At 46.0% G+C, this 108,331-nt stretch carries 127 protein-coding genes, 9 tRNA genes and 1 other RNA gene (1 of these 137 only partly in view); 128 read left to right on the top strand and 9 right to left on the bottom strand.

Annotation, left to right across the window (positions count from 1 at the left end; genetic code table 11):
- Positions 1 to 155 precede the first annotated feature (155 nt).
- From ABIE27_RS25215 to ABIE27_RS25020, 40 genes are all read left to right on the top strand, one after another.
- Positions 156 to 247 (top strand) — tRNA-Ser (locus ABIE27_RS25215).
- A 43-nt stretch (positions 248 to 290) separates the two neighbouring features.
- Positions 291 to 367, top strand: a tRNA-Met gene (locus ABIE27_RS25210).
- 9 nt (positions 368 to 376) lie between these two features.
- A tRNA-Val gene (locus ABIE27_RS25205) sits at positions 377 to 452 on the top strand.
- A gap of 5 nt (positions 453 to 457) precedes the next feature.
- Positions 458 to 533 (top strand) — tRNA-Thr (locus ABIE27_RS25200).
- 9 nt (positions 534 to 542) lie between these two features.
- Positions 543 to 620: transfer RNA gene (locus ABIE27_RS25195), tRNA-Asp, on the top strand.
- Between the two features lie 19 nt (positions 621 to 639).
- Positions 640 to 712: transfer RNA gene (locus tag ABIE27_RS25190), tRNA-Phe, on the top strand.
- A 12-nt stretch (positions 713 to 724) separates the two neighbouring features.
- Positions 725 to 810, top strand: a tRNA-Tyr gene (locus ABIE27_RS25185).
- A 7-nt stretch (positions 811 to 817) separates the two neighbouring features.
- Positions 818 to 890, top strand: a tRNA-Lys gene (locus tag ABIE27_RS25180).
- A 148-nt stretch (positions 891 to 1,038) separates the two neighbouring features.
- Positions 1,039 to 2,235, top strand: a complete 1,197-nt coding sequence (locus tag ABIE27_RS25175) for a PucR family transcriptional regulator (protein WP_123066146.1) — start codon at positions 1,039 to 1,041, stop codon at positions 2,233 to 2,235.
- A gap of 103 nt (positions 2,236 to 2,338) precedes the next feature.
- Positions 2,339 to 3,463, top strand: coding sequence for an ABC transporter ATP-binding protein (locus tag ABIE27_RS25170; protein ID WP_090924764.1), 1,125 nt, complete (start codon positions 2,339 to 2,341; stop codon positions 3,461 to 3,463).
- A 360-nt stretch (positions 3,464 to 3,823) separates the two neighbouring features.
- The gene (gene hprK / locus ABIE27_RS25165) at positions 3,824 to 4,762 is read left to right on the top strand and encodes an HPr(Ser) kinase/phosphatase (RefSeq protein WP_090924765.1); all 939 of its coding nucleotides are present in this window, start codon (positions 3,824 to 3,826) and stop codon (positions 4,760 to 4,762) included.
- A gap of 197 nt (positions 4,763 to 4,959) precedes the next feature.
- On the top strand, positions 4,960 to 5,994 hold the full coding sequence (lgt, locus tag ABIE27_RS25160) for a prolipoprotein diacylglyceryl transferase (RefSeq protein ID WP_429351817.1): 1,035 nt from the start codon (positions 4,960 to 4,962) through the stop codon (positions 5,992 to 5,994).
- A gap of 6 nt (positions 5,995 to 6,000) precedes the next feature.
- The gene (gene ppaX / locus ABIE27_RS25155; RefSeq protein ID WP_429351816.1) at positions 6,001 to 6,657 is read left to right on the top strand and encodes a pyrophosphatase PpaX; all 657 of its coding nucleotides are present in this window, start codon (positions 6,001 to 6,003) and stop codon (positions 6,655 to 6,657) included.
- The gene (locus ABIE27_RS25150; protein WP_123066149.1) at positions 6,654 to 7,196 is read left to right on the top strand and encodes an acyltransferase; all 543 of its coding nucleotides are present in this window, start codon (positions 6,654 to 6,656) and stop codon (positions 7,194 to 7,196) included. The genes ppaX and ABIE27_RS25150 overlap by 4 nt, the downstream gene beginning before the upstream one ends.
- 594 nt (positions 7,197 to 7,790) lie before the next feature.
- Positions 7,791 to 8,990, top strand: a complete 1,200-nt coding sequence (locus tag ABIE27_RS25145; RefSeq protein ID WP_123066150.1) for an ATP phosphoribosyltransferase regulatory subunit — start codon at positions 7,791 to 7,793, stop codon at positions 8,988 to 8,990.
- Between the two features lies 1 nt (position 8,991).
- The gene (hisG, locus tag ABIE27_RS25140; protein WP_429351815.1) at positions 8,992 to 9,642 is read left to right on the top strand and encodes an ATP phosphoribosyltransferase; all 651 of its coding nucleotides are present in this window, start codon (positions 8,992 to 8,994) and stop codon (positions 9,640 to 9,642) included.
- 61 nt (positions 9,643 to 9,703) lie between these two features.
- Positions 9,704 to 11,008, top strand: coding sequence for a histidinol dehydrogenase (gene hisD / locus ABIE27_RS25135; RefSeq protein WP_429351814.1), 1,305 nt, complete (start codon positions 9,704 to 9,706; stop codon positions 11,006 to 11,008).
- On the top strand, positions 11,001 to 11,642 hold the full coding sequence (gene hisB / locus ABIE27_RS25130) for an imidazoleglycerol-phosphate dehydratase HisB (protein WP_123066153.1): 642 nt from the start codon (positions 11,001 to 11,003) through the stop codon (positions 11,640 to 11,642). The genes hisD and hisB overlap by 8 nt, the downstream gene beginning before the upstream one ends.
- Before the next feature lie 3 nt (positions 11,643 to 11,645).
- Positions 11,646 to 12,266: an imidazole glycerol phosphate synthase subunit HisH gene (gene hisH, locus ABIE27_RS25125; RefSeq protein WP_123066154.1), complete on the top strand. Its 621-nt coding sequence runs from the start codon at positions 11,646 to 11,648 to the stop codon at positions 12,264 to 12,266.
- Between the two features lie 158 nt (positions 12,267 to 12,424).
- Positions 12,425 to 13,165, top strand: a complete 741-nt coding sequence (gene hisA, locus ABIE27_RS25120; RefSeq protein WP_123066155.1) for a 1-(5-phosphoribosyl)-5-[(5-phosphoribosylamino)methylideneamino]imidazole-4-carboxamide isomerase — start codon at positions 12,425 to 12,427, stop codon at positions 13,163 to 13,165.
- A gap of 23 nt (positions 13,166 to 13,188) precedes the next feature.
- Positions 13,189 to 13,950: an imidazole glycerol phosphate synthase subunit HisF gene (hisF, locus tag ABIE27_RS25115; protein ID WP_123066156.1), complete on the top strand. Its 762-nt coding sequence runs from the start codon at positions 13,189 to 13,191 to the stop codon at positions 13,948 to 13,950.
- 1 nt (position 13,951) lies between these two features.
- Positions 13,952 to 14,689: a bifunctional phosphoribosyl-AMP cyclohydrolase/phosphoribosyl-ATP diphosphatase HisIE gene (hisIE, locus tag ABIE27_RS25110; protein ID WP_123066255.1), complete on the top strand. Its 738-nt coding sequence runs from the start codon at positions 13,952 to 13,954 to the stop codon at positions 14,687 to 14,689.
- A 14-nt stretch (positions 14,690 to 14,703) separates the two neighbouring features.
- Positions 14,704 to 15,543, top strand: coding sequence for a histidinol-phosphatase HisJ (gene hisJ / locus ABIE27_RS25105; RefSeq protein WP_123066157.1), 840 nt, complete (start codon positions 14,704 to 14,706; stop codon positions 15,541 to 15,543).
- A 90-nt stretch (positions 15,544 to 15,633) separates the two neighbouring features.
- Positions 15,634 to 16,581, top strand: coding sequence for a ribose-phosphate diphosphokinase (locus tag ABIE27_RS25100; protein ID WP_090924777.1), 948 nt, complete (start codon positions 15,634 to 15,636; stop codon positions 16,579 to 16,581).
- A gap of 270 nt (positions 16,582 to 16,851) precedes the next feature.
- Positions 16,852 to 19,113, top strand: a complete 2,262-nt coding sequence (locus ABIE27_RS25095) for a helix-turn-helix domain-containing protein (protein WP_429351813.1) — start codon at positions 16,852 to 16,854, stop codon at positions 19,111 to 19,113.
- Positions 19,114 to 19,609: 496 nt separating this feature from the next.
- Positions 19,610 to 21,211, top strand: a complete 1,602-nt coding sequence (locus ABIE27_RS25090) for an extracellular solute-binding protein (RefSeq protein WP_123066159.1) — start codon at positions 19,610 to 19,612, stop codon at positions 21,209 to 21,211.
- A 113-nt stretch (positions 21,212 to 21,324) separates the two neighbouring features.
- Positions 21,325 to 22,224 carry an ABC transporter permease gene (locus ABIE27_RS25085; RefSeq protein ID WP_123066160.1) on the top strand — a complete coding sequence of 300 codons (900 nt, stop codon included), beginning with the start codon at positions 21,325 to 21,327 and terminating at the stop codon, positions 22,222 to 22,224.
- Positions 22,225 to 22,299: 75 nt separating this feature from the next.
- The gene (locus ABIE27_RS25080) at positions 22,300 to 23,172 is read left to right on the top strand and encodes a carbohydrate ABC transporter permease (protein ID WP_123066161.1); all 873 of its coding nucleotides are present in this window, start codon (positions 22,300 to 22,302) and stop codon (positions 23,170 to 23,172) included.
- 55 nt (positions 23,173 to 23,227) lie between these two features.
- On the top strand, positions 23,228 to 24,181 hold the full coding sequence (locus ABIE27_RS25075) for a sugar phosphate isomerase/epimerase family protein (RefSeq protein ID WP_429351812.1): 954 nt from the start codon (positions 23,228 to 23,230) through the stop codon (positions 24,179 to 24,181).
- A 128-nt stretch (positions 24,182 to 24,309) separates the two neighbouring features.
- A complete protein-coding gene (locus tag ABIE27_RS25070) occupies positions 24,310 to 26,052 on the top strand; it encodes a hypothetical protein (protein WP_429351811.1) in 1,743 nt (580 codons plus the stop codon).
- A 206-nt stretch (positions 26,053 to 26,258) separates the two neighbouring features.
- A complete protein-coding gene (locus ABIE27_RS25065) occupies positions 26,259 to 28,001 on the top strand; it encodes a tetratricopeptide repeat protein (protein ID WP_429351810.1) in 1,743 nt (580 codons plus the stop codon).
- Positions 28,002 to 28,191: 190 nt separating this feature from the next.
- Positions 28,192 to 29,151: a thioredoxin-disulfide reductase gene (gene trxB / locus ABIE27_RS25060; protein ID WP_123066167.1), complete on the top strand. Its 960-nt coding sequence runs from the start codon at positions 28,192 to 28,194 to the stop codon at positions 29,149 to 29,151.
- Between the two features lie 163 nt (positions 29,152 to 29,314).
- Positions 29,315 to 30,346, top strand: a complete 1,032-nt coding sequence (locus tag ABIE27_RS25055) for an AI-2E family transporter (protein ID WP_123066168.1) — start codon at positions 29,315 to 29,317, stop codon at positions 30,344 to 30,346.
- A 411-nt stretch (positions 30,347 to 30,757) separates the two neighbouring features.
- Positions 30,758 to 31,708 carry an ROK family glucokinase gene (locus ABIE27_RS25050; RefSeq protein WP_123066169.1) on the top strand — a complete coding sequence of 317 codons (951 nt, stop codon included), beginning with the start codon at positions 30,758 to 30,760 and terminating at the stop codon, positions 31,706 to 31,708.
- Between the two features lie 52 nt (positions 31,709 to 31,760).
- Positions 31,761 to 32,660 (top strand): RNase adapter RapZ, encoded by a 900-nt coding sequence (gene rapZ, locus ABIE27_RS25045; RefSeq protein WP_090924789.1) that lies wholly within the window; start codon positions 31,761 to 31,763, stop codon positions 32,658 to 32,660.
- Positions 32,661 to 32,673: 13 nt separating this feature from the next.
- Positions 32,674 to 33,660: a gluconeogenesis factor YvcK family protein gene (locus ABIE27_RS25040; protein WP_123066170.1), complete on the top strand. Its 987-nt coding sequence runs from the start codon at positions 32,674 to 32,676 to the stop codon at positions 33,658 to 33,660.
- Positions 33,661 to 33,666: 6 nt separating this feature from the next.
- On the top strand, positions 33,667 to 34,605 hold the full coding sequence (whiA, locus tag ABIE27_RS25035) for a DNA-binding protein WhiA (protein WP_123066171.1): 939 nt from the start codon (positions 33,667 to 33,669) through the stop codon (positions 34,603 to 34,605).
- Between the two features lie 219 nt (positions 34,606 to 34,824).
- A complete protein-coding gene (locus ABIE27_RS25030) occupies positions 34,825 to 35,094 on the top strand; it encodes an HPr family phosphocarrier protein (RefSeq protein ID WP_090924792.1) in 270 nt (89 codons plus the stop codon).
- A 175-nt stretch (positions 35,095 to 35,269) separates the two neighbouring features.
- The gene (locus ABIE27_RS25025) at positions 35,270 to 36,025 is read left to right on the top strand and encodes an SIMPL domain-containing protein (protein ID WP_123066172.1); all 756 of its coding nucleotides are present in this window, start codon (positions 35,270 to 35,272) and stop codon (positions 36,023 to 36,025) included.
- A gap of 369 nt (positions 36,026 to 36,394) precedes the next feature.
- A complete protein-coding gene (locus ABIE27_RS25020; protein WP_429351809.1) occupies positions 36,395 to 37,492 on the top strand; it encodes a stalk domain-containing protein in 1,098 nt (365 codons plus the stop codon).
- A 251-nt stretch (positions 37,493 to 37,743) separates the two neighbouring features.
- Here the strand turns inward: ABIE27_RS25020 and clpP are convergent, their stop codons facing one another.
- Together clpP and ABIE27_RS25010 are read right to left on the bottom strand one after the other, a co-directional pair.
- A complete protein-coding gene (gene clpP / locus ABIE27_RS25015) occupies positions 37,744 to 38,340 on the bottom strand; it encodes an ATP-dependent Clp endopeptidase proteolytic subunit ClpP (protein ID WP_090924795.1) in 597 nt (198 codons plus the stop codon).
- A gap of 180 nt (positions 38,341 to 38,520) precedes the next feature.
- Positions 38,521 to 38,595 (bottom strand) — tRNA-Arg (locus tag ABIE27_RS25010).
- Positions 38,596 to 39,094: 499 nt separating this feature from the next.
- Between ABIE27_RS25010 and ABIE27_RS25005 the strand changes: the two genes are divergently transcribed.
- From ABIE27_RS25005 to ssrA, 10 genes are all read left to right on the top strand, one after another.
- Positions 39,095 to 40,120, top strand: coding sequence for a sugar-binding transcriptional regulator (locus ABIE27_RS25005; RefSeq protein WP_429351808.1), 1,026 nt, complete (start codon positions 39,095 to 39,097; stop codon positions 40,118 to 40,120).
- Positions 40,121 to 40,246: 126 nt separating this feature from the next.
- A complete protein-coding gene (gap, locus tag ABIE27_RS25000) occupies positions 40,247 to 41,254 on the top strand; it encodes a type I glyceraldehyde-3-phosphate dehydrogenase (protein ID WP_056695277.1) in 1,008 nt (335 codons plus the stop codon).
- A 149-nt stretch (positions 41,255 to 41,403) separates the two neighbouring features.
- Positions 41,404 to 42,585 (top strand): phosphoglycerate kinase, encoded by a 1,182-nt coding sequence (locus tag ABIE27_RS24995; protein WP_123066175.1) that lies wholly within the window; start codon positions 41,404 to 41,406, stop codon positions 42,583 to 42,585.
- Positions 42,586 to 42,618: 33 nt separating this feature from the next.
- A complete protein-coding gene (gene tpiA, locus ABIE27_RS24990; protein WP_123066176.1) occupies positions 42,619 to 43,371 on the top strand; it encodes a triose-phosphate isomerase in 753 nt (250 codons plus the stop codon).
- A gap of 1 nt (position 43,372) precedes the next feature.
- The gene (gene gpmI, locus ABIE27_RS24985; protein ID WP_429351807.1) at positions 43,373 to 44,917 is read left to right on the top strand and encodes a 2,3-bisphosphoglycerate-independent phosphoglycerate mutase; all 1,545 of its coding nucleotides are present in this window, start codon (positions 43,373 to 43,375) and stop codon (positions 44,915 to 44,917) included.
- Between the two features lie 241 nt (positions 44,918 to 45,158).
- The gene (gene eno, locus ABIE27_RS24980) at positions 45,159 to 46,445 is read left to right on the top strand and encodes a phosphopyruvate hydratase (protein WP_123066178.1); all 1,287 of its coding nucleotides are present in this window, start codon (positions 45,159 to 45,161) and stop codon (positions 46,443 to 46,445) included.
- A gap of 276 nt (positions 46,446 to 46,721) precedes the next feature.
- Positions 46,722 to 46,955 carry a preprotein translocase subunit SecG gene (gene secG / locus ABIE27_RS24975; protein ID WP_123066179.1) on the top strand — a complete coding sequence of 78 codons (234 nt, stop codon included), beginning with the start codon at positions 46,722 to 46,724 and terminating at the stop codon, positions 46,953 to 46,955.
- A gap of 590 nt (positions 46,956 to 47,545) precedes the next feature.
- A complete protein-coding gene (rnr, locus tag ABIE27_RS24970; protein WP_429351806.1) occupies positions 47,546 to 50,356 on the top strand; it encodes a ribonuclease R in 2,811 nt (936 codons plus the stop codon).
- A 156-nt stretch (positions 50,357 to 50,512) separates the two neighbouring features.
- Positions 50,513 to 50,995: an SsrA-binding protein SmpB gene (gene smpB / locus ABIE27_RS24965; protein WP_123066181.1), complete on the top strand. Its 483-nt coding sequence runs from the start codon at positions 50,513 to 50,515 to the stop codon at positions 50,993 to 50,995.
- A 493-nt stretch (positions 50,996 to 51,488) separates the two neighbouring features.
- Positions 51,489 to 51,851, top strand: a transfer-messenger RNA (tmRNA) gene (gene ssrA / locus ABIE27_RS24960).
- Between the two features lie 65 nt (positions 51,852 to 51,916).
- On the opposite strand, the gene ABIE27_RS24955 is transcribed toward ssrA, so the two are convergent.
- Positions 51,917 to 53,362: a recombinase family protein gene (locus ABIE27_RS24955; protein ID WP_429351805.1), complete on the bottom strand. Its 1,446-nt coding sequence runs from the start codon at positions 53,360 to 53,362 to the stop codon at positions 51,917 to 51,919.
- A 68-nt stretch (positions 53,363 to 53,430) separates the two neighbouring features.
- Positions 53,431 to 54,168 carry a hypothetical protein gene (locus ABIE27_RS24950; protein WP_429351804.1) on the bottom strand — a complete coding sequence of 246 codons (738 nt, stop codon included), beginning with the start codon at positions 54,166 to 54,168 and terminating at the stop codon, positions 53,431 to 53,433.
- Between the two features lie 59 nt (positions 54,169 to 54,227).
- On the opposite strand from ABIE27_RS24950, the gene ABIE27_RS24945 reads away from it, so the two are divergent.
- Positions 54,228 to 54,548, top strand: a complete 321-nt coding sequence (locus tag ABIE27_RS24945) for a LytTR family transcriptional regulator DNA-binding domain-containing protein (RefSeq protein ID WP_429351803.1) — start codon at positions 54,228 to 54,230, stop codon at positions 54,546 to 54,548.
- 562 nt (positions 54,549 to 55,110) lie between these two features.
- On the top strand, positions 55,111 to 55,248 hold the full coding sequence (locus ABIE27_RS24940) for a hypothetical protein (protein WP_429351802.1): 138 nt from the start codon (positions 55,111 to 55,113) through the stop codon (positions 55,246 to 55,248).
- Here ABIE27_RS24940 and ABIE27_RS24935 read toward each other — a convergent pair.
- Entirely contained in the window at positions 55,223 to 55,591 is a 369-nt protein-coding gene (locus ABIE27_RS24935; protein ID WP_429351801.1) for a helix-turn-helix domain-containing protein, read from the bottom strand. The genes ABIE27_RS24940 and ABIE27_RS24935 overlap by 26 nt on opposite strands.
- Before the next feature lie 157 nt (positions 55,592 to 55,748).
- Here ABIE27_RS24935 and ABIE27_RS24930 point away from each other — a divergent pair, with 157 nt between their 5' ends.
- From ABIE27_RS24930 to ABIE27_RS24760, 35 genes are all read left to right on the top strand, one after another.
- Entirely contained in the window at positions 55,749 to 55,973 is a 225-nt protein-coding gene (locus ABIE27_RS24930; protein ID WP_429351800.1) for a helix-turn-helix transcriptional regulator, read from the top strand.
- On the top strand, positions 55,973 to 56,113 hold the full coding sequence (locus ABIE27_RS24925; protein WP_429351799.1) for a hypothetical protein: 141 nt from the start codon (positions 55,973 to 55,975) through the stop codon (positions 56,111 to 56,113). Before ABIE27_RS24930 ends, ABIE27_RS24925 begins: the two co-directional genes overlap by 1 nt.
- A 5-nt stretch (positions 56,114 to 56,118) precedes the next feature.
- Complete coding sequence (locus tag ABIE27_RS24920) at positions 56,119 to 56,361, top strand: hypothetical protein (protein ID WP_429351798.1); 243 nt, start codon at positions 56,119 to 56,121, stop codon at positions 56,359 to 56,361.
- A 103-nt stretch (positions 56,362 to 56,464) separates the two neighbouring features.
- The gene (locus tag ABIE27_RS24915; protein WP_429351824.1) at positions 56,465 to 56,704 is read left to right on the top strand and encodes a helix-turn-helix domain-containing protein; all 240 of its coding nucleotides are present in this window, start codon (positions 56,465 to 56,467) and stop codon (positions 56,702 to 56,704) included.
- A gap of 4 nt (positions 56,705 to 56,708) precedes the next feature.
- Entirely contained in the window at positions 56,709 to 56,981 is a 273-nt protein-coding gene (locus tag ABIE27_RS24910; RefSeq protein ID WP_429351797.1) for a hypothetical protein, read from the top strand.
- A complete protein-coding gene (locus tag ABIE27_RS24905) occupies positions 56,978 to 57,208 on the top strand; it encodes a hypothetical protein (protein ID WP_429351796.1) in 231 nt (76 codons plus the stop codon). The genes ABIE27_RS24910 and ABIE27_RS24905 overlap by 4 nt, the downstream gene beginning before the upstream one ends.
- A 106-nt stretch (positions 57,209 to 57,314) precedes the next feature.
- On the top strand, positions 57,315 to 57,542 hold the full coding sequence (locus tag ABIE27_RS24900; protein WP_429351795.1) for a hypothetical protein: 228 nt from the start codon (positions 57,315 to 57,317) through the stop codon (positions 57,540 to 57,542).
- Between the two features lie 94 nt (positions 57,543 to 57,636).
- The gene (locus tag ABIE27_RS24895; RefSeq protein WP_429351794.1) at positions 57,637 to 57,843 is read left to right on the top strand and encodes a hypothetical protein; all 207 of its coding nucleotides are present in this window, start codon (positions 57,637 to 57,639) and stop codon (positions 57,841 to 57,843) included.
- Complete coding sequence (locus ABIE27_RS24890; RefSeq protein WP_429351793.1) at positions 57,840 to 59,831, top strand: hypothetical protein; 1,992 nt, start codon at positions 57,840 to 57,842, stop codon at positions 59,829 to 59,831. The genes ABIE27_RS24895 and ABIE27_RS24890 overlap by 4 nt, the downstream gene beginning before the upstream one ends.
- A 255-nt stretch (positions 59,832 to 60,086) precedes the next feature.
- Positions 60,087 to 61,184, top strand: coding sequence for a hypothetical protein (locus ABIE27_RS24885; RefSeq protein ID WP_429351792.1), 1,098 nt, complete (start codon positions 60,087 to 60,089; stop codon positions 61,182 to 61,184).
- Positions 61,184 to 61,891 (top strand): MBL fold metallo-hydrolase, encoded by a 708-nt coding sequence (locus ABIE27_RS24880; RefSeq protein WP_429351791.1) that lies wholly within the window; start codon positions 61,184 to 61,186, stop codon positions 61,889 to 61,891. The genes ABIE27_RS24885 and ABIE27_RS24880 overlap by 1 nt, the downstream gene beginning before the upstream one ends.
- 195 nt (positions 61,892 to 62,086) lie before the next feature.
- Positions 62,087 to 62,281 (top strand): hypothetical protein, encoded by a 195-nt coding sequence (locus tag ABIE27_RS24875; RefSeq protein WP_429351790.1) that lies wholly within the window; start codon positions 62,087 to 62,089, stop codon positions 62,279 to 62,281.
- Positions 62,278 to 62,559, top strand: a complete 282-nt coding sequence (locus ABIE27_RS24870) for a hypothetical protein (protein ID WP_429351789.1) — start codon at positions 62,278 to 62,280, stop codon at positions 62,557 to 62,559. Before ABIE27_RS24875 ends, ABIE27_RS24870 begins: the two co-directional genes overlap by 4 nt.
- Before the next feature lie 49 nt (positions 62,560 to 62,608).
- Positions 62,609 to 63,553, top strand: a complete 945-nt coding sequence (locus tag ABIE27_RS24865; RefSeq protein WP_429351788.1) for a DnaD domain protein — start codon at positions 62,609 to 62,611, stop codon at positions 63,551 to 63,553.
- The gene (locus ABIE27_RS24860; protein ID WP_429351787.1) at positions 63,540 to 63,875 is read left to right on the top strand and encodes a hypothetical protein; all 336 of its coding nucleotides are present in this window, start codon (positions 63,540 to 63,542) and stop codon (positions 63,873 to 63,875) included. The genes ABIE27_RS24865 and ABIE27_RS24860 overlap by 14 nt, the downstream gene beginning before the upstream one ends.
- Positions 63,844 to 65,274 carry a replicative DNA helicase gene (gene dnaB / locus ABIE27_RS24855; protein ID WP_429351786.1) on the top strand — a complete coding sequence of 477 codons (1,431 nt, stop codon included), beginning with the start codon at positions 63,844 to 63,846 and terminating at the stop codon, positions 65,272 to 65,274. Before ABIE27_RS24860 ends, dnaB begins: the two co-directional genes overlap by 32 nt.
- 12 nt (positions 65,275 to 65,286) lie before the next feature.
- Positions 65,287 to 65,454, top strand: coding sequence for a DUF6906 family protein (locus ABIE27_RS24850; RefSeq protein WP_429351785.1), 168 nt, complete (start codon positions 65,287 to 65,289; stop codon positions 65,452 to 65,454).
- Positions 65,451 to 65,648, top strand: a complete 198-nt coding sequence (locus ABIE27_RS24845) for a hypothetical protein (RefSeq protein ID WP_429351784.1) — start codon at positions 65,451 to 65,453, stop codon at positions 65,646 to 65,648. The genes ABIE27_RS24850 and ABIE27_RS24845 overlap by 4 nt, the downstream gene beginning before the upstream one ends.
- A complete protein-coding gene (locus tag ABIE27_RS24840; RefSeq protein ID WP_429351825.1) occupies positions 65,632 to 65,790 on the top strand; it encodes a hypothetical protein in 159 nt (52 codons plus the stop codon). Before ABIE27_RS24845 ends, ABIE27_RS24840 begins: the two co-directional genes overlap by 17 nt.
- Positions 65,787 to 66,203, top strand: a complete 417-nt coding sequence (locus tag ABIE27_RS24835) for a RusA family crossover junction endodeoxyribonuclease (protein WP_429351783.1) — start codon at positions 65,787 to 65,789, stop codon at positions 66,201 to 66,203. The genes ABIE27_RS24840 and ABIE27_RS24835 overlap by 4 nt, the downstream gene beginning before the upstream one ends.
- Before the next feature lie 20 nt (positions 66,204 to 66,223).
- The gene (locus ABIE27_RS24830; RefSeq protein ID WP_429351782.1) at positions 66,224 to 67,078 is read left to right on the top strand and encodes a hypothetical protein; all 855 of its coding nucleotides are present in this window, start codon (positions 66,224 to 66,226) and stop codon (positions 67,076 to 67,078) included.
- Between the two features lie 104 nt (positions 67,079 to 67,182).
- Positions 67,183 to 67,485 carry a hypothetical protein gene (locus ABIE27_RS24825; protein WP_429351781.1) on the top strand — a complete coding sequence of 101 codons (303 nt, stop codon included), beginning with the start codon at positions 67,183 to 67,185 and terminating at the stop codon, positions 67,483 to 67,485.
- Positions 67,486 to 67,500: 15 nt separating this feature from the next.
- Positions 67,501 to 69,540: a DNA cytosine methyltransferase gene (locus ABIE27_RS24820; protein WP_429351780.1), complete on the top strand. Its 2,040-nt coding sequence runs from the start codon at positions 67,501 to 67,503 to the stop codon at positions 69,538 to 69,540.
- 110 nt (positions 69,541 to 69,650) lie between these two features.
- Entirely contained in the window at positions 69,651 to 69,923 is a 273-nt protein-coding gene (locus ABIE27_RS24815) for a hypothetical protein (protein WP_429351779.1), read from the top strand.
- Positions 69,920 to 70,663 carry a hypothetical protein gene (locus tag ABIE27_RS24810; RefSeq protein WP_429351778.1) on the top strand — a complete coding sequence of 248 codons (744 nt, stop codon included), beginning with the start codon at positions 69,920 to 69,922 and terminating at the stop codon, positions 70,661 to 70,663. Before ABIE27_RS24815 ends, ABIE27_RS24810 begins: the two co-directional genes overlap by 4 nt.
- Entirely contained in the window at positions 70,660 to 71,148 is a 489-nt protein-coding gene (locus tag ABIE27_RS24805; RefSeq protein ID WP_429351777.1) for an ASCH domain-containing protein, read from the top strand. The genes ABIE27_RS24810 and ABIE27_RS24805 overlap by 4 nt, the downstream gene beginning before the upstream one ends.
- The gene (locus tag ABIE27_RS24800; protein ID WP_429351776.1) at positions 71,145 to 71,519 is read left to right on the top strand and encodes a hypothetical protein; all 375 of its coding nucleotides are present in this window, start codon (positions 71,145 to 71,147) and stop codon (positions 71,517 to 71,519) included. Before ABIE27_RS24805 ends, ABIE27_RS24800 begins: the two co-directional genes overlap by 4 nt.
- A complete protein-coding gene (locus tag ABIE27_RS24795) occupies positions 71,519 to 71,698 on the top strand; it encodes a hypothetical protein (RefSeq protein ID WP_429351775.1) in 180 nt (59 codons plus the stop codon). The genes ABIE27_RS24800 and ABIE27_RS24795 overlap by 1 nt, the downstream gene beginning before the upstream one ends.
- Positions 71,688 to 71,825: a hypothetical protein gene (locus ABIE27_RS24790; RefSeq protein WP_429351774.1), complete on the top strand. Its 138-nt coding sequence runs from the start codon at positions 71,688 to 71,690 to the stop codon at positions 71,823 to 71,825. The genes ABIE27_RS24795 and ABIE27_RS24790 overlap by 11 nt, the downstream gene beginning before the upstream one ends.
- 88 nt (positions 71,826 to 71,913) lie before the next feature.
- Positions 71,914 to 72,396 carry an ArpU family phage packaging/lysis transcriptional regulator gene (locus ABIE27_RS24785; RefSeq protein ID WP_429351773.1) on the top strand — a complete coding sequence of 161 codons (483 nt, stop codon included), beginning with the start codon at positions 71,914 to 71,916 and terminating at the stop codon, positions 72,394 to 72,396.
- A gap of 59 nt (positions 72,397 to 72,455) precedes the next feature.
- A complete protein-coding gene (locus tag ABIE27_RS24780; protein WP_429351772.1) occupies positions 72,456 to 73,145 on the top strand; it encodes a hypothetical protein in 690 nt (229 codons plus the stop codon).
- A 199-nt stretch (positions 73,146 to 73,344) separates the two neighbouring features.
- Positions 73,345 to 73,602 (top strand): hypothetical protein, encoded by a 258-nt coding sequence (locus ABIE27_RS24775; protein ID WP_429351771.1) that lies wholly within the window; start codon positions 73,345 to 73,347, stop codon positions 73,600 to 73,602.
- Positions 73,603 to 73,863: 261 nt separating this feature from the next.
- Complete coding sequence (locus ABIE27_RS24770; protein ID WP_429351770.1) at positions 73,864 to 74,070, top strand: hypothetical protein; 207 nt, start codon at positions 73,864 to 73,866, stop codon at positions 74,068 to 74,070.
- A gap of 239 nt (positions 74,071 to 74,309) precedes the next feature.
- Complete coding sequence (gvpU, locus tag ABIE27_RS24765; protein WP_429351769.1) at positions 74,310 to 74,705, top strand: gas vesicle accessory protein GvpU; 396 nt, start codon at positions 74,310 to 74,312, stop codon at positions 74,703 to 74,705.
- Positions 74,706 to 74,947: 242 nt separating this feature from the next.
- Complete coding sequence (locus tag ABIE27_RS24760; RefSeq protein ID WP_429351768.1) at positions 74,948 to 75,178, top strand: hypothetical protein; 231 nt, start codon at positions 74,948 to 74,950, stop codon at positions 75,176 to 75,178.
- Between the two features lie 23 nt (positions 75,179 to 75,201).
- Here the strand turns inward: ABIE27_RS24760 and ABIE27_RS24755 are convergent, their stop codons facing one another.
- Positions 75,202 to 75,345: a hypothetical protein gene (locus ABIE27_RS24755; RefSeq protein ID WP_429351767.1), complete on the bottom strand. Its 144-nt coding sequence runs from the start codon at positions 75,343 to 75,345 to the stop codon at positions 75,202 to 75,204.
- A gap of 95 nt (positions 75,346 to 75,440) precedes the next feature.
- Here ABIE27_RS24755 and ABIE27_RS24750 point away from each other — a divergent pair, with 95 nt between their 5' ends.
- From ABIE27_RS24750 to ABIE27_RS24605, 30 genes are all read left to right on the top strand, one after another.
- Positions 75,441 to 75,977, top strand: coding sequence for a ParB N-terminal domain-containing protein (locus tag ABIE27_RS24750; protein WP_429351766.1), 537 nt, complete (start codon positions 75,441 to 75,443; stop codon positions 75,975 to 75,977).
- Positions 75,974 to 77,011 (top strand): DNA cytosine methyltransferase, encoded by a 1,038-nt coding sequence (locus ABIE27_RS24745; RefSeq protein ID WP_429351765.1) that lies wholly within the window; start codon positions 75,974 to 75,976, stop codon positions 77,009 to 77,011. Before ABIE27_RS24750 ends, ABIE27_RS24745 begins: the two co-directional genes overlap by 4 nt.
- A 133-nt stretch (positions 77,012 to 77,144) precedes the next feature.
- Positions 77,145 to 77,357 (top strand): hypothetical protein, encoded by a 213-nt coding sequence (locus tag ABIE27_RS24740; RefSeq protein WP_429351764.1) that lies wholly within the window; start codon positions 77,145 to 77,147, stop codon positions 77,355 to 77,357.
- Between the two features lie 35 nt (positions 77,358 to 77,392).
- Positions 77,393 to 77,674, top strand: coding sequence for a hypothetical protein (locus ABIE27_RS24735; protein ID WP_429351763.1), 282 nt, complete (start codon positions 77,393 to 77,395; stop codon positions 77,672 to 77,674).
- Positions 77,675 to 77,731: 57 nt separating this feature from the next.
- Positions 77,732 to 78,619, top strand: a complete 888-nt coding sequence (locus ABIE27_RS24730) for a phage terminase small subunit-related protein (protein WP_429351762.1) — start codon at positions 77,732 to 77,734, stop codon at positions 78,617 to 78,619.
- Positions 78,600 to 79,931, top strand: a complete 1,332-nt coding sequence (locus ABIE27_RS24725) for a PBSX family phage terminase large subunit (RefSeq protein ID WP_429351761.1) — start codon at positions 78,600 to 78,602, stop codon at positions 79,929 to 79,931. Before ABIE27_RS24730 ends, ABIE27_RS24725 begins: the two co-directional genes overlap by 20 nt.
- 12 nt (positions 79,932 to 79,943) lie before the next feature.
- Positions 79,944 to 81,443 (top strand): phage portal protein, encoded by a 1,500-nt coding sequence (locus ABIE27_RS24720; protein ID WP_429351760.1) that lies wholly within the window; start codon positions 79,944 to 79,946, stop codon positions 81,441 to 81,443.
- Complete coding sequence (locus ABIE27_RS24715; RefSeq protein ID WP_429351759.1) at positions 81,430 to 82,326, top strand: phage minor head protein; 897 nt, start codon at positions 81,430 to 81,432, stop codon at positions 82,324 to 82,326. The genes ABIE27_RS24720 and ABIE27_RS24715 overlap by 14 nt, the downstream gene beginning before the upstream one ends.
- An 81-nt stretch (positions 82,327 to 82,407) precedes the next feature.
- Entirely contained in the window at positions 82,408 to 83,640 is a 1,233-nt protein-coding gene (locus ABIE27_RS24710; protein ID WP_429351758.1) for an XkdF-like putative serine protease domain-containing protein, read from the top strand.
- Between the two features lie 27 nt (positions 83,641 to 83,667).
- Complete coding sequence (locus tag ABIE27_RS24705; protein ID WP_429351757.1) at positions 83,668 to 84,609, top strand: phage major capsid protein; 942 nt, start codon at positions 83,668 to 83,670, stop codon at positions 84,607 to 84,609.
- 37 nt (positions 84,610 to 84,646) lie between these two features.
- Positions 84,647 to 84,970 carry a hypothetical protein gene (locus ABIE27_RS24700; protein ID WP_429351756.1) on the top strand — a complete coding sequence of 108 codons (324 nt, stop codon included), beginning with the start codon at positions 84,647 to 84,649 and terminating at the stop codon, positions 84,968 to 84,970.
- Positions 84,971 to 84,975: 5 nt separating this feature from the next.
- On the top strand, positions 84,976 to 85,362 hold the full coding sequence (gene yqbG, locus ABIE27_RS24695; protein ID WP_429351755.1) for a protein YqbG: 387 nt from the start codon (positions 84,976 to 84,978) through the stop codon (positions 85,360 to 85,362).
- Positions 85,359 to 85,703: a DUF3599 family protein gene (locus tag ABIE27_RS24690; protein WP_429351754.1), complete on the top strand. Its 345-nt coding sequence runs from the start codon at positions 85,359 to 85,361 to the stop codon at positions 85,701 to 85,703. Before yqbG ends, ABIE27_RS24690 begins: the two co-directional genes overlap by 4 nt.
- Positions 85,700 to 86,248: an HK97 gp10 family phage protein gene (locus ABIE27_RS24685; protein ID WP_429351753.1), complete on the top strand. Its 549-nt coding sequence runs from the start codon at positions 85,700 to 85,702 to the stop codon at positions 86,246 to 86,248. The genes ABIE27_RS24690 and ABIE27_RS24685 overlap by 4 nt, the downstream gene beginning before the upstream one ends.
- Positions 86,245 to 86,688: a phage portal protein gene (locus tag ABIE27_RS24680; protein ID WP_429351752.1), complete on the top strand. Its 444-nt coding sequence runs from the start codon at positions 86,245 to 86,247 to the stop codon at positions 86,686 to 86,688. Before ABIE27_RS24685 ends, ABIE27_RS24680 begins: the two co-directional genes overlap by 4 nt.
- A gap of 4 nt (positions 86,689 to 86,692) precedes the next feature.
- Positions 86,693 to 86,902 carry a hypothetical protein gene (locus tag ABIE27_RS24675; protein ID WP_429351751.1) on the top strand — a complete coding sequence of 70 codons (210 nt, stop codon included), beginning with the start codon at positions 86,693 to 86,695 and terminating at the stop codon, positions 86,900 to 86,902.
- Positions 86,903 to 88,228, top strand: coding sequence for a phage tail sheath family protein (locus tag ABIE27_RS24670; protein ID WP_429351750.1), 1,326 nt, complete (start codon positions 86,903 to 86,905; stop codon positions 88,226 to 88,228).
- Position 88,229: 1 nt separating this feature from the next.
- Positions 88,230 to 88,694, top strand: coding sequence for a phage tail tube protein (locus ABIE27_RS24665; RefSeq protein WP_429351749.1), 465 nt, complete (start codon positions 88,230 to 88,232; stop codon positions 88,692 to 88,694).
- 33 nt (positions 88,695 to 88,727) lie between these two features.
- Positions 88,728 to 89,156: a phage tail assembly chaperone gene (locus ABIE27_RS24660; protein ID WP_429351748.1), complete on the top strand. Its 429-nt coding sequence runs from the start codon at positions 88,728 to 88,730 to the stop codon at positions 89,154 to 89,156.
- Between the two features lie 212 nt (positions 89,157 to 89,368).
- Positions 89,369 to 92,431, top strand: coding sequence for a phage tail tape measure protein (locus ABIE27_RS24655; protein WP_429351747.1), 3,063 nt, complete (start codon positions 89,369 to 89,371; stop codon positions 92,429 to 92,431).
- The gene (locus tag ABIE27_RS24650; protein ID WP_429351746.1) at positions 92,428 to 93,075 is read left to right on the top strand and encodes a LysM peptidoglycan-binding domain-containing protein; all 648 of its coding nucleotides are present in this window, start codon (positions 92,428 to 92,430) and stop codon (positions 93,073 to 93,075) included. Before ABIE27_RS24655 ends, ABIE27_RS24650 begins: the two co-directional genes overlap by 4 nt.
- Positions 93,075 to 94,226, top strand: coding sequence for an XkdQ/YqbQ family protein (locus tag ABIE27_RS24645; protein ID WP_429351745.1), 1,152 nt, complete (start codon positions 93,075 to 93,077; stop codon positions 94,224 to 94,226). Before ABIE27_RS24650 ends, ABIE27_RS24645 begins: the two co-directional genes overlap by 1 nt.
- Positions 94,227 to 94,232: 6 nt before the next feature.
- Complete coding sequence (locus ABIE27_RS24640) at positions 94,233 to 94,595, top strand: DUF2577 family protein (RefSeq protein WP_429351744.1); 363 nt, start codon at positions 94,233 to 94,235, stop codon at positions 94,593 to 94,595.
- Complete coding sequence (locus tag ABIE27_RS24635; protein ID WP_429351743.1) at positions 94,579 to 94,995, top strand: DUF2634 domain-containing protein; 417 nt, start codon at positions 94,579 to 94,581, stop codon at positions 94,993 to 94,995. The genes ABIE27_RS24640 and ABIE27_RS24635 overlap by 17 nt, the downstream gene beginning before the upstream one ends.
- On the top strand, positions 94,988 to 96,073 hold the full coding sequence (locus ABIE27_RS24630) for a baseplate J/gp47 family protein (protein ID WP_429351742.1): 1,086 nt from the start codon (positions 94,988 to 94,990) through the stop codon (positions 96,071 to 96,073). The genes ABIE27_RS24635 and ABIE27_RS24630 overlap by 8 nt, the downstream gene beginning before the upstream one ends.
- Positions 96,066 to 96,647 (top strand): putative phage tail protein, encoded by a 582-nt coding sequence (locus ABIE27_RS24625; protein WP_429351741.1) that lies wholly within the window; start codon positions 96,066 to 96,068, stop codon positions 96,645 to 96,647. The genes ABIE27_RS24630 and ABIE27_RS24625 overlap by 8 nt, the downstream gene beginning before the upstream one ends.
- Positions 96,647 to 96,928, top strand: coding sequence for a ketopantoate hydroxymethyltransferase (locus tag ABIE27_RS24620; protein WP_429351740.1), 282 nt, complete (start codon positions 96,647 to 96,649; stop codon positions 96,926 to 96,928). Before ABIE27_RS24625 ends, ABIE27_RS24620 begins: the two co-directional genes overlap by 1 nt.
- Entirely contained in the window at positions 96,928 to 98,781 is a 1,854-nt protein-coding gene (locus ABIE27_RS24615; RefSeq protein ID WP_429351739.1) for a pyocin knob domain-containing protein, read from the top strand. The genes ABIE27_RS24620 and ABIE27_RS24615 overlap by 1 nt, the downstream gene beginning before the upstream one ends.
- A gap of 235 nt (positions 98,782 to 99,016) precedes the next feature.
- Positions 99,017 to 99,403, top strand: coding sequence for a phage holin family protein (locus tag ABIE27_RS24610; protein WP_429351823.1), 387 nt, complete (start codon positions 99,017 to 99,019; stop codon positions 99,401 to 99,403).
- Positions 99,363 to 100,322: a glycoside hydrolase family 25 protein gene (locus ABIE27_RS24605; RefSeq protein WP_429351738.1), complete on the top strand. Its 960-nt coding sequence runs from the start codon at positions 99,363 to 99,365 to the stop codon at positions 100,320 to 100,322. Before ABIE27_RS24610 ends, ABIE27_RS24605 begins: the two co-directional genes overlap by 41 nt.
- Before the next feature lie 76 nt (positions 100,323 to 100,398).
- On the opposite strand, the gene ABIE27_RS24600 is transcribed toward ABIE27_RS24605, so the two are convergent.
- Together ABIE27_RS24600 and ABIE27_RS24595 are read right to left on the bottom strand one after the other, a co-directional pair.
- Positions 100,399 to 100,575 carry a hypothetical protein gene (locus ABIE27_RS24600; RefSeq protein ID WP_429351737.1) on the bottom strand — a complete coding sequence of 59 codons (177 nt, stop codon included), beginning with the start codon at positions 100,573 to 100,575 and terminating at the stop codon, positions 100,399 to 100,401.
- 197 nt (positions 100,576 to 100,772) lie between these two features.
- Positions 100,773 to 100,910: a hypothetical protein gene (locus ABIE27_RS24595; RefSeq protein ID WP_211085466.1), complete on the bottom strand. Its 138-nt coding sequence runs from the start codon at positions 100,908 to 100,910 to the stop codon at positions 100,773 to 100,775.
- Positions 100,911 to 101,020: 110 nt separating this feature from the next.
- On the opposite strand from ABIE27_RS24595, the gene ABIE27_RS24590 reads away from it, so the two are divergent.
- From ABIE27_RS24590 to ABIE27_RS24565, 6 genes are all read left to right on the top strand, one after another.
- Entirely contained in the window at positions 101,021 to 101,233 is a 213-nt protein-coding gene (locus ABIE27_RS24590) for a helix-turn-helix domain-containing protein (RefSeq protein WP_429351736.1), read from the top strand.
- Between the two features lie 189 nt (positions 101,234 to 101,422).
- Positions 101,423 to 101,983 (top strand): hypothetical protein, encoded by a 561-nt coding sequence (locus tag ABIE27_RS24585; RefSeq protein ID WP_429351735.1) that lies wholly within the window; start codon positions 101,423 to 101,425, stop codon positions 101,981 to 101,983.
- A 25-nt stretch (positions 101,984 to 102,008) separates the two neighbouring features.
- Entirely contained in the window at positions 102,009 to 102,347 is a 339-nt protein-coding gene (locus ABIE27_RS24580; RefSeq protein WP_429351734.1) for a hypothetical protein, read from the top strand.
- 144 nt (positions 102,348 to 102,491) lie between these two features.
- Positions 102,492 to 102,692, top strand: coding sequence for a hypothetical protein (locus tag ABIE27_RS24575; RefSeq protein WP_429351733.1), 201 nt, complete (start codon positions 102,492 to 102,494; stop codon positions 102,690 to 102,692).
- Between the two features lie 5 nt (positions 102,693 to 102,697).
- Complete coding sequence (locus ABIE27_RS24570) at positions 102,698 to 102,988, top strand: hypothetical protein (RefSeq protein WP_429351732.1); 291 nt, start codon at positions 102,698 to 102,700, stop codon at positions 102,986 to 102,988.
- A gap of 13 nt (positions 102,989 to 103,001) precedes the next feature.
- Positions 103,002 to 103,337 (top strand): YolD-like family protein, encoded by a 336-nt coding sequence (locus ABIE27_RS24565; protein WP_429351731.1) that lies wholly within the window; start codon positions 103,002 to 103,004, stop codon positions 103,335 to 103,337.
- 19 nt (positions 103,338 to 103,356) lie between these two features.
- Here the strand turns inward: ABIE27_RS24565 and ABIE27_RS24560 are convergent, their stop codons facing one another.
- Positions 103,357 to 103,677 carry a recombinase family protein gene (locus ABIE27_RS24560; protein ID WP_429351730.1) on the bottom strand — a complete coding sequence of 107 codons (321 nt, stop codon included), beginning with the start codon at positions 103,675 to 103,677 and terminating at the stop codon, positions 103,357 to 103,359.
- A gap of 215 nt (positions 103,678 to 103,892) precedes the next feature.
- On the opposite strand from ABIE27_RS24560, the gene ABIE27_RS24555 reads away from it, so the two are divergent.
- The 5 genes from ABIE27_RS24555 to ABIE27_RS24535 all read left to right on the top strand — a co-directional run.
- Positions 103,893 to 104,090, top strand: a complete 198-nt coding sequence (locus ABIE27_RS24555) for a hypothetical protein (protein ID WP_123066182.1) — start codon at positions 103,893 to 103,895, stop codon at positions 104,088 to 104,090.
- Complete coding sequence (locus ABIE27_RS24550) at positions 104,083 to 104,655, top strand: zeta toxin family protein (protein WP_429351729.1); 573 nt, start codon at positions 104,083 to 104,085, stop codon at positions 104,653 to 104,655. The genes ABIE27_RS24555 and ABIE27_RS24550 overlap by 8 nt, the downstream gene beginning before the upstream one ends.
- A gap of 669 nt (positions 104,656 to 105,324) precedes the next feature.
- Positions 105,325 to 105,687: a hypothetical protein gene (locus ABIE27_RS24545; RefSeq protein WP_429351728.1), complete on the top strand. Its 363-nt coding sequence runs from the start codon at positions 105,325 to 105,327 to the stop codon at positions 105,685 to 105,687.
- Between the two features lie 276 nt (positions 105,688 to 105,963).
- Positions 105,964 to 108,252 carry a histidine kinase gene (locus ABIE27_RS24540; protein ID WP_429351822.1) on the top strand — a complete coding sequence of 763 codons (2,289 nt, stop codon included), beginning with the start codon at positions 105,964 to 105,966 and terminating at the stop codon, positions 108,250 to 108,252.
- Positions 108,240 to 108,331, top strand: partial view of a response regulator gene (locus ABIE27_RS24535; protein ID WP_429351727.1) — the 5' end (the start) only. 1,528 nt of this gene lie beyond the right edge of the window; the window shows 92 of its 1,620 coding nt (coding positions 1-92); it begins with the start codon at positions 108,240 to 108,242; the stop codon falls past the right edge of the window. Before ABIE27_RS24540 ends, ABIE27_RS24535 begins: the two co-directional genes overlap by 13 nt.

Genomic DNA, 108,331 nt, shown 5'->3' with positions numbered 1-108,331 from the left:
GAGGTAGATAGGCTGGGGGTGGAAGTGCAGTAATGCATGGAGCTGACCAGTACTAATCGGTCGAGGGCTTATCCAATAGCAAGTTTTGATCGCGTGAATTTCGTTTCGAATCTAGTTTTCAAGGAGCAATCCTTGAACAACGTTGAGATTGTTTTGGAGAGATACCCAAGTGGCTATAAGGGGACCCTCTGCTAAGGGGTTAGGCTGAGTAATCGGTGCGAGGGTTCGAATCCCTCTCTCTCCGCCATCTTTACCTAAGGATGGACAAGCAATCAAAGCATGTATAATATGGCGGTGTAGCTCAGCTGGCTAGAGCGTACGGTTCATACCCGTAAGGTCGGGGGTTCGATCCCCTCCGCCGCTACCATATTACCCAGGAGGCTTAGCTCAGCTGGGAGAGCATCTGCCTTACAAGCAGAGGGTCGGGGGTTCGATCCCCTCAGCCTCCACCATATACGCCGGTGTAGCTCAACTGGTAGAGCAACTGACTTGTAATCAGTAGGTTGGGGGTTCAAGTCCTCTCGCCGGCACCATTAATGCTTGGAACCGTGGTGTAGTTGGCCTAACATGCCTGCCTGTCACGCAGGAGATCGCGGGTTCGAATCCCGTCGGTTCCGCCATTAATCTAAAATTAAATATGGCTCGGTAGCTCAGTCGGTAGAGCAGAGGACTGAAAATCCTCGTGTCGGCGGTTCGATTCCGTCCCGAGCCACCTTTAATCCTTGGAGGATTAGCGAAGTGGCCAAACGCATCAGACTGTAAATCTGCTCCCGTACGGGTTCGGTGGTTCGAATCCATCATCCTCCACCAGTTTTATGAGTCATTAGCTCAGTTGGTAGAGCACCTGACTTTTAATCAGGGTGTCGAAGGTTCGAATCCTTCATGACTCATCTTAAATAAAGAGTGATTGATCATTAATTTGATCAATCACTCTTTTTGTTTAGACAGATATATTGCAGACTAGTCGATACAGAGCGTCATACATCAAGATATGATAAAATGATAATAAAAATAAAGCAGAGTGGTGAAGTTCATTAGATGAAGCTCATACCTGATTTAAAACAGCAAATTGAAGTGATTATAAGCACCACATTGGATGAATATGAAATTACGATGCATGAGTGGACAGAATCGATTGAACATTTGATTGGCTTAGACGAAAATAAACCGCAGCATATTCTTATTCAAGCGGGTAAAGGTGAACATGATTCTTTAGAACGTTCTTCAGGATCTTCTGATGTTCTTAGTTTACACCATGGTGAGCGTATTTTTTTCAAAGTCGGTATGAATGAGCAGGAAAAAACCGTTCGGTGTTGGGGATGTGAAGCGTCATCTATTACAATGGAAACTCGCCGTCTAATTGAGTTACTGATTCTTAATAAGTTCGATACCAGTCAAAGCGATGATGAATCGTTACTCACAAACGATACTGATAAACAGTTATCTTCGCTGGGGATATGGCTTAAGGAGCAGATTAAAGCTCATGATAAGGGGAGTTTCGATCCACTGCCTGATTCGTTCGCTTCTATTGCAGGATTTCAGGAGGAGAAAATTCTTTTTCTGTTGCAGGGTGAGACTCCGGATTCTCAGCGGGTAGACTCTAAAGTACTTAATAAATTGCTGGAAAGCTATTTTGGTGAAGAAATCACATTAATTCCGCTTGGAGCACAGGAATGGCTCTTCATGGGAGATGAAGAGATTGTTACTGGGGAGGCCGATGAAGATACAGCGGAGGCAAGAAAAGAGTCACTCCATGCTTTTTGTATGGGACTATATGAGCTTGTGGCTAGTGAGTTCGCAGGTGTTTTCCACTTGTCAGCCTCGCTGCCGTGTGTTCCCAAGGAGGCTTTGCTTCAGGTGACATTCCTCCTTCAGGAAAGTATGCAACTTGGTCGCTCCTTCCATGTTACACAGCATATCCACCTACCATGGAATCTGCAACTGGAGCAATTGGTGGCTAGTATTTCAGAGCAACAGCGGCTACGTTTTATTCGGGAAACGGGAAAGGGTACAACTCTTTTTAATGACAGCGAGACGTTGGCAACATTGGAGACCTTTTTTAGTTTAGACTGTAACGTCAGCGAGACAGCAAAGCGTTTGTTTATTCATCGTAATACGCTGGTGTACCGTCTGGATAAGATTAAACAGGAGATTGGTTATGATGTAAGACACTTTAAAAGTGCGATCATTGTGCAACTTTTACTTCTGATGTACAAAGTGACGAAAAAGGCTTAATATTTTTGTGCAGTTTGCGAATAGTCAGATAACCAAGGGATAGGGTATTATAAAACTACAAATTGTATTCGATTACAAAATGATCTCTGAGGAGGCAACAATCATGGCAGGAGTACGTTTAGAGCATATTTTCAAAAAATACCCGGGTTCTGATAAAGCAACTGTAGTTGACATTAACCTGGACATTAAAGATAAAGAGTTTCTGGTACTGGTAGGTCCGTCCGGTTGTGGTAAATCAACAACACTGCGTATGATCGCAGGCCTTGAGGAAATTTCTGAAGGTAAACTCTACATCGGTGACCGTGTCGTTAATGATGTTGCACCTAAAGACCGTGATATCGCGATGGTGTTCCAATCCTATGCCTTGTATCCGCATATGAGCGTATATCAAAACATGGCATTTGGTTTGAAATTGCGTAAAGTTAAAAAAGACGAGATCGATAAACGTGTACGTGAAGCAGCTAAAATCCTCGATATCGAACATTTGCTTGAGCGTAAGCCTAAAGCATTGTCCGGTGGTCAACGTCAACGTGTCGCTTTGGGACGTGCGATTGTCCGTGATCCACAAGTCTTCTTGATGGATGAGCCGCTCTCCAACTTGGATGCGAAACTTCGTGGACAAATGCGTGCAGAAATCACAAAGCTGGCTAAACGTTTGGAAACAACTGTTATCTACGTAACGCATGACCAGATCGAAGCAATGACGATGGGTGACCGGATCGTAGTTATGAAGGATGGTATCATCCAACAAGCAGCTTCTCCTGAAGAACTGTACAACCACCCGGCGAACCTGTTCGTAGCTGGTTTCATCGGTTCCCCGACAATGAACTTCATCTCGGGTAAATTGGCTGAGCAAGGTGCAAGTCTTCACTTCGTAGCTCCTGGTGTGGATGTTGAAATCCCGCAAGGTAAAGCACAAGTGTTGAAATCCAGAGGATATGTAGGTAAAGAAGTTATTCTGGGTGTTCGTCCAGAAGACATTCACGAAGAGCCAGTATTCTTGGAAGCTTCCCCGAACTCTGTATTCTCTACTCACGTAGATGTAACAGAGAACCTGGGTCACGAAATGCTCCTTTACTTGAGCGGTGTAGGTAACGACACTACAATCGCACGTGTAGACGGACGTTCTAACACTCGTGATGGCTCTACAGTTAAAATGGCCATTGACATGAACAAAGTTCATATCTTTGACAAGGAATCCGAAGTTAACGTACTTCTTCAAGACTAATTCTACTGAGACTCCTCGGTTACGATGAAATCTGGAAGTAACGCAATTATATAATCTAAATCGAGCCCCTTCCGTTTTCGCAGGAAGGGGCTTTTTTCAAAAGTGTATGGGACGGTTAATCCGTTCAGGTGAAACTATAGTGCAGGTAGAGCAGGGAGTCTTCGATTGCAATCGATCTCAAATTCATTTAAGATTATTTGAAGGTCTGTCTTCAAAATGTTGCATATTGGAGTATAAAAAGCGATATTTTACATGCGAAACGACCTGGTTATGAATTACGTTGTGAATACGCTAATAATGAAAGAAACGATACACGAATGGGTACATAGAGGCACAGCGAATGCTGAAAGGAAGAGACAAATGGCGAAAAAAGTGAAAGTATCCGAATTGGTACAGCAGTTTCAGATGGAAGTGGTTTCGGGTTCACAGGGGTTGAAAAGGTTTATCACGGTAGATGACCTTAACCGTCCTGGCCTGGAGATGGCTGGTTACTTTGAATATCATCCAAAAGAGCGGGTGCAACTGCTGGGAAGAACTGAGCTGGCCTTTTTTGCGATGTTGCCTGAACATGAGCGTCGTGAACGTATGCAACGTCTATGCACAGAGGAAACTCCATGTATTGTGGTTACACGTGGACTAGAAGTTCCTCAGGAACTGATCGATATCAGTGAAGAACAAAATCTAGCTGTGCTTCGCAGCAATATGGCAACAACGATTCTTTCCAGCCGTATTACGGGTTTTCTGGAAGGTAAGTTGGCACCGACAGCTACCATTCACGGTGTATTGTGTGATGTCTATGGTGTAGGTATGCTAATCACTGGCAGCAGCGGTATTGGTAAGAGTGAAACCGCGCTTGAACTTGTAAAACGTGGTCACCGTCTGATTGCCGATGATGCCGTTGAAATTCGCCAAACCTCCGATTTTCAACTCCACGGTACCGCACCGGAACTGATCCGTCACCTGCTTGAAATTCGAGGTGTCGGTATTATCAACGTCATGACTTTGTTTGGCGCCGGGGCTGTTCGTAATAATAAACGGATTACATTGGTTGTACGTCTTGAAGCATGGCAACAGGATAAACAGTATGACCGTCTGGGATTGGATGAAGAGACAACGCGTATTATTGATACCGATGTACCTTTGGTTACCATTCCGGTTCGTCCTGGACGAAATCTGGCTGTAATTATTGAAGTGGCGGGCATGAACTATCGCTTGAAACAGATGGGGCTTAATGCTGCACTTCAGTTCACGAACAAACTGACTGCAACGATTTCAGAAGATATGGAAGATATGGACTAATTTGGGTCAAGGAAGGTTCACCGACTAGCTCGAATAGCAGGATAAGGAAATATCAGGCATCAGGCTAAAAATATAAAGATTAAAGTTTTTATGAAGCATGGCATCTGGAGCCTGCACGCCTTCAAAGAGGAAGGTTGATAGCAGGCTCCAATCGGTCATGCTTACCGATGTGAATTGATTGATAGGAGCGTGAATGAATGGATACATTATTACTGTTGAACCCGATTGCGTTCTCTATTGGCGCTTTAAAGGTTCACTGGTATGGGCTTATCCTGGGTGCTGCAGCACTTTTGGGTCTGTTGCTCGTCATTCGGGAGGGCAAACGATTTAATATTCCGCAAGAAGTGTTCATGGATATGGTTTTGCTAGGTGTGCCTTCTGCAATTATTGGAGCCCGAATCTACTACGTGGCATTTAAGTGGGAAGATTATAAGGACAACCTTTGGGACGTTTTTAAAATATGGAATGGCGGTATTGCGATCTACGGCGCATTAATTGGTGCCATTATATGTGCAGTCATTTTCTTCCGTCGTAAAGGATATAACTTCTGGCGTATGGCCGACATCTGTGCACCTGGACTAATTGTTGGACAGATGATCGGACGCTGGGGTAACTTTGTGAACCAGGAGGCGTATGGCGGTCCTGTAGAGGAATCATTTTTAAGAGACAAGCTACACCTGCCAGATTTTATTGTGAACCAAATGAATGTAGAGGGTGTATTCCATCATCCTGCCTTTTTGTATGAATCCGTATGGAGTTTCGTAGGGCTCATCCTGTTGCTAGTGCTTCGTCGTCAGAAGTTCATGCGTGCAGGAGAACTGTTTATGTCCTATTTTATCTGGTATTCCATCGGGCGATTTTTTATTGAAGCTTTGCGTACAGACAGTCTTGGTTTTCAGGCTCCGGAGTGGGTTGCTTCATTGGTAAACGGATTATGGTCTCCAATGACTGCAATGGGCTTCGAACAAGGATATTTAGATCCAGCGTATGGTAATGTGCGAATTTCACAACTGCTTGCGATTGGCATTATTGTTGTAGCTGTTGTGTTTATTGTTGTGAGAAGAGTGACAGGGAAAGCAAGTGCGCATTATAGTGATCCGATTGTCTCGTCGAAAGTGGTTGCAGATGATATTGGACATTCGGAAACAGTAGCTGTTGAAGAGGACAAGGTAACAACGGCACCAATTCAGGCTCAAGATGACTCGAAGCAAGTTGAAGATAAAAAGGAGTAATGCAACGTGATTAACACGGTACTGTTTGATCTGGATGGAACGATTATTGATACCAATGAGCTAATTATCAACTCATTCCTGCATGTAATGGAAGGCTGGGATCATGCTTCCCCATGGACAAGGGAACAGATTATTCCGCATATGGGAGGCACATTGGAGCAACAAATGCGAACCTTTTCAGGTCAGGAGGAGGTATCGGAGTACGTCAAAGGTTATCGTGCCTATAATGATATCCACCATGAAGCAATGGTCAGACCTTTTCCACACGTGATTGAGGTGGTTGAGGCTTTGGATCAGGCAGGGATTACGATGGGTGTGGTGACGACCAAAATCCGCCCTTCTACATTAAAGGTGCTGGAACGCTTTGATTTGCTTAAATATATGAAGTCCATTGTGACTGTGACGGATGTAACTCATCCTAAACCTCATGCGGAACCCGTGCAAAAAGCGATGGCCGAACTGGGATCGAACCCAGCTCACACACTGATGATCGGGGACAGTCCTGTCGATATTCAATCGGCGCAAAATGCAGGTGCTCTCTCCGCTGGTGTAGCCTGGTCGCTTAAAGGGGAGCAGGTGCTGAGCGGGTATAAGCCGGATTACATGTTGCATGATATGAGGGATTTGCTGGATATGGTTCTTACGGGAACGGGACGTTCATGAGAAAAGTAACCCGCTATCCGGTAGAAAGTCAAAATGCACTTTGGCATATCTACAAGACAGTGAGCCCGTGGAAGGGCGTTCGTAATTTTATCTGGATTCAGTTATCACGGTACTGTCCTGTACTGCCGCTTAAGAACTGGATTTATCGACGAATGCTCGGTATGAAGGTGGGGGAACACACCGCTTTTGGTCTAATGGTGATGGTGGATGTGTTTTTTCCGGAAAAAATAACGATTGGTGAAAACTCAGTGATTGGTTACAACACGACGATATTGGCTCACGAGTATCTCATTAAGGAGTACAGACTTGGCGATGTCATTATCGGAGACAACGTGCTGATTGGAGCAAATACAACCATTCTGCCTGGAGTAACGATTGGAGACGGAGCCATAGTTGCTGCCGGGGCAGTGGTTCATAAGGATGTTGCTCCAGGAGCTTTTGTTGGAGGCAATCCCTTGCGTGATTTGTCTCGTTCGGTAGACTCGCCGGAAGAAACGGCATTTAAAACGGAGGAACCTTCTCAGCGAAAGCTGCATTAAGCGCGGGGATTATCACGTTTGCAAGAATAAGGGTTAAAAAAGCGTGTATGAAGTGATACATGACGGATACTTGAAATGATTTATGAACTAAATGCATGAACTAGTGCATGGAGGGAAGAGCTGCTGAGGGGCAGCTTTTTTCGTATACAAAACCGGAATTGAAGCAAACGGTAAGGAGTCATAACGGATGGAGCAGGCTCGCCTAGCCTAGGCAGGTCGTCAGGAACCAGTCATAGTTTATGTTTGTTGACGATTCAGCGGCATCCATGTTATCATATCCCATATCCTTTAGTTTGTTAGCACTTTACCATACGAAAGTAATTGAAGTAAAGGTGATAAACATTCTATAGAGAAAACGGGTTATTAATGTAAAAGGTGAAGCCTTCGTCAAGCCAAAGTACATGCGGCTTTGCTGTAACTTAGGGGTAACTAACATAGGACGGGGATTTGTCATACATAAATCCTTTTGAGATAGAGCGTTAAAACGATAGAGATGACGAGACAAATTCTGTCATTGATCGAAGTAGATGTGAAGATATTATAGTGCAACTTTATATAACCATCCAAATCCATGACTCGGGGTGAATCATTTCCATGTCCAAACCAAAAGGCTTTGAAAAACCAACAGGTTTCCGTGACTATACACCACATGTGGTGTCCAAGCTACGTAAAATTGAAAGAAATGTACTGGAGTGCATGGAGCGCTGGGGTTATCGTCAGATCATAACTCCAACAATTGAGTATTACGACACAGTAGGGGTGGCTAGCTCTACTTCGGATCGCAAATTATTTAAATTGCTGAACAGCCGGGGAACGACACTGGTTCTGCGTTCTGATCTGACAGCTCCTATTGCGCGTGTAGTATCATCGATGCTCAAAGATGAGGCTTTGCCGCTGCGTCTGTCCTACCATGCGAATGTATTTCGTTCCATAGAAGAGGAAGCTGGACGTGAGGCTGAGTTTTTCCAAACAGGTGTTGAACTTGTAGGGGACGATTCCCCTGAGGCGGATGCTGAAGTGGTTGCATTAGCGATTGCCTCATTGCAGGCAGCCGGGGTGTCTTCTTTTAAAATAGCAATGGGTCATATGGGTTTTCTGAATGGACTGCTGGAAGAAGTGATTCCGGGTCAGACGGCTGAGCAGGAGCAATTGAAGGAAGGGCTTTTAGGACGTGATTATGTGGGCTACCGTCAGTCCATTGAAGCCTTGAACCTCGAACCCAAGCAGAAACAACAGCTTGAAGCCATTTTGCGTCTGCGTGGCGGGAAAGAAATCTGCACACATGCGAGCGAACTTAGCTCAAGTGCTGAAGCGGCACAATCCATCGCACATCTGTGTGCAGTGTTTGAAGTGTTGGAGGCCTACGGTGTCTCCGAGCATGTGCTGATTGATCTGACGATGATCGGGGATTTCTCCTATTATACAGGCATGACATTTGAAGGTTACGCGGCAGAGCTGGGATCACCCGTATGCAGCGGCGGCCGATATGACAATCTGTTGCAACAGTTCGGGCGGGCTCTTCCGGCTACAGGATTTGCGTTAAAAACCAACCGGATTATTGATGGTGTTCATGGCATTACGATTGAAGAGAAGAGACCGGTACGTATTAAATACAGCCCAGATCGTCGTGCTGAGGCATTGACCGAAGCAGCGAGATTACGGAATATGGGTCACAATGTAGTTACATCTCTTATTGCTGATGAAAAGGCAGATACGATACCTGCAACCAGCGAAACGACTGCGGAGCAGGATGAACAGGTCATCATCTATGGATCAAAAAAGGGAGGGAACTAAGATGTCGGATATTTTGAAGGTGGCCATGCCTAAAGGCCGCATCTATAAAAAGGCCTCCAAATTGTTCCGTGAGGCAGGTCTGGACATTCCAGAGGACGTGGACGATACACGCAGACTGGTGATCGAGGTGCCAGAAGCCGGGATGGAATTCATTATGGCTAAACCTGTGGATGTGCCGACATATGTAGAGTACGGCGTAGCCGATATCGGTATTGTTGGGAAAGACGTCTTGCTTGAAGAGGATCGCGATGTGTATGAACTGCTGAATCTGGGCATTGCCCAGTGCCGTATGTCAGTGATTGGGCTACCGGACTGGAAGGCAGGTATCCAGCAGCGAGTGGCGACCAAGTATCCACGAATCGCTTCCCAGTACTTCCGTGAGCAAGGGCAACAGGTTGAGGTGATTAAGCTGAATGGGTCAATTGAGCTTGCGCCTTTAATCGGACTGGCTGATCGGATCGTCGATCTGGTGGAGACCGGGCAGACGTTGCGTGAGAATGGACTTGTGGAAATGATAGAAATTCTGGATATCACCAGTCGTCTGATTGCGAATCGGGTGAGCTACCGGATGAAAAATGCACGTATTCAGGCGCTGTGTGATGCACTTCAATCGGTCATTCCAAGTGGGAATGAGGTTTCTGCGGGAAGATAGCGAACAGATAAGAAGTCCATTGACTATAGACAAAAAGTAGATACGTGAGGAGGTTGTACGGATGAAGATTGTATCAGCACGAGACTTTGATCTGAAACGGGAAGTGGAGTATGGTACACCGGAGCAAAATGAATCGGTACGGCGAATTGTCACAGATATTCGCCGGGAAGGTGATGCGGCCCTGCTGCGTTATACCGAGCAGCTGGACCGCACGACGCTGACGGCTGCGCAGCTGCGCGTGCCGCAGGAGGAGCTCCAGGCAGCGTATGCAGCCGTTGAGCCATCTTTTGTGACGGCGATTCGCCAAGCCGCCGTCAACATTCGTGCGTTTCATGAGAAACAGAAACGCAATTCGTGGATGGACTGGCAGCCGGATGGCAGTCTGCTCGGCCAGGTTATTCGGCCGCTGAAGCGAGTCGGCGTGTATGTCCCTGGAGGGAAAGCAGCGTATCCATCGTCGGTGCTGATGAATGTCATTCCGGCACAGGTCGCGGGCGTGCCGGAGATTGTGCTTGTTACACCGCCGGCGACAAACGGCGGTGAAGGAATTGACCCGTACATTCTCGTGGCTGCCGCGGAAGCGGGCGTGAACGAGATGTACCGGGTTGGCGGCGCACAGGCGATCGCCGCCCTCGCTTACGGCACGGAGAGCATTGCCCCGGTCGACAAGATCTGTGGACCGGGTAATATCTACGTGGCGCTCGCGAAGCGCGAGGTATATGGGGCGGTCGATATCGACAGTATCGCCGGGCCAAGCGAGATTGTGGTGCTCGCCGATGATACGGCGAACCCGGTGTATGTCGCCGCGGACTTGTTGTCGCAGGCGGAGCACGACGAGATGGCGTCGGCCATTCTCGTCACGAATTCGGCCTCGCTGGCGGAAGCTGTGCAGGCCGAGGTACAGCGGCAGCTGGATGTGCTGCCGCGGCGCGATATCGCTTCTGCTTCCGTGGAGCAGCATGGCGCGATTATTGTGGTCGATTCCATCGATGAGGGAATCGATGTCGTAAACCGGCTTGCACCAGAGCATCTGGAAATCATGGTGCAAGAGCCGATGGCTTACGCTGGCCGGATCGAGAATGCCGGTGCCATCTTCCTCGGGCCGTATAGCTCCGAACCGGTGGGCGATTATTTCGCTGGACCGAATCACATTATTCCAACGAATGGAACTGCCCGTTTCAGTTCACCCGTAGATGTGGACGATTTTATCAAAAAATCTAGCTTGATTTATTATAGTAAAGAAGCACTCTTGCAAAATGGAGCGGCTATTATCGAATTAGCCCGTCATGAGGGACTTGAAGGACACGCTCGTGCAATCGCTGTACGCTTAGAACAGGAAGGAAAGGCGGAATCGGACAATGGATAATCAGAATAAGAGTGCAGAACAGGGTGTAGAGCTTCAAAATAAAGGTGCAGTTCGCCAAGCAGAGGTTGACCGCAAAACGAACGAAACGAATATCCAGCTGTCATTCAACGTAGATGGCTCAGGACAATCAAATATTGAAACGGATGTACCGTTTCTGAACCATATGCTCGATCTGTTCACAAAGCATGGACAGTTTGATCTTAACGTACAAGCTCGCGGAGATATTGATATTGATGATCACCATACAGTTGAAGACATCGGGATTTGTCTTGGGCAGACGCTGTACCAGGCACTGGGCGATAAACGTGGTATTAAGCGTTATGCCAGCGTGTTTGTACCGATGGACGAAGCGCTCGCTCAGGTTATCATTGATGTAAGCAACCGTCCGCACTTTGAATACCGGGCTGAGTACCCGTCACAACAAGTAGGCAGTTTTTCTACAGAGCTGGTGCATGAATTTCTGTGGAAACTGGCGCTCGAAGCGCGGATTACACTACATGTCATTGTGCACTATGGTCAGAATACACACCACATGATCGAAGCAGTCTTCAAAGCTCTCGGACGTGCACTGGATGAAGCAACGATGATCGATCCACGGGTAACTGGCGTGCCCTCCACGAAGGGAGTGCTGTAGACGATGGCGATTGCAATTGTCGATTACGGTATGGGGAACCTGCACAGCGTCGGCAAAGCGGTCGAACGTCTTGGCTATGAAGCGCTAGTCACGGGTGATCGAGAAGCTATTCTTGCCGCGGATGGCGTTATTCTGCCGGGGGTTGGTGCTTTTGGTGATGCGATGGTGCATTTGCGGGAGACGGGTCTGGATGTGGTCGTTAAAGAAGCGGCTGCTGGAACAAAACCGCTCCTTGGCATCTGTCTGGGAATGCAGCTGCTATTCAGCTCCAGTGAGGAGCATGGCGAGCATGAAGGACTGGACATTTTACCGGGAAAAGTAGTGCGTTTCTCACGAAGTGAACTGAAGGTTCCTCATATGGGGTGGAACCGTTTGGAATTTTTACATCCTGAAAATCCGCTCTTCGCGGGTCTGGATGCAGGGCATGTTTATTTTGTACACTCGTATCATGCACTTACCGAAAACAAGGGTGATCTGCTCGCCGTTACGGATTACGGACATCCCGTTACAGCGATTGTAGGTAGAGGCTCGAACTTCGGCATGCAGTTCCATCCTGAGAAGAGCGGTGAACTTGGCATGAAACTGCTGGGCAATTTCCTGTCTTTGACGGAAGCATCAGTATAACTTCAATATAAGTCTAATTCTTATCGCTGTTATTCCAGTAAGCTGCGTGTATTGTTATATTTATCTAAAACAAAATCAGGTTTAAATATATTATTCAACTTGAAGTTACATGAAAGTTAAACCGAATCTCAATCGAATCTACACTTAGGAGGACTTGTATGTCATCTTTTATCTTATACCCGGCAATCGATATCCGGGACGGCAAATGTGTAAGACTGGTGCAGGGAGATTATAATCAAGAGACCGTGTACAACGATGACCCGGTTCAGGTTGCGCTTAACTGGGAAAAGCAAGGCGGTACATACGTTCATCTGGTGGATCTGGATGGTGCCAAAGCAGGACACCCGGTTAACGATGAGCTGATTGGACGCATTGCATCCGCAGTGAATGTACCTGTGCAGGTTGGCGGCGGGCTTCGTACAGTCACTGACGTTGAGCGTTTATTGGGACTGGGTGTTAGCCGATTAATTATCGGCACAGCGGCGATTGAGGATCGTGCCTTTACAGAAGAAGTATTGGGACGTTACGGAGATAAAGTAGCGATTGGTATCGATGCGCGGGGCGGATATGTTGCCACTCGTGGATGGCTTGAAACCTCTGAGGTACAGGCTGAAGTGCTCGCGAAGGAACTTGCTGCTTATGGAGCGGAAACGTTTATCTTTACGGACATTTCCCGTGACGGTATGATGCAGGGACCGAATGTTGAGGCGATCGTTTCTCTTGCCAAAGCGAGCGGACGGACAGTTATTGCTTCTGGCGGTGTTAGTGTAATGGATGACCTGCTTCGTTTGAGTCGTCATGCAGATGACGGTGTTGGCGGAGCCATTGTAGGTAAAGCTTTGTATACGGGCAGTATTGATCTTGCTGACGCGGTGAGTTTGGTTAACAAGAACGGATAATCGAGTAGAGAGGAAGAAACAGTATGCTGGCAAAAAGAATCATTCCCTGTCTGGACGTGAAGGACGGCCGGGTCGTTAAAGGCGTGAACTTCGTCAATCTCCGCGATGCGGGTGATCCGGTAGAGCTGGCGGCACTGTACGACCGCGAAGGCGCGGACGAACTCGTATTTCTCGATATCTCCGCATCGGTGGAGGGCCGTGAAACGATGGAGGAAGTCGTAAGACAGACAGCAGGCGAAATTGCCATTCCGTTTACGGTAGGTGGCGGGATCTCCAAAGTGGAGGACATGAAGCGAATTTTGCGTGCAGGTGCGGACAAAATCGCGGTTAATACAGCAGCCGTACTTAATCCACAGATCATTGCGGATGGCGCACGCCGCTTTGGCTCGCAATGTATCGTGGTGGCTATTGATGCCAAATATAACGAGGCTTGGGGTGAGTGGGAAGTGTACACCCACGGCGGACGGAAACCATCTGGCATCAAAGCACTGGAGTGGGTTAAACAAGCCGAAGAACTGGGTGCAGGCGAAATTCTGTTAACCAGTATGGATGCAGATGGTACAAAGGACGGTTTTGATCTGAAGCTGACCGCAGCCGTTTCGGAGTCGGTGAGCATTCCTGTTATTGCATCAGGCGGTGCAGGCAAGGAATCCCACTTCTATGATGTATTCACAACAGGCAAAGCGGACGCAGGCCTGGCTGCAACCATTTTTCACTATAAAGAAATTGGCGTACCGGCATTAAAACAACAATTAAGAGAACAAGGGGTGGAAATCCGTGACTAAAGTGAGTGATGAAATCAAGGAACAGCTCTCCTTGGAGCAAGTTGTGGAGCACATCCGCTGGGATGAAGGATTGGTTCCTGCGATTGTACAGGATGTAGATACCCGTGAAGTATTAATGATGGCCTATATGAACCGTGAATCCCTCAAGTTATCACTTGAATCCGGTGAGACTTGGTTCTGGTCACGTTCGCGTCAGGAGCTATGGAATAAAGGAGCGACTTCGGGTAATGTACAGAAGATCGTTTCCTTAAAATATGACTGTGACGGCGATACATTGCTGGTTGAAGTGAAACCGAAGGGGCCGGCATGTCATACAGGTGCGGTGACCTGTTTTCACAATGAAATTATCGGGTTGTCATCAAATGAAACGGAACAAGATACCCAAAAAGAAACAGGAAGCGCTGCAGACTCCGGCACGATCTCTCCCTCTAACGCGGAAAGCCGATTTGAGGTTCTGGCTGAACTGGAATCCGTCATTGCTGAGCGTGAGCGCGAACGCCCAGAAGGTGCGTATACCACGTATCTGTTTGATAAAGGTGTCGATAAAATCCTGAAAAAGATCGGTGAGGAAGCTTCCGAGACGATTATTGCTGCAAAAAATAAAGACAATGACGAGCTGCGTCTTGAAGTCAGTGACCTGATGTATCACTTGCTCGTATTGCTCCAAGAGCGAAAGTTGCCGCTGGATGACATCATGTCTGAACTGAGTCGCCGCCATGAACGGCCGCGCCGCGACTAGGAGGCGAACACTGCATGCGCATAGACTACCATACCCACCATGAACGTTGCGGACATGCTGTTGGCAAGCTTGAAGAATACGTACAGCGCGGGATAGAGATCGGTTTGTCCCAGATTGGGCTTTCCGATCATATGCCGCTATTGCATGTAGATCCCGCTCAATATTATCCGGAGATGGCTATGCCTATGGATGAACTGCCACGATATGTCGAGGAATGTTTCACTTTGAAGGAACGGTACCGCGGGCAGATTGATGTCCGTGTCGGGCTTGAAGGGGATTATATTGAAGGCTTTGAATCACAAATTCGCTCGATCATTGAACGTTATCCATGGGATTATGTGATCGGCTCTGTGCATTTCCTTGGGGAGTGGGATATTACTGATTTCCGGCAGACCCATCATTGGGAAGGCAAGGATATTCTTGAAGTGTACCGTCAATATTATGATGCTGTAAGCAAGGCGGCGGCAACACGGATGTATGATATTATTGGACATGCGGACGTGATCAAACGTTTTGGATATGAGCCTTCACCTGAGCAAAAGGAGGAACGCATTGCACTGGAGGATGCGGCCCTGCAAGCTATTGCAAAAAGTGGCTGTGCTATGGAACTGAATGCATCAGGCTTGTCCAAGCCATGTGCAGAGATGTTTCCAAGCCAGAGAATGCTGACAGAAGCAATTCGTCTGGGCATTCCCCTTACATTGGGCTCGGATGCACATGACCCACTGAAACTAGGAGATCATTTGCCTGAAGCGGAGGCACTTCTACATGAGCTCGGCTGTAAGCAAGTAGCTGTGTTTGAAGGCCGCCAGCGTTCGTTCATTCCTTTAAATGTAGACAACAGTGGAGTATAATAAGGGTAAAATAACCTTTTATACGAGTTGGATTTTCCAACTTAACTATACAAGGAATTATGATCGGGGATAAACCCGCGGGAGGGCATTATGCAGCATTCGTTACGTATTTTTTCCGGTTCATCTAACCCTAAGCTTGCAGAGCAGGTCTGTGACAAGCTGGGAGTACAACTGGGTAAGATTAAACTGTCCCGGTTCAAGAGCGGAGAAATATACGTTCATTACGAAGAAACAATCCGCAATTGTGATGTGTTTTTGATACAGTCTTTGTCTCATCCAATCAATGAACTGTTTGTCGAGTTGCTTGTTATGATTGATGCGGCAAAACGAGCTTCAGCGCGCACGGTAAATATTATCGTTCCGTATTACGGTTATGCCCGTCAAGAACGGAAGTCGGCTCCACGTGAGCCCATCTCGGCCAAGATGGTTGCAGATGTATTAACGACAGCGGGAGCAAGCCGGGTGGTTACAATTGACCTGCATGCGGCTGCAATTCAGGGATTCTTCAACATTCCAGTGGATCACATGACGTCACTGGACTTAATCAGCGAATACCTGCTTAGCAAAGAGATCAAAAACCCGGTTGTGGTTTCTCCTGATGCAGGACGGGCATCGATGGCGGAGAAGCTGGCGAATCGTCTGGATTCACCTTTTGCCATTATGATCAAGAAACGTCCAAGTCATAATGAATCGATCATCACACATGTCATTGGTGACGTTGAGGGACGAACACCGATTATTATCGAGGATCTGATCGATACGGGTACAACGATTGTGAATGTAGTGGAAGGTTTGAAGGAACGCGGTGCAGAGAATGCATATGTTTGCGCAACTCATGGCTTGTTCTCGGATGGAGCAGTAAGCAAACTAAATCATCCATCCATTACGGAGGTTGTGGTAACAGACTCCATTGCGTTGCCGGAGGATCACCCGGATTGTTTTAAAGTATTACCCGTTGCGCCAATGCTCTCACGAGCTATCCGCATTATTGTTGATGGCGGCTCTATGGCCACACTGTTTAAGGATTCCGGTATTTGATTTTTTCGTACGATATACGGGTACATTCAACCCAATCTTTTTTTCATGTTCCGTGTCTGAGTGCAATCTGCTCAGCGCGGTATTTTTGTTTTGGCCCCACCTATTCAATTCTGTGTTTGCTGTGTGATCGCTTGTGATATAATAACTATAAATATATAGAAATGATAGCGTTTTTATTTTAGATGCATCTGGAATGAATTTGTTACGGATACTAAACAGTAGAACCACGGCTGTAGGATACTGACATCGTGGAGTGAGGAGTGGGGTCTATTGTCGCGCACGTGGTATTACCGATTACTCTTTTCGTATTTTCCTATATTTTTCTTTACGATGACGATACTCATTTTTAGTGCTTTTGTCTTTATTAATGATATTTCCAAAGAAGAAACCCGGAAGGCTGATCAGATATCTTCCAGTTATCTTGCGACTACGCTGGATCATACGATTCGGGATATTGAACTGGCTGTGACAGAGAAAGTGCAGTATGAGCCAGCGTACAGGCTTTATTTTAGCGAAAATAATCCAAACAATTCGGATACGGTATATACCATAGCCCAAAACTTACGTGAAATGATTAATTCTTCTTCATGGATTCAGTCCATATATTTATATGACAAGGAGCATCAACGGGTTATAACGCTAAGCGGTTCAAGAGACGTAGGAAGCTTCTCGGATAAGGCATGGATCGATCGAATTCTAAGCGGAGCAACGGGTCAAGGCTGGCAGCATGTCCGAGAGATGGAACCGGAAGAATTCCAAAGGACCCCTGTCCAAGTGTTAACGGTAAATAAAGAAATGCCACTGCCTTTTGGCTCAGAAGGTGTGTTGGTCATCAATATCAAGATGAGCAGTATCAAGCAGAGTGTCGATAGCATGGTCAATGGAAAGCTCTCCTTCTTGACGATAACCGATCAGGAGGGCAGGGTTATCTATAATGCGCATTCCGATAAGGAGAGTGCACTCGAAGGTACCAAGTTAAACGAACTACCTTTGCAACGATTGGGATGGACACTTACTAGCGGCATCAAAGCAGGTAATTTGTTTGGTTGGGTGTCTGTTGTTTCTTATGTCTGGGTAGTCATTGCAATCTTGACGGTAATCTGTGCAATTATCTATATCGTGTATGTGACCCGGCGGAACTACAAGCCAATTCAAATCATCATGAATCGGATTGAATCTCAACAGATCAAGGCGTTTGAACAATCCGGTGCTCGTATGGATGAGATGAAGATGATTGATGGTGTACTTGAAAATCTGATCAATCATATGATGGATTATGATAAAAAGAGTCGTGAAAATGTGCTTATGCAGCGGAGTAAGCTGTTTAGCGCTTTGCTTCAAGGTGAGCACGTGGATAATGCAGCTGGGCAACTGTACGAGGTATCTCCATTTGATGGAGCCCATGAGGCTTCCCGTTTTATTGTGGTCGTTGGGGATATTAACCGCTATGAGAAGGGGTTTCAGGAGAAGTTTACCAGAGGTGAACAAAACACACTTAAGTTTGCCCTGATGAATGTACTACAGGAGCTTTCTCGGGATACGAAAGTCCAATGCTGGACAGAATGGATCAGTGCAGATCGGATTGCTATTCTTTTCTTTTCGAAGGAAGAAACGCAGCAGGGGCAGGATTTAGCCAAACAGATCCGATTGGTTGCTGAGGAATGTAAATCCTGGGTAGAGCAGAATCTGCGAATTTCCCTCAGCTTTGGCATTGGACCTGTTGCAGAAGGAATTGGGGCGATCCATCAATCGTTTACAGCCGCTGAAGCGGTGATGCAGCGTAAGCTGCTGATGAATGGTGATGTGGGTGAAGCAGAGGCAAGCGAGATGCAGCATCCATTGCTGGAGACCTACACGTATTTGCAGATGATTGCAGACTTTGTCAAACGGTTCAGAATGTCGAGCGGACAGTGGAGAGAGCAATTGGAGGATATCTTTAAGGAGTTTGAGCGAAATAAACTGCCAGATGATGAGATCCGTTCCCTGATTCAGGCGATGCTCCAAATGCTCAGCCGCGAAGTTTCTATGATGTCGGAAGGGTTACAGAAAGAGCTGTCTGAAGAAAACATCAACAATTGGCTGAAAGCGATGGAAGAAGCAGAGTCGCTGGATGATGTTAAGGTGCTGTTATTCGATAGTCTTACCGATCTGTTCCGGACATACGTTGCGGTTACGGAAACGAAGAGCTACAAAGCGATGGTTAATGAAATGAAAAAGTATATCGAGGAGCAGTTCACCAATCCAGATCTGTCGCTTAAACATCTGAGTGACCGTTTTCAGATTTCCGGAAAGCATGCCAGCTATTTGTTTAAGACCGAATTCAACATGAAATTTGTTGACTTTGTGACCGACCTTAGGATGAAAGAAACAGAGAAGTTGTTGCTAGAAACAGATTATTCCTTACAGGATATTGCTTTGAAGGTCGGTTATGCGAACGGGATTACACTCGGTCGTGTGTTCAAGCGGGTCACAGGGATTACTCCTGGAGATTATCGTCGGATGAAGAAAGATCCAAAGATAGCGGATGAGTGAGTTTGGTCAAAATTCTAGGAGTTAAAACGAATGATTGTGTTAGTTTTTCCTACATGACAAAAGAGAGGTTTTCTAAATTCAGGGTGAATTATTGCAACGAGTCTCCAGAATCTATGGAGATATCACATGCAATGATTCACCTTATTTTGTTTATTTGACATCGCCAAAAATGAAAGCGCTTGAAAAATTTTGAAATATACATGATACTTTCATCACCATGTCAGAAGATGTTCCACCATTACATCGGCATGTTATTTACGAATTTAGTCAGTGTGGGAAAATGGTTTATCTATACCTTACACATAAAGAGTAGAAGAGTGCTGTTAAAGCCTGATACCATAAGGTTTTCGGGCATTTTGGCAGTCTGCGAAAATAAGCGTAGGAGGCAAACCGAAACTCTTTTACTGATGTACCCGAATTTAGTCAGTTGTCTGGGATCACAATAGTATGGAATACTCAGAGCAAGCTTTAAAACATTCACGTAAAGCCAAAGGGGATGAACAGAATGACAAGAAAAGGGAGTCTAAAGAAGTTAATGGGTTTGGCACTTACAGCAGTAATGGGTGTCTCACTACTTGCGGGGTGCGGATCTTCAGACAACAAATCAGCAGAGGGCGGAGCAGCTGGTGATGGAAAACGCGTCACATTAAAGGTGGAGCTTTTCGACCGTGGTAACACCCCATCGCCTTACACGATCACGAACAGCTATCTCACAAAGATGATTCAAGAGAAGTTCGGCGATCCCAACAACATTGATGTACAATTTGTTCCTGTTCAACGTTCCGAGGAAGTGACGAAGCTGAACGTCCTGATGGCAAGTGCCTCAGATGTTCCAGATGTTGTCTTTGTTTACGACTCTACTGTGTTTTACCGTTATGCACAGCAGGGAGGTCTTACAGATGTAGGTGATCTGATTAATCAGTATGGACCGAATCTGAAGAAATTCCTGGGTGAAGATACTCTAAAGTTTGGACAATTAGAAGGAAAGCAGTTTGCTATTCCGGGTAAACGCGCCATCACAGGCCGTTACAGTTCTTATATCCGTCAAGATTGGTTAGATAAGCTTGGAATGCCAGCACCTAAGACGACGGATGAGTTGTACACAACATTGAAAGCATTCAAGGAAAAAGATCCGGCGAACCGAGGAAGCAAAAACATCCCTATGGGCTTTGCGCTTGCACCAGCTCAGTATGAGACACTGATCTATTCCTTTATCAAACCTGTAAGTGGCGACAAGACATACGGCCAACGTTATGAATTGCCGCTCCACGAGGGATTCAAAGAGTCCATGCAATTCCTGAATAAACTTTACAATGAAGGTCTGATCAGTAAAGATTTCAGTTTGGATAAAGACAAAACGCAACTGAATAAAGATATTCAAAATGGTAATGTAGGCTTCTGGTCTGAAGATGCTGATGCTATGTTCGGTAAAGAGGCTACAATGGATCTCATGCGTAAAAATGTAAGCGACGGCAAAGTTCTGCCACTAGATGCGTACACTAACCCGAACGCAGATAACAAACACATCAAGTCACGTTATGGTTCAAATGGTTTGTTCATTATGATTCCGAAAAGCAGTGAGCGTGCCGTGGAAGCAGTTAAATACCTGGATTGGATGGCGTCTGACAACAATCTGATGGATATCATCAGCGGTGTGAAAGGCGAGAACTATGATCTGGTAGACGGTATCCCGGTTGCAAAAGAAGATACAGCTCAAGAAGCAGCAGATCGTTTTTATAACGCAAATGATTTTGCAATTATCTCCAACGGTAAAAACATCGGAGATCAAGCTACAAACGAAAAAGCATGGATTCTGGGTTACCCTAAAAATAACCAAGAGCTGTTGAAGCAATCTCTTGAGATTGCAAACACAGATACAGTAGGACCAATCATCTTTGATAAACCGATTGCTGCCGAGATGAAGTATGGAACCACACTTAATGACAAGCTTGATGTCATTATCGTAAAAACCGCTATGGCAAAACCAGCTGATTTCGAGTCTGTGTATGAAAAGGAAATGGCTGATTACATGTCCTTGGGCGGTAACGATTTGAAGAAAGAGCTGGAAGAAGCTTTGCAGAGTATGGGTGGAAAGTAAGACCTAGTACGCTTGGATAATATTAAAATAACCATACAACTGTTTCGAATTAGAAAGAACGTGTGCCGCCGGATAGGCGGCACAAACGTTTCTTATGATAGGGGGAAACCGTCTTGAACCTCACATATTTGAAAAGATATTGGCAATTATACGCATTGATTTCTCTGCCTATAATCTACTTTTTAATCTTCCGTTACGGACCGATGTACGGTGTCCAGATCGCCTTTAAAGATTTTAACCTGTTTCAGGGTATCAACGGTAGTGAATGGATCGGTTTCGATGCTTTTCGCGAGGTATTTGCAATGCCCGATTTCTACACCACATTACGCAATACGTTTATGCTGAATTTTCTTGATCTGATCGTTTCATTCCCTGCTCCAATTATTCTGGCCATTATGCTCTATGAGGTAAGATTCAAATGGTTTAAGAAAATCTCACAAACCATTCTGTACATTCCTCACTTTATCTCTTGGGTTATCATCGGAGGGATTGTGTACCAATTGTTTGGCAATCAATCCGGTATGGTAAACGGTCTACTGCAGAGCATGGGATTTGATTCCGTCCCGTTTTTGACAGAAAAAAATCCATGGCTTGTTACTTACCTGTTCACAGGTGTGTGGCAAAGCGCTGGGTGGGGAACCATCTTATATCTGGCTGCATTAACCGGCGTGAACAAGGAGTTGTTTGAGGCAGCTGAGATTGATGGTGCAACGCGGCTGAAGAGAATCTGGCATATTACATTGCCAAGTATTAAACCAACGATTGTTACCTTGCTTATTCTTAACCTTGGAAATATGGTCAGCATCGGTTTTGACCGGCCTTATGTTATTGGTAATACGGCTGTTCGTGAATATTCCGATGTACTTAGTACCTTTGTATACAGAGTTGGTCTACAGTCTGGACAATACACACTTGCAACCGTTGTCGGCTTATTCCAGGCGGTTGTCGGATTGATCTTTGTTCTCGGTTCCAACTATCTCTCGAAGAAAACAACAGGTGAAGGAATTCTCTAATTCCAGAACAATAGTGAAATGTACGTCAAGTGACTTGTTGTACGTATAGACCATCAGTAAAGGAGTTGTGCAAAGATGAGTGACCGCACCTCGAACCGGATTTTTGACATTGTCAATGTCACCTTTATTTCATTGTTTGTACTGTTCTGTCTTGCTCCGTTCTTACACACGATTGCGATATCACTTAGTTCAAACCGGGCCATAACGTCAGGTGAAGTAACGATTTTTCCAAAAGAGTTCTCTTGGGATGCATATGGTCAAGTATTTTCGGATAACTCCATGTTGTATTCACTAGGATTTACAGCGCTTCTTACGATTGCAACAACGGTACTCTGTCTGTTGTTTACCATTGCTGCAGCGTATCCTTTGACGAAGAAAAATTTAAAGGGCCGCAAGCTGTTTATGTACATCATTATTATTACGATGTTCTTCAGCGGCGGGATTATTCCTGAGTATTTGTTGATTCGTGACCTGCATTTGATGAACTCGGTTTGGGCATTGATTTTACCAGGGTTGGTTAGTCCATTTAACTTGATTATCCTGATCTCCTTCTTCCGCGGAATACCGGATAGCCTAGAAGAGTCCGCCGAGATTGATGGAAGCTCTCATGTGCACACGCTCTTCAAAATCATTTTGCCGCTGTCTATGCCGGTACTTGCTACACTTGGTCTGTTCTATGCGGTTGGACGGTGGAATGGTTTCCAGGATTCCCTGATGTACATCACAGATCCGAAGTTATATCCTTTGCAATTAAAGCTCTTTCAAATGGTGCAGAACAACATGATAACTGACCTCACATTGCTGGAGGGTGCTAGCCGTACAAGATTAACACCAGAGAGTCTTAAAGCTGCAGCGGTTGTCTTTGCAACAGTACCGATCCTGCTCGTATATCCATGGTTACAAAAGTATTTTGTTAGTGGCGCAATGCAAGGAGCAATTAAAGGTTAATTCGTAGTCCCCATACACGCAAACATCACAATCGGGGAAGGAGAAGGAATAGTATATGCAGGGAAGAGACAAGGGAGAATACTCATTCTCGACATGCTGGAATATCAGGAGACATCCTGTAGGTGAGGACATGATTCGGGAGATCGCAGAGCTCGGCTTTCGCCGGGTAGAACTTAACTATAACGTAACAAAGGAAATGCTCGCAACGATTGAGCCGATGATCGAGCGCGGAGAGATCGGAGTGTCCAGTGTACACAATACCTTCCCTCATGATCCTGATCCTGACTATGGGACGGATTCCGTGTTGCTTGGCTTTGAGGATGAAGCGAAGCGCAAGCGGGCGATTGATCTGCTGGTCGAATCGGCTGAATATGCACATCGTTATGGAGGAGAGGCAGTCGTTGTGCACCCAGGTGAGGTGCCCTTTCCGCATGATGTCAGCAAGGACCTGGAGAAGCTTTACAGGGAGGAAGGCACGGACTCTCCGCATTATCAGAGCAAATGGGCGGAGTTCATGGAGCGGCGGGATGCCCTGAGTGCAGGGTATATTGAGAAAATTATCATCAGTCTGGATGAAGTTTGCAACCGGGCGGTATCCAAGGGACTGGATGTCCGTTTTGGGATCGAAACTCGCTCCAGACCGCAACAAATTCCTACACTTGCCGAAGCGAAGACGATCATTCAGGCTCTTAAAGGAGCTCCGGTAGGCATCTGGTACGATACAGGGCATGCGATTATGATGGATCGATTGGGACTTTACGACAGTGTTGGTGAGATGCAGGGGCTCATGGATGATATCGTAGGTGTTCATATCCATGAAACGCTGGGATTATCTGATCATTGGTGCCCATATGTGCACAGTAAGGATATGCACTTTTATGATGCGTACCTCCCTATGATCCGTAAAGCACAGGTGAAGGTATATGAACTGAAGTCAGCTTGTGAACCGGAAGCAATTCACGAAAGTCATGATTTGCTGATGCAGAAACTTGCGAGTTTGGAAGCATAGTTTAGACAAAGTGATAAGATCGGTTGGCTTGGGCTGTTAAGCGCACAGCCTGCTGATCTTATCTTTTAAATAGGACTGGATTTGTATGAGTTGACGCTATTGATGGATGGGACGGAGGGGGAATGTAGATGTATAGAGAAATGGTAGAAAGTAATGACAGAGCCACTGAACGAGGTGTAGAGCGGCAGGTTCTTGATCCGGAAAGTCGTTACTATGGTGGAACAATTGATCCTTTTTCAGGTGTGGCTTGGGTTAACCATACGACGGGAACACCTACAGATATGTGTTTTTGGGGAGCGGCTCTTTCTAATCCGGATTCAACATATTATCGTGACGAGGCTCTGTTAGAGAGACTTCGGCTAGCGAGTGAGTTTGTGCTCCGTCATCAGCACAGTGATGGATCGATATCACCTGGTTGGACCAACTATCATTCTCCGCCAGATACTGCTTTTGTTGTCGTAGGGTATTCGCAGTTATATCAACTTTTGAACCAACAGGATTGGGCACCACTGAAGCCTGTGCTTGATAATATGCGACTGTTTCTGGAACGGACGATTCCAGTCATGTTAACGGGAGGCTGTCACACACCAAACCACCGCTGGGTTTTGTGTGCCGCACTTGGGTTTCTGCATGAGATCTTTGGTATAGAGGAAGCGGTGCAACGTGCGGAGCAATGGCTGGCAGAAGGGATTGATATTACCCCTGATGGGGAGTGGACCGAACGAAGCAACGGGATCTACAATGCGGTGAGTGATATTATGTTGATTCATGCCGCGCGGTTGTTGAACCGTCCTGAATTGCTGGAGCCAGTACGTTTGAACCTTCGCATGATGGTATATCTCGTACATCCTACAGGTGAAATTGTGACCGATTATTCAGGCCGCCAGGATCTGGGCAGTAAACATGGCTTGTCATCCTATTATTTGCCCTATGCAATTATGGCCAAACTGGATCAAGATCCGATTTTTGCAGGTATGGCTGCTTGGGCAGACAGCGATTTGACAGATCCAGGCGTGTGTTCGGTGAATGCTCTTGTGCGATTGTTGCTGGAGCCTGAGCTTCAACAGACCACTGGAACAACGGATGCGCTCCCGAGTCAATATGAAGTGATGATGAATGAGCATTTTGGACGGGAACGTTATGTGAGCCAAATGGAGAACGTAGGCCATCATGGACGAATCTCGCACAGCCGCATGCATACGGATTTTGGCGCTCCTGTCGCCCGAATCCGTGATGGAGAGACCAGTGTAACTGTCATGACAGAGGTAGCTCCATTTTTTGCACTTCGTCACGGTGAGGTACGTCTGCTCGCGGTTCAGTTAGCGTCTTACTTCAATCCGGGATATGTACCGATGCAAAATATGACGCGGCTGCCTCAGGGATATCGATTGACTGGGGAACAGAAGAAAGGCTATTACGGTCCTGTTCCTTCGGCTGATCTACCAGCCACAGCTTCCTCATCCATCAGCCCGTGGTATTTGCTTCCTCATCAGACTCGTACACTTACACATGAGCAGACATTCCGTGTTGGGGCCGAGGTAATGCAGACAGATCGCGGCTGGACGATGCATCTGACCGGTGAGGAACCACAGGATATCATGATGCAGTTATCCTTTGTATTTGGAAGTGAAGGAGAGCTTAGCTGTGGCGATGGCATAGAAACCACTGATGGTAGTATTCTGTGGAAAGGCGGCAAGCTACGTTACAGTTGCGGAGAAGATTGGCTTGAGATTGATGGAGGCGAGATGGGACATCTGGCAGCAACGGTGCGTGAAGCCAAAATGCCTGAGAATTGCAAAATTGTACTGGTTAATTTCATGACTCCATTCGATAAAACATTAGATATAACGCTTTCTCCGTCACTAGTATGAGGGGAAATCTCATTCTTTAAGTAGATGACACGGCTGGCTGATACTCTTTAATAAAGATGGTGTTTCATTCATAAATCGGATGAAATGCCATCTTTATTTTTTGTATTTTTTTCATAAACGACATGAAACTACATATAGCGAAGAGCGCCTAAAGATGTGGTATACTGAAGAGTATGAATGAAAACAAAGAGGAGGTGCCTTGCGAGATGAAGGGCAAGCTAGTGCGGACCGAGGGTCACCTTGCCAATATTATACCGATTCACTTGGATGCTTCTTTCTTTTTTGAAAGAGCTGTCCGCTCGCTGGACCGTAATCATGTCGACAAGGCATTGAAATATTTTCGTAAAGCTGTTGAGTACGAGCCGGAAAACCCGGTGAATCATTGTAATATGGCAGGTATTTTATCAGAAAAGGGAGACTATAAGGCTTCCAATGCCATTCTGGCTCATGTGCTGGATGAGGTTGACCCGTTGATGACGGAATGTTATTTCTATATGGCAAACAATTATGCCAACATGGATCAATTTGAGGAAGCCGAACGTGCGCTGGTCACCTATTTAGAGGAAGACACGCAGGGGCAGTTCATGACGGAAGCGGAAGAGATGATGGAGCTTTTGCATTATGAGCTGGATCGCCCAGCCAAATTAAACCGAATCAAGTCACGTCAGGGGGTTGTGGAGCACGATCAGGCACGTGAGTTACTGGAAGAAGGGAAGTTTGCCCAAGCCGCAGAACTGCTCGAAGGCATGTCGCCCGATTATCCGGATTATCTCGCTGCCCGTAACAATCTTGCTCTCGCCTATTATTATATGGGACTGTTCTCCAAAGCGAAAGAAACCATTGCTGAAGTGCTGGAACAAGAACCAGGCAATCTGCACGCACTTTGTAATCTGGCGATCTTTTACCAGAATGAGAATCGGACAGATCAAGTGCTATTGTTGATTAAAAAACTGCGTGTGATTGTGCCGTACCAGCACGAACAGGTGTACAAGCTGGCTACGACGATGGGGATTCTGGGCCAGCATGACGCCGCTTATATTCATTTTCGTCGGTTGCTCAAGGGTGAAGAGACCGCTGCTGATCCGGCACTGGCGCATTACGCAGCAGTTGCGGCCTTCAACACGGAACGGTATGACATGGCGAAGCGACTGTGGCATCATGTGAATAAGCTCGATCCAGGTTCCGAGGTGGCTCGTTATTATTTGGACGGCCTCGAGGCGGTACTTCAAGGTATGCAGGAGCCGAATAAGTTAAGCTATCACTACCACCTTCCTTTTGACGAGCAATTCAAGCAATGGGAGGATTACGGTAACGGCATTCCGGAAGAGATGAAAAATGATCCGTTGATTCGCTCATCGTTCTTCTGGGCATTGCGTCATGGGGATCAGGCAACCAAGTTGCAGGTTATTCATGCGCTTGGCATGATTGGAGATTACGAGGTGCAACAGGCCCTGCAATTGTTCATTAATGAACCTGGTGAAGAGTCTACCCTGGTCAAGGCAGCACAGGTCGTTTTGCATGATCTGCAACGTGCTGAACATCATGAATTGGATGCTAAAGTACCCCAAACACTCACTCCGGAGACTCTGAAATCTCTTCGTAAAGTGGGTAAGGCGGATGTCGCGGCGAATCATGCGGAAACGGGAGCAACTTCTCATTGGCAGGTTGTTGTTGATCGTGCGCTTCAGATGTCAGAGGCGAGAGCCGAACTACAGCACGAGATGGAGCGGATCTGGACAGACTATGTCTCCAGGGTATGCCCGGATCTGTCTGGTTCCAAACAGATTGAAGGATGGGCTGCAGGTCTGGAGTATCTGGCTTCCAAAAACCGTAGCCGACCCGTTACGTATCAAAGTATCGCTGAACGTTACGGTATATCTGCATCTACCGTAAGCAAATATGCGAGACAGCTCAACCAGATTTGTAGTGCAGCTCCGCCAAATCACTAGCTTCAGAGATATAGACTCGGTAAAACGTTGAAATTCAAGCTTGAAGCAAGGTTGTCCCTAAGCGAAGGATACATTAACCGGAAAAACGGGTAAACTTAACGAATAGGTCTCAAAATGCCTGTAGATACCATCTTGGCAAGTTATTCGCGACCATTACACATCTCAACCTGATGAAGGAGGCTGTATCTATATGTCTAAATACAGAACGATTGTGATCGGAACTGGGCCTGCGGGTCTGACAGCAGCGATATACCTGGCTCGTGCGAATCTGAAACCGCTGGTGATTGAAGGTCTTCAGCCGGGCGGTCAATTGACGACGACTACAGAAGTTGAGAACTTCCCGGGTTTTCCGCAAGGTATTATGGGGCCTGAGTTGATGGACAACATGCGCAAGCAAGCAGAGCGTTTTGGCGCTGAATTCAAGAACGGCTGGGTGGAAGAAGTTGATTTCAGTAAGCAGCCTTTTAAAGTAAGTGTGGGCGGTATCGGTGAGTTGGAAGCAGACTCCATCATTATCTCCACGGGTGCTTCGGCTCGTTATCTCGGTATTCCGGGTGAGCAGGAAAACGTAGGGCGGGGAGTAAGTACATGTGCAACATGTGACGGATTTTTCTTCCGCGGCAAGAAGATCGTTGTGGTGGGCGGCGGCGACTCCGCCATGGAAGAAGCGAGCTTTTTGACTCGTTTTGCCACGGACGTTACACTGGTTCACCGCCGGGATGAGCTGCGTGCATCCAAGATTATGCAGGACCGTGCGCGCAGCAACGAGAAGGTAAAGTGGGCTTTGAACCGTACACCGCTTGAAGTTGTTCCTGAAGCACTAGGTGTCAAAGGATTGAAAGTACGCAATAATGAAACGGGACAAGAAGAGCTGATTGAAGCAGACGGTGTGTTTGTTGCCATTGGTCACACGCCAAACACGGGGTTCCTAGGTAATGCCATTGCGCTGGATGACCATGGGTACGTTGTGGTGAAGCCAGGGACAACGGAAACAAATATTCCAGGTGTGTTTGCTTGTGGTGATGTTCAGGATACAAAATATCGCCAGGCCATTACAGCGGCAGGATCGGGTTGTATGGCGGCGATGGACTGTGAAAAATTCCTGGAGGGAAGCATCGTGCACGACTGGAGCGAAACATTGGATAAGTAATAAGCATGACTGTTTCAAAGCGTGGAATAAATTAACATAAGAGACAACGGGAAGTCTCATGAACTGAGAGAAGCCGGGGGGCTTCTCTTTTTTGAAACGATGGCGGGCATGATTTCGTATACATAAGGGGTAAATTAGCTGTGAGGTGAAGGTGTTGGGGGAAATGATAAAAGAGTGGCTTCATAATGCGACAGTTAGGCGTTTTTTGATCCTGCTGTTGTTCTGTTTAATTTTGTTCAGTATGGGGAGTATGCTTCATATGATTCTGCTGTTGTTCCTGGTGACTTACGTCATGAACAGGCTGCAGCATCTCATCACAAGAGGTTTGAATCGATTTTTTCCTATCAACTATAAAGTTGTGGTCATTCTGCTGTATATGATCGTGATTGCCGGGATTGTGCTCGGGATATCCAGATATTCACCGCGGATTGTGGATCAGGTTGTACAGTTAACCAACGAGATTATGAAGTTTCTCGACACGGCGGATGGTGATAATTTTGCCTCCAAGATCGCAGGTTATCTGCAGTCCTTCGACATTAAAAATTATACCAACGAAGCGCTGAAATACATCTTTGCCTTGAGCAAATGGCTGGAATTCATCCTGCTGGTTATTATTTTGAGCTTGTTCTTCCTGTTACAGAAAAAAGAAATCTATAAATTTACGTCCAAGTTCAAAACAAGTAAAATCGGCTGGTTTTATAATGAAGTGGCATACCTGGGCGATAAATTTGTATCTTCTTTCGGTAAAGTTATTGAAGCACAGTTGCTCATCGCCGTGTTTAATACGGTGCTGACGATGCTCGGATTGTGGATATTAGGTTACCCTTACCTGTTCGCGTTAACAATTATGGTCTTCTTGCTCAGTCTGGTGCCTGTAGCGGGGGTTATGATCTCCCTTGTGCCACTCTGTCTGATCGGGTATCAAATGGGTGGACTGCAGATGGCCATCATCGTGATCATTATGATCATCATTATCCATGCGCTGGAAACATATTTCCTGAATCCGAAGCTGATGGCGCACAAGACCAAGCTGCCGATGTTTTACACCTTTATCGTGCTGATTCTATCGCAGCATTTCCTCGGTATCTGGGGCTTGATTATTGGTATTCCGATCTTTGTCTTCATGCTGGACATTCTGGATGTCAACAAGATGGAGAAGACCGAAGAGCCTGTGCGCGTTGAGACAAAGCTGTAACTGATTTCCCAAAGTTCACTGAACAGTTGGAAAAAAGAATAAACGCCTCCAGTGCTTCGCTGGATGGCGTTTTTTTGTTATACCCGCACCTAAGGTGAAGGTATCACGAGTGATTTGGTAAGACATGTCATGAATGTCAGATGACCATTGTCATTTTGTATGAATGGAACGAGTGATAATGAAATATCATGAGTTGAGGCTACCCTTTCTATCAGGGAAGGAGGGAGCATGGCGTTTTAATAGATCAAGAGGAGGTTGTATGCGGATTCAAAAATGGTGTGTGATGTCGTTCACAACCCTGCCAAAGCATGTTGCGCATGAGGTCTTCTCGTCTTGACCCCGGCGTATCCTTCAATTATAGTTGGTACGTAGGACTTAAACTATTTTAGATAGATAAAGGTGGCTTGCAGCATGTCTGAGAAAATCTACGTTGGGGTCGATCTCGGCGGAACAGCAATCAAGGTCGGTATATGTGATGATCAAGGTCAGCTTATGCATACGTATGAAGGACCGACTGAAGTGGATCAGGGCGTTGACACGGTTATCGCCAACATCGAGAAGTATGTCCGTCATATCGTTGCCGAATCACCGTACAGCTGGGAACAGCTTGAGGGTGTCGGGGCAGGAGTTGCCGGTTTCACGAATGTACGCGAGGGGATTATTGTTCATGCTCCTAACATCGGATTTCGGAATGTAGCCATTCGTTCGGTTCTGGAAGAGCGTCTGGGCAAGCCCGTCAAAATAGATAATGATGCGAACGTTGCTGCTCTGGGTGAAGCTTGGGCTGGAGCCGGCAAGGGTGTAGACAATTGCGTATGCTTCACACTCGGTACAGGCGTTGGCGGCGGTCTCATCCTGAACGGTAAAATCTATCAAGGGTTTTCCGGTATGGCAGGGGAACTGGGTCACATCAGTGTTGTGCCTGATCTGGAAGCGATCAAGTGTGGTTGTGGTAAAATGGGATGTGTAGAGACGGTATCATCTGCAACAGGCATCATTCGTATGGCGAAGGATGCTGTAGAGCGTGGTGATCATACGTCCCTTGCTTTGGTAGACAAAATCGCTGCCAAGGAAGTATTTGATGCGGCTAAAGCGGGCGATGAAGTGGCATTGCGCATTGTAAACCGTGCGGCTTATTATTTGGGCAAATCCATGGCAACCGTAGCGGCTGTACTGAACCCGGAATTATTCATTGTTGGCGGTGGTGTATCCAAGGCAGGCGACTTCTTGTTTGATGAGATTCGAACTGTGTTTGCTCAACTGACTCCAGAACCGCTGCAACAAGGTGTTCAGATTTTGGAAGCTACGCTGGGTAATGATGCAGGTATCGTAGGCGCGGCAGGTCTCCTCTTACGTTCGTAGTAACTTTGTAACACGATATATCCGACAGCAATATGATAAGGAGGGGACATTTATGCTTGACGGTGAAGGCTCACCAGGCACAGGCGCCACGCTCATTATCATTACGGGCATGTCCGGAGCGGGTAAAACGATAGCTGTGCAGAGCCTGGAAGATCTAGGGTTTTTCTGCGTAGATAATTTACCGCCTGTTCTAATTCCTAAATTCGCGGAGTTGATTGAACAGTCGAATGGCAAGATCGGCAAGGTAGCCCTGGTCATCGATCTTCGGGGACGTGAATTTTTCACAGCATTGTCCGAGTCTTTAAATTATATCAAGGATCATTTTACGATTCACTGCGAAATTCTTTTTTTGGATGCAACCGATTCGGTTCTGGTTCAACGATACAAAGAGAGCAGACGCAGACATCCGTTAGCACCAGAAGGTATGCCGCTGGATGGCATTAAGCTGGAGCGCAAGATGCTGGAGGAGCTTAAAAATTCAGCAACTCAGGTGCTCAATACCAGCACCATGAAGCCTGCTCAATTGAAGGAGCGCATTATCTCGCGTTTCTCTCATTTGGAGAGCCAGATGTTGTCTGTGAATATAACGTCCTTCGGATTTAAATACGGTATTCCGATTGATGCGGATCTCGTATTTGATGTTCGTTTTTTACCAAATCCACATTATATTGATCATTTGCGTCCGAATACAGGACAAAATAGTGAAGTGTACGAATATGTTATGAAATGGCCTGAAACGCAAGCGTTTCTGACCAAGCTGCTGGATATGCTGCATTTTCTGATTCCGCAATACCGGAAGGAAGGCAAAAGCCAGGTTATTATTGGAATCGGCTGTACCGGAGGCAAGCATCGTTCGGTAGCAATATCGGAATATTTGGGCAAAATGCTGGGAAGCAGTGAGACTGAAGCTGTTACCGTAAGCCATCGCGACGCTGACCGGGACCGTCATTGAAGAGGGTGAAGGGATGAAAGAGGCCGGACCACGGAGAGAACGTCCGAGAATCGTTGTTATGGGCGGTGGAACCGGATTATCCGTGATGTTACGCGGTTTAAAAGAAAAACCGATGGATATCACGGCAATTGTTACGGTTGCTGATGACGGTGGAAGTTCAGGGATCTTGCGCAGTGAGTTACAAATGCCGCCTCCAGGCGACATTCGTAACGTGCTCACCGCGCTGGCAGATGTTGAACCACTGCTTTCGGACATGTTAAAATATCGTTTCAACACAGGCGCGGGGCTTGCAGGCCACAGCCTAGGCAATTTGATATTGGCTGCAATGACCGATATATCAGGCGACTTTGTGACCGCTGTGCGGGAGCTTAGCCGCGTGTTTGCCGTTAGGGGTCAGGTACTTCCGGCAGCGGGCCAAGCTGTTGTGTTACACGCTGAGATGGAGGATGGATCGATTATTTCAGGCGAGTCCAAAATTCCTGAGGCAGGCGGGCGTATTAAACGTGTCTTCCTTGAACCGGATCACGTGGAGCCGTTGCCAGAAGCCGTGGAGGCTATACGTCAAGCAGATGCGATTCTGATTGGTCCGGGTAGTCTGTATACGAGTATCCTTCCTAATCTGCTTGTGCCTAAGCTGGCTGAGGCTGTTGTTGAAACGGATGCGGTGAAGATGTTTATCTGTAACGTGATGACACAGCCAGGCGAGACCGATAATTATACAGTGAGCGATCACCTTAAAGCGGTGCAGGAGCATATTGGTCACCAGCTCTTTGACTACGTGATCGTGAACAACGGTGATATTCCGCTACAAGTGCAGAATAAGTATGCGGAAAAAGGAGCAAAACCGGTTGTTCTTGATATGAATGTGCTTAAAAGTTCAGGTTATCAAGTTGTCGCAGATACACTGGTTTTGTTCAAAACCTATCTGCGCCATGATGCCGATAAGCTCAGCCATCATATTTACCAACTGGTTCAAAATTGGATGTTACGGAAGAGGTGAAGTCCCATGTCATTTGCAGCACAGACTAAAAAAGAGTTAACGATGATTGAAAGTGAAGCGTGCTGCGAACAGGCGGAACTTTCAGCCCTCATCCGTATGCTTGGTGCAGTGCAGCTATCGAATAAAAAAGTCATCTTGGATATTTCGACAGAGAATGCTGCGATCGCAAGAAGGGCATACTCTCTGCTTAAAAAGCATTTTCAAGTGCATACGGAATTGTTGGTTCGCAAAAAAATGCGGCTGAAGAAGAACAATGTGTATATTGTTCGTGTTCCGTCTATGGTTCAGGAGATTCTAAAGGAGCTGCACATCGTCTCCGAAGGATTTCTGTTTACGCCTGGTATTAACGAAGGGTTGCTGGAGAAGAACTGTTGTAAGCGGGCATATCTTCGCGGTGCGTTTTTGGCAGGTGGCTCAGTGAATAACCCGGAGGGCTCCTCATATCATCTGGAGATTGCGTCCATGTATGAAGAGCATTGTCAGGCGCTGGTGGATCTGGCCAATGAATTTCATCTCAATGCCCGGTGTATAGAAAGGAAAAAAGGATTCATCCTATACATTAAGGAAGGCGAGAAAATCATTGAGTTGCTTAGCATCATTGGTGCTCACCAGGCCTTGTTCAAGTTTGAAGACGTGCGAATTATGCGGGACATGCGTAACTCGGTGAATCGGATCGTTAATTGTGAGACAGCCAATCTGAACAAAACGATTGGAGCAGCGGTCAGACAAATCGACAATATCCGTTTACTGCAAAAGGAAGTAGGTCTGGAATCTCTTCCAGATAAGCTGCGTGAAGTAGCCGAGGTAAGGCTTGCCCATCCTGATATCAATCTGAAGGAAGTTGGCGAACTGCTAAAAGGTACGGTGAGCAAATCAGGCGTGAACCATCGCCTTCGGAAGATTGATGAGCTTGCTGAGAAAGTGCGCGCGGAACGTTATAGTTAAAGGTTGAAATGAATCAATTAGGTTTAAGATTTGTTATGACCTTAACAGGTCGTTGTAGATTAATCCTGTAGGTGAAGAAGATACCTCGGCGTCAGCTTTCTGTCTAAGTCCGAGGGCCATGTTTTTTCTTCTAGTGTCCTGCACGGGTTAATGGTATAATGTTGTATAAATATAATTGTGTATTTAATGTCCAGATTTCATAATAGGGGGTAAGTTTCTATGACAAAGCACCCGGTAGTTGTCCGTTTGAAAACGGGTCTCCATGCCAGACCTGCGGCACTGTTCGTTCAGGAAGCGAATAAGTACTCATCTGAAGTGTTCGTCGAGAAGGACGATAAAAAAGTTAATGCTAAAAGTATCATGGGGATCATGAGCCTTGCAATCAGCACAGGTACGGAAATCCATATTAGTGCAGAGGGCGCGGATGCCGATCAGGCTGTAAACGCTTTAGTTAGCCTGGTGAGCAAGGAAGAGCTTGAGAACCAATAAGTGTGATGAACTAAATTCAATAATTGAAGAAGTCCCGCAAGGGGCTTTTTTGCATTTTATATAAATTTGCATATAAACGGAGCCGTCAAGTGCAACATTATGGAATTTGTCCCGTCTGTTAAGGTATCAAATCGCTTCAAGTTTGAGAAGTTAACATATGAGGAGGTTATTCGTAATGGGTAAACAATGGATGAAACCGTTTGGTGCAGTGCTGGTGGCAAGTTCGTTGCTGGTCGGAGGAACAGCTTATGTTGCTCCAGGAAACTATGCCTATGCTGCCGAAGTTCAGGGCGTACAGCAAAATGTAATCAATGTCGTAGGTAAAGGTGAGATTCAGGTGAAGCCGGATATCGCCTATCTGTCCATCGGTGTAAACAGTACTGCTGATACTGCGGCATCGGCTCAGAAGGCAAATGCAGCCAAGATTCAAAAGGTTACTAATCTGCTGAAAAACACATGGAAGATCAGTGCAGATGATATTCAAACCAGTCAATTCTACGTGCAGCCAAACTACACGTACAGTGAAAAAGATGGTCAGAAAATTAAAGGTTACACAGCACATCACACGTTGACAGTAACATATCGTGATATGGAGAAGATTGGTGAACTGCTGGATGCCGCATCCCAGGCGGGAGCCAATAATATTGAAAATGTACGCTTTACGGTAGAGAATCCGGAGAAATACGAATCTGATGTGATTGCTAAGGCAGTAGCTAATGCAGATGTGAAAGCAGGAGCGATCGCTAAAGCGGTTAAACGTCAGCTGGGTACGGTTCTTTCGGTAAGTCAACCAGATGCGAATGTGCCTGTGTTCTATGCATCCGAGTCGCTCATGTCCCAAGCGAAGAGTGAATCAGATGCAGGTACTCAGATCGAAGCTGGTCAGGTTAAAGTGAGCACCGTTCTGAATATCACATATGAAATGAAGTAGGGATTCTTGCTTGATTGTGAGCTAAAATGATTAAATATTAAGAATCTAAAATTATGACAAAACACTGTCTTATCAGGCAGTGTTTTTTTGTTGCACAAACCGGCTTTGAGGAAGCAAGGGCCAGAAAATAGTTGTGTTACCTGTCTAAGAGATAATCGAATCATGTCGTTTTTGTAGCATTGTTCGTGACAAAACGTTCATTTTCTGCGATTAAAATCGTACGATTTTCATCAACATTGTAACTGGAGCTGTAAACCTTTCCGAAAAAGGGTTAATTATAATAAAGAGGCAAGCGTATGGCCCTATGAAATCTAATATATATTTACATACGCGATAAACCTGATGGAATTTTAGAGAGGAGTTTTATAGATGAAAACATGGAAAAAGTGGACGAGTGCACTATTGGCAGCAGGTGTAATTATGGGGGGGAGCACAGCGTGGATGGATCAATCGGTTCAAGCTGCATCCGTATCTTCCAAAGTAACTGCACCGGCTGAAGTCACGTTAAAAGCAGGCGGTAAAACGCTAACGCAAAAAGGGCTGCTTCAAGGTGGATCTACATGGGTGTCGCTGACAGCGGTCAAGGATGTAGCGGGCGGTACATTGAAATATGATGCAAAAACGAAGTCGTATACCGTAACAGCAGCGAGCAATGCGATGACCGTTAGTTTGATGGATGGACAGCCAAACGTGTATATTAATGGTTTTTATCCTCAGGTGGAAGCCAAATTGATCCAGGGCCGTTTGTATATTCCGTTCTCCGCAATGAGAGATTATTTGGGTGTACAGGGTAGCTGGGATGCTAAAACCAAAACACTAACCCTGAGTAAAGTAAAACAAAATAACGTACAGGTGAAATCGACAAAAGCGAACGTGACCGTTAAAAATGCTGAGGTGGATGTGCAGTATCCTCAAGTGAGCGGACTAGCGAGCAAAGAGGCAGAAGCCGCGATTAACAAAGTGCTCAAAGATGAAGTGGACACGGCTGTTGCTGCTTTCAAAAAACAAACGTCTGAATTCGGTGGAGCAACGGCAAAACGCCCTTATGCGTTCGAAGCTTCGTATGTAGTGACTTACAATGAGAACGGCGTACTGGGTCTGATCACTCAACGTTATGAGGACTATGCAGGTGCCCACGGTATGACTTACCGTACAGGTCACACGTTCGCACTGGATACAGGTAAAGAGCTAACATTGGATGATGTGCTTGCAAACAGCAAATCCATGCGCGAAACAATCAGCAAAAAGGTTGGAGAGCAGCTGAAAGCGAACACGGGATACCTGAGCGGCTACAAAGGCCTGAACAAAGATCAGGATTTCTACGTGACGCGAGCAGGTGCAGTAGTATTCTTCCAGTTGTATGAGTACACAGCGTATGCGGAGGGCTTCCCTGAATTCAAGTTCGCATACAAGGATATTTTGCCTAAAGGTAGTGCACCATTCAGCAACGTAGCTTCTGAGAAGTAAGTTGTCTTAAGCTAGATGAAATCAACAAAATTAAAGTCAAGAGCACTTATACCGTTCATTCGTGAAAAATAATAAACCAGAAGCCTCCGTCAAAGCAAAGATGACGGGGGCTTCTGGTTTATGCAGGCAATACACCCCACTACCCAGTGGTGATATTGCCTGTTTGCAAATAAAAAGCGCAGGGCGTGCTCACCTATATTCAGGTGATGCCTGCCCTGTGCTTATTCTCGTTGTCTCCAGGCAACTAAAGCTTAGATGCCTTGGGAACCTACGTTTTGGATTACTTTATCGATGATACCGTAATCGGCTGCTTCAGCAGCACTCATGAAGTAGTCACGATCTGTATCTTTTTCGATACGCTCCAGGGGTTGACCTGTGCGCTCGGAGATGATGCGGTTCAGCGTGTCACGCATTTTCAGAATGCGGCGTGCGCGGATTTCGATGTCCGACGCTTGACCTTGTGCACCACCAAGTGGTTGGTGAATCATGATTTCACTGTTCGGCAACGCAAAACGTTTACCTTTAGCGCCGGCATTCAGCAAGAATGCACCCATAGAAGCCGCCATACCTACACAGATGGTAGATACATCCGGTTTGATGAATTGCATTGTATCGTAGATCGCCATACCCGCTGTGATAGATCCGCCTGGGCTGTTGATGTATAGGTGAATGTCTTTCTCCGGATCTTCCGCTGCCAGGAACAACATCTGTGCCATGATGGCATTCGCGACAACGTCATTCACGTCGCTGCCAAGGAAAATGATACGATCCTTCAGCAATCTGGAATAAATATCATAGGCGCGTTCACCCCGGTTGCTCTGTTCAACGACCATTGGAATATAACTCACGTGAAAAACCTCCTCGGAAATGTAAATGTTAAATGGGTGTTTATACTTAAACTGTTACCGTATTAACCACATCATAAACAATCTCAAACAAAAAGTCAAAGAAAGTCAAACTAAGTTTGAAAAAAAAGAAACCTTTCCGGTTTCGTTGGTTAAATGCATTATGAACTGTTAAAAATGAAATGGCGCGCCCGCCAAGAATCGAACTTGGATCTCAGGCTTCGGAGGCCTACGTCATATCCATTGGACCACGGGCGCATATTATGTGACAGCAATAATGATTATAGCTTATGCACTGGTGAATTGCAAGCAGTTGCTTTGGGACAACATGGTACCCATGTGGCTTAGGGCTGATGGATTCACGTTGCCTTCCATGAATGGTTCGAGCTTTCCGCAAGGTGGTTTGAATTGCTTCGGAAATGATCATGATGAAGAAGAATGGATAAAGCTTGTATTTCAGTACATGCTATAAGAAGTTTTGGACATGCCATCTGAAAATGAAACACAGCAAGATATAGATACTATTTGCGGATTTCTTCTATATATGGTGTGAGATCCTCACCTTCGTATCTTAACGTATAGAGGTTGTGAAAATAGGCGCGTACAAACGCCCGTAAACCTGTCGAAATAAGCAATCGAAACACTTGCATCTCGCGTCAGTTTTAGGTAGAATAAACGTGGGACTTAAAAAGTTAACCCGGGACATTTTAAGGCCATGCAGAAAGCTTGGAACATAAAGCTTGCGGGAGTGGAAAGCATGCGAACGATCTTGGAAGTGCAAAAGCAGCTTCTGCCCGATCTCATGGATGTCTTGAAGAAACGCTATACGATTCTGCACCAGATCATGTTATCGGATGTGATTGGACGGAGAACGTTAGCCAATTCCATGCAGATGACCGAGCGGGTTCTGAGAGCTGAGACCGATCTGTTAAAGGCTCAGGGACTTATCGAAATTGACAGTGCAGGGATGAAGATCAGCGAGGCGGGTTACAATCTGCTGCAGCAGTTAGAGCCTGTCGCGAAAGAGCTGTTTGGATTATCCGAGCTGGAAGAACGAATCAAGCAAGCCTACGGTCTGCAAAAGGTAGTTGTAGTTCCCGGCGATTCGGATGTATCTCCTTACGCCAAAAGGGAACTTGGAAGAGCTGGAGCGAAGGCTCTCAGCAGTATCATGAATGACAACGACGTTGTCGCTGTAACAGGCGGATCAACAACGGCCGAAGTCGCAGAGCAACTCACACCACCAACTTCGATGAAGGGTGTCTGGTTTGTACCGGCACGCGGCGGATTGGGAGAGAGCCTGGAAATTCAGGCGAATACGATTGCATCTACAATGGCAAAACGGACAGGGGCTCAGTACAAACTCCTGCATGTACCGGATTTGCTTAGTGACCATGCCTATGAATCGCTGATCCAGGACCCGGGTGTTCAAGAGATTTTACAGCTGATCAGGCAATCACGCATCGTCATTCATGGCATTGGTGATGCTGTGGAGATGGCGAAGAGACGCAAGCTTGCACCGGAGATCATCGATGAACTTCAGGAGCAGGGAGCGGTATCAGAGTCCTTCGGGTATTACTTCAATGGTCAGGGTGAGGTGGTACATACCATGCTTACACTGGGTATGCGACTTCAGGATATTGAACGCACGGATGTAGTTATCGGTATTGCAGGTGGTAAGAGCAAAGCAGCGGCCATCCATTCCGTACTGCGGTTCGGGCAGGAGGATATTCTGATTATTGATGAGGCTGCGGCCGAAGTCATCGTTGCAGAAATGGAATAACATCGTTACCAGAGATGAAATGGTTTTATTTTTGAACATAACTCTTGTTGTCTTGACGGACTTCACCGTCTGTCTTGAATATATAGTTTCATAAAAAACTAATCAAAACTTGGGAGGAACTTACTCATGATTAAAGTAGGTATTAACGGTTTTGGACGTATCGGTCGTTTGGCATTCCGCCGTATTCAAAATGTAGAGGGCATTGAAGTTGTAGCAATCAACGACTTGACTGACGCTAAAATGCTGGCTCATTTGCTCAAATATGATACAACTCAAGGTCGCTTCGATGGCGATGTTGAAGTACATGATGGTTTCTTCAAAGTAAACGGCAAAGAAGTTAAAGTACTTGCTAACCGTAACCCTGAAGAACTGCCTTGGGGAGACCTGGGTGTAGACATCGTTCTGGAATGTACTGGTTTCTTCACAACGAAAGAAGCAGCTGAGAAACACTTGAAAGGTGGAGCTAAGAAAGTTGTTATCTCCGCACCAGCTACTGGCGACATGAAAACCATCGTTTACAACGTAAACCATGAAATTCTCGACGGTACTGAAACTGTAATCTCCGGCGCATCTTGCACAACAAACTGCCTGGCACCTATGGCAAAAACACTGCAAGACAAATTCGGAATCGTTCAAGGTTTGATGACTACAATTCACGCTTACACTGGCGACCAAAACACATTGGATGCTCCACACCCTAAAGGTGACTTCCGTCGTGCTCGCGCAGCAGCTGAAAACATCATCCCTAACACAACTGGTGCTGCTAAAGCAATCGGTCTGGTTATCCCTGAACTGCAAGGCAAATTGGATGGTGCAGCTCAACGTGTACCAGTAGCTACTGGTTCCCTGACTGAGCTTGTAACTGTTCTGGGCAAAAAAGTTACTGCTGAAGAAGTTAACGCAGTTATGAAAGAAGCTTCCGATCCACAAACTTTCGGATACACTGAAGACGAAATCGTATCTTCCGATATCCAAGGAATCACTTTCGGCTCCCTGTTTGATGCAACTCAAACTAAAGTTCTGACTGTTGGCGACCAACAACTGGTTAAAACTGTAGCTTGGTATGACAACGAAATGTCCTACACAGCTCAATTGGTTCGCACATTGGAGCACTTTGCAAAAATGATCAAGTAATATCTGTAATAACATAGAGCGGAAACAGATTGTTATTGTTTCCGCTCTTTATATATGGATATTTAGTTAATTTCTCATGAACACCAGGACTGACAAGGGATTTAGCTCTTGAAAGGTTCACCAAATACATGGGTGCGGAGGAAATAGAGATGAACAAAAAAAGTGTACGTGATATCGAATTGAATGGAAAACGGGTATTCGTCCGTGTAGATTTCAATGTGCCGCTCGAAGATGGTAAAATTACAGATGACAAACGTATTCGTGCAACATTGCCTACGATTAACTTCCTGATCGAAAAAGGTGCAAAAGTAATCTTGGCGAGCCACATGGGACGTCCAAAAGGTGAAGTTGTAGAATCCATGCGTTTGACGCCAGCTGCTGAGCGTTTGTCTGAATTGCTGGGCAAACCGGTTACTAAAGCGGATGATTCCGTTGGTGAAGCGGTTAAAGCTCAAATCGCGGCAATGAACGATGGCGACGTATTGTTGCTTGAGAACGTTCGTTTCCACGCAGGCGAAGAGAAAAACGATCCGGAACTGGCAAAACAATTTGCTGAACTGGCTGACGTATTCGTTAACGATGCGTTTGGTGCGGCTCACAGAGCACATGCTTCTACAGAAGGTATCGCTCACTTGCTTCCAGCAGTGTCCGGTTTGTTGATGGAAAAAGAGCTTGAAGTGTTGGGTAAAGCAATCTCCAACCCTGAGCGTCCTTTCACAGCAATCATCGGTGGTTCCAAAGTAAAAGACAAAATCGATGTGATCGACAACCTGCTCAACATTGCAGACAACGTAATCATCGGTGGTGGTTTGTCTTACACATTCATGAAGGCTCAAGGCCACGAAGTAGGTCAATCCTTGCTGGATGAGTCCAAATTGGATGTAGCACTTGGCTTTATTGAAAAAGCGAAAAAACTGGGCAAAAACTTCTACCTGCCAGTAGATATCGTAATCTCTGACGATTTCAGTGCGAACGCAAACACAAAAATCGTTGAAGTTGGCGACATTCCTGCAGATTGGGAAGGTATCGACATTGGTCCTAAAACACGTGAGATCTATGCTGACGTTGTTAAAAACTCCAAACTGGTTGTATGGAACGGACCAATGGGCGTATTCGAAATCGAGCCATTCTCCCACGGTACTCGTGCAGTAGCAGAAGCTTGCGCTACAACATCTGCATACACCGTAATCGGTGGTGGTGACTCTGCAGCAGCAGCTGAGAAGTTCAAATTGGCTGACAAAATGGACCACATCTCCACAGGTGGCGGTGCATCGCTCGAGTTCATGGAAGGCAAAGTGCTTCCAGGCGTAGTTGCATTGAACGACAAGTAAGCTTTAAGCTATAGCATGAAGGAGTTGAAACCAATGAGAACACCAATTATCGCGGGTAACTGGAAAATGTTCAAAACGGTTTCCGAATCCAATGACTTCATTCAGGAAGTTAAAGGAAAAGCGGAAGTCGCAGGCGTAGAAACAGTAATCTGCGCACCTTTTACAAACCTGCCATCCCTGGTAGAAGCTGTGAAAGGCACTAACATCAAAATCGGTGCACAAAATCTTCACTTCGAAGACAACGGTGCATTCACTGGTGAAATCAGTGGTGTTATGCTGAAAGAACTGGGTGTTGATTACGTGATTATCGGTCACTCGGAGCGCCGTCAGTACTTTGCGGAAACCGATGAGACTGTCAATAAAAAATTGCATGCAGCATTCCGTCATGGATTGACTCCAATCTTCTGCCTTGGTGAAACGCTTGAAGAGCGCGAAGCAAACCAAACAAAAGACGTATGCAAAGTACAAACTGAAGCAGCTCTGGCTGGTCTGACTGCTGAGCAAGCAGCTCAAGTGGTTATCGCTTATGAGCCAATCTGGGCGATTGGTACAGGTAAATCCTCTACATCCCAAGATGCGAATGAAGTTATTGCTTACATCCGTACATTGGTGAAGGATCTGTACAACGAGCAGGTTGCAGATGCAGTTCGTATCCAATACGGCGGCAGCGTGAAACCGGAAAACGTAACAGAATACCTCGGACAAAGCGACATCGACGGCGCACTTGTTGGCGGTGCCAGCTTGCAACCGGCTTCGTTCATCGCGCTTGTTGAGGGGGCGAAGTAAGATGACAGCTCCAAAACCTGTAGCACTGATCATTATGGATGGCTTCGGTCTGCGTAACACGGTGGAAGGCAATGCGGTAGCACAAGCCAAAAAACCGAACTATGACCGTTTTATGAGCCAGTTCCCACACACAACTTTGACTGCATGCGGTGAGGCTGTAGGTTTGCCGGAAGGCCAAATGGGGAACTCCGAGGTAGGTCACTTGAACATTGGTGCCGGCCGGATCGTATATCAGGATTTGACCCGTATCTCCAAATCGATTCGTGACGGCGAGTTCTACGACAATGAAACACTTGTCAAAGCGGTGCGCGAAGCGAAACAGAACGGTAAAAAGCTTCATCTCTACGGCTTGTTGTCCGATGGTGGCGTACATAGTCACATTGACCACTTGTTCGCTATGCTGGATCTGGCTAAAAAAGAAGAAATGAACGAAGTATATATTCATGCCTTCCTGGATGGCCGTGACGTTATGCCGGACAGCGGTAAAGACTTCATGCAGAAGCTGATCGCTAAGATTGATGAAGTGGGTGTAGGTAAAATTGCAACGGTTCAAGGCCGCTACTATGCTATGGACCGTGACAAACGTTGGGAGCGTGTGGAGAAATCCTACCGCGCTATCGTTTATGGTGATGGACCGAAATACACTGATCCACTCAAAGCGGTTGAAGAATCGTATGAGAAATCCGTTTTCGACGAATTCGTTGAACCAACGGTTATCGTTCAAGCAAATGGTGAGCCGGTAGGTCTGGTAGAGAGCGGCGATTCCGTTATCTTCCTGAACTTCCGTCCTGACCGTGCAATCCAGTTGTCGCAAGTATTCACAAATTCCGATTTCCGCGGTTTTGATCGGGGACCGAAGTTCCCAGTGGGCTTGCACTTTGTGTGCCTGACGTTGTTCAGCGAAACGGTTGAAGGTTACGTGGCTTACGAGCCGAAGAACCTCGATAATACGCTGGGTGAAGTGCTGGTACAGAACAACAAAAAACAACTGCGTATTGCTGAAACAGAGAAATACCCGCACGTAACCTTCTTCTTCAGCGGTGGTCGTGATGTAGAGCTTCCGGGCGAAACTCGCGTGCTGATCAACTCACCTAAAGTTGCAACGTATGACCTGCAGCCAGAGATGAGCGCTTATGAAGTAGCAGATGCAGCAGTCCGTGAGATTGAAGCGGATAAACACGATGCGATTATCCTGAACTTTGCGAACCCTGACATGGTTGGTCACTCCGGTATGCTGGAGCCAACGATCAAAGCGGTTGAAGTGACGGACGAGTGCATGGGTCGCGTTGTAGACGCGGTACTTGCCAAAGGCGGCGTGGTGCTGATCACTGCGGATCACGGTAACGCGGATATGGTGTTTGATGAGCAAGGACGTCCGTTCACAGCTCACACAACGAACCCGGTTCCATTTATCGTGACTGATCCAAATGTAACGTTGCGTGAAGGCGGAATTTTGGCGGATATCGCGCCAACTATTCTTGACCTGATGCAATTGCCACAACCGGCAGAAATGACGGGAACATCCGTTATTGCTACCCGTAAATAATTAGTTTTAATAGGTTGTTGAATAATACAAAGTGGAACCTAAAAACGAAGCGGGCAGAACCGATCTGAAGAAGCGCTAGCGTTCGCCTTTATCACATGATTCCAACTTATGAAAATAAGTTCAAAGGAATCAGGGGATAACAGCGATCGGAAGATGGTACTGCGTGCGGAGTGGCTCGGTGAAACTCTTGCTATTCTGAACGTATTAAAAATAAATTCAAATTAAAAGGAGATTATCACTCATGACTATTATTTCTGACGTGTACGCTCGCGAAGTCCTCGACTCCCGCGGTAACCCTACAGTTGAAGTTGAAGTATACCTGGAGTCCGGCGCAATCGGACGCGCAATTGTTCCATCTGGTGCATCCACTGGTGCCCACGAAGCAGTTGAGCTTCGCGATGGTGACAAATCCCGTTACCTCGGCAAAGGCGTTCTGCAAGCTGTTAAAAACGTAAATGAAATCATTGCTCCAGAAGTCATCGGTATGGATGCTTTGGATCAACTGGGTATCGACAAATTGATGATCGCTTTGGATGGTACGCCAAACAAAGGTAAATTGGGCGCAAACGCAATCCTGGCAGTATCCATGGCTGTAGCTCGCGCAGCTGCTGATGCTCTGGAATTGCCACTGTATGTTTACCTGGGCGGATTCAACGCGAAAGCATTGCCAGTACCAATGATGAACATCATCAACGGTGGTGAGCACGCGGACAACAACATCGACGTACAAGAGTTCATGGTATTGCCAGTTGGCGCACCAAGCTTCAAAGAAGCTCTTCGCGTAGGCGCAGAAATCTTCCACAACCTGAAATCCGTACTGAGCTCCAAAGGTTTGAACACAGCTGTAGGTGACGAAGGTGGTTTCGCACCAAACCTGGGTTCTAACGAGGAAGCAATCACTACAATCATCGAAGCAATCGAAAAAGCAGGTTACAAACCAGGTGTTGACGTATTCCTGGGTATGGACGTTGCTTCCACTGAGTTCTACAAAGATGGTAAATACACTTTGGCTGGTGAAGGTAAATCTTACACTTCCGCTGAGTATGTTGACCTTCTGGCTTCATGGGTTGAGAAGTACCCAATCATCACGATTGAAGACGGTATGTCCGAAGATGACTGGGATGGTTGGAAATTGCTCACTGAAAAATTGGGTGACAAAGTACAACTCGTTGGTGACGACTTGTTCGTAACGAACACTGAGCGTCTTGCTAGAGGTATCGAGCAAGGTATCGGTAACTCGATCCTGATCAAAGTGAACCAAATCGGTACACTGACTGAAACATTCGATGCAATCGAAATGGCTAAACGTGCAGGATACACAGCTGTAATCTCCCACCGTTCCGGTGAGTCCGAAGACAGCACAATCGCTGACATCGCTGTTGCAACAAACGCAGGCCAAATCAAAACGGGTGCTCCTTCCCGTACAGACCGTATCGCAAAATACAACCAGTTGCTTCGCATCGAAGATCAATTGGATGAGCTTGCTCAATACAATGGTCTTAAAGGGTTCTACAACCTCAAAAAATAAGCTGTGTACACAGCTTTTCGGGCAAGCCGGGTAACCGGCTTGTCTTTTTTTGGTGATGGATGGTGCAACAGATAAGAGAAGTAGTTGAAGGAGTAGATCGGACTTATTACGTGGATAACTCTGATTGGGCAAGCCATTCAAAGATTGTAAGATGGCGGTTTATGAATAGAAATTGCTTGCCATGTACTACTTGTAGTACAACCATAGCTGTGCTACAATTAAAGTAACTGTTTTTATGGTGAGATGTTATGCCCACATGGGTAGGAGGTGGAAAGAATGGATATTGCTTTGAAATTGCTGCTCGTTGTTTTCTCGATCGGTCTAATCACTGTAGTATTGCTGCAGCACGGGAAAAGCGCTGGTTTGGCGGGTGCCATCTCCGGTGGTGCGGAACATCTTTTCGGTAAAACGAAAGCGCGCGGATTGGATCTTTTCTTGCAACGTGCAACAGTCGTACTGGGTGCAGGATTTATGATCTTGGCTATTGTTGTTACGGTGGTTTCCAAGTAATTTGGATTTAAACCGTCGAGTCAAATCGAATAGCTGAAGCCAATGGCTTAACGGATAAACCTTCGTTTCGTGCAGAAACGGAGGTTTTTTAATAGAAATTTATTTCTCCAAAGTTTGCCAATTATATTGCTATATAGCCACCAAATCCTTCTTGAAATCGATGGACACTGCATTTTGCTTGTAACTTCTGTTCGATTCCCCCTTACTGTTTTAGAGACCCATTTCAGGCAGGTATGCCATGGCGAGATATATAAATTCCTGTGATTGATATTCTAACGTATAGATCAGATCTGTGGTGCAACTTATTTTCTAAATGCTAATATAAATCAGATCAGGCATATCACATACTGCATAAACTGTTTGAGAGAGCATACTCAAACGGCTAACTGGCAGCGTTTAGAGACCAAGGGGCTTTTTTGGGTAGCTACGGATGGGCTGGATTGAATTCGTGTATACTAGGGTATGAGATAGTAAGGGCGAGGTAATCATCCGCATTTTACTATATGGCATCTGTACGTATACGGTACGAATTCCGATACATAAAGAGAAGAGATCAGACTATACTCTTACGTTTCCCGAGGTGAAAACTAATGATAACTGAACAACAATTGCTTGACTTCATGCGGGAGACCGCTTATAAACCGATGACTTATCAGGAGTTGGAACAGCACTTTCAGATTGAAGATGCTGCTGATTTCCGAGCCTTTTTGATTATGCTGAATACGCTGGAGGAATCCGGCCAAATTTTGCTGACCAGTAACAATCGCTACGGTATGCCAGAACGTATGAATCTGGTACGTGGGCGCCTGCAAGCGCATGCGAAGGGGTTTGCTTTTCTGATTCCAGAAGACCGTGAGCACCCGGACGTATACATCCATGCCAATGATATGAAAAGTGCAATGAATGGCGATATTGTGCTTGTAAAAGTGACTTCCCAAGGCCCTTCCGGCGGTCGCCTGGAGGGTGAGATTGTACGGATTGTGACGCGTGCGATCACACAAGTTGTGGGTGTTTTCCAGAGCCACGAAGTGTATGGATTTGTCATTCCGGATGATAAACGGATTAATCGTGATATTTTTATCCCGCGTACGAATTTTGCTGGTGCTGTAGATGGACAGAAGGTTGTTGCCAAGATTGTCAGTTATCCAGAAGGCCGTGCAGCGGCTGAGGGTGAGATTATCGAGATTTTGGGTCACAAGGATGAGCCGGGCATTGATATTTTATCCGTCATTCGCAAGCATCAGCTGCCTGAAGCATTCCCGGATGAAGTGATGCAAGAAGCGGAGAAAGCGCCGGATTCCATTACGGATGAAGAGATTATTGAGCAGGGACGCCGCGACTTGCGTGGTCTGAACATCGTTACGATTGATGGTGAGGATGCGAAAGACCTGGATGATGCGGTTAACGTGGAAAAACTGCCGAACGGCAACTACCGTCTGGGCGTGCATATTGCCGATGTGGGTTACTATGTGCGTGAGAATTCCAAACTGGATCAGGAAGCATATAACCGTGGATGTAGCGTGTATCTCGTGGACCGGGTAATTCCGATGCTGCCACAACGTCTGTCGAACGGAATTTGTAGTTTGCACCCACAGGTGGATCGTCTGACGTTGTCTTGTGAGATGGAGTTTAACGACCAGATGAAGGTTATTAAACATGACATTTTCACGAGTGTTATCAAAACGAAGGAACGTATGACTTATACTAACGTACGCAAAATCCTGGAAGGCGAAGAGCCGGAGCTGCTTGAACGTTATAAAGACTTGGTGGATGATTTCCACCTGATGAAAGAGATTGCGTTGAAACTGCGTGCCATGCGTATGCGCCGCGGAGCGGTTGATTTTGATTTTGAAGAGTCCAAAATTATTGTCGATGAGAACTGTAAACCGGTGGATATTGTGAAACGGGAGCGTTCCATTGCGGAACAAATCATTGAAGAGTTCATGCTTGCAGCCAATGAGACAGTAGCAGAGCATTTCCACTGGCTTAAAGTGCCGTTCATCTATCGTGTGCATGAAGACCCGGATCAGGAAAAACTGCAAAATTTCCTCGCTTTTGCGGCGAATTTCGGACACCAGGTCAAAGGACGTGGCAATTCCATTCATCCAAGGGCGCTTCAATCACTGCTGGAGGATATTAACGGTACGAAAGAGCAGACGGTCATCAGCACAATGATGCTGCGTTCGATGAAACAAGCGAAGTATGACTCGGAAATGTCTGGCCACTTTGGTCTGGCTGCAGAGTTCTATAGTCACTTTACATCCCCGATCCGCCGTTATCCCGATCTGGTCATTCACCGGGTCATTCGTGAAGTGATCGAGAATAATGGTGCATTACCGGAGAATCGCCAAGAGTATCTGGCAAGTCGGATGTCCGATATCGCCCAGCAGTCCTCGGAACGCGAGCGTGTGGCAGTGGAAGCAGAGCGTGATACGGAGAAAATGAAAAAGGCGGAGTACATGCTCGACAAGGTCGGCGAAGAGTTCGAAGGCATCATCAGCAGCGTGACCAGCTTCGGTATGTTTATTGAGCTGGAGAACACGGTAGAAGGTCTAATTCGACTTAGCGCGCTGACAGATGACTATTACCATTTTGATGATCAACATATGGCTTTGATTGGTGAACGAACATCCAAAGTATTCCGTATTGGTGACGAAGTGAAAATTCGTGTAGCACGTGTGAGTATGGAAGAGTACACGATTGATTTTGAGATGGTCGATATGAAACCTCGCCGGGAACGGGACGGCGGTTTCGATCGTGGTGCTCGCGGTGGTAAAGGTGGTCGTCCTGGTAGCGGCGGCCGAGGAGTAGCCAAAGGTGGCTTCGGTGGAAGCCGTGGCGGCAAAGGCGGCGGTACTGGTGCAGGCGGTAAACGTGACCGCGGCGGCCGACCGGCAGAAGAGAGTGGTAAAGGTGCTCGCGGTGGGCGTGGCGGAGCGGCAAATGCCGGAGCAAATGCAGGCTCATCAGCGGGTGGGTTTGCTGGTAAAGGCAGCGGCAGACCGAAAGGTGAACGTCGTGCGAGTGATGCAGGTACAGGTGCAGGTGTTTCAAGCAGTCGTGGTAAAGGTGCCGTGAGCTTTGGGTTTGGCTCAGGCAAAGGCGGGTATAACTCATCCCCAGCGGGTCAGGATAGTGCATCAGGTGATCGTAGCCAAGGAAGTAGTCTAAATGGCAGTGGCCGTGGCGAAGGAAGCTTCAAATCCGGTAAGGGCGGCAGCGGTAAAGGTGGCAAAGGCGGAGGAAAGCGTAAGAACACCTCACCTAGCGGTATCTTTATCGGGGAAAATGCTACACCGGGTGGCGCGCAAGAAGGCGGAGCACCTCGCCGTAAACGTAAGAAAAACAAAGGCGGAGCTGGAAACAGTACAGCCGCTTTTGTTCGGAAGAAAAAGAAGTAAGTGAGAAGCCAGAAGGGGCGCCGTAGGCCGCCTCTTTCTTGATTTTAACAGCCTTCCTTGCTACAATTAAGGTCTGGCACAGGTTTATTAGTGCAACATGGATGCTATGCTGGTACAGCATGGTACGGGTTTATTTTACGAAGAAGGAGTGAGGACATGGGCAAGAATGATGGGCAGAATAAAGTGCTTGCACAGAACAAAAAGGCTTCCCATGACTACTTCATTGAAGATACGTATGAAGCGGGCATGGTGCTGACCGGCACGGAAATCAAGTCTATCCGTAATGGTCGTGCGAACATTGGAGACTCATTTGCAACGATTCGTAACGGTGAGATTCATATTCACAATATGCATATTAGTCCTTTTGAACAAGGCAATCGGTATAATCCGCTCGATCCTACACGTACACGTAAATTGTTAATGCATAAGGTGCAGATTCATAAGCTACTTGGACTGTCCAAGCAAGATGGATACAGTATTGTGCCGCTGAAGATCTATATCCGTAATGGCTATGCGAAGCTGTTACTTGGCTTGGGTAAAGGTAAGAAGCAGTATGACAAACGTGACACTGCCGCGAAGCGGGATGCACAACGTGATATCCAGCGTGCACTGCGCGAGAAGCAGAAGGTTGCGCGTTAAGAGAGAGCTACGTTTCGTCAACGTTAATTCGCGTCGCTTCACAATGGTGTAGGGATGTAAAGCCTACAGATTAGCTGGTCGATGGTGTAATACATTAAAGAGTCCTCGCAGTTTGCCTGAGTTCGGGTGAGTGTGAGGCTTTTTTATTGTGTAGGTTGCGTAAGTTTGTACAGCGGTGGGTAGATTAATTAAACCAACGGTTGTAGCCTGAGCAAACTTTACTTCCGATGAGTCACGCGGTATAATATGTAGACGATTGAGCCTGATGGCATGGTTAGCTGGCTAGTTTGGATAACCTTTCATCTATGCTCAATACAATGGATTGCTTTCCAGCAATCTGCACTATATCGGTGATTCGGGCTGTGATATGATTATTCATGTAGCAGACAGGAATGCCGAGTATGTAAGAAACATCTTTTCACCTTGGAGGGATTAGATGTGTAGCACCTTTGCTCCGTATTCACGGATTAATCCTGGAGCCCTTCTTATATGAGGGGGCGTTTATGGATTCGACGGGGATAGTTCGAGCATGGGTAGCGGGTAGTGGGGACGCGTCCGCTTTATCAACGCTAAAGCCTATTAAACGGCAAACAACAAACAAACTACGCTTTCGCAGCCTAAGAAACTGTGTGCGTGCTTCTACCCTGCATCGCCCATGTGACAGGACTAGGGGCTAACAAGTAGTGGGATACGCTGTCACATCTCCGCCTGGGGTGTGCTGAAGAAGACAATCAGGCTGACCCAACGTATAGCCGGTTACGGGGCGATACTCGGGTGACATCAAAACTGTGACTACACCCGTAGAAGCTTATGTGTCGTTATCTTCGGACAGGGGTTCGACTCCCCTCGCCTCCAAGATGGTACTTAATGAAAAAGTATCATGTTGAAGGCGCTTAGAGAAAATCTCCAAGAAAAAAAGAATCAGACGGTGAGCATCTGAGGGATGGTCCACCGAGCTGATTCTTTTTTTATTACAATTTGACGGAACATAGATTGAACAAGCAATTTTTGTGTTTCTGGTTCGATCAGTACCCAGTTCTCTTTCAAGTTGGCCATCATCTCTTTTATTTCCTCAGTCGACAGCTCGTTGATGTAATAGTCCTCTTTTTCTTCGTATTGAGCAGTAATTGCTTTCATCCTTGCTTCTTCCTCATCGATAAGGTTTGCATAATCATCAGCAGAGAGTTTGCCGTCTCCCAATGCAAGCATCCAGTTCTTCCGACGGCGATTGGATACTTCTATCTCCTTCTGCAGCAAACGCTGATCACTTTTAGCTTGTGCGCTTGTTTTTTTATCCTGAAGCTTTTTATTAGTGATTTGCAGTTTCTCAAAGATGAGCTGCTGCAGTTGATGTTCGGATATTCCTGGTGCGTCACAAGTTTTGTTTGAATACTGGTTCCGGCATCGGTAACTCCTGTACACCCTGACTGTTCCCCCTGCAAGTGTCTGTCTCGATGCATTGCCAATGTACGTCGCTCCACATAACCCACATTTAACGATTCCTCCATAAGGGTAATCATAACTATGTTTAGCCATGTGACCTTCTCCGCGTCGTTCCATCATCTTACGGACCTTTAAAAAGTCTTCCATCGATATGATCGGCTCATGTTCTCCAGGTGTAATGATTCGTTTGCTTTCTTCCCATAGCACAGGTTTAAAATGGTTGTGCCCTGTATACGTATGATTCTGCAATACGATCCTTACATATTTACTGTCCCATACTCCACCTTCTTTACCTCGGCTGTGGCCATTCATATGCTTTGCTATGGACACAACCCCCTTGCCTGAAAGGTACATTCGAAATACTTCTTTGATTAGCCCAGCTTCATATTCATTGATAACAAGCTTGCGTTCATCATCTATGACTTCAATGTCATATCCTAAGGGAGCCTTTGACATATGCAGCCCGCCGTTTTTCATCTTTTTAGTTAGACCCTTCAAAGTTTCTTCACGCAGGTTATCGGAATAAATTTCGGCAAAGATACCATTAAAATAAAGGAATGCTTTGCCCATCGGAGATTGTGTGTCAATTTCTTCGCTCCCAAGAGAAGCTATGACGAACCGTTTGTTCAACTTGTTTATTAGTGCAATGAATTCATATAGATCGCCTAGGTTCCGACTCAAACGATCCAACTTATGGACCAGAACTGCATCAAACTTTCCTTCCTTCATATCAGCAATAAGCCGTTGTATGCCAGGCCTCTTTTTGATTGTTCGTCCGCTTATGCCGGGATCAGAATAAACACGGTACAACTCCATCCCCTTCTTTTCAAGTAGCTCCATGAGAATATCATGCTGAGCTTCCATGGAAAATCCTTCTTCATTTTGCCGGTCGGTACTGACACGGATGTATAAGGCTGCTTTCATGTAAAACACTCCATTCAGAATATATGTTCGGTTATTGATGTGAAAGAAAAGCCCCGAAGGGCTAGAAATTATTCGAACTTTATTGTGACTTCCCCACTACTTTCAATTTGGCTTAAATCATCAGCTTTCCAAACGGAACTAAAGATAAGTTTTATTTCATTTATCAACGAAGCATCTTTGTCAAAAACAAGAGTGGCGAGCCCCGATTGCTGAGATTCTCCATAAAAAACATCAGAATCGAACGAATCTTTGAATATATTCCGGGTTGTCATGATCTGTTCGCTTTTTCCGAGGACTACAGTTTCTAGACCGAAGAATTGGATATTATCTTTTGATGTATTACCAACAACGTAACTGATTTGCACATATTGGAATTCGTCTCCCACTTTTTTGCCTGAAATGCGTGATATTTTATTTTGAGCTTCTTCGGGGAGACCAGTAACTTTGAATAGTTTGATATCATTTACTTGTACTGCCAATGGGCCCAACCAATACTGACCACCATCTGCTATCTTTAAAAGTTCCATTTCACCACCATAATCAAATTTTGTGGTTTGACCTGGTACAGTAAGAACCCCGTCGACCACCGGGGGGAGTTTACCTTGGTCTTCTTTGAGCATTCCGAAGGCCGGACGATCATCTTCACTACTTTCACTTGGAGTTTCTGCAAGGTTGGTGGTTACTGCTTCTGTTGATGTCTCTTGTTTAGTCGAGCTGCTTGTAGTGTCTGTATTGTCCTTGTTCGTTGATTGGTTACAGCCGGCTAAGAGTATCAGAGATAGGAGCAATACAACTGTTTTTTTCATTTTCTATTTCCTTTCTGTATATGTAATTCTCACCCGGTTAATTATAGGAACACGAGGTGATGGAGTTGCTACCAATTATTAGCCCAAGGGGCAATATTATTATTATCGGTTTTGATGAGATAGTGGCCGTCGTGGTGCAGGGTGATGAAATTGAAATACGTACACGCACCAGACGTGGCAGACCGTTAAGAAGTTTACAAGAATACGAACGCTTGTTTACACCGTTTGGCTTTGAAAAAGCATCAAACTCATCAATCGTGAGCATTGAGAAAGTATGGACGTTTTGTGAACAAAGTCGAACACTATATTTCGACAAATTACGTAAAACTGAAGGAATAAAAGTATCGCGTCGAAACGCCCATAAATTCAAGGGCCTTTGACCAGTTACGGGGGGTAACTGGTCAATTTTTTTTCGACAGTATTTGCACATTGGTGATGGTAATATCAGGACTATAGAATTATGACACGAGTTGTTACAGGTTAGGAGTGATCTATATAAAAGGTAGCAGATAAGCGTGAAGTCTACTTCAAGAAATCTTGAAGTTTTGAACAGGATCGGGAGGTGATACCTCCTAATACCAATTCAAGATTCTACAATCTTTCGCCATGTATAGAGCCGTTCGTTATTCTCAAGATTCATTGCTTTAGCGATGGTTACGGCTGTGGCATAACCCATTATGGTTCGATTGTGTGCATAATCACTTAACTGACTCTCAGGTATTCCAGTGATTATGTGAACCATCCTTTGAGTTATGCCAGTTTCCTTGTAGAGTTTCTTGAGTTGGCAACGATCCGGTTCATACCGCATCGCGCTACTCCTTTAAAATTTGCTAAGAAAATAATGTAATAGATTTACCAAACATGCGAACACATGTTAGTATATTGCTAAAGAGAAACGTTTGTTCGCATTTTAGGAGAGAAATTAAGAACGGAAGTGACATCATGAGTGATGAATTGAAGCAGATCATTTCAACAATAAAGCAATTGCATGATGTAGATGAAAATGAAATTTACAATTACATCAAATTAAGAATTGAAGAAGAACTAATTAATGTTAAAGATCCTTATACACCAACTTGATCATAGTTTCTAACTTCTCAGCTGTGGTGGGATCAGTCAAATCCAAGTTATACTTTTTAACTAGATCCCCTATAATTTTTTCTGTTACTTGCTGAGGCAAATCCTTTTTGCCACTGAATTTTGTATAATTTCTTTCATCTGATCTTCCTAAAAGATAATCTGTTGAAGTATTGAAGAGCTCAGCAATCTTCATCAAAGTTTTATCTCGAGGAATTCTATTTTTACTCTTTGACTCGTACCCTGCCACTGTTGGCCGTTGAACACCCAAAAGTTCAGCCAATTGATCTTGACTCCATCCTTTTTCTTCCCTTAACTCCTTCAGACGCTTTGAAAAGGTTGCCACTGTATCACCACCGGAACATTATAAGTTTATTTTATAGTTTTCTGTTCCTAAAAGAAACGTAGATTAAAGGAACAAATGTATTGACATAGTTCCGTTTAGGAACTATAATCCAATTTATAAGATGTTCCTAAACGGAACGGAACGAGGTGAACCTAATATGAGAAATGAACTTATTAAAAAGCGTGTAAAACTAGGGCTTACCCATGAACAAGTCGCAACAAAAGCAGAAATATCACGAGCATACTACAGTAACATTGAGGCAAATCGCAAAGATCCATCACTAAAGGTTATGAAAAGAATAGCTGATGCTCTTGGCGCTAAAGTTGATGCTCTTTTTTTTGACTCAAAAGTTCCTAAACGGAACGTTGAAGGGGTGAGCTAATGAAAACTACTTCTGGAACGATTTTGAACAAGGTTGTCATTGACACTGGCGTATTTGATCGCGAACTCCTTGAACGTGCTTGTCGTGAGATTAAAGCCAACAAAGAAAAACTCAACTCTAAAAAATCTGCTAAGAGGTGAGTGGAATGAAATTTCATTGGATCAAATCCACATCCCGAGCATGCTTTATATCCGCTGTCGCCATCCGAGTTCATGTTGGCAAAATGACAATTGATCAGGCTATCGATCACACGTTGTCACTTGAACGTCAGTGCAAAAATCCACATCTTATTTCTCAAAGAGAGTTGAAATCCTTAAAACGTGAAGCAGAGGATCAACTCCATAAGATACAAGAAACCCGCCGAGCTGTACCGGCTGGCGGGAGATGAAGGGATCATGAGCGGGGTAGCTCTTGAAATAATCATAATCCGTTGTTAACAGTATTCCCATTCCAATTTGGAATAATTCGAGGGGAGGTGAACTTGGTTGGAAATGAAGTTTGGGGCAATCATGCGGGCTTGCAGAGAAAAGGCTGGTCTTACCCAAGAACAATTAGCGGACAAGCTGAATCGTACGCAGGCTTGCGTTTCAAAATTTGAAAAGGACCACAAGGTACCAGATATGAACACAATGTTGAACTGGGCTGAGGTTACAGGAGCCAGGGAAGTCATAGTCACATTTTTGTACGGCATGGACGGGATCGGCATGATTCAAAGATTGATAGGGGGATAAACGAATGACTCGTGAACAATTGGCAGCTGAAGCGCTACGAGCTGGGAAACATTCTTTACATAACTTACGACTGATACAGAACGAACCTGACAGAATGTTGCCTGGACGAATGGAGAACGCAGAGGGATATCTTAATCTGATGATTCGATTTGCGGAAGTAGAAATGAAAAATGCCCGCCTGGCACGGCGGACACTTGGTCTGAGAACTCGTTTAAAGTCTCTTCTGGTGCTCATTTTATCGTCTCCCGAGCAAAAGCGCAAGGGGGAATCGGTATGAGTGACCAATTGGCACGTCAGATTATCGACAATTATGTTTCTTCTACACTCGCTTTGAGAGCCAGCAGCGCGGTTCCAGCGATTGAAGCGGCTGGAAACATTGATGCTTATCGAATTGAGCAATCGAATGTGTTCCTGAATTGGCAAAATGCAGCTACTAGTCTGAGAGAATTGCCAACGGAGTACATGGTCCGTGCAGTGATAGCAATAGAACAAATTACCGCCTGATGAGTCCGCTGCGGAGCTGACGAAACCTAGCCCTTTGGGGCGATGGTCGCGGGTAACCGCAATACATATGAAGGGAGGAATCAAGTATATGGTACTTCACGAATCGGTGAGTAAGGTTCTAAACCTGCTTAGTAGTTTGGCAGATGACACAAATGACGCCATTAATAACACACCTTACATTCTTCGCAGATTAGCGGAATTTACTGAAGGTGAGCTCAACGATTTGATTACCCAACTGGAAGCGATCCGAGATCAAGCAGAAGAGTTGGAAGAAGCACACGAGAAGATTCAAGAAGAAGTTGTCGAGTTGCAAAAGGAATTAAACGAAAAATGACCGCGGGCTAGGCGGTCATCACTGATCTTTCACAACTAAATATGGATACACGGTCATCTTACCATGGGTGGCCGTTCCAAACAAGGAGGACGTTATGAGTAAAACGACTGCTATCACTCTCGACTTATCCGCTCAGACCATTGACGCTGCTGTTAAACCAGCGATGCATTACACCCCTGCTATCTTCACCGTTTCCGGTTCATTTGGATCGGTTGAATTTATGGCCGGTGATGATCAGCTTGCGGCAATGGCACAAGCCATCAACCTACACTTTCAATCGAAAGGGGTTGTAAGTGCATGAAACAGATCACATTGATATCCCTGACCCTCCGCAATTTCAAGGGTATTCGGGATTTTGTATTGGATGCTGCAGGCAAGAACATTTCCGCTTACGGGGACAATGCTACAGGCAAGACAACTTTGTTTGATGGGTTTGTATGGACACTGTTCGGAAAAGACAGCCAGAACCGGACAGACTTCGAAATTAAAGGGTTGGATGAGAACGGGAAAGTTGTTGAACACGGCTTGCAACATGAAGTCGAAGCTATCCTGATGGTTGATCGGCGCCGCCGTTCTTTCAAGAAGGTGTTCGCTGAGAAGTGGACACGTAAACGGGGGCAAGCAGCGGCTGAATTTGGGGGGCATACAACGGATTATTACGTGGATGGTGTTCCAGTCAAACAAGGTCAATACAAAGCTGAGATTGATGCACTGATCAGTGAAGATATCTTCAAGTTGCTGACCAATCCTGCTTACTTTAACGAGATTCTTAAACCAGATGCACGGCGTAAGGTGTTGCTTGATGTGTGTGGGGATATGACGGATGAAGAGATTATTGCAGGCAATAAGCAACTTGCGCCGCTGACAGACATCCTGGGCGACCGCAGCCTTGAGGATCACCGCAAGGTAATTGCGGCCCGCCGTACCGAGATCAATAAGGAACTGGATAAGATTCCGGTTCGCATTGATGAAGCCCGCCGCAGTATGCCAGATGTGTCCGACCTGGACGCCGAGTTGTTGCAAGAGGACATCGATACGATGCGTGGCAGAGCGGACGCCAAGACCGCTGAGCTTCAACGGATACAATCCGGTGGTGAGTTGTCTTCTAAAGAGCTCCGAGTGAGGGAAATTCAAAGTGACATGGCTGAATTAAAATATCGCATCCAAGAAGATGGTTTGCGGAAGGTCAATGAACAAGAGACTCATATCGTGAAGCTTCGTAGGGAAGCTGCTGATTTGAAAGTAATGATATCTGCTTCCGAACGTGAAGTTGAGCAATACAAAAGGCAGATTACTCGTGCTGAAAGCCAAGCTACACGGTTGCGTGAGGAATGGCATGCTGCGAATGGCTTGGAGTTTCCGGTTCATGATCACGAGCATGACGACAATTGTCCATCCTGCGGACAGTCACTTCCTGTTGATCAGGTGCAAGCTGCTAAGGAAAAAGCCTTGGCAGATTTTAACCTTAACAAGTCAAAGCGACTTGAGCGGATATCTGCTGATGGCAAGTTGGCTGCTGATGAGGTCAGAACGTTGAAACACTCTATGTTTGATCTGGAAGAAAGCATTAAAATCCAGCAAGAGAAATTTGATGCCAACCACAGCGAGGCTATGGCAGCAGAAGCAACATTGCAAACCTTGCAATCGAACGTCGCTAATCCTGCTGATGATCAAGAGTACCAGGCTAAACAACGTGAAGCTGAGACAGTACGTGCTGAAATTGAACGGCTCCGTTCTTCTTCTGCTGATGCGATCGGTAAGGTGCAAGCAGAGATTAGACTGATTCGTGCTCAAGTGGACGATCTGGAAGCAGATAAAGCAAAGCTGGCGACCGTAGCGGCTACTGAGAAACGCATTGCTGAGTTGAGCGAGGAAGAACGGAAGCTTGCGGGAGAGTTTGAGAAGCTGGAACACGAGTTGTTCCTTACGGAAGAATTCACCCGCTCCAAGGTATCCATGTTGGAATCCAAGATCAACAGCAAATTCAAATATGCACGGTTCCGGTTGTTCGAAGAGCAGATCAATGGCGGCCTGAAGGATGTCTGTAAGACGTTGTATAACGGTGTTCCTTACGAGGGCGGGCTGAACAATGCTGCCCGCATCAATGTCGGCTTAGACATCATCAACACGTTGGGACAGCACTATGGGTTCAGCGCTCCGATCTTCGTGGACAATGCCGAGGCTGTAACGCAATTGATTCCTACGGATGCCCAAGTGATTCGTTTGGTGGTATCTGAGGACGATAAAAAGCTTCGTTTAGAACATAACGACATCCAGGAGGTTATTTGAATGTACGACATCCCTAAAAGTATCGAAGCACAGAAAAAATACTGTGAGGATAACAAGGCTCCACACTTTGCTCCACAAACTGGACGTTGTTGGAGTTGTGATCAGAATATTTACGCTCCAATCGAAAAACCTGCTTGGAATGGCGGTACTCGTACCAGTGGGATTACTGTCGAAAAAGCGGGTTCCGAACTGATTACTGGGTGCCCCCATTGCAACAGAACTTACTGTGATTAATACATTCAGGAGGCGATTTAATTGAGCGACTTTTCAACAACACTTTCAAAAGTAAATGAGAACTACTTCCCAATGATCGAGCGGCAACTCATTGGGAACGGTGTAAAGATGGATGAATATGCAAAATCCTGTGTGCTAAATGCGATTTCAGGGATTAACAATGCGTTGGATTCCAAAGGGATCAGTTGGAATGACAGCGATCTGGACAAGAGTAATATTACTCAAATCTTGCTTCAAGTGGCTTCTCTCAAGCTAAATGCGGCAGCAAGTCCGCGGGAGGTTTACTTCCAAACTCGGAATGTCTCCGTCAAGAAAAAGGTGGATGGCAAGGATACAACCACATGGAAGAAGCAAGTCGAGATGGGGATTGAAGGGGATGGCAATGATGCCATTCTTGCCCGCTTCGGACGTGATGTTAAGAAGGTCGGCCAATTTTGGCTTGTGCGTGAGGGTGATGACTTTACTTATCCGGAATACACCGGATTCGACGTTGTTCCCCCGACATGGCGACCAAAAGGTAAGGGCGACGTTATTAGGGTGGTTTATCCCATTATGAAACATGACGGAACAATCGAATTTCACATAGCGGAACGAGACGATGTTGTTCGTAATCTTCTTGCACACATGAACAACAACATGATGAATGAAACATTCGGAGTATGCGCTGATCGATACAAAGCAACTGCAGATCAACGCAAAGCAATAGCAGCCAAGAAATCCGAAATCCTCAATAAAGCTAAAACTGCGGGCATAGCAGCATTAGATGATCCTGAACTTCAACAGTATATCAGCCCAGCTTGGAGCGAACCGCAGAGTCGCGAGTCCATGCTCATCAGGAAGATGCGGAACAACGTTGTAAAGAAAATTCCTAAGGACTTTGGTAATGCGCTTGTCGAGTTGTCATACACCGAAGCAACGGACGAATCATACAACGAAGTTCAACGAGAAATTGCTGAGCGCGCCAACACTGAACCAATTGACATTCCGTCTCCACCAAGCCAGCCAATTGAAGAGAATGGCAATTCTGATGATCAAAATGATTCCTATCAACACGAAGAACAACGAGAAATGGAATTTGGTAATGAAGGTTCGCCTGATAGCGATGGGCCGGGTTTCTGATGATTGAGATTACTTCTCTCGGCTCCAGCAGTGCGGGCAATTCCTACCGCATTACGGACGGGAAAACCCCGCTCCTGCTGGACGCAGGGCTTCGCTACAAAGAAATTCAGCGCGGCCTTGCATTCCAGGTTTCATCATTGGCCGGATGCTTGGTAACTCATGAACATGGCGACCATAGCGGCGCTGTCAAGGATCTGATCAAAGCAGGCGTGGACATATACACCAGTTCCGGTACTGCGGATGCTTTAGGGATAGACAGTCATCGTATTCGACGTGTATCGGCACTTGAGCCATTCACCATAGGCACATGGTCGATTCTACCGTTTGACGTGCAACATGATGCCGCGGAGCCCTTGGGCTTCCTTCTGGCTAATACGGCGGGAGACAAGCTTCTGTTCGCGACAGACACTTATTACATCAAGCATCGGTTTACAGGTCTGACCCACATCATGGTGGAGTGCAACTATTCAATCAATATACTCAATCAAAATATTGCCGCTGGCCGTGTGCCGGCGGTTCTCAAAAATCGTCTGCTCCGTTCTCACTTTAGCCTGGAGAACGTGAAAGACTTCATCAGAGCCAACGACATGCGTCGGGTGCAAGAGATTCACTTGCTCCATCTATCGGACAACAATTCCGATGAAGCGCTGTTCAAGCGCGAAATAGCGGCCCTCACAGGCAAATTGGTATATGTAGCGGGTAGGTGATGGTATGGACGATCTGACAGGCAAACCGCTACTCAAGAGCATGATGGGTAAGCGGATCTGGCAGCTGTTCGACACTGATAAGGCGGCATTTCAACGGGAAACAAGGGCTTACTTTGAACGCGGGTACCCGGATTGGGAGGTCAAGCGGGCCAAGTATCCGCACGTATTCTTGCAACATAGAAAGGGGCACTGAAAATGCCTAAGGTAAAGCAAATCTCTGTCGGGGCTTCCTTCACAAAGAATCTCGGCAATTTCCAAAGTGTGAAGGTGGAAGCAAACATCGTTATGGAGTTACATGACGGAGACGATTCAAGCGCCGCTTATGAGGATGCTTGGGCAAGGGTACAAGAGCAAGTCCGAATCGGTTTAGGGAAGGGGCAACCAAAGTGAGCAGTCAACAACAGTTAAGTTTGAATGTCTTCGAAAACATGGAAAAGTTACTTGATGAAGCAACAACTGCAGGACCAGGTGCAACAGTTGAATATTTTAGAGCTGTGGCATATGCGCTGGGTGCTCAAATGGCCATAGTAGGAGAACGTGATAAGATGCCGGATTTTATTAACATTGTCGTCTCTGAGTTGAGTAGTGGGGTAGAAGTCGGGATGCTCACCACGCATGGAATTAAATGCAAACTCGATGCCGAGATTCACGCAGTAAAGAGATATTAATTTGTGCAAATGAATAAATTCACGGCTGCTACGGGAGGGGGAGACGCAAGTGACCGAGACAGCCAGACCGACCCTTTCCGGGCTTCTGGAACAATTTGAAGCCATTGGCGGGCCGGAAGAGTTTGGGCCTGAAGGTATAGCTATAATGGTTGCCTTGTGGCGACGCAGTGCAAAGCTTGGTTGGCGTAAGGCATGGAAAATGACCAATACGGATCTCATGGTTCAAACGGGAATTACGAACAAAGGTACGCTAAATGCTCATCGAAAGAAGCTCGTTGATGCAGGATTGATTGGTTACATTCAACCTCCAAGAGGGCAATCCAAGGGAGATTATAGCATCGAATTCGACCTGCTGGGTGTCGGAGTGGAACAAAATTTGAACCACTCTGATAGCTACTCAGACGAAGTAGGGCAGGAAGTAGAACAAAATTTAGACCACTTTGACGGGGTAGGTGAGAAAGTGGAACAAAAATTAAACCACTTTCCGCAAGTAGAACAAAAAGTGGAACAAATTTTAGACCCTGTATTAAAAGATCTTCTTCTTTCTTCTTCTTCTGCTTCATCATCTGCTACTGCAGACGAGATTCGAATTGAGCGACCACCTGATCCGGAGTATGAATCATTTTACTCAGCTCACAAGAGAGTGTTTGGATTCGAGTGCAATCCATTCCAAGGACAACAACTCATTGTTTACATCGACGAAGACAAGATTGATGAAGCAGTGGTCATACGAGCAATGGAACGAGCCGCATTGGCATCTACAGGATACAGGTTCACCCTTATAACAAAGATTTTGAATGATTACCTGAGGTCGGGTGCTTATACGCTTGAAGCGGCTATAGCTTTAGACGCTGCCTTTGAGGCAAATAAGGGTGGTTCGACTCAAACAGGGTATACGCCAAGCAGTAGGCGCCAACCACCATCAAGGCAACAACAAAAGAGAGACAGCCTACAGCAACGGCTAAGGGAGGAAGAGGCTCGTGGAAAGGGCTGATGTTATTCGTTTGTTCATGGTCATCACCGATGAATACCCGAATTTCGACGACAGTGACGAGAACGTTGACCGCCATCTCAGGGAACTGAAGGACTTTCCCTTTAAAACAGCTGTCCAAAATGTCGAGCGTCACATCAAGATTAACAGTTTTTACCCCAAGATTTCTGAAATACGAGGATTTGCCGCCGATCAGTCAGCGCGAGAACGTGAGCTGGCAGAAACCAGGGCATATCTTGATCAACGAGAAGTAAGTCGGACGAAGGCTACACTGCCGCCGCCCGGATGGAAGGATGATTTACTTGCAAAGCTTCGGATCGATTGAAGACAGGCTGCCGGTGAGTATGGAATTTGAACAGGCCGCCCTTGGTGCACTGATACTCAAGGCTGATGAGGTCATGGAACATTTCGAAATTCTCACATCTGATGCATTTTACGACAAGGCACATCGCCTGATTTTCGGTACTATCACTGAATTAGCCGATGCTCAAGAACCGATTGATCTTTCAACTGTAGCGGCTCGGCTGAAGGCTAAAGGCGAGTTGGAGGACGTTGGGAATGTTAGTTATTTGACTAAACTCGCTCATGGCGTTCCAACGACTGCGAATGCAGGTTATTACTTCGGCGAGCTGAAGAAGTTGGCAATAAGCCGTGAGTTCATCCAAACAAGTTTGTTGCAAGTCGAACAGGCAATTGCCGGCACAGAGGTTCAACAGTTACTTGCCAGTGCGTCGGCGGCTCAAGCAAAGATTGCTGATCGTGCAGCGCCTAAAGAGGACTTCAAGCCAATCAAAGGTATCATGATGCAACTCGTCGATGACGTGGAGACCCGTGCATACAACGTCAAGCACGGCATTGTCAATGGTATTCATACTGGGTTTATTGATCTGGACAGTATCACTGGTGGACTCCAGCGCAGCGACCTAATCATTGTGGCAGCTCGTCCTTCCGTGGGGAAGACGGCGTTTGCCTTAAACATCACTCAAAACGTTGCGAAAAGTACCAAAGAAGCTGTAGCAGTATTCAGCTTGGAAATGTCTGCAGGACAGTTCGCGCAACGGATGGTCAGCTCAGAGGGCAACGTAGAAGCTACTGCAATGAAGATGGGCGAAATGGAAGATCAGGACTGGATCAATATGACCACAGCTATTGGAACCTTGGCTGAAACAAATATCTACGTGGATGATTCGGCAGGGATCACCATTCAGGACATATGTTCCAAGTGTCGTCGTCTCAAAAAGGAAAAGGGCTTGGCAATGATCATGATCGATTACCTGCAGCTGATCGAAGTCGCTGGAGGACGTGGTAAAGCTAGCGAGAATCGTCAACAGGAAGTGTCTATGATTAGCCGAACGTTGAAACACTTGGCGCGCGAACTTGACGTTCCAGTTATTGCATTGTCTCAGCTCAGCCGGGCAGTAGAGCAACGGCAGGATAAGCGCCCCATGATGTCCGATCTACGGGAATCCGGATCCATTGAACAAGATGCCGACATCGTATCGTTCCTATACCGGGACGACTACTACAACCAGGAGTCGGAGAAGAAAAACCTTATCGAGATCATCATCGGGAAGCAACGTAATGGTCCAGTTGGAACAGTGGAGCTAGTCTTCCTGAAGCAATTCAATAAATTTGTGAATTACGAGCGGACTCATAACGATTCATACGGGCCAACGCCTCCACAGCAGGCGCCTAAAAATATTGAACAACGCCAATGGGCGTAAGGAGGAACGGACATGGGCAAACAAACACGGCCGGCAAGGCCAACGCGTAAGCAGAAAGAAGAAATGAAGGCGTGGAAGCTTGTTCCTGAGAACTGGCTGGTTGTTCGGGAGACCCCTTCTGAAATGGTGCTCGTTAGCAAGTCAGGATTAAAGAAACGTACCATCCAGCGGGGAGCATGATGGACAGTCAACTGACACGATGGAGTGTCTACGAGTACATGAAGCACCGTTTTCTCCGGACGGGACATGTTCCTAATCGGGACGAGCTGCAGGCAGAATTTGCGGGAATTGATCAAACTGAGCTCCGTGAAGGGATCGCTGAGTTTGATGCAATTGTCGGTACCGGAGGTGTGCAGCATGCGGAAACTGATTGATCCGCACCACCAAACACATTTGAGTTACGTTGTTCGCGGTGATGATGGTCAGAAACTGGCTGAGATTTTTGTCATTCGGCGGGACATGCTGCCGGCGCGCCAACGGCGCAAGATAAGTGCGAAAGGGCGGAAAGCCAAATGATTACCTTTACAGTTTACGGGGAACCGGTGGCGCAGGGACGACCCCGGGCATCAACGCAGGGCGGATTCGTCCGGATGTACGATCCGGAGAAGTCGAAGGACTACAAGGATTATGTCCGATTGGCAGCTGCTGAACATGCGCCAAATGCGTTGCTGTTAGGCCCACTCGGAATGATGTTGACGGTGTACAGGCCGATTCCCAAATCTTTCAGCAAGAAAAAGGCGGCACTGGCTGAGGCAGGGGAGATCAGGCCAGTCAGCAAGCCAGACGTGGACAATTACCTCAAGGGTGTTAAGGATGCGTTAAAGGGCGTTATGTGGAAAGACGATAGCCAAGTAGTCGAGGTTTTTGCCCAAAAAAGATATAGTTTCCGACCACGAATCGAAGTGAAAATCAAGGACTTATCCAAATAAATTTAGGGAGATGACTTATCATGACAATTGATATGGTGAAATTTACGGCAGAGGTAGCAAAAGGAATCAGCGTTGGAACGAAGGAGGTCACAATCAAGTTGCTCATCCCGCTTGCTGCAGTCGAGTCGATGTTGTCATCACTGGCGAAGATGCAAGAAAAAGAAGTGATGGTATACCTCGGAGATCCGCAGGGCTCATTTAACTTTGAAGATGAAGAGGATCGCGATCCAATGTACCGTACTTATGACGGTGGTCGCCGCGTGACAACAGATTCATCCGGAGTAGTCACCAAGATCGAAGGTCAAGGTGAACCTGATCAGGACGAGAATCAAGCTCAGTTGTTTGGACCAGCTGAGGCGCCGATTGATCAAGAGCAACCAACTGGTGACGGTCAGGAATCGGATAATGAGAAAGAACAACTTACTGTTCCGCCAACAGGTGGCGATGATCCGGGTAGCGACGATGATCCTTACGGTGATAACGACGACAATGATATTCCGGATTGGATGAAGGAAGGCGGAGATGAGTCTGGTTCTAGAGAAATGGAATTTAACTCTGATGATTCAGAAGGTGATCAGCAGCCGCCTGCAAATCAGAATGATAATGGTCAAACGGATTCCGAAAAAGATAATGCTGCTGAAATCAGTAAGGAAGAACTTGAACAGTTTATTCTTGCTCAACGTCCAATTTTTGAAGATATCAAGTTGGCTGACTCCCCTGCCGATTTTCCTGCACTATTGCAAATGAAAAACGAAGGAAAGACGTGGCTGGAAATCTCTCGGGAAATGAAAGTCCCGAGTTCACAAATCAGCTCCAAGTTGAACGTGTACAAAAAGCGTGTCACTAAAATGATACAGGATGGAGTAGCAGTCTAAACCTTCAAATAGTAGCATCCCCGGTCGAACGTTGGCCGGGGTGATCACTTACACCCATCAAACAGAATGTATGATCCTAATTTGATAATGAGAGGAGCATTCAAATGGAGCTTAATGCGAACCAAATCGAAGTGGGCAAACAATACATTCTTATTGAAAAACCATTCAACAAAGCTATTGTAACCATCGTAAAGGACGAGAGTGGAAAATCTCCCAACTGGGTTGGTTGGAGAGTACGGGTTGATGAGAACCTCGAAGGACTGAAATTACCTATTGGCAAAGAGTTACACATTGGTTGGAACGATGAATATAAACATTACGCCCCTGCTAAGTTTTACGCTTTGGAAATGGATTCACCACCCGTTGAGAGCCTTGCAACAAACAAAAATGTTAAACGATCTCAGTGAGGAAGGGGCAACCACATGAATGCATTGCTAAACAATGTTGAATATAAAACGTCTGCCTACCTCTTTGCTGGAGTCGGCGGGGCAACCGCTGGGGCGATGCGTAGCCAAGTGGAATACGGCGGCAAGCTGTACAAGTTCAAGGTTCTGTGCGCGATCGACAGCGATCCGGTGGCGTGCCGCAATCACGATCTGATTACAGGCGAGGAAACATCGGTCTGTATGGACTTATTCGAACGGTGGCAATACGAAGCCTGGCACGGAGAAGAACCGCCAGAAGACTGGCAAGAGGCAACAGCTTGGGACATCTGGCAGGCCTTTAAAGAACAAGTTCCGTTCTTCTTGTTCTTGTCACCGCCATGCAAAGGCCTGAGTGGATTGCTACCTGCAGGCAAGGCAGCATCTGACAAATACCAAGCACTTAACTATTTGACGGTTCACGGATTGGAGCTGACGTTGCGCGCGTGTCTGGAATATGGCGGATCGGTACCGGCCATCATCCAACTCGAAAATGTGCCCCGGATCACCAGTCGTGGGAAACACTTGCTGGCAAAGATCAAGAAGCTGCTTAAAAAACATGGATATGCGGTGAGCATCCGTCCGGATCACAACCTTGGTGAGATTGGCGGTCTTGGCCAAAATCGTGTGCGGTTTCTCATTCTGGCCAGACATGAAGCCCAACTTCCAAACGTTATTTATTACCCTGAGAAAAAGCCGCTCCGGTCGATCGGCAGCGTACTTGCGGAGTTGCCAGAACCGGGTGACATCGTAGCGGGAGGGCCGTTGCATAAGTTACCCCGTCTTCAATGGAAAACATGGATGCGGCTGGCCTTAATACCTGCAGGTGGAGACTGGCGTGATCTTAATAAAATTGACTGGGAAAACCTTCGAGTTGTTCATGAACCGCGCCGCGGTGCTTACGAGGTTGCAGACTGGGACAAGCCGAGCCGAGCAGTTACAAGCACGGCGGGACCTGGACGGAGTAATGGCGTAGCGGCCATATCGGACCCACGCCTGCAGATCAATGGGGATGGAAAAACAAATCTGTTCCGTGTTCAGCTCAATAACGAACCAGCAACATGCATTACTGGATCTGCTGGGCCGAATCAGGGAGCGGCGAATATATCTGACCCTAATCTCACCAACCGGGAAGGGCGTCACCCCGGAGTGTACCGAATCGTACCTGCAGACGAACCAGCTCCATGCGTAACAGGTACACGGTTTGGATCAGGAGCCATTGCTGTTGCTGATCCGCGGGTTAACACCAAGTTGCACCCGGACAGCTATGGTGTGCAGGATTGGGACACTACCGCTAAAACGGTTCGTTCAGCCAATCGCATTATGCAAGCTGCTGGCAGCGTGTCTGATCCACGCGTACCCAATAGACCAGGGCGTTACACGGATCAGTTCCGCATGCAGTCCGCAGATGGCCCAGCTGCTACCGTTACAGGATCAACCGATGTACAGAACGGCGCGCAGCTCATTGCTGATCCGAACGTGCCGGGACAATATCATGACGGTGCTTATAGGGTATCTGACTGGGAAAACACTTCCCCAACGGTCACCACAGGCGGCGTGTCTGCAGGAAAAGGCAAAGTCATTGCCGATCCCCGGATTAAGAGCGCACCGCGTGCTGACACGATGGGTGTTCTGGAATGGGATCAACCATCCAAAACGGTCATCGGTAGCGCGGACGTACATGCGGCAGCTGTTGCCGTGGCTGACCCTCGTATTCCCAAAGATAACGAGCAAGGCGTTTGGACAATCATTTCTTTGGATGGCACATGGCACCGACCGCTTACGACGTTTGAGTTGGCCATGATTCAAAGCTTCCCACAATTCCTTCCGGACGGACGACCATTTCAGCTCGAAGGATGCAGTGATGCCAAAGCACGGGAGTTTATCGGAAACGCCGTTCCACCAGATGCACAAGAAGAAATGGGCAACGTTCTCCTGCTGGCAGCTGCAGAAGCCGAGGCAGGCATATCGTTCGAGCTCAGTTGGAACCCGGTATGGGTTGCACCAGTTGCCGACGAGATACCAGAAATCATTCATTAGTGAGGACCGCCTGTGCGTGATGCAATGGGGCATCCGCCTTCGTTTCAAAACAGGGCCATAACTTACGCGGGTTAACGCATCGCTGGCAGCGATATAAAGGAGCTGATGACATGGCCATCTCACCGAAAGTGATTCAGTTAATCGACCAGAAGCTTGCCCCGCTGATCAATGATGGTTGCCGCATCGATCAAATCAAAATGGTGTGTGCTGCAGGTACTGAAATGGCGGAGATAGGTACAGTGGAAACAGGTTTCGGTAAGTTACGGATTGAGCCAAGCAATTTCATGCCTAAAGGCAAGTCATATCTGATTGAAGATCGGTACCGTTGGTTCACATGGATTCGAAATTCAAAAGACAAGAAAGCGGAGAGTGAACAGTCATGAGAACGATTATGGAAATTAAACAAATACTGGCTAATGCAAGAGTGCCATATCCGCACATTTTAATGGACGAACTAGAAGAGACACAAGGGGAAGTTGAACGTTTAGATAAGGAACTGTCAGATGCCATATTGATGATTAATCATCTGGCTGAGGATAAGAAAAATCTGTTGTCACGGGGAACCCTTAAAGATAGCATTATTGAAACCCTAACCAAACAAAAATTAGAGGAAACTTCTAAATCGGCAGGGGCTATCATTGAACGTGATTGGTACAAAAATGAACTTGAAAAGGTGCAAAACACTGCTAATAAGAGTTTAGAACTCTCGCTTTTAGAGATGTGGCATTCACAAGGTATCGAAGAGATTTATAAATACAAGAATCGAATTAAAGTGTATAGACGCGAAGGATTAATTAGGTATGAACTGTTCACAGATATTACTTGTGGTCTTTTATTCAAGGATGTTGAAGATACGGCGAACTATCGTGATGCTACCCCTGAAGATTACAAAGTGAGAGTGGATGTTCTATTGAATGATAGGAGAGAAGAACTAGAAGAAACAATTCCTGCAGATCAATATTTCAAGTTTGTTGGGCCTGATGGCGAAGTATCTGGACTCTTCCGTTCAAATGATGAACAAAAGATTGAGGACCAGCGTCAAAAAATGAAATTTGCAACAATAACGCTGGCTGAAATCAGCAAAGATGAATTCTTTCAACTGGCTAAGGAGATGGACATATGAAGACAGTCACGATCATTCAGCCCTGGACAACGCTGGTGGCCTTGGGCGTGAAAACACTTGAGACACGGAGCTGGGCGACAAAGCACCGCGGACCACTTGCTATTCACGCAGGGCAGAAGGTGGATAAAGAGGCGTGCTTGATCCCAAAGATCCGTGAGGTGTTATCGAAACATGGTATTAATGATTGGAGCGAACTGCCAACAGGGGCAGTGATTGCAAAGTCGGTACTTACTGATGTGTTTAGCATTAGTCGTCCGTTTCACCATACTGAATTATCGGCAGTCCATCTATCAAGTCTCGATCAAAATATTCAAAAGATGTGGGGCACTCCTGAGATGATCGGTGTTCGATTGCCCGATGAGTACCATTTCGGAGATTACAGTGACGGACGCTTTGCTTGGCAACTTGACGATGTGGTTCAGCTGCAGGAGCCGGTACCAGCTAAAGGCCAGCTCAGCTTATGGAATTGGGAGGAAACAGGATGACAACGAGAGCAACTTTAGAGAAGGCTCTTAGCCGTAGGCAACAAGATGTATATGATTTCATTCGATTTTTCATCGAAGATAATGGATACGCACCTACGATTCGGGAAATTGCAGATGGAATTATGTTGGCATCTTCTTCAACGGTGCATTCACACGTCAATTCACTTATTCGCAAAGGGTATCTTACTAATTCTTCCGGTGGTGTTCGCACCTTGGTATTAACCAAGAAAGGCAAACGGCCAAAGGTTGTAACTCAGGCAGGAATTATGAAGTGGATTCAAGATCAAGGCATTGAGGAAACACATGATGCCGCAGTATATAAATTGCTTACTGATCTGCAGGAAGGCATTCGAACCGGGAGGATCTGCTGATGGTAGATTATCGCAAGGTTGAAAAGACAACGTGGTCACCGGAGCAGATCGAACAGCACTTGAAGGCTATCGGGGCTGAGCACCCACCTAAACGGCCAGATAAGTTGCAGAAGTCAGTTACGGCTCCACAACAACGCAAAGGGAACGGGAAGTATTACAAACGTGGGGGTGAGTGGTAAATTGGAACGGGATTTTAGGGCATTGCTTTTGGAGTATGGATATCCGCAAGACCTGGTAAACGGCTGGTCCGCAGAAGAGTGTGAAGCGGAGTGGGATGAGTTTTGCAACGAAGTTATTCCAGTATAACAAATATCCCCCGCAAGCTTGCCGGCACGGCGGGGGACTCATCTCTTTTACCTCACCAAATTATACCACGGGTGAGGGGATCGTAATAATGGGGAAAAGACGAAAAAATAACTTACAATTGACTTTTAATATACTGCCTATCGATGAAAAAGCAACCCGCCGCGCTGTGGAAGAATATATTGAAACCGTTCGTCAGTACCGGCAGATTGGTTTCATAAGACGAGAGGCAGCAATCACGCAGGCGTATGTATATAGAGAACATCAGTCCACCAATACAATCAGCAAGCAAACAGAAACAATTGCTGTATACAACGTGGACAAGGAAGCTGAGCTGAAGGAAATGGATCGTTTACTCGGTCTAGCTCTTGAAAGGCTATCTTCAATTCAAAGAGATGTCATTCAGAGAAGTTACCTTGATGACGAAGGTGAGTATGACGCAATTATTTCAGGAGAACTGGGACTAAGCGATCGCACATTTCGCAGGATTAAAACAGAAGGACTTAATATCTTAGGTTCAGCATTAGGTATGGAAGTTTACACTGAATCAATAGAGGAAATTGGGGTCGGCTAAATGCCGGCCTATTCCTATTCTCCTTATTTTCCGATATATGTTTAAAAGGAGGGATTCATTTGGAATTTAAACATTTTAGTGCAAGCAGTTATTTGTTAAAGGTTCATGGTGCAACAGGTAGTTTATTCAAAGGTTTAGGAGCGATAAGTTTAAACACTTCACTTGAAGTTAAAAGAAAGATCAAAGAAGCACACCCTGATTTAGGTGAATTGGGTGCCATTAGAAGTGGGATTATTGCTCAAGCTGAGACAGCTAAACAAATTAACCTTGTTTGGGTAATTATTACTTTTGTATTATCAGCTATCTTGTCCCCAACTGTTTTTTATTTGGGGCAGAGTTTGAAGATCTCAGATTGGGAACACGAGTCCAGAATGTATATATACAAAGAAGCAATAAAATCAGTTGAAGTAGATAAACAGGCAGAGTACTTATCAAAAGCAATCTCAGAGGATGCAGTAAAGTTCATGAATGAATTGAAGATGCTTCAAGAAGCACAAGGAACAGTACTATTAATACTTATAGGAATGTTACTGTTGGGATTCTCAGTTTTCTTCCTAAGATACCAGTGGATAATTAGTTTAAAAGAATGTATAGATAATACTTATACTGATCAAGAGAAGATGATTGCAGAAAAGAAAGAAGAAGAAAAACGTATCGCTACTACTTTAAAAGAGAAGGAAGAAAAAGAACTTAGAGATGTTGCAAAGATAGTTGAAATTCGAAATAGACGCTTGATGCAAAAGTATTGACCTATTTTTGACCTGATTATGGCCACATGATGGCCGTTCGTTGGACTTTAGACGTGATATATTTGTATTGTGGAAATCGGGCGAGAATGAAACGCACAGCTGCACATGCGGCATATGACTGGGGCGTTCCTCTTCTCGCCTTTTCTGTTTTATCTCTTCTTTATTTGCGGTATGATTTGAATAAAGGAGATGAATTTACATGTCACTAATTAGTTGGTGGATCAATATGCTTGGAATTCTGATTTCACTTGCGGGTTCAATTTACGGTTACCACGGAGCGGCGCGAGACACCATTGGATTGGATGAAAGATCAGGATTCCCTTATAGTCAACAGGAAAAGGATCGTATGTTCAAAGGATTCGAAAACCGGAAGAAATTCTCCAAGCGCGGATTCTTTTTACTTATTGTTGGCTTTATACTTTTTGGATTAGCACAATTGTTTGTCTATCCTTCTTAAATTGAATTAGTGAGTAAGTCGCCGGAATTCGAAGTATTTTTGAGTAATAGGATTGTGAGAGAGCGAATCTTGAATTGACTGAGATTTTATGTGATCTGTAAAATGGTCTTGTTCTTCCTCTCTTGTAACATAGAACGTATGCATTTAAAGCAAAGAGCGTAGCGTTTTTGCTGCGGACGGTACGGACGCCAATCTTTTAATCTTGTAGGAGGTGTTGAGCTGGATATTTTCGGAGAAGCAGGAACAAGTACATTTAAAGCTATGTCGGCAGCAATGGTAGAAACATTAGTCTTATATATAGCTTTACCATTAGTAGTAGCAGGGTTGTTGGCCAGATATGTTTTTAGATTGAGAGGCCAGGCGTTTAACGTTGTATTTGGTATACTCGCTATCGCTTGTATGTACTTATTTGTTTATAAAGGTATTCCGCATTATCAGCTTGTGTACGAAGCAAAATTATCTAAATAATACATATCACATATTAAGTCGTTCCTTCACTGGATCGGCTTTTTTTAATGGAGGTTTATATGATCAGCAGCAGAAGACGGAAGAAGCAGCGTATTCGTCCCAACAAGCAGCCGGAGAAATGCAAAGGTTGTGTATGGGGCAGATGGGATGAGGTTAAGCAGTTCTGTAGTAGACCTGTCTGCCCAAAAGAGGTAAAATATTCTAGCACCTTATCTTAGAGTTAGGAGTGTTGAATGAAAATGAGTGAAGTATATGAATCAACAACTGAAGTACCCCCTCTACAAAAAGATTTTCTATTGGTAGCCCTAGTGGAAGTGGCAGACAGTTTGTCTTTAGGGTTAACCTTAAATGTTGGAGGGACACTTGTTTCTGGATTATTAATTTCGAATAAAGATTATTTTGAGTCGATCGCAGATGAATTTGAAAGTGTGAATGAAGATGGAGCTAAATTAGCTTCATTATATCGTCGCTTTGCTGCTACACATTATTCAGATACATCCGGCGATGCAATCACCGAATATATTCATCTGAAGGACGTTGTTATCGCTCAGGGTGAAACTAGTTATCTTATTAAGCTTTGGAGAGGGAAGCTCAATTCAGTCGATGGATTTTCATTCGGTACTTTGAAAAAATAAGAAGAGTCGCCTTAGAGCGGCTTTTTCTTTTGCTATCGCATGACAGAATGTGAGCCGTCTTGAGCTTCTTAGAATGAGAACGTCCGTTTGCAGAGGTCGGCCATTTTAAGAGCGGAGAACAGGCACTGAGTGAGCGTACGCACGAATATGAGTGTCACCCATACGTTGAAACCAACTCAACACAAATCCCCTTTGTTCAACTCCCAAACTTTGAGTATGATAGTTTTGAGAGGAGGGATAAAATGGAAGTGTCTGGCTACACTATGCATTTGGATGATGAAGATTTCAGAGAGATTGAAAGAATTAAATCGCAAAACCCCGGATATGACTACATGGAAGCTTTGAATGCAAGAAGCATTGCATTGACAGGTGTTAACGTGAAGAGAATTAAAGATATCAAAACCAATGATACTCTTCGAGAACTCCACGGTAATCTATTTCGAATCTTGGAAGAAGCGTTGAGAAACCGGTAGTAATAGAATGTATGAGGTCATGCCTAACGGCGTGGCCTTTTTCGTTTCTTTCCTTTCACGACTTTCGCATGAACAGGGAGAGATACAGCTAATAAAGTACAAATAGCAGGGATTGTTTTGTCGAGTGAAATCTTGGTAAGTTCATAAATCATTTCAGTGATTGTCATTGTGGTAATGCCTCCTATTGTTTAGTCAGCTTAACCATCGGTTTATCCTATCTTCCAGTTGCGGTCATAGTGAAAAAAACTTTGAGGTGATAGATATGAACATCAGAATCGTACCAATCGATCAGATTAATGCAGCAGCATATAACCCCCGGATTGACCTTCAGCCAGGGGATGTTGAATACGAAAAGCTTCGCCGTAGCATAGAGCAATTCGGTTATGTGGAGCCGATTGTTTGGAACGAACGCACAGGGCATATGGTCGGTGGCCATCAGCGGTATAAGATCATGGTCAACGAGCTGGGTCACACTGAGCTGCAGGTTTCGGTTGTGGATCTCGACGATCAGCAGGAGAAGCTACTGAACATTGTTTTGAACAAGGTATCTGGTAGTTGGGACGAGGAAGCATTGTCCGCCCTGCTTGATGATCTGCAAGCGACAGGTGCTGATCTGTCGCTATCTGGTTTTGATGACACGGAGATTGATAGACTGCTTGCTGATTTTAAAGAACCGTCTGAGGATCAGTTGGGTGATTTCACAAATAAAGAGCTGGACGTTTCCGACTTCGACGAATCGAACTTCGACTGTAAGTGCCCGCGGTGCGGATTTCTTTTCGACCAGGGAGGTACATCATGAAACGGCCATCATGGGACTGGAAGCTTGCTGATCTGAAGTATGTACCGCAACATGGCCATACCGTGTTTTCCTGCTTCTCTTGCGGTGGTGGTTCAACAATGGGGTACAAGCTGGCAGGATACACCATGCTGGGTAATGTAGAGATCGATCCGCAGATGATGAGGATATATCGGCAGAATCATAACCCGTCTCATCCGTTCCTCATGCCTATTCAGGATTTTAAGGATATTCCTGATGCAGATCTCCCGCCAGAGTTGTTTGCCCTGGACATCTTGGATGGGTCGCCGCCATGTAGCGTGTATTCAATTGCCGGTGATAGGGAAGATAAATGGGGAGGGGAATATGCATTTCGCGAAGGGCAGGCCGTCCAGCAATTGGATGACCTTTTTTTTGAGTTTCTGCATGTTGTGAACAAGCTTCAACCTCGTGTAGCCGTGGCTGAGAACGTCCGGGGTATGTTAGTCGGCAAAGCCCGTGGTTTCGTGAGTATGGTGCTTTCCCGTTTCCGAGAGATTGGATACAGGGTGCAGTTGTTTCTTCTTAACTCTGCCACGATGGGTGTCCCACAGAAGCGTGAACGGGTATTCTTCATAGCTGTTCGTGAGGACATGCCGTTTCCGCCGTTACGCTTGGAATTCAGTGAACCACCAATACTGTACGGAGATATCCGAAGTGGTGAAGGATCGCCAATTAATCCAGACAGTAAGACATTCCAGCGGTGGCACAAGAAACGTCCTCCTGATTTGAATATGGGGGATGTGACGGAGCGTGAAGAAGGGAAGATGAGTAACTTCAACACGATTCTATTGAAGAATCAGAAGGTGGCCAACACTCTCGCCAGCTCATCTGTTTTCTTGCGGGATGATGTGCCGCAGCACATAAGTGATATGGATGCGATCAGGATGCAAACATTCCCTAGTGATTATGATTTTATGGATGCCAATGTCCAGTATGTATGTGGCATGAGTGTCCCGCCGATCATGATGCACCGTATAGCTGAGCAAATTCACTTGCAGTGGTTTAGTCAAAATTAAAAGGAGGACGCAGCAACGTCCTCCCATCAACCCAGGGTATCCCCCGGCTGAGATAGCGGCCCGCCGCGCGCGGCATTTATCGACACCGCCGCTATCTCGCATTCCATTTTACACGGAAAGCCGAGGGGTACGCATGAGAACACCAGATGAAATTTTAATGCAGCATGAACTCGAAGTTGCGGAAGGCATCCTCGAATCCAAAGAGCAATACCGCAAAATCGTTAAAGCTGCCATTGCCCAGTGGGTCCGTGACCTGCAGGCTGGACATATAAAGATGCAGACTGTTGCCGACCTGGAACGGTTGATTGAGCTGGATATCAAGCTTCAACAGGACGATCTCATGTAGGTCGTCTTTTCTATTTCAACGAAAGGGTGATAAGTATGTCCGTTAAAAGCTATCAAAAGATCATTACAGTGCAGGCGATACAGTTCCAAGGTTATCCGCCATCCGACCCGCTCCACATGAACGAAGTCATGTCTTTTGTTCAAGTTCCTATTACATTGGAGATGAGTCCCACAGGAGTAATCCAATTACGTGTTATTATCAGTCAATATTTAGTTTTGGTTGTGCCGGCAGGGGATTATATTGTTCGTGATGCAACAGGAAAGCTATCTCACATGAATAAAGCTGACCTTGAAGCTGAATACACTTTAGTTAAATAGGGGCTGTGACGGTTGACTGTCGCGGCTCTTCTTTGTTGGGGGTGGTGATGAATGTAGATGGCCAGAGAACGCAGTCCCGAGCGGGATAAGGCTAAACTGATGTGGTTGGAGAGCGGCGGGGCGATGAAGTTAAAAGACATCGCCGCCGCTCTTTCTATTGGGGAGACTCAGATACGAAAGTGGAAGTCTCAGGACGGTTGGGCGGCTGAATTGAATAGTAACGTTACCATTGAAACCATTAGTAACGTTACCAAACGCGGAGCGCCCAAAGGGAACAAAAATGCTGTCGGGAATCGCGGGGGAGCACCGCCAGGGAATAAACGTGCTGTGGGTAATAAAGGCGGCAACGGTGGGCCTTATGGGAACAAGAAAGCCGTAACGACAGGTGAGTATGAAAGTATTTGGCTTGACGCCCTCGAAGATGATGAACGGGGCCTCGTGGATCTCATTGACACGGACCCGATCCAACAGGCAGACGAAGCCATCATGAAGTTTGAAATCCGTGAACGTAGGATGTTGCTAAGGATCAAGAGGCTGACCGATGGCCTTACTGAGCGGGAACGTCGAGTTCTTTATGAGCTCAAATCGATCAAAGAAGCCATGACGGTTCATGATGAGATCTCAGGGAAAACGAAGACTGTTCCTTATACTCGTACAGAGCTGGTCGAGTCCGAGATTGAGGAAAAGACTTTCCGCCAGATCGATGACATCATCTCTCTTGAAGAAGCATTGACCCGCGTTCAGGACAAAAAACTGAAAGCTATTGAGCTAAAGGCTCGTTTGCTGGATGAAGAGAAACGTGTTCGGATCGAGATGCTGAAACATGAGCTGATGATCAAACGCGGTGGATCTGAGCCTGATGAAGTTGAGGATGATGGATTCATGGCAGCTCTGAGAGGACGTGCTGCGGAGGTGTGGGCTAAAAATGGCAGTTCTGAAGCTTAAACCCGCACCTTTCAAGTGGCAGCCGTTTTCCGATAAACAAGTTCAAGTCCTTACATGGTGGATGCCCGAAAGCCCTCATCATGAAATGGATGCTATTATTTGTGACGGATCGGTTCGTGCCGGCAAGACAGTGGCCATGTCCTTTTCATACATCGTTTGGGCAACGGAAACGTTCCGCTCTGAGCAATTTGGTATGTCTGGAAAGACGATCGGTGCGCTTCGCCGTAACGTTGTGGGTCCTCTTAAACGAATGTTGGCCAGTCGTGGGTACCAGGTACATGACAATAAGACAGATAACGTCCTCACAGTCTCCCGCGGACTCGTAAGCAACCAGTTTTTCTTGTTTGGTGGTAAGGACGAGCGTTCGCAGGAACTGATTCAAGGTATCACTTTGGCGGGGATGTTCTTCGATGAAGTAGCTTTGATGCCCAAGTCCTTCGTGGATCAAGCGACAGCCCGTTGTTCGGTCGAAGATGCAAAGATGTGGTTTAACTGCAACCCTGCAGGACCGTATCACTGGTTTAAGGTGGAATGGCTGGACAACCTGATCGTTAAGCGCGCCGTTCATCTTCACTTCACCATGGAGGACAATCTTTCTCTGTCCGAGCGTGTCCGTGATCGGTACCGGAGGATGTACACCGGAATATTCTATGACCGATTTATTCTTGGCCTTTGGGTTATGGCTGAGGGTGTGATCTTTTCCAAATTCAGCGACAAAATTCATAAGAAACCCCGTGAGTGGTTCCCTATACAGTTTGATCGCAAATTCATTTGCATTGACTACGGGGCCAATAACCCGACAACGTTCCTTAAATACGGTGTCCTGGGTGATGTTTATTACGAGTTGGACGAGTATTATCACGACATCAAGGTCAATGGTGAAAAGACGAACAGCGAGTATGCTGATGACCTTCAAGCCTTCGCTGATGGCGACGAATACGCGATTTTCATCGACCCTTCTGCGAAAGCTTTCATCATTGAGCTGAAGCGTCGGGCATTCAATCATATACGTGCTGCTGTCAATGCTGTGTTGGATGGTATACAAACAGTATCCAATCGGTTTCGAAATGATGAACTTTATATCTGCGCCGAAAACACCAATTCCCTGAAGGAGTTGGTTTCTTACATTTGGGATAATAAAGCCGCCCAGCGTGGTGAAGATAAGCCCATCAAACAAAACGACCATACTTGTGACGCTCGGCGGTATGGTATCCATACAGATTACCTGATGCAACGTGCGAAACAAAGGCGCTCAGAAAGGGAAGACGAGCCGAAAAAACGGCCACAACGCGAACGACCAAGTCGACGGTAGAAAGGAGATAATATGCGAACAGTCAACGCACGGGTAATTAAATCGACGTCTGTTAGCAAGAGCAGCACGTCAACAGCGATCAGAGACGAAGGCAATTCATTCGGCGACCTGATCATTCCGCCATACAACCCGAAAGACCTGATTGAGATGAGCAAGGAGAGTACTATTGCTCCTCAGTGCATTGAAGCCTACAAACAAAATGTTGCAGGTTTTGGTTTTGGACTAAAGTACAAGAAAGATGACACCAAAGTCAAAGAGAATGATGAAATGAAAGTTGAATGGGAACGGGTAGAGGAAATACTAGGTTTTTTCAGCTTCGATAAACCATTCAAAGATGTGTGGGCGGATGCGATTGTACATCGAGAGCAAACAGGGAACGGGTACATTGAAATTATCCGAGACGGAACCGGGATGCCTGCAGAAGCCGAAAACATGGAGCCTGAGTACATTAAAGTATCCAAGCTTGGCGATCCGGTGGAAGTGGTAGTGTGGCGTAATGGTAAGCAATTCAAACGGCGTAAGAAGTTCCGCAGATACCTGCAGGAGATCAATGGTTCAAAGGTTTGGTTCAAGGCTTTTGGCGATCCGCGTAAGATGAGCTGGAAGACGGGCCAATACGGGGCTGATATCCCGTCAGAGGAAGAAGCAAACGAAATTCTACACCTGAAAATCGGTAGCGGAGCATATGGCGAACCTCGTTGGATTAGCCAGTCACCCCATATGTCAGGCAGTCGTAAGGCGGAAATCCTGAACCTGAATTACTTCGATCAAGGTCGCCACATTCCTATGGCTGTACTGGTCAAAAACGGCATGCTTACAAGTGATAGTGTAAAACAACTTGAAGAGTATGCGAACAGCGTTAACGGAGTTGACCATGCACACAAATGGCTGATTCTTGAAGTAGAAGGCTTGGATGAAGGGGTCGTCGATGAAGAAAAAACCAAAGTCGATATCGAAATGAAATCGTTGGCCGACATCCTTCAGGGTGATGCTTTGTTCCAGACTTACGACGACAATTCCCGTATGAAACAGCAATCTGCATTCAGGTTGCCGGATATTTTCGTTGGCCGCAGTCGTGACTTTAATCGAGCTACCGCCGACAAAGCCAGGGAAATCACTGAGGAACAGGTCTTTGTTCCTGAACGGGAGAGTCTCGCTTTCATCATTAACAATGTCTTGCTGGAACCATACAACCTTAAGCATGTTGAAGTCTTCTTCGAAGGTCCGGACATTTCGGACAGCGAGGACAAGGCTAAGCTGCTGACTGTTTATAATCAGATCGGCGGCGTATCACCGAATGATGTCAGGGATGACGTAGGCAAGATTCTTGGCAAGACAGTTGAAAACTTCGAAGACGAAGCGGCAAATGTACCTTTGTCCCTCAGACAGCAACCGACAAACGGATCGTTCCCGATCGCGCTTTCCAAGTCGGCAGCGTCTCAATCAGAAATCATCAGCGTGCTGAAGGACTTGCGGGACGTACTGGAGGGATTGCAGAGTGGAGCCAATTGACCGTTTACTCACATCGATCGCATCCATTGTTAAATCCGAGGAAGGCGACTTGACTGAAGATGTTCCTGATTTTCCCGGACTCCAAAAGGTTCCTGATTATGTGGAAGATTTTGAAACGGCAGTTGCCAAGTTATTGCGAGGCCAGCGGAAGCATTTTGTGAACGGTATAAACAGCTTCGTTGCTAAGGATGAAACACTGGACAACATCATCAATTTTGTTACACAGGATTTATTTGCATCCGATGAGTTCGCGGCATTGCTTAGCGCAGAGGCAGTGCTGTTCCTGACTGCGACAATTACCGATCTTGCGGCAGACATGATGAAGGCAATTGATAAGGATGTCGCTTTTAATACATTGTCTGGACGTACCACGAAGTGGATTAAAGATTGGGGTAAGGATCTGGGCAAGATTATGGTTCTCACTTCGCACAATGCTGTGGAAGAAGCTTTGATTACAGCAGTTGAAGAAGGCGAATCGGTTCAAGTGGCTGTTCAGCGGATTAAGGATCTTCCCCAGTTTGATCGGGAACGCGCTCGAGTAACAGCCCAAACGGAAATACTGGCAGCATCCAGCCGGAGCCAGTGGGAAGCGTACAAGCAAAGCCCTGCTGTCGTTGCCAAGCGTTGGCGGCACAGCGGATCGAAGAATAACAATCCCCGCGAAGCTCATGTAAAGATGGATGGCGATGAAGTTCCTGTGGATGATCCTTTTGATGTAAATGGTCATAGCGGAGATTACCCTCGTGATCCCCAGCTCCCTCCTGGAGAACGTATCGGTTGCAAGTGCGTGATGTCTCCTGTGACGGACAAAAAAATATTAGGCCTGAGTCCGGAAGAGAAGGAAGCGATCCGACAGCAGGTATTGAGTGAAATGGAGGACTGATTCCCATGAAGAAGGGTGTGACATTGCTTTGTACATGCCTGTTTGTCATTGGATTAAATCTGAGAGGGGGTGAAAACAAAGATGCCAAGAGAACTGAAGAATGTCGATATCACGCACATCAGTTACGTGGATAAAGGTGCGAACCAAAAACGGTTCTTCCTTACAAAGTCCGATAAGAAGCCAGATTTTCAGAAGCAAGTTCGTCTGATCGCTAAAGCAGATGACGAGAAAAAGCTTGTATATGGTGTTGTTTATGAGCCAGATGCCGAGGATACCCACGGCGACATCATGACTGCAGCTGAGATTGAAAAGGCTGTTCACGGTTTTATGTCTAACCTTGCTATTGCCAAAGGTGCAGTTATGGATACGCAGCATGATTTCGATCCAGGCGTCGGGGATGTCGTTGAATGTTACATTGCACCTGTAGATTTTGAATTAAACGGTGAGACGATCCTTAAAGGGTCGTGGGTACTTGTCACCAAAGCAAGTGAAGAGATTTGGGAGCAAATTCAGAGCGGTGAAATTACCGGATACTCTATGGCCGGCACTGCAGAAGCAATTGAAAAGCAAGACCAGGAGCCTGCGGCCAAGTCGGATGACGAAGCCATGGGCTTTTTTCGTACCATGAAGGCTTTTTTCACTGGTAGCACTGAGAAGATTGCTAAAGGCGAAGTTGCAGAAAAGTACGAACGCGACCGTCGTCGTCGGGAATTTTGGGCTGCACAGGACGCATTGAATAGCGTCATTTTCAATTGGGGCGGTTGGTACGAAGAAGAAATGGAAAGTGATCCTGAGAAGATTCGCGAAGCCCTTCAGGACTTTGTGACCATCGCTCAGGAAGTCTTAACTGTGAAAGACATTGCAAAAGAGTTGGGGCAACCGCCCGAGCAGATCGCCAAGGCTGGGAAGAAGATTTCTGACGGCAACATGAAGCATATCGATGATGCCATTGCTGCGCTGACCGATCTTAAAAATAAGACGGCTCCTGAACAAGAGCCAGAGGAGGACGAAGAAGTGAAGAAAGAAGACATTGCACAGATAGTTAAGGACGCAATTGGTCCGCTCGCAGATCGATTGGACAAGTTGGAGAAGGGTGAAGGTGACAATCCCGAAGGGACTACGCCAACACCAGAGCCAGGAGGTACTGTTGCCGATCAATTGAAGGACGTTCTGAAAGAAGCATTGGCCCCGATTGAATCCCGATTGGAGACGGTCGAGAAGGCACGCGGACTCTCTCGTCAAGAAGAAGCGGGCGACACACAGGAAATCCATAAGTCGGCCGGGCCTTCTTACATGGCTCATTTCAATAACTAATCAGACAAATCAGAGAGGATGATTTACTTGAAAAACAAAGCAATTATCAGTAAAGCACAAGGGATCGCATCGATCCAAAAGTCGATTAATATTACTATGCCGCGGAACGATGCTGAGGCGTTTTTGGTTGACACTGTTGGTAAAGCAACGACCTTGGCAAAATTAGCTCCGTTCTACAAAAATACGCCTGCAGGTAAGATTGATACATTGGGTGTATCAAAACGTCGTATTCGTCAACACACGGGGAATGAGAGTCCAACTGGAGTTGGTGGAATCACTAATGGTCAGATTGACTATGTGGTGAAAAAAGTCTTTTGGGATGAATGGATCAAGAATGATGATGTTTGGTACAACGATAACGCCCGTGGTGAAGATATGGAAGCCAAAGTGATCGATCTTGTTCAAACGCAATTCGGTATTGACCTTCAAGACCTGATGTTTAACGGGGATACAGCGGCGAAATTGCAAGATGGGACTACTGCCGATCCATTCCTATCTATCTTGGATGGCTTCGTTAAAAAGATGAAGACTTCTGACTTTAAAACAGACTTGGGATCTGCCGAGCCAACTATTGATGACTTTATCAACCATATCTTGGTGTTGGATGAGAAATACTTAAACTTCTCCGATTTAACTTGGTTCATGAGTCGTCGCTTGTATCAAAAAATTGTGGCACTGATCCAGAAACGTCCTACGAACTTGGGTGATACAACTTTGGTTAACGGCAAGCTGACAGAAATCGGCGGCTTCCCGATCGAAGTGGTGGAGAACTTGGGCGGCGGCTTTGCAGCTTTAACTCCAATGAGCAACCTGAAGCCGGTGTTCACGCGTGAATTGCGTTACAACCGTACAGCTGAGGGTTCTACTGCAGCTGTGAAAGACTCCACTTATCACATCTTGTTTGCATATGCGGACGCTGTAGTACGTGAAATCGATGCGGTTGCATGGATGACTGGTACAAAATTGTAATTTAAAAACGAATCTTAATTTGGAGGTGCATCCCAAGATGCCATATTTACAATATAAGAAACAAAAGGGCGCGCTTCACGTTGGTGGAGGGCGCTTTTTTTATCCCAACGAGCCGATCGAAGTTAACGAGGATGAAGCAGTTTCACTATTGGATAGACATGCGGATCTGGAGGAAGTAAAGGAAGATGTTAAGGTTGCTCCTGATACCGGTACCGAAGTAACCAAAAAATACAATAAAACACAGCTTAAAAAGTTGACGGAAGACGAACAACTTTCCCTCTTGATTGAACTGGGTGGCAATCCGGAAGATGCGAAAACTGAGGATGAACTGATTGAGCAAATCCTCAAACTTCAGGGGTAAACAGTATGGCCCTAATCACACCGCAGGAAATCATTGATTACACGGTGTTTTCCAAGGTCAAGGCACGGGCGTCGCATCTGCTTGAGATGGACATCCTGCAGGCAGAAACGGAAGTGTTTGAAGAGGTCGGTCATGATTTTAGTGATACGACCCTTTACCCCGTTCTGCCGCCAGAAGCCCGGCTTGCTCTTGTCCAGTTGGGGCAGTATTATGCCTTGATTAACGGGGATGAGTCAATTGCCAAGGGGATCAAGTCTGAAAGCATTGGTGGTTATTCATACACCTTGGACAACGGCCAGATTATCAGTAAGGCGTCCATTCTGGCTATGCTGCGTAAATTCAAGACGCAGCCGGTGCAGGGTAACGTCAAAATGAGGATGAGATTGTTATGAGTTATTCGGATATGCTCAAGGATCGATGTGACATTTACCATATGCAGTCAAGCGCAGGACCTGGACGTTTCGGTGTACCGGTCGCAGCTGAACTTAAATATGGATCGGTACCGGACGCAGCTGACGTACCATGTTGGTTCGTTGAGAAGGGACAAACCATCAATCAGGCTGAGCCGAACAACGAGATCCTGCATTCCTTTCTTGTTCATTTTCTCCCCGACGTTGACGTTCGAGTGAATGACAAGGTGGTCTGGAATGGTGTGGAGCTGACGTTGCAGGTTCCCCGTGATCTCCGGGGCCATCATTGGGAAGTCACAGCAACCAGGAGGGGCAATCTATGAGCAGTAACCGGGCAGAAATACGTGGTTTAAATGAATTAATCCGCGGACTGGATCAAGCGGCAAACGGTGGGCTCCAGCGAGAATATGCGCTTTGGCTGGAAGCGATGGGGTTTGAGTTTCTTGAATTAATCCAGGATGAGATTATCCGGACAAAGACGGTAGACACGCGGCGGTTGCTTAACAGCTTTGACAAAGGTGACAGCGAAAATGTTTGGTCTACGTCTGCCGGCGGCCTGCGTCTCGAAGTTGGTACCAATCTGGAATATGCACAATTCGTTAATGACGGCCATTGGACAACCAAGGAAGGCGTGGAACAACGATGGGTACCGGGACGTTGGCGTGGTGACAAGTTTGAATATGATTCAGGAGCGAGTACAGGCATGATGCTACGGCGTCAATGGGTAGAGGGTACACACTATTGGGATACGGCATTGCTGATCTTTGAGCGCTTGTTTGAGCAATCTTTAGAGCGTCGTCTGCAGGAATGGCTTGATGCTTTGCCGAGAGGTCGGCGCGCCATCAGGCGGGGAGGTCGGCCGCGGTGAACAGTGACGTTGGATCGATCATGTCGGCATGTTATAAGATTCATCCCGTCCAGGTCTATACGGATCGTATGCCGCAGGATTTTATACTTCCATCCATGTATTTCCCTCAGCCCATCTCAGCTGACGCACCCAGCTCTATCAGTTCGTATAGGGTAGACTGTTCCCTTGCCATCAAGGTATTTGCCAAATCGGACGAACAAGCGGTTGACGCTGCTGAACACATTGCCCAGACTATTAGAAAATCTCGTATGGTCACCCCTGTTATTGATGAGGATGGCCACAATACGGGCAAATACATGCGAATCCGAAAAATGGAGTCTCGCATCATAGACGAAGGCGTTGCACAGCTCACTTTTACGTGGACATCCCGTTATCAGTACAACCGGGTGGATTACGACAAGATGGGCTCTTTTTATTTAAATCAAGGAATCAGGCGGTGAAATCATGAGTGATGTGAAAGAAGAACGTACTACGAAGGCGGCCAAGGCTGCACCTGCAGAACCTCGCTTTAGCAAAGAGCAGTTCCTGCAGTCCGCTCGTTTCACAAATGCGGAAAAGGATGTGCTTGTCGCAGTGCTACAGGATGGCCAGACGTACACGCACGGTGAAGTACAACAAGAAATGAATGCATTTAAATCAAGGGAGGTCAGATAAATGGCCGGAGGTATTTGGACAAGACAAAACAAGGTGCGCCCAGGCGTATATATGAATTTTGAATCCCAGGGCACAGCAGCAACTACTCTTGGCGAGCGGGGCATAGTTACCATGGCCGTTCCGCTCAGTTGGGGTCCTACGAAGCAACTGGTTACAGTGGAAGCCGGGGCTGATCCGTTTGATGTGCTAGGTTACGATATCACGGCAGACGAGATGTTACCCGTGCGAGAAGCGCTGAAACGTGCGCAGAAGTTGTTGCTGTATCGTTTGAATACAGGTGTTAAAGCAACGGCAACAAGCGGCAATCTGATTATTACGGCCAAGCATGGAGGTGTGAGGGGGAATGACATCACTATTGTCATTACAACCAATATCGACGACGTAACCAAATTTGACGTACACACATTGGTTGCAGGAGCTGAGCAGGACAAACAAACGGTCGCTAACATCGATACGCTTGCTAATAATGATTGGGTTGTCTTCGGTGCTACTGGCACGGATAAGACCCTTGCCGCTTCTGCAGGTGTACCACTCACAGGCGGTACCGATGGTACTGTTACCAATGCTGACCATACTGCGTATCTGGAGTTGCTGGAGGTCACGGAATTCAACACGGTTGGTCTGATGTCTGATGACACAACCCTCAAAGCATTGTACACCGCGTTTATCAAACGACAGCGTGAAGATGAGGGCAAGAAAATACAAGCGGTCATGCCGAATTATCCGGGTGCCGATTATGAAGGTGTGATCAGCGTCAAGAATGGCGTGGTGCTGTCGGATCAAACTGTTGTTGATCGGGTCAAGGCGGTCGCGTGGGTTGCCGGCGCAACGGCTGGAGCTGCTGTAAGTCAATCCCTAACCTATGCCGCTTATGATGATGCGGTTGACGTTGATGTGAAATACACCAATTCACAGATTGAAGCAGCTTTGCTGGCTGGAGAGTTTTTGTTTACTGCAAGCAAAGGTCGTGTGATTGTGGAACAGGATATTAACACGTTCCGAACGTACACCCTGACCAAAGGAAAGGAACGTTCTAAGAATCGGGTTATCCGGGTACTGGATGGTTTGGCGAATGACTGTAAGGATACTTTTGAACAGTATCATATTGGCAAAACGGATAATTCCGCTGATGGTCGCAACTTGTTCCGCTCAGCATTGACGAATATCGCAAACAACTATCAAGGTTTCGGGGCAATCCAAAACTTTAACAGCCAGACTGATGTGTCTGTCGTAGCCGGTGAAGCTAGGGATTCCATATTCGTGGAGATGAGTATTCAGCCTGTGGACTCCATTGAGAAAATTTACATGAGAGTGAAGGTGATTTAAGATGGCATTTTTGAAAGCGCAGGACGCCATCTCGGGGCAAGAAGGACGAGCATTTGCCACGATCAATGGCGTTGCAGAAGAAATGTTTTACGTTAAGACTCTTGAAGCCACTGTTGAGAAACAAAAAGCCGAGATTAAGACCCTTGGTCGTCGTGGTGTACAACACAAGGCGACAGGCTGGTCCGGATCGGGTTCAATGACGATTTATTACACTACATCCCGTTACCGCGAGTTGATGATGGATTACATGAAAAATGGTAAGGACGCTTATTTTGATATCCAAATTACCAACGAAGATCCAACTTCCAGCATCGGTGAGCAAACAGTCGTGCTCAAAGGAGTTAACCTGGACAGCGTTGTTATTGCTAAGTTGGATACTGAAGCTGATGCGTTGGATGAAGAGGTCAGCTTCACGTTTGACGATGTGGATATGCCTAATACATTCAGTACCCCGACATTGGGATAATCAAAAACATAAATTGAAATGGAGCGATGAACAATGACTAAAAATATGTCGTTTTTTATGAAGGGCAAGGCGGCGGAAGTAAAAGAAGAAGAGGTAATTATCACTCGGCGATATAAGGATGAAAAGGGAGAACCGATTCCTTTCGTAATGAAACCTTTGTCCACCAAACGCATTGATGATTTGGAGGCAGAATGCACCAAGCCAGAGTTCAAAAAAGGAAAAAAGGTGGGTGAAAAGCTTGACAGTAAACGCTTTTCCTTGCGAATCGCCATTGAATCTACGGTGTATCCTGACTTTAGAGATGCCGAATTGCTTAAGTCCTATGGTCTGACTGATCCGGTGGATCTGGCACGAACAATCTTGTCCGTGGGCGGCGAATATGCCGAATGGATGCAGGCAGCTAACCGCATCAATGGATTCGATGAATCCGAAGAAGACCTGATTGAAGACGTAAAAAACTAATCAAGTCCGGTGATCGGGATGCCGTATATGCTCACTATGCTCTGCATAAGTTACACATTTTTCCGCATGACTTATGGGCCATGGACCCGTACCACCGGGCTTTTATTTACGGTTCGATTGATCAGTATCTTACTGATCAGGAAAAAGCCAATAAACGTAATAAGTGAGAGCCGCAAGGCTCTTTTTTTGCGTAGAAAGGAGGAATTAAATGCATGGCAACGTTATCTGCACTGTTTGACATCCGAGATCGTATGACTAGCCGTGTCAGACAGATGCGGGTTAGTTTTGATCGGCTCCGCAATACGGTGGACCAGGTTCGGCAACGAGTTGCAAGGCTATCTCGGGCACGAGTCCTTATTCAGACTAGGCTTCGTGATATGGCTAGTCGCGGCTTACAAAGGATCAGAGATTTGAGGGAATATCTCAATAGGAGAGCCACGGTAATTCGTACCGCCATCAGGGATAGGGCCAGTCGAGGTTTATTGCGACTAAGGCAATTGGGTCGAGACATACGATCTAATGCGGTGATTGTTACAACCCGTATTCGAGACATGGCTACTCGGGGGCTCCAAAGACTGGCGGCTAAAATCCCACGAATAAGCGGCGTGGTTGCTGTAATTCGAACCCGACTCAGGGACAGCGCGACCGCAAGTCTTGTACGAATCAGGGCAACATTGGCCTATCTCCAAGGTAAAACGGCCACCGTGCGAACGAAGCTTAAAGATATGGCTACACGAGGTTTGAGCCGATTGTCAGCGCTAGTACCAAAGATCGGCCACTTGGTTGCAGTTGTGCGGACAAAGTTGCGTGATGGTGCAACTGCGAGTTTGGTAAGAATCAGAGCGAATATGGCCTATCTCCGTGGTCGGATTGCTGTTGTAAGGACGCACTTGCGGGATATGACGACTCGTGGTTTAGTGCGTATCAAACGACTGGGTGATGCTATTAAATCTAGTGCAATAATAGTACGTACCAAATTGCGTGACTTGGCGACACGCGGGTTAACTCGTATCCGTTCTCTTGCAACAGCACTCGGATCATATACAGCAACCCTTCGCACTCGTTTACGTGATGCTGCAACACGCGGTCTTACCCGTTTGCGAGCACTTGGCATAAGACTCAATAGCATGAGGATTACAATGCAAACGCGAGTCCGGGATTTGGCTCTGCGTGGACTTACAAAGCTACGTGCTTTAGCTTTACGTGTAGGGGCGATAACTGCAACTATTGTGGTCAAGGTTAAGGATTTGGCTTCTCGTGCCATTGCACGGATCGAGAGTGCCGCGGGTGGTATCCAAAACCGAATGTTAAGTTTGGGTGCTGCAGTCGGGGGTACGGCGGTACTTGCACAAGGTGCATCGGCGTTCGAAACGGATGCTAGAGCATCGGCTATCAGCGGTATTAGCCAACCGCAAGTTACAAGCATGACCGATCAGATTTATTACGGTGAAAATATCGGTACTGAACGATCTGGTGTTGCTCAATCTCTTGTTGATTTTGCACAGCAAACAAGCTTGCAGGGTAAGGCGCTCCAGGAGGCTGCCCGTACATCAGCCATGTTCGCACAGTTGTATGGTAAGGACATACCTGAGGTGGACCGGGCGTTTGCATCAGCCTATAAAAACCAACTTGGCAGTATGAGCGAGATTGGGGATGTGTCTGCCTTTGTCATCAAAAATGCTGGCGATCAGTACGATGACTACCTGGATACGATTAATGAGTACAGTTCAACTTTCAAGGACTTGAAACTCAATATGGGACAAGTGGGATCTGCATTTGTTGCCGCTGTCCAGGCAGGCGGTCGGAACTTTGACGAGCCAGCTGATATGTTCCGGGAATTTAATATCAGGCGTAACGAACTGACAGACAACCAGATTACGGCCATGGCTAAGGTGCTAGGTAAATCTCGTACCAAGGAACTTTACAAATCTATGGATGCCGGCACGTTGTCCGGCGAAAAAGTAATGTTTGAGTTTGCCACAGCCTTGTCCAAGATCCCGAGCGAGGCTCAACGTGCCCTTTACGCAACTGAGTTGCTTGGTACAAAGTATGAAGACATCAAGGAACCAGTATTGGCCGCAGCTCGTGCTATCAATGAGCCAATTGAAGCCAGCAAGGAGCTGGAGAAGCAATTTACCGCAATGCGGGAAAACAACCCTATGACACCGATCAATAATGCAAGTCGCACCTTGGGCAAGACGCTCAAGACCATAGGGCAGGCAGTGATTACCGCAGTTACTCCAGCTTTCATTGAGCTCAACAAATGGGCATCCTCACCGGAAGGCCAGAAATCCATTGCCAGTTTTACCAAGAGTGTATCCGAGTTGTCGGGCGAACTCGCTAATGGATTATCTAAGGGCATCCAATGGGTGATTGAAAACTGGGATACCTTGTTACCCATCTTAAAAGGGGTGGGCATAGCGTTTTTAGCTGTCTATGGTGCAGCTAAAGGATTCAAAGTTATCCAAGCGGCCATACCATTTTTCAAAGGATTTTGGAAAGTCCTCAAAGTTTTATGGAGCGCCTTGAAGTGGGTAGGCAGTGCGCTGCTCTTTCTTGGTAAGGGATTCATCAAGATTCTCAAATGGGCAAAACCGTTTATACCTTGGATTGGTCGAGTAATCGGTGTGTTTGTTCGGTTTTTACCTGTGATTGGATGGGTAGTTACAGCGTTGACTGTGTTATGGGAGGCATGGAAGAACTGGGACATAATTAAAAAAGTACTTGTTGATGTCTGGGAAGGAGCAAAAGATATTGTTGCAAATGGAGTTAACGCAATATTAAAAAGCGTGAATTGGATGATTAGACAGCTCAATAAATTGAGTATACCTATCCCTGATATTCCAGGCGTATTGGAAGGTGGAGATTACGGATTCAATATTAAAGAAATAGGACTTGTCGAAACCCGAGAAATGCGTGATAACAACAAAAAAGCAGCTACAGTGCTACAGAGTACCACCTTTCCAGATCTCACGGCCGCATATGAGAAGAACAAGCACGCCAAAGGAATTTCAAACATTCCTTATGACAATTACAAAGCTACACTCCACAAAGGTGAAACCGTCTTGCCACGTGAAGAAGCGGAACTGATCCGAGGAATGGCGGCATCCGGAGGATCAGCAACGGCAGCTCCTGCATCAGCTCCAATCAATATTAATGTCACAGGTGACAACCACTATTCCAATGACATGGATGCCAAAAAAGTTGTACGTGTCATCAAAAAGGCCTTACAGGAGGAACTTAATCTTGGAGCACAGGGGGTGCAATTCGTTTGAGTCGTGAAATCTGGTTATCTTGGAATAACAACGCTGAGCGTTTGCGCCTCCCGGTCAACCCTCCAGATATCACCATCGGTAATGGCAGTCAGACAACGACAGTGGATGTGTCCGGGATCGGTGAGGTGGCAATAATTAATGATCCGGTTCTCAAGACGTTTGAGTTCAGCAGTTTTTTCCCGGCTACTTGGGGGCCATATTGCGATTATGATGATATTCCAAATCCTAAACAGGCGGTATCGATGCTTGAAAAGTGGAAGGCATCAGACAAACCAATCCGCTTTCTCGTGAGCGGAACCCCTTGGAATTTCGCTGCAACGGTTGAGGACTTTGTATACCGGGAAGAGGGCGGCGACGTTGAAACATTTTATTATGACTTGTCGCTCCGCGAATACAAGTTTGTCACGATCCGCAAGTTGGACACGATTAAGACGGCCGCCAACGGCAGTAAGAAGGTTACGACCAGTAGCACAGCTGCTCGTCCCAGCACGAAGACGACTCCAGCCAATTATAAGGTTAAAACCGGGGATAGCTTATGGAAGATCGCGCAAGCAAACGGAACAACCTGGCAGAAGCTTGCCGAGTTGAATAAAATCAAAGCGCCGTACTCTATTAAGCCAGGGCAGGTGATCAAGCTGAAATGATGGAACTGTATGTAGTTCGAAGCGATGGGACGTATGAACTACCGGTGCAAGATGTGCAAGGGTCTGGTCAAAAACTCAGAGCTCCCCGGACTCTTGTTGCTACTGTATTATCAACTACCAGAGGGATGCACCGTAAGCAGCCAGTGGATGTGGGGGATCAGCTGTTATTCAAATGGAAGGGGGAGGAATTGTTTCGAGGCACCGTTTTTACAAAAGAACGCGCCAAAAACGGGAGCCTGTCCCTTACGGCATACGACGACTTGGTGTATCTTACTAAGTCCGAAGACAAATATGTTTTCATAGGGAAAACGCTGGGCGAGATCGTCCGGCGTATTTGTACTGACTTTGGTATTCCGATCGGCAAACTTGCTGAAACTCCACATAAGCTTACCCGCATCTTGGAAGGCACATTGTTTGATATGATCCTGACGGCCATCTCACTCACGTACAAGCACACTCGCGTCAAATACTATCTGTATTCTGACAAGGGGAAACTCCACCTGACCAAACGCGTGGATCTCGCACGTAAATGGGTGATCGAAGACGGGGCGAATTTGATTGACTATTCATTTTCCCAATCTATCGAAGATATGTATACCCAGGTCAAATTAACTGGAACGTCCACGACAGAGATCACCACGAAGGTTAAAAAGGGCAAGAAGGAAGTTACGGCCAAGAAAAAGGTTAGTACAACACACAATGTTAAGGTAGATAGCCCAACAACCAAAAAGCGATACGGCACTATTCAATATTACGAAGAAGTGTCGGACAACTTGAACAAAGCGCAGCTGATGCAACGTGCAACATCGATCATGATGGAGAAAGGCAAGGTGGGTGAATCCTTTACCATTGATGCGCTTGGGATTGCATCGGTATTTGCGGGATCAGCAGTATACGTTATATCCAAGGAGCTCGGCGTAAGCCGGGCTTTTTACGTGGATGAGGATAGTCATTCATTCCACGGTAATGAACACACGATGTCATTAACACTGACCAAGACTGACGATCTACCGGATATTGACGTAACGGTTGAACCGGAAGAAAGCGATGCCGAAAAGGATAAGTCGAAAAAGAAAGATGGCAAGAAAAAGTCCAAAAAGGACGAGGACAAGGAGTTTGCGGAACAACTCCGCAAAGAAATATTGGGGTGATATACGATGTTGGACATTATCAAACAGGCTGCCGTTGCCGCCGTCCAAGCTGGCAGTCCTGTGCAACTGCTTGAAGCTACCGTGTTGACACCGCCACCTGCATTAAGCATCCAAATTGGATTGGACACCAAGAATCCCATACCAGCGGAACTGCTACAGGTTGCTGAACACTTAACCAATCATACGAGAAAAGTGGAACTCGAAGGTGATTTTGAGTTTGGTGGTGTTGTGCAGGAAGGTACGTTCAAAGGGGCTATGATCTTTACGGATGAATTGCAACCAGGCGAACGAGTAGTGGTCATGAGTGTACAAGGCGGCCAGTCTTTTTACATCGCGGGGAGGGCTGTAATTTATGGCGCTGACTCCTGATTTAAATATCCAAGTACCTGACCTGTTTACGTCTGAGATCCAGCCGACTAGGACATATTCATTCGACCCCGCAACGGGAGAGATTGGGCGGCCTATAGATGGCTTGGCTGCCATGAAGCAATTTGTAATTAAGGCAATCCGGACGATACGCTTCGAACACGTCATTTATCCGGATAGTTATGGGGCGGAGTCGGATACGGTGGTTGGATTGGGATCGAGCACAGCCTTTGTTGCATCTGAACTACCACGGGTTATCACTGAGGCGTTGATCTATGACGAGCGGATCAGCGAGGTGCGTGACTTTGACATTGAGCAACAGGGTGACAGTGCGACGGTTTCATTCACTGTTGTAACGATTGAAGGAGATCTGCGACTGACGGAGGTAGTCGGAAATGTATAACACAGAGGAATACGAGTACGAAGCCATCCTACAGCGGATGCTGGATCGGGTGCCGGATGACATTGATAAACGACCAGGCAGTATTATTTATGATGCTTTAGCGCCTGCAGCTGCCGAATTAACTCAAGCTTATATAGATTTATCTGCAGGTGATGACTTATACAATGTCGATACAGCCACAGATGAATACCTTACCCGAGGCACAGCTCAATGGGGTGTAAATCGAAAGCAAGCAACGTTTTCAGTTCGAAAAGGCACGTTCTTTGATTCAACCGGAGCAGGAATCGATGTGGCTATCGGAAGCCGTTTTTTTATTGAGGATATCAACTACACTGTCACAGAAAGGATCTCTCAGGGCGTATTTAAACTCACATCTGAAACATCAGGTGTAATGGGGAATAAGCCGTTTGGTGCACTGCTTCCTATGGAATACATCAACGATTTGGCAACAGCAATGTTAAGCGACATCCTGATTCCTGGGGAAGACGAAGAAACGGACGACCAGCTGCGTGAACGATTTTTCGTTGAAATCAACGAAAAACCATTTGGAGGAAATGTAGCTGATTATCGCCAGATGATTAGAGCATTGGATGGAGTTGGAGCGGTGCGGATCACTCCTGTTTGGCAGGGTGGTGGCTCAGTTAAAGCTACAATTATGGCAACGGGGCATGTACCGCCTTCAGCTGCGCTGATCGAGCAGTTACAGGAGCAAGTTGACCCTGTACTCTTTGCAGGGCAAGGACTTGGACTTGCTCCGATCGGACACACCGTTACATTGACTGGAGTTGACTGGATCACAATTAACATTACTACCACATTGGCACTAGATGACGATACGACAATCGGACAAGTGCAGCAGGACGTTGAAGAAGTAATCAATGCTTACCTTCTTGCCTTGCGTCAATCGTGGGAAGTTGATGCACCGTTGGTTATACGGGTTGCTCCACTCGAATCACGCATACTGACCGTTTCCGGTGTTGTCGATGTTAATAGTACGCAACTCAACGGATCTGCAACAAACATCACTCTGACAGTCGATCAAGTACCGCAAAAAGGGACGGTGACACTTAATGAGTAGGCTTTTAGAGTACCTACCTGATTACTATGTGGACAGTAAGCAAATGACATCCTTGCTGATGGCGCAGGAAATGGAGCTGGACAACATTGCTGCAGGAATCTTGCGCCAACGTGATGACATGTTCATTATGACGGCCAGCGCACAAGCAATCAGACGCAGGGAAAAAATGCTCCGTATTCAGGCTGATCCTGCGAAAGAATCCCTGGACTTTCGGCGTAAACGAATTATTAACAGGCAGTCTACTAAGCCACCTTTTACACAACGTTGGCTACAGGTTCAGCTTGATCGACTTATCGGCCCCGGGATGGCCGTTGTGTCGGTTAACCCGGCAGAGTTTTTGTTGATGGTCACGACAAACATAGAGAACGCCAACCTCTTTAAAGAGGTGCAGCACACCATCCAAACGGTCAAGCCAGCCAATATGGCGTACCAGCAAAATACATCTCTGCGGCATGGGATTGGCATTAAGCATACGACTGTCAAAAGGGATGTGTCCTGGAATTATAAGCTAGACGGAAGCTGGAAGCTTGGCGAAAAGCCATTCGCGGATTTAGGGCCGGAGGTGACACTGTAATGGATCAGGAAATTTTGAACGATTTGGCGATACATTTAAACTCTCGCATAACAAAAGTTGTACTGAATGGGGTTTATGAGATTACCAATTTCATTGTAAAAGAAGTTACTGCATCAACGGTGGCCCTTAACTTTTTGATCCCGGCAGCTGACGTGTCTCTGGTAACGCTGATCGAAGTCAAAGGAGACAATATTCGAATAAGTTCCAAGCCAGTCAACGTGCCGATCACGTCGGACAATCTTATGCTTGAAACTTTTGAAATAATAGAGGTGACGGATTAATGGCTAAAACTGATTGGACTATGGAAGACTTTGTTAAAGCACCTGATTTGAACGAGATCGGTGCAGAAATTAATACGATGAAAGATGAGTTCATCAAGAAGTCGATTGCTATCCCTGCAGGAGCAGATCTTAATACTTACATGACAGAGGGGAGCTATTATTGTCCAGCTAATGCAATAGTGGACACGTTATTAAATGTTCCCACAGCAGAAGCATTTCACTTAACAGTCGAGCCGCATGCGGGTGTATCGCAAACCCTGACCACCTTTCAGCCTGGAGACTTGGAAGTTTTCCAAAGAAACTATTATTTTGGATGGGGCCCGTGGAAGAAAGTGCCGACAAATGCGGAAGTATCCCAAGCAGAGACAAACGCCAAAAACGCAAGTTTACCACGTACTGGCGGAACATTGACGGGAAGAGTTGATTTTCAAACATGGGGTTCTTTCTCCGCTGATGCCGGGGGAGGCGTGCTTTATGGTAGTAACTGTTACTTAGACCCGAGCGGATCGCCCCGAACTTTTAGATATACCAACACTCATGTCAATTTAGGCGCAAGAGGTATATTCATGGTGTACCCCAGTTCTTCTACTGGGGTGATAGAAATATATGAGTTTGACACCGGGGCAGTAGCGTCAACTGCTGGAGCGGCTTTTACACCATCGCTTAAGCGTATTATCAATGCGGATGATTTAATTTTGCCTAATGACAACCCGACAAGTAATTTTCTTTCCAATTCATCGGGAATATTCGGCTTAAACGGTTGGACTAATGTTGGTGGATACCCAATATTGGCATCATCTAGCCCGGATGTGACTGGATTTTTCTATATTAATGATGCTGTACCATCGGGCCAATATGCCGTGCTGGATAGTGCTGTGATAAACGTATATCCCGGCAGTCAATACGACTTGCAAGCCATGTTTTTTAGTGTGGGGTCACCTTCTGGCACCGTTATCCAAATAGAAGTTAAAAACGAGTCTACTGGCGCGACTTTATTCAATTTAGCGGCAGACCCGCAAAAATGGTGGCACCGTAAAAAGACGAATTTCACGATGCCTCCTTTAGTCAGCCAGGTCAGGATAAGGCTCGTAGTTAGCAACGCTCCAAGTGGTCAAACAAAAGGGTTTGCACGGATTAGATTTAACCTCCGTAATTTGCCAAACAAAGATGTTCCGTATGACTTCACGGGCGACATGAACTATATCGCTGGTGAGTTGCAAGCGGTAAAGACATCTGGCGTTGACGCGAAGCAGGGCGTGGTTAACGCCATCAACGCCAAGGGTGGCAGTGCTTCGATGTCCGATACATGGGCGCAACTGGCGGCAAAAATACAGTCTATTCAGCAAGGCCAGTACCAAATGATCGATCCCGTCAGTAACATATCGTTCGCTGTACCAAGTTACTCGCAGGGACTTGTTATCATTTCTACATTTGCAACCTTTAGTGCTGGTACAAGATTAATATCCCTCATACCACAGACGGTAGAAAATACGTTATCCTATATAAGTTTGCTCAGTACATCAAGCTCGTCAAATGTGAGGTTTGCTTTAAGGGATTCAGGCGGCAACCTTTGGGATATAGGATTATCCGCGAATGGATCGTCAGATATACGTACCACTTTACTCTATAGCACTATCGATCTTGTTAACGGTATGCAAACATGCCAATACGCAAACTCATATTTACAGTATCCTACATCTGCTCGTGAGTGGGGTTATGCGAGGAGAAGTGCACCACCTGGTTTCAACAGCGGCGGGCCGCTGTCTCTCGTTTTGGCGGCAGACTCATTCCTTTCCTCGCCTACATCAGCGTCCAACAACTGTCAATTCAGGCATCGTATAAATTCGATGTAATATTCAAAATAAAGGGGCGTGGCGTTGTGAGCCGTGAAAGCTTTTACCGCATACTCATATTCGTCATGCTGGCATTGAAAGGGGTGATAAGAATCGTGGAATAGTTTTTGATTAACACGACCACAACGGGATCGTGTTTTTTTTATGTTTCAGAAAGACAAAGTCAATATATTAAATAGATCGGGGATATGAAGTGGAAAACGTGGGGAAATGGGCTTTAGCCGTTGGCAGCTGGATGCTGTCTTATTTTTTTGGAGGTTGGTCTGGAGTGTTAGGTGTATTGCTTGTATTTGTGATGCTGGATTATCTGACTGGTGTGGTAGCAGCCGGTTCAGTTGGGGGATTGAAAAGCAAAATCGGCCTTATCGGGATCGCCCGTAAGGTCTTTATTTTTGCCATGGTAGCGGTTGGCCACTTAGTGGATGGCATTCTGGGTGATGGCCATTTGTTCAGGGATACTGTCGCTTTTTTTTATATCGCGAATGAGCTGCTGTCTATTACTGAAAATGGTGGGAAGATGGGAGCGCCTATCCCGGCCGTGATCAAGCAGGCTATTGAAGTGTTGAAGGGCAAGGGTGGTAATGATAACGACAAAGGAGCTGGTACAGATGCAAGCGCGTAAACAAGGGAACGCACAAGGGATTGACGTATCACATCACAATGGATCTATTGACTTTAAAAGGGTGGCAGCGGACGGGATCTCCTTCGTATTTATCAAGGCCACACAGGGGAAGTCCTTCCGATCCAATAAGTTTCTCCAGTTTGTCCGGGATGCCAAAGCAGCAGGCTTGCTGATCGGCGCTTACCATTACGTGGATGATTCGGCGGGGAGTGTGGAAGCGGTCAAAGCTGAGGCAGCCAACTTCTATAAAGCCATCCAAGATGCTGGCGGGATCGGCGTATTTGACTTGCCCCCAGTGATGGATTATGAGTCTAATAAAAACGGGTACAGCAAAGCAACGATTACAGCCGTTGCTAAGACTTTCCTTGAAACGATTCACAACCTGACCGGAGTTAAACCGCTGGTGTATACATATCCGGCGTTTATCAGCAATTTTACAGGGTTGTCCTCTTATCCGCTTTGGATTGCACGTTATAGCACGCAAACGCCTGCTGATGCGTCTGGCTGGACTCGTTGGGACTTCTGGCAATACTCTGACGGTGCTGCAGGTGGATATCTTCCACGGGGCAACCGTAAGGTTGACGGAATCAGCGGCGCGGTGGATCTGAACGAGTTCGATGGTACGGTTGCCGACTTGAAAGCCAAGTATGCTAAGAAAAATGAACCTGTGAAGGAGGAGAAGCCAGTGACACAACAACGCGACATCAACATTGTCAGCCCATGGGCCGCATCTACGTGGGAAGAAGTTACAGCCAATGGTTACTATGATGGTACACGTCCTGGTGCGTTGATTACCCGTGAAGAATCTGCAGCAGTGATGAACCGACTCAGGAAAAATCTCCTGAAGCTGCTTGCCGGAATTAACGGTGATGTAGCCGACCTGGATGAACGATTGAAGAAGATTGAAGCGGAAGGATAATTGTGGTAAAAGTTATTCAAATCCGAAAGCATCGGTAAAAAAACACTGCTGGCATAACGCTGGCAGTGTTTTTTGTTTACATATATAGTTTGATCACGCATCGCGTTTGGCTTTTGTTTGTCCGCAGCTCAGCTACGGCTTTGCGCCCCAGTAGACGTTTAACGATCCGGACCGCCTGATAATACTTATCTACCCCACTCACATAAATGTATGTGATGTCTTCTGAAGCATTGTATCTCCATGGTAATTGCATTCCCCAATCCAACCCTCCTATTACTTCTTGAAATTTTTAATCGACAGTGTTAAAGCGATGACTGAGATGACTAGCCCACCTAAAGCAATGCTCCATATAGCGATGTCCATCCTAAGCCCTCCTAGTGGAAATTTAATTGCCGTTTATGATAAGATTGGGGTGAGCAGGCGCTGTGTTAGCCGCCTACTCGGGAACTTTTAACGTTTGCGTGGTGCGCGTCGTTTGGTTCCTTTTTTCTTTTTCTTGCTCTTAGCAGTGGTACTTAGCATATTGACGATGGCAGTCGTCATGTTTGCGATAGCTGTTAGGAGCAAGACCCAATCCAATGTTTTCATTGCTGTTGTTCACCTCCTTATATATATAATACAACGAAATTCGTTGAATGTCAACGATAATCGTTGAATTATCTTCTATAAATGTGTATGATGTAATTGAGGTGATAAAGATGATTAGATTGAAGTTGAATGAACTTATGGATGAACGAGGGCTTAACCCTCGCCAGATAAGCAACATGACAGGAATCAGATGGAATACTGTATCTGATATGGCTGAGAATAAATCGAAGGCCTGGTCGCCTGAAAACTTGAATAAAATCATGATAGCATTGGAACTTTCAGAGATATCGCAATTGATTGAATACAAAAAAGGAACAGCTTAAGTATTATGGGCTGTTCCTTTTATTCATTTGGAACTACGAGGTAGGTATTAATGATCAAATTTGTGTAAAAAAATGTCGAATGTTAGATATTGGATTTTTTTGTGTGATATCATATTTGTATGTAATGGGATTTATTAGAATTGTTTAATCCTATACAAATAATACATATCATACGGAGGTTTATCTAAAATGAAAAAAGCTTTAGTAGCATTCACACTCACAGCTGCACTAGTAATTCCAAGCGCTTCTTTCGCTTCAGCAGAAAGTATTGTTCAGCCAGTTACAAGCAGTCAATCAGAAGTTCAAATTACTAATTTGGGTCAAAATGCAAATGATGCATTCTTCGCTTCCCAATCCTCAAAAGAGGTAATTCATAGAGGCGGTGATAATTATGTAATTTCCCCGATGTCAACTGATGGAGAGAGATTGTATTATTCATTCTCAGGACTTACTAATTATGTTTGGACTGATAGTAACTTACCTATTCATCGATCAGGTGCGATTAGCATAACTTTAGTTCAAACCTCTGGAAACTCTGATCAACTAGCCGGAGTTGAATACCAGTTTGCAACGAAAGATGGAACAAAAAAATCATCAGTCATTCGCGTAGTCGGAAATATTACTGATACAAACACTACAATTAATTTTTCTGATGTTCCTGCAGGAACATCAAAAAAACCAGTGTACTTACTTATAAAAAAAGTCTCTCCAGGTAAAGATTCAATCAGAGGCAATGGCACTACAAGTTAAAATCATTCAAAGAAGGGATGTTTCTATGAAAACAAAAAAAAAATTGGGACTAATGGTAGCAGCAACGGTCCTTGGAACAGTGGCAATAGTGGGATTCACACCTGATTTAATTAATGCATCATCTGAATCACAATTGGACACTAATCAAGCTCAGGTTACTGAAGAAGAATTGCCTGCTTCATTGAGAGCTGGGCATCCTGATGAGATTTATGTTAAAGATTACGGGGTCTTTGTGAAGGTAGATCCAACAGAAATTAGTTATCCAGACGAAAATGTGGTGGATAATGAATTAAAAGTTACCAGTGAAACTACTGCAATAGTCGCTTATGATGCAGCTTATGTTAAAACAAGAGATTGGAAATAACAGACGCAATAAGTCTCAATATGACTAGCGTAAGGAGGAAAAGTCTCCTTACGCTTTTTTATGTTTTTATTTCCATTGAATAACGAACACACATTCGCATATAATAACAAAAAGCAAACAAACGTTCTTGTTGGAGGGATGAACATGCCAGTGAAATACTTGGGTTGGTTAGTAGAGATCATATATGAGGATCAAAGCGGGAAGATCACGAAGCGCCGCATCCAGATTAAAAGTATTCGGTCCGGAATGATCAAAGCTGATGATTTGTTGTCTGGTCAGCCACGAACATTTAAGGAATCGGGTTTACTGGCATGGCAACCCATTAAAACAGGGGAAGGGGCATAATCATATTGACTGATTACCAGCGCAAAGTGCTTCGGATTTTGTATAACTTTAAGAGCGGCCGCCGCCGTTTTCCCACTGTGCATGAGCTGACAGTCAAGACGGGTAAATATAAAGCCGATGTCATGGCTGCTTTGGACTTTCTCGTGTCTTCAAATTACATACAATGGGATGACAAGTCTGATACGGCCAACATCGTGATTCTGGAAGGTTGGGAGCGGGAATCTGAGAAGCCACAGCTTCCTGCCTCACCACAGACGATTAAGCCAGCTAATACGGACTACTGGACACAATATTGAGGGGGAATGAACTGTGGCAAGCAAATTGACAGGGAACGGAGTTTTCGAGGGATCACGCATAATACTTCCCGAGCATCGAGATGCGTATCTTCAGGCGATGAGTGTGCAAGAAAGAAGAGGGAAACCGGTCTTGGATGAACAGGAAATGCAGCTCATTGAAGAAGCTATATTTGAATCATACCAGGAACGCCATTCCGTTACGCTTACGGTATTCAATCCTTTTGACGATGAAGAGATAAGGGGTGTCGTGGCATCGATCGACAGGCAAAACAGGAGAGTCAAGCTTGTGCGCGGCGAAGAGGATTATAGTTGGATTCAAATCGAAGAGATTATAAAATCGGGCATATAAATAGGAAGAGACCGGGTAACTAAACCCGGTCTTTTTGTCGTACATATACAATTTCTTTACCTTGATCAATGAATTCCTTCTCAATATTAATTAGTTGATCCACATTTCGTGAAATGCGGGAAGGATCTAGGGCAACCAGTTTGTTAATCCCGCTATGTACCATGTATCCGAGGGCATCTGCCAATGTTGCCTTGCTATGTTCATTTGATCCATGAACCTCGTAAAATTTATCTACGCTTAATCCTTCGTTCTTAGCAAAGTCCACAATCGCGTTTTTTTGTGATTCTACTGTTTGTTCAACAGTCGCTACCCTGGCATAAGCAATATATTTTTCAGACATATGTACACCCCTTCATTATGAATGGATTCGATTTAATCGACCTTATTATATCATTTATTTTCCATCTGAAAGAAGTGCGGGATATTAAGTACCAAGTGGGGGTCGATGCCCCTCGCCTCCATTAGAGTCAAGTCAAAAACCATCAACCAGCGTTCTGGTTGGTGGTTTTTCTGTTTATGATATAATAAGCATAAATTTAGATTGGGGGATTCAAGATGTTTGAAACTCGAGAACAGCTCCAAGAAATCTTAAAAAAAGCCAATCAACATGCGCGGAAACAAGCTAAAGAATCAGGTGCCTCTATTTATTATATAAAGAACAACAAACGCGTCCGTGAGGATGCTGAAGGCAATAAATTCGAAATTATATTTGATGCTACCGGGAACCGCCAGGAGTTTGAATATCATGAGTGAAGCCAGACCAGTTATGATTGTGTTTGCGGGTACCAACGGAGCAGGGAAAAGTACACTTAGCATGCAAATGAGAGAGTGGCTCGGTGAACTGGTTGACCCGGATCAAATTGCAAGAGAGTTGAAGCCAGAGAATCCGCGCAGTGCTGACCTATCTGCTGGTAGGGAAGCTGTAAAAAGGATCCGATCTCTCATTAAAAGTGGTGTAAACTTCGCTATTGAAACGACATTGTCCGGATCATTTATTTTAAAACATATGAAAATTGCAAAAGAAAACAGTTACGAAATTGTTGTTTACTATATCGGCCTTGAGGATGTTCAAATGCATATAGATCGAGTTGCATCTCGGGTTGAGCAAGGTGGACATTGGATTGCAGAAGAAGACATTCGTTATCGATATGGTCAGTCATTGAAGAACCTTATACCGGCTCTGGCCATTGCAGATCAGGTAATCATTATTGATAATACATACGAGCCTTTAATTGTTGCGGAAATCAGACAGGGTAATTTGATCTATTGTGTTGAGTCCATACCCGCATGGGCTAATCCTGTTCTTAAGGATTACTGATACTTGGGTGACATCAAAATTGTGACTACACCCGTAGAAGCTTATGTGTCGTTATCTTCGGACAGGGGTGCGGTTCCCATCACCTCCATTAGAGTCAAAAAACCATCAATCAGTGTCTGATTGATGGTTTTTCTGTAGATTGGCGAAGTACATTAAAATATAAAGAAAGGAGCCCTAATTATGCTTATACGATATTAAAGGTGCAGGCAGTTCATTATTCATAAGTATTCTGATTTATCTATTAACGGTCCCAATCTACAAAGAGTATCTCACATCTCAACTGGGAGTGATCGCTTTATACGTTTATGTTAGTTGTATATTGGGGATCATCTTATACTCAATTCTTGTTAAGTATAGAAAACAGACAAACTATATATTTTGTTTCTTGTTATATATCCTATTAGGAGGTTTGGCATCTATAGCATACTGGCCCCTATTTTTCATTTTTATAGCAGGTTCATTGGTGTTTTATTTAGTTCAATTAGTACAAAAAAGTAAATTACCTATAGTGTTGTCCATATTGGGGCCGATATCCTTAATTAAATCCCTTCTCCTAATCTAATAAAAAAGGTGTAGGCTACTCTTCTTCAGTCCAAGAGGTCAATCCATTCTATCTCGAATTCGATAAAACTGGTGAACAAAAATACTACATAAAGGAGTTAACCCCAAATGACTGAAAAACACTGGCTTGTCGTGCAATATCCGCTAAAGAGTGCCAATGGCAGCAAACGTGATCAGTGGTTGAAGGAAAAGGTCATGGAGTATCTTGAAACTGCTCTAACCCAGCATGAACTGGGGGAAGTGGATGGATGCGACATGGGGAGTAGCGTTGCTGATCCGAAGAAATATGTGATGAACATCTTCTGCGCGGTGACGGATGAAGAGCGGGGCATTGCATTGGTCAAAAAAGTAATTCGAGAGAGCAGGCTGGATTACACCCGCATCCTCATTGCAACCATGCCTTACGGCACAGAAGGCAGCTACACGCTGAAATTTGCCTCCAAAAAGGGTGTTACTGAGTTTTCGCTATAATCTCAACTACGTATTCAATATGGGCGATCTTCACGTCTTACAGTGGAGGTCGTTTTTTTATGCCGAGTAAGTCACGTTCATTTTGGGTTCAGCATTTTTCGACCTAACGCCCAACCTCTCTACCATACAAACCAGCACAAAGCGATAAAAGGTGTTGAGGCTCTTCCAGATGCAGGCATATAATATACAATTGTATGCGAACCGTGGGAGCGTACACACTCTCCCGGAAATCTGAGAAGAATGGAGGGTCCTGTATTGAGCAGGAAGTTAAATCTGATGTTACGTCTGAGAGAGTTTATGCAACGTAAGCCCAAAACACTCGCCTTTAAAATTCCCTTTGCGTACTTTGTTATTATTCTGCTAACGGTGGCGTTTAGTGCGCTGGTGCTGAACCGTATTTCGGAGAATGACGCGCAACAGAAGATCAATGAAGCGTCTTTGCAGACGATTACGTCGATCCAGACTAATGTCAATCTGATGATCGAGAATGTGAACAATTATTCGAAAATGATTTTCTCCGATCCGAACCTGCAGAACCTGCTAAGGCAAGGCAATGTATATTCTAATTTGCAGATGCAATCCAAGGTTAGTTCCTATTTAACCAACCTTATGCAAGCGGTTCCAATTATTGATTCGGTCTACATTTACGACAACTCGGGACACCGTTTTTCGGTGGGCACACAGCAGTGGCCAGCTTTTCTCGAAGCGAATGTAAAGGATGCACCGTGGTATGAGCAAGCTCTGAATTACAAAGGGCGGTACCTGCTAAGGCTGAATGGCGGTGACAGCAACGAAAAGGAAGCCGGAGCCGGAGCGGTGGCAGAGAATATTAACAACACTGTATACACACGGGCAGATGTAAAAGAAAATAAACGTCAGAACTCTCCTAATCATGAATTTGTTAACAAAGTGACGAGCAAGAACTCGAACAATAATGATCAAGGCTATGAGCAACTCAATAGAGAAATTCATGAAAACGAAAACACTAGCAACATGGACAGCAAAAATACCAACGATATAACCCATAGTCAAAATGTCGGCAGGCCCCCGGCCAACGGTAGAAGTTTAGAAATGGAGACGGAGAAGGACACGGGACAGGGGAAGAAAAAAGAAAATGAGAAAGAAAAAGTGGTCTCTTTTATTCGTCTAATGCGCGACCTGGATGATACCTCTCCACTCGGCTTTCTGGTCATGAACATCAAAGAGAAATCCATTGCGCAGGCTTACGCTAATCTACCGGCATCTGATTCATTTCAGGTAGCCATTCTGGACGAGCATCAGCAGATTATCACATCGAATGCAGCTTCTACAGCTTCTTCTTCAACATCTCTGGCATACACAGCCTCATCAAAATCTACCGCACATATAGCAACTCAAGGATCTGCAGCATCCGAAGAGGTAATTACATCTGATGCATCCTCGTCCACAGCTCAGAAGCAGGCAAGTTTGCAAGACATTTTAGAGGCCAATCAAGCGAAGTTAAAGCAGGCATTTCAGGAAGAGCCTTCAGGCGTTCTGACTCTACATTCCGGAGGACAAGATTACGCGGTGACCTACCGCTCGGCAGGTGAAGACCAGTGGAAATACATCAGCATGAGTCCATATCGTGCAACAGATACCCGCAACACATCTCTGGTTCTGCTTGCTTTCATGTTGCTGGCGGTGAATGGATCTGTCTTTTTTATCAGTTCTTTTATTATCTCTCGTAGCGTCATTAAGCCGATTCATAAGTTACTCCGATCCATGCAAAAAGCACCCAGTGGCAACTTCCGCAAAGTTAAAGTGGAGCTGAACAGTTACGAATTTGAACAACTGTACAGTGGCTACAACCAGATGATTGAGCAGATCGAGCAGATGCTGAGTCGCATTATTCAGGAGCAGCAGACGATCCGCCGAGCGGAGTTGAACACGCTCCAAGCACAGATCAAACCGCATTTTCTGTACAACACACTCGACTCGATTACTTCTCTGGCGATGTCGGGTATGAACGATAAAGTGTGCGAGATGCTGGAGGCACTCGGGAGTTATTATCGGCTGAGTGTGAGCAAAGGCAATGAGGTCATCACACTACGCGAAGAGGTTGAGATTGTACGTCATTATCTGACCATCCAGCAGGTGCGTTATCCGGGTGTATTTGAGGTACGGTACGATATCGATCCGGACTGTGAGCAGGTGCTAATTCCAAAACTCGTACTCCAACCCCTGGTGGAAAATTCACTCTATCATGGTATTCGCGCCAAAGGCAGCTCAGGTATTATACGTATTCAGGCGCAGCAAACGGGAGACAGCGTTACTCTAACACTTACGGACGATGGAGCGGGTATGTCCGAGGATCAAATGCAGCAGATCCAGCGCACAGAAAAGCACAAATTCTTAAGGCCTGTGCATGATCAGTCAGAGTCTAACTCCAATGTGAATGCAAGCTTTGGTCTGTGGGGAACGATGGAGCGGCTGCGTATATTTTATGATCGTGAAGATGTGTTGAATCTTGAAAGTGTGCCTGGAAAAGGAACCAGCATAACCATTACGATCCCGAAGGGAGACGTTGGATCATGGAACCGTTAAAAGTACTCCTCGTGGATGACGAGTATCTCATCCGAAATCTACTACGTATGCGCATCGATTGGCAGGTACAAGGCATGCA

Source organism: Paenibacillus sp. 4624 (assembly GCF_050435065.1).
In the GTDB taxonomy this organism is placed as follows: domain Bacteria; phylum Bacillota; class Bacilli; order Paenibacillales; family Paenibacillaceae; genus Paenibacillus; species Paenibacillus amylolyticus_D.
The sequence above is the reverse complement of the archived record's forward strand: the minus strand, read 5'-3'. Positions and strand labels throughout refer to the sequence as shown.

Coding starts and splice junctions, on each gene's coding strand:
- ABIE27_RS25175 (WP_123066146.1), top strand. CDS start 1,039: ATGAAGCTCATACCTGATTTAAAACAGCAAATTGAAGTGATTATAAGC.
- ABIE27_RS25170 (WP_090924764.1), top strand. CDS start 2,339: ATGGCAGGAGTACGTTTAGAGCATATTTTCAAAAAATACCCGGGTTCT.
- hprK (WP_090924765.1), top strand. CDS start 3,824: ATGGCGAAAAAAGTGAAAGTATCCGAATTGGTACAGCAGTTTCAGATG.
- lgt (WP_429351817.1), top strand. CDS start 4,960: ATGGATACATTATTACTGTTGAACCCGATTGCGTTCTCTATTGGCGCT.
- ABIE27_RS25150 (WP_123066149.1), top strand. CDS start 6,654: ATGAGAAAAGTAACCCGCTATCCGGTAGAAAGTCAAAATGCACTTTGG.
- ABIE27_RS25145 (WP_123066150.1), top strand. CDS start 7,791: ATGTCCAAACCAAAAGGCTTTGAAAAACCAACAGGTTTCCGTGACTAT.
- hisG (WP_429351815.1), top strand. CDS start 8,992: ATGTCGGATATTTTGAAGGTGGCCATGCCTAAAGGCCGCATCTATAAA.
- hisD (WP_429351814.1), top strand. CDS start 9,704: ATGAAGATTGTATCAGCACGAGACTTTGATCTGAAACGGGAAGTGGAG.
- hisB (WP_123066153.1), top strand. CDS start 11,001: ATGGATAATCAGAATAAGAGTGCAGAACAGGGTGTAGAGCTTCAAAAT.
- hisH (WP_123066154.1), top strand. CDS start 11,646: ATGGCGATTGCAATTGTCGATTACGGTATGGGGAACCTGCACAGCGTC.
- hisA (WP_123066155.1), top strand. CDS start 12,425: ATGTCATCTTTTATCTTATACCCGGCAATCGATATCCGGGACGGCAAA.
- hisF (WP_123066156.1), top strand. CDS start 13,189: ATGCTGGCAAAAAGAATCATTCCCTGTCTGGACGTGAAGGACGGCCGG.
- hisJ (WP_123066157.1), top strand. CDS start 14,704: ATGCGCATAGACTACCATACCCACCATGAACGTTGCGGACATGCTGTT.
- ABIE27_RS25100 (WP_090924777.1), top strand. CDS start 15,634: ATGCAGCATTCGTTACGTATTTTTTCCGGTTCATCTAACCCTAAGCTT.
- ABIE27_RS25090 (WP_123066159.1), top strand. CDS start 19,610: ATGAACAGAATGACAAGAAAAGGGAGTCTAAAGAAGTTAATGGGTTTG.
- ABIE27_RS25080 (WP_123066161.1), top strand. CDS start 22,300: ATGAGTGACCGCACCTCGAACCGGATTTTTGACATTGTCAATGTCACC.
- ABIE27_RS25075 (WP_429351812.1), top strand. CDS start 23,228: ATGCAGGGAAGAGACAAGGGAGAATACTCATTCTCGACATGCTGGAAT.
- ABIE27_RS25070 (WP_429351811.1), top strand. CDS start 24,310: ATGTATAGAGAAATGGTAGAAAGTAATGACAGAGCCACTGAACGAGGT.
- ABIE27_RS25065 (WP_429351810.1), top strand. CDS start 26,259: ATGAAGGGCAAGCTAGTGCGGACCGAGGGTCACCTTGCCAATATTATA.
- trxB (WP_123066167.1), top strand. CDS start 28,192: ATGTCTAAATACAGAACGATTGTGATCGGAACTGGGCCTGCGGGTCTG.
- ABIE27_RS25055 (WP_123066168.1), top strand. CDS start 29,315: ATGATAAAAGAGTGGCTTCATAATGCGACAGTTAGGCGTTTTTTGATC.
- ABIE27_RS25050 (WP_123066169.1), top strand. CDS start 30,758: ATGTCTGAGAAAATCTACGTTGGGGTCGATCTCGGCGGAACAGCAATC.
- rapZ (WP_090924789.1), top strand. CDS start 31,761: ATGCTTGACGGTGAAGGCTCACCAGGCACAGGCGCCACGCTCATTATC.
- ABIE27_RS25040 (WP_123066170.1), top strand. CDS start 32,674: ATGAAAGAGGCCGGACCACGGAGAGAACGTCCGAGAATCGTTGTTATG.
- whiA (WP_123066171.1), top strand. CDS start 33,667: ATGTCATTTGCAGCACAGACTAAAAAAGAGTTAACGATGATTGAAAGT.
- ABIE27_RS25030 (WP_090924792.1), top strand. CDS start 34,825: ATGACAAAGCACCCGGTAGTTGTCCGTTTGAAAACGGGTCTCCATGCC.
- ABIE27_RS25025 (WP_123066172.1), top strand. CDS start 35,270: ATGGGTAAACAATGGATGAAACCGTTTGGTGCAGTGCTGGTGGCAAGT.
- ABIE27_RS25020 (WP_429351809.1), top strand. CDS start 36,395: ATGAAAACATGGAAAAAGTGGACGAGTGCACTATTGGCAGCAGGTGTA.
- ABIE27_RS25005 (WP_429351808.1), top strand. CDS start 39,095: ATGCGAACGATCTTGGAAGTGCAAAAGCAGCTTCTGCCCGATCTCATG.
- gap (WP_056695277.1), top strand. CDS start 40,247: ATGATTAAAGTAGGTATTAACGGTTTTGGACGTATCGGTCGTTTGGCA.
- ABIE27_RS24995 (WP_123066175.1), top strand. CDS start 41,404: ATGAACAAAAAAAGTGTACGTGATATCGAATTGAATGGAAAACGGGTA.
- tpiA (WP_123066176.1), top strand. CDS start 42,619: ATGAGAACACCAATTATCGCGGGTAACTGGAAAATGTTCAAAACGGTT.
- gpmI (WP_429351807.1), top strand. CDS start 43,373: ATGACAGCTCCAAAACCTGTAGCACTGATCATTATGGATGGCTTCGGT.
- eno (WP_123066178.1), top strand. CDS start 45,159: ATGACTATTATTTCTGACGTGTACGCTCGCGAAGTCCTCGACTCCCGC.
- secG (WP_123066179.1), top strand. CDS start 46,722: ATGGATATTGCTTTGAAATTGCTGCTCGTTGTTTTCTCGATCGGTCTA.
- rnr (WP_429351806.1), top strand. CDS start 47,546: ATGATAACTGAACAACAATTGCTTGACTTCATGCGGGAGACCGCTTAT.
- smpB (WP_123066181.1), top strand. CDS start 50,513: ATGGGCAAGAATGATGGGCAGAATAAAGTGCTTGCACAGAACAAAAAG.
- ABIE27_RS24955 (WP_429351805.1), bottom strand. CDS start 53,362: ATGAAAGCAGCCTTATACATCCGTGTCAGTACCGACCGGCAAAATGAA.
- ABIE27_RS24950 (WP_429351804.1), bottom strand. CDS start 54,168: ATGAAAAAAACAGTTGTATTGCTCCTATCTCTGATACTCTTAGCCGGC.
- ABIE27_RS24945 (WP_429351803.1), top strand. CDS start 54,228: ATGGAGTTGCTACCAATTATTAGCCCAAGGGGCAATATTATTATTATC.
- ABIE27_RS24940 (WP_429351802.1), top strand. CDS start 55,111: ATGAGTGATGAATTGAAGCAGATCATTTCAACAATAAAGCAATTGCAT.
- ABIE27_RS24930 (WP_429351800.1), top strand. CDS start 55,749: ATGAGAAATGAACTTATTAAAAAGCGTGTAAAACTAGGGCTTACCCAT.
- ABIE27_RS24925 (WP_429351799.1), top strand. CDS start 55,973: ATGAAAACTACTTCTGGAACGATTTTGAACAAGGTTGTCATTGACACT.
- ABIE27_RS24920 (WP_429351798.1), top strand. CDS start 56,119: ATGAAATTTCATTGGATCAAATCCACATCCCGAGCATGCTTTATATCC.
- ABIE27_RS24915 (WP_429351824.1), top strand. CDS start 56,465: ATGAAGTTTGGGGCAATCATGCGGGCTTGCAGAGAAAAGGCTGGTCTT.
- ABIE27_RS24910 (WP_429351797.1), top strand. CDS start 56,709: ATGACTCGTGAACAATTGGCAGCTGAAGCGCTACGAGCTGGGAAACAT.
- ABIE27_RS24905 (WP_429351796.1), top strand. CDS start 56,978: ATGAGTGACCAATTGGCACGTCAGATTATCGACAATTATGTTTCTTCT.
- ABIE27_RS24895 (WP_429351794.1), top strand. CDS start 57,637: ATGAGTAAAACGACTGCTATCACTCTCGACTTATCCGCTCAGACCATT.
- ABIE27_RS24890 (WP_429351793.1), top strand. CDS start 57,840: ATGAAACAGATCACATTGATATCCCTGACCCTCCGCAATTTCAAGGGT.
- ABIE27_RS24880 (WP_429351791.1), top strand. CDS start 61,184: ATGATTGAGATTACTTCTCTCGGCTCCAGCAGTGCGGGCAATTCCTAC.
- ABIE27_RS24875 (WP_429351790.1), top strand. CDS start 62,087: ATGCCTAAGGTAAAGCAAATCTCTGTCGGGGCTTCCTTCACAAAGAAT.
- dnaB (WP_429351786.1), top strand. CDS start 63,844: ATGATTTACTTGCAAAGCTTCGGATCGATTGAAGACAGGCTGCCGGTG.
- ABIE27_RS24850 (WP_429351785.1), top strand. CDS start 65,287: ATGGGCAAACAAACACGGCCGGCAAGGCCAACGCGTAAGCAGAAAGAA.
- ABIE27_RS24845 (WP_429351784.1), top strand. CDS start 65,451: ATGATGGACAGTCAACTGACACGATGGAGTGTCTACGAGTACATGAAG.
- ABIE27_RS24840 (WP_429351825.1), top strand. CDS start 65,632: ATGCGGAAACTGATTGATCCGCACCACCAAACACATTTGAGTTACGTT.
- ABIE27_RS24835 (WP_429351783.1), top strand. CDS start 65,787: ATGATTACCTTTACAGTTTACGGGGAACCGGTGGCGCAGGGACGACCC.
- ABIE27_RS24830 (WP_429351782.1), top strand. CDS start 66,224: ATGACAATTGATATGGTGAAATTTACGGCAGAGGTAGCAAAAGGAATC.
- ABIE27_RS24825 (WP_429351781.1), top strand. CDS start 67,183: ATGGAGCTTAATGCGAACCAAATCGAAGTGGGCAAACAATACATTCTT.
- ABIE27_RS24820 (WP_429351780.1), top strand. CDS start 67,501: ATGAATGCATTGCTAAACAATGTTGAATATAAAACGTCTGCCTACCTC.
- ABIE27_RS24815 (WP_429351779.1), top strand. CDS start 69,651: ATGGCCATCTCACCGAAAGTGATTCAGTTAATCGACCAGAAGCTTGCC.
- ABIE27_RS24810 (WP_429351778.1), top strand. CDS start 69,920: ATGAGAACGATTATGGAAATTAAACAAATACTGGCTAATGCAAGAGTG.
- ABIE27_RS24805 (WP_429351777.1), top strand. CDS start 70,660: ATGAAGACAGTCACGATCATTCAGCCCTGGACAACGCTGGTGGCCTTG.
- ABIE27_RS24800 (WP_429351776.1), top strand. CDS start 71,145: ATGACAACGAGAGCAACTTTAGAGAAGGCTCTTAGCCGTAGGCAACAA.
- ABIE27_RS24795 (WP_429351775.1), top strand. CDS start 71,519: ATGGTAGATTATCGCAAGGTTGAAAAGACAACGTGGTCACCGGAGCAG.
- ABIE27_RS24785 (WP_429351773.1), top strand. CDS start 71,914: ATGGGGAAAAGACGAAAAAATAACTTACAATTGACTTTTAATATACTG.
- ABIE27_RS24775 (WP_429351771.1), top strand. CDS start 73,345: ATGTCACTAATTAGTTGGTGGATCAATATGCTTGGAATTCTGATTTCA.
- ABIE27_RS24770 (WP_429351770.1), top strand. CDS start 73,864: ATGTCGGCAGCAATGGTAGAAACATTAGTCTTATATATAGCTTTACCA.
- gvpU (WP_429351769.1), top strand. CDS start 74,310: ATGAGTGAAGTATATGAATCAACAACTGAAGTACCCCCTCTACAAAAA.
- ABIE27_RS24760 (WP_429351768.1), top strand. CDS start 74,948: ATGGAAGTGTCTGGCTACACTATGCATTTGGATGATGAAGATTTCAGA.
- ABIE27_RS24755 (WP_429351767.1), bottom strand. CDS start 75,345: ATGACAATCACTGAAATGATTTATGAACTTACCAAGATTTCACTCGAC.
- ABIE27_RS24750 (WP_429351766.1), top strand. CDS start 75,441: ATGAACATCAGAATCGTACCAATCGATCAGATTAATGCAGCAGCATAT.
- ABIE27_RS24745 (WP_429351765.1), top strand. CDS start 75,974: ATGAAACGGCCATCATGGGACTGGAAGCTTGCTGATCTGAAGTATGTA.
- ABIE27_RS24740 (WP_429351764.1), top strand. CDS start 77,145: ATGAGAACACCAGATGAAATTTTAATGCAGCATGAACTCGAAGTTGCG.
- ABIE27_RS24735 (WP_429351763.1), top strand. CDS start 77,393: ATGTCCGTTAAAAGCTATCAAAAGATCATTACAGTGCAGGCGATACAG.
- ABIE27_RS24730 (WP_429351762.1), top strand. CDS start 77,732: ATGGCCAGAGAACGCAGTCCCGAGCGGGATAAGGCTAAACTGATGTGG.
- ABIE27_RS24725 (WP_429351761.1), top strand. CDS start 78,600: ATGGCAGTTCTGAAGCTTAAACCCGCACCTTTCAAGTGGCAGCCGTTT.
- ABIE27_RS24720 (WP_429351760.1), top strand. CDS start 79,944: ATGCGAACAGTCAACGCACGGGTAATTAAATCGACGTCTGTTAGCAAG.
- ABIE27_RS24710 (WP_429351758.1), top strand. CDS start 82,408: ATGCCAAGAGAACTGAAGAATGTCGATATCACGCACATCAGTTACGTG.
- ABIE27_RS24700 (WP_429351756.1), top strand. CDS start 84,647: ATGCCATATTTACAATATAAGAAACAAAAGGGCGCGCTTCACGTTGGT.
- yqbG (WP_429351755.1), top strand. CDS start 84,976: ATGGCCCTAATCACACCGCAGGAAATCATTGATTACACGGTGTTTTCC.
- ABIE27_RS24690 (WP_429351754.1), top strand. CDS start 85,359: ATGAGTTATTCGGATATGCTCAAGGATCGATGTGACATTTACCATATG.
- ABIE27_RS24685 (WP_429351753.1), top strand. CDS start 85,700: ATGAGCAGTAACCGGGCAGAAATACGTGGTTTAAATGAATTAATCCGC.
- ABIE27_RS24675 (WP_429351751.1), top strand. CDS start 86,693: ATGAGTGATGTGAAAGAAGAACGTACTACGAAGGCGGCCAAGGCTGCA.
- ABIE27_RS24670 (WP_429351750.1), top strand. CDS start 86,903: ATGGCCGGAGGTATTTGGACAAGACAAAACAAGGTGCGCCCAGGCGTA.
- ABIE27_RS24665 (WP_429351749.1), top strand. CDS start 88,230: ATGGCATTTTTGAAAGCGCAGGACGCCATCTCGGGGCAAGAAGGACGA.
- ABIE27_RS24660 (WP_429351748.1), top strand. CDS start 88,728: ATGACTAAAAATATGTCGTTTTTTATGAAGGGCAAGGCGGCGGAAGTA.
- ABIE27_RS24655 (WP_429351747.1), top strand. CDS start 89,369: ATGGCAACGTTATCTGCACTGTTTGACATCCGAGATCGTATGACTAGC.
- ABIE27_RS24645 (WP_429351745.1), top strand. CDS start 93,075: ATGGAACTGTATGTAGTTCGAAGCGATGGGACGTATGAACTACCGGTG.
- ABIE27_RS24640 (WP_429351744.1), top strand. CDS start 94,233: ATGTTGGACATTATCAAACAGGCTGCCGTTGCCGCCGTCCAAGCTGGC.
- ABIE27_RS24635 (WP_429351743.1), top strand. CDS start 94,579: ATGGCGCTGACTCCTGATTTAAATATCCAAGTACCTGACCTGTTTACG.
- ABIE27_RS24630 (WP_429351742.1), top strand. CDS start 94,988: ATGTATAACACAGAGGAATACGAGTACGAAGCCATCCTACAGCGGATG.
- ABIE27_RS24625 (WP_429351741.1), top strand. CDS start 96,066: ATGAGTAGGCTTTTAGAGTACCTACCTGATTACTATGTGGACAGTAAG.
- ABIE27_RS24620 (WP_429351740.1), top strand. CDS start 96,647: ATGGATCAGGAAATTTTGAACGATTTGGCGATACATTTAAACTCTCGC.
- ABIE27_RS24615 (WP_429351739.1), top strand. CDS start 96,928: ATGGCTAAAACTGATTGGACTATGGAAGACTTTGTTAAAGCACCTGAT.
- ABIE27_RS24610 (WP_429351823.1), top strand. CDS start 99,017: ATGCTGTCTTATTTTTTTGGAGGTTGGTCTGGAGTGTTAGGTGTATTG.
- ABIE27_RS24605 (WP_429351738.1), top strand. CDS start 99,363: ATGATAACGACAAAGGAGCTGGTACAGATGCAAGCGCGTAAACAAGGG.
- ABIE27_RS24600 (WP_429351737.1), bottom strand. CDS start 100,575: ATGCAATTACCATGGAGATACAATGCTTCAGAAGACATCACATACATT.
- ABIE27_RS24595 (WP_211085466.1), bottom strand. CDS start 100,910: ATGAAAACATTGGATTGGGTCTTGCTCCTAACAGCTATCGCAAACATG.
- ABIE27_RS24590 (WP_429351736.1), top strand. CDS start 101,021: ATGATTAGATTGAAGTTGAATGAACTTATGGATGAACGAGGGCTTAAC.
- ABIE27_RS24585 (WP_429351735.1), top strand. CDS start 101,423: ATGAAAAAAGCTTTAGTAGCATTCACACTCACAGCTGCACTAGTAATT.
- ABIE27_RS24580 (WP_429351734.1), top strand. CDS start 102,009: ATGAAAACAAAAAAAAAATTGGGACTAATGGTAGCAGCAACGGTCCTT.
- ABIE27_RS24575 (WP_429351733.1), top strand. CDS start 102,492: ATGCCAGTGAAATACTTGGGTTGGTTAGTAGAGATCATATATGAGGAT.
- ABIE27_RS24560 (WP_429351730.1), bottom strand. CDS start 103,677: ATGTCTGAAAAATATATTGCTTATGCCAGGGTAGCGACTGTTGAACAA.
- ABIE27_RS24555 (WP_123066182.1), top strand. CDS start 103,893: ATGTTTGAAACTCGAGAACAGCTCCAAGAAATCTTAAAAAAAGCCAAT.
- ABIE27_RS24550 (WP_429351729.1), top strand. CDS start 104,083: ATGAGTGAAGCCAGACCAGTTATGATTGTGTTTGCGGGTACCAACGGA.
- ABIE27_RS24545 (WP_429351728.1), top strand. CDS start 105,325: ATGACTGAAAAACACTGGCTTGTCGTGCAATATCCGCTAAAGAGTGCC.
- ABIE27_RS24540 (WP_429351822.1), top strand. CDS start 105,964: ATGTTACGTCTGAGAGAGTTTATGCAACGTAAGCCCAAAACACTCGCC.